The 99766-nt window shown below is 37.6% G+C and carries 88 protein-coding genes (1 of these 88 running past the window's edge); 34 read left to right on the top strand and 54 right to left on the bottom strand.

From position 1 onward, the window contains the following. The 6 genes from BGO84_RS06395 to pdxB form a co-directional block, all read left to right on the top strand. Positions 1-811: phosphatase PAP2 family protein (locus tag BGO84_RS06395; RefSeq protein ID WP_291028514.1), on the top strand; the 811-nt coding region annotated here is incomplete at its 5' end. Between the two features lie 126 nt (positions 812-937). Next, positions 938-1786: an RteC domain-containing protein gene (locus tag BGO84_RS06390; protein WP_006801096.1), complete on the top strand. Its 849-nt coding sequence runs from the start codon at positions 938-940 to the stop codon at positions 1784-1786. A gap of 507 nt (positions 1787-2293) precedes the next feature. After that, positions 2294-3262, top strand: a complete 969-nt coding sequence (locus tag BGO84_RS06385) for a hypothetical protein (protein ID WP_291028513.1) — start codon at positions 2294-2296, stop codon at positions 3260-3262. Positions 3263-3527: 265 nt separating this feature from the next. After that, positions 3528-4034 (top strand): ferritin, encoded by a 507-nt coding sequence (locus BGO84_RS06380; protein WP_283687442.1) that lies wholly within the window; start codon positions 3528-3530, stop codon positions 4032-4034. Between the two features lie 86 nt (positions 4035-4120). Next, a complete protein-coding gene (locus BGO84_RS06375; RefSeq protein WP_291028511.1) occupies positions 4121-4813 on the top strand; it encodes an ATP-binding cassette domain-containing protein in 693 nt (230 codons plus the stop codon). Continuing rightward, the gene (gene pdxB, locus BGO84_RS06370) at positions 4797-5912 is read left to right on the top strand and encodes a 4-phosphoerythronate dehydrogenase PdxB (protein WP_291028510.1); all 1116 of its coding nucleotides are present in this window, start codon (positions 4797-4799) and stop codon (positions 5910-5912) included. Before BGO84_RS06375 ends, pdxB begins: the two co-directional genes overlap by 17 nt. 39 nt (positions 5913-5951) lie before the next feature. Here pdxB and BGO84_RS06365 read toward each other — a convergent pair whose 3' ends face one another. The 4 genes from BGO84_RS06365 to glyA form a co-directional block, all read right to left on the bottom strand. Beyond that, positions 5952-6692, bottom strand: coding sequence for an NUDIX domain-containing protein (locus tag BGO84_RS06365; protein WP_291028509.1), 741 nt, complete (start codon positions 6690-6692; stop codon positions 5952-5954). A gap of 11 nt (positions 6693-6703) precedes the next feature. Next, positions 6704-7546, bottom strand: coding sequence for a hypothetical protein (locus BGO84_RS06360; protein WP_291028508.1), 843 nt, complete (start codon positions 7544-7546; stop codon positions 6704-6706). Positions 7547-7775: 229 nt separating this feature from the next. Next, positions 7776-9731, bottom strand: coding sequence for an alkaline phosphatase family protein (locus tag BGO84_RS06355; RefSeq protein ID WP_291028507.1), 1956 nt, complete (start codon positions 9729-9731; stop codon positions 7776-7778). Positions 9732-9843: 112 nt separating this feature from the next. Beyond that, a complete protein-coding gene (gene glyA / locus BGO84_RS06350; protein ID WP_283687436.1) occupies positions 9844-11124 on the bottom strand; it encodes a serine hydroxymethyltransferase in 1281 nt (426 codons plus the stop codon). Between the two features lie 380 nt (positions 11125-11504). Between glyA and BGO84_RS06345 the strand changes: the two genes are divergently transcribed. The 5 genes from BGO84_RS06345 to rlmD all read left to right on the top strand — a co-directional run bounded on the left by BGO84_RS06345 (position 11505) and on the right by rlmD (position 19764). Continuing rightward, positions 11505-12656, top strand: coding sequence for a HAMP domain-containing sensor histidine kinase (locus BGO84_RS06345; protein ID WP_283687435.1), 1152 nt, complete (start codon positions 11505-11507; stop codon positions 12654-12656). Between the two features lie 91 nt (positions 12657-12747). Then, on the top strand, positions 12748-14244 hold the full coding sequence (locus BGO84_RS06340; RefSeq protein WP_291028506.1) for an MFS transporter: 1497 nt from the start codon (positions 12748-12750) through the stop codon (positions 14242-14244). 163 nt (positions 14245-14407) lie between these two features. Beyond that, on the top strand, positions 14408-16912 hold the full coding sequence (locus tag BGO84_RS06335; RefSeq protein WP_291028505.1) for a DUF2339 domain-containing protein: 2505 nt from the start codon (positions 14408-14410) through the stop codon (positions 16910-16912). Between the two features lie 12 nt (positions 16913-16924). Beyond that, positions 16925-18130 carry a hypothetical protein gene (locus tag BGO84_RS06330; RefSeq protein WP_291028504.1) on the top strand — a complete coding sequence of 402 codons (1206 nt, stop codon included), beginning with the start codon at positions 16925-16927 and terminating at the stop codon, positions 18128-18130. A 224-nt stretch (positions 18131-18354) separates the two neighbouring features. After that, positions 18355-19764, top strand: coding sequence for a 23S rRNA (uracil(1939)-C(5))-methyltransferase RlmD (gene rlmD, locus BGO84_RS06325; protein ID WP_291028503.1), 1410 nt, complete (start codon positions 18355-18357; stop codon positions 19762-19764). An 84-nt stretch (positions 19765-19848) separates the two neighbouring features. Here the strand turns inward: rlmD and BGO84_RS06320 are convergent, their stop codons facing one another. The 6 genes from BGO84_RS06320 to BGO84_RS06295 all read right to left on the bottom strand — a co-directional run bounded on the left by BGO84_RS06320 (position 19849) and on the right by BGO84_RS06295 (position 23933). Beyond that, complete coding sequence (locus BGO84_RS06320) at positions 19849-20094, bottom strand: GlsB/YeaQ/YmgE family stress response membrane protein (protein WP_252638448.1); 246 nt, start codon at positions 20092-20094, stop codon at positions 19849-19851. A 79-nt stretch (positions 20095-20173) separates the two neighbouring features. Then, complete coding sequence (locus tag BGO84_RS06315; protein ID WP_291028502.1) at positions 20174-20458, bottom strand: transcriptional regulator; 285 nt, start codon at positions 20456-20458, stop codon at positions 20174-20176. Continuing rightward, on the bottom strand, positions 20451-21071 hold the full coding sequence (locus BGO84_RS06310) for a hypothetical protein (protein WP_291028501.1): 621 nt from the start codon (positions 21069-21071) through the stop codon (positions 20451-20453). Before BGO84_RS06310 ends, BGO84_RS06315 begins: the two co-directional genes overlap by 8 nt. 15 nt (positions 21072-21086) lie before the next feature. Beyond that, positions 21087-21359, bottom strand: coding sequence for a hypothetical protein (locus BGO84_RS06305; RefSeq protein ID WP_291028500.1), 273 nt, complete (start codon positions 21357-21359; stop codon positions 21087-21089). Continuing rightward, entirely contained in the window at positions 21360-21740 is a 381-nt protein-coding gene (locus BGO84_RS06300; RefSeq protein ID WP_291028499.1) for a hypothetical protein, read from the bottom strand. It lies immediately after the preceding gene. Between the two features lie 30 nt (positions 21741-21770). Continuing rightward, complete coding sequence (locus BGO84_RS06295; protein WP_291028498.1) at positions 21771-23933, bottom strand: TonB-dependent receptor; 2163 nt, start codon at positions 23931-23933, stop codon at positions 21771-21773. A gap of 162 nt (positions 23934-24095) precedes the next feature. Here BGO84_RS06295 and BGO84_RS06290 point away from each other — a divergent pair, with 162 nt between their 5' ends. Beyond that, positions 24096-24338 (top strand): DUF2007 domain-containing protein, encoded by a 243-nt coding sequence (locus BGO84_RS06290; protein WP_006841975.1) that lies wholly within the window; start codon positions 24096-24098, stop codon positions 24336-24338. A 22-nt stretch (positions 24339-24360) separates the two neighbouring features. On the opposite strand, the gene BGO84_RS06285 is transcribed toward BGO84_RS06290, so the two are convergent. The 10 genes from BGO84_RS06285 to BGO84_RS06240 all read right to left on the bottom strand — a co-directional run bounded on the left by BGO84_RS06285 (position 24361) and on the right by BGO84_RS06240 (position 34988). Continuing rightward, entirely contained in the window at positions 24361-25566 is a 1206-nt protein-coding gene (locus BGO84_RS06285; RefSeq protein ID WP_291028496.1) for an ABC transporter permease, read from the bottom strand. Further along, positions 25563-26732 carry an ABC transporter permease gene (locus BGO84_RS06280; RefSeq protein ID WP_291028495.1) on the bottom strand — a complete coding sequence of 390 codons (1170 nt, stop codon included), beginning with the start codon at positions 26730-26732 and terminating at the stop codon, positions 25563-25565. Before BGO84_RS06280 ends, BGO84_RS06285 begins: the two co-directional genes overlap by 4 nt. A 3-nt stretch (positions 26733-26735) precedes the next feature. Further along, on the bottom strand, positions 26736-27728 hold the full coding sequence (locus tag BGO84_RS06275; protein ID WP_291028494.1) for an HlyD family efflux transporter periplasmic adaptor subunit: 993 nt from the start codon (positions 27726-27728) through the stop codon (positions 26736-26738). A 155-nt stretch (positions 27729-27883) separates the two neighbouring features. Beyond that, a complete protein-coding gene (locus tag BGO84_RS06270) occupies positions 27884-29278 on the bottom strand; it encodes a TolC family protein (protein ID WP_291028492.1) in 1395 nt (464 codons plus the stop codon). Between the two features lie 164 nt (positions 29279-29442). Continuing rightward, entirely contained in the window at positions 29443-31236 is a 1794-nt protein-coding gene (rpsA, locus tag BGO84_RS06265; protein WP_135107148.1) for a 30S ribosomal protein S1, read from the bottom strand. Positions 31237-31421: 185 nt separating this feature from the next. Continuing rightward, positions 31422-32471 (bottom strand): inorganic phosphate transporter, encoded by a 1050-nt coding sequence (locus tag BGO84_RS06260; protein ID WP_135107093.1) that lies wholly within the window; start codon positions 32469-32471, stop codon positions 31422-31424. Positions 32472-32481: 10 nt separating this feature from the next. Then, positions 32482-33129, bottom strand: a complete 648-nt coding sequence (locus tag BGO84_RS06255; RefSeq protein WP_135107091.1) for a DUF47 family protein — start codon at positions 33127-33129, stop codon at positions 32482-32484. A 158-nt stretch (positions 33130-33287) separates the two neighbouring features. After that, positions 33288-33929, bottom strand: a complete 642-nt coding sequence (locus BGO84_RS06250; RefSeq protein ID WP_291028490.1) for a carbohydrate-binding family 9-like protein — start codon at positions 33927-33929, stop codon at positions 33288-33290. Positions 33930-34004: 75 nt separating this feature from the next. Continuing rightward, positions 34005-34610 carry a ribosome biogenesis GTP-binding protein YihA/YsxC gene (gene yihA, locus BGO84_RS06245; RefSeq protein ID WP_283687423.1) on the bottom strand — a complete coding sequence of 202 codons (606 nt, stop codon included), beginning with the start codon at positions 34608-34610 and terminating at the stop codon, positions 34005-34007. A gap of 15 nt (positions 34611-34625) precedes the next feature. After that, the gene (locus BGO84_RS06240) at positions 34626-34988 is read right to left on the bottom strand and encodes an MmcQ/YjbR family DNA-binding protein (RefSeq protein WP_291028489.1); all 363 of its coding nucleotides are present in this window, start codon (positions 34986-34988) and stop codon (positions 34626-34628) included. Positions 34989-35113: 125 nt separating this feature from the next. Between BGO84_RS06240 and BGO84_RS06235 the strand changes: the two genes are divergently transcribed. After that, the gene (locus BGO84_RS06235; RefSeq protein ID WP_252638458.1) at positions 35114-35530 is read left to right on the top strand and encodes a hypothetical protein; all 417 of its coding nucleotides are present in this window, start codon (positions 35114-35116) and stop codon (positions 35528-35530) included. Positions 35531-35551: 21 nt separating this feature from the next. After that, entirely contained in the window at positions 35552-36037 is a 486-nt protein-coding gene (locus tag BGO84_RS06230; RefSeq protein ID WP_291028488.1) for a GNAT family N-acetyltransferase, read from the top strand. Here the strand turns inward: BGO84_RS06230 and BGO84_RS06225 are convergent. The 4 genes from BGO84_RS06225 to BGO84_RS06210 form a co-directional block, all read right to left on the bottom strand. Then, entirely contained in the window at positions 36032-37252 is a 1221-nt protein-coding gene (locus tag BGO84_RS06225; RefSeq protein ID WP_291028486.1) for an FtsX-like permease family protein, read from the bottom strand. The genes BGO84_RS06230 and BGO84_RS06225 overlap by 6 nt on opposite strands. A 2-nt stretch (positions 37253-37254) precedes the next feature. Further along, entirely contained in the window at positions 37255-37611 is a 357-nt protein-coding gene (gene rbfA / locus BGO84_RS06220; protein ID WP_291028485.1) for a 30S ribosome-binding factor RbfA, read from the bottom strand. A gap of 117 nt (positions 37612-37728) precedes the next feature. Then, positions 37729-38373: an O-methyltransferase gene (locus tag BGO84_RS06215; RefSeq protein ID WP_291028484.1), complete on the bottom strand. Its 645-nt coding sequence runs from the start codon at positions 38371-38373 to the stop codon at positions 37729-37731. A gap of 3 nt (positions 38374-38376) precedes the next feature. Then, positions 38377-38577 (bottom strand): bacteriocin immunity protein, encoded by a 201-nt coding sequence (locus tag BGO84_RS06210; protein ID WP_291028481.1) that lies wholly within the window; start codon positions 38575-38577, stop codon positions 38377-38379. Positions 38578-38702: 125 nt separating this feature from the next. On the opposite strand from BGO84_RS06210, the gene BGO84_RS06205 reads away from it, so the two are divergent. Next, entirely contained in the window at positions 38703-39056 is a 354-nt protein-coding gene (locus BGO84_RS06205) for a cupin domain-containing protein (protein WP_006841992.1), read from the top strand. 46 nt (positions 39057-39102) lie between these two features. Here the strand turns inward: BGO84_RS06205 and BGO84_RS06200 are convergent, their stop codons facing one another. The 7 genes from BGO84_RS06200 to BGO84_RS06170 form a co-directional block, all read right to left on the bottom strand. Next, complete coding sequence (locus BGO84_RS06200) at positions 39103-40710, bottom strand: hypothetical protein (protein ID WP_291028478.1); 1608 nt, start codon at positions 40708-40710, stop codon at positions 39103-39105. A 7-nt stretch (positions 40711-40717) separates the two neighbouring features. Continuing rightward, positions 40718-41464 (bottom strand): hypothetical protein, encoded by a 747-nt coding sequence (locus tag BGO84_RS06195; protein WP_291028476.1) that lies wholly within the window; start codon positions 41462-41464, stop codon positions 40718-40720. A 395-nt stretch (positions 41465-41859) separates the two neighbouring features. After that, on the bottom strand, positions 41860-43446 hold the full coding sequence (locus BGO84_RS06190) for a DUF6377 domain-containing protein (RefSeq protein ID WP_291028474.1): 1587 nt from the start codon (positions 43444-43446) through the stop codon (positions 41860-41862). 182 nt (positions 43447-43628) lie between these two features. Further along, positions 43629-45095 carry a pyruvate kinase gene (gene pyk, locus BGO84_RS06185; protein ID WP_135107069.1) on the bottom strand — a complete coding sequence of 489 codons (1467 nt, stop codon included), beginning with the start codon at positions 45093-45095 and terminating at the stop codon, positions 43629-43631. A gap of 52 nt (positions 45096-45147) precedes the next feature. After that, the gene (gene aroQ / locus BGO84_RS06180) at positions 45148-45576 is read right to left on the bottom strand and encodes a type II 3-dehydroquinate dehydratase (RefSeq protein WP_135107067.1); all 429 of its coding nucleotides are present in this window, start codon (positions 45574-45576) and stop codon (positions 45148-45150) included. Between the two features lie 105 nt (positions 45577-45681). Further along, on the bottom strand, positions 45682-46944 hold the full coding sequence (locus tag BGO84_RS06175) for a PLP-dependent transferase (protein ID WP_291028472.1): 1263 nt from the start codon (positions 46942-46944) through the stop codon (positions 45682-45684). A gap of 74 nt (positions 46945-47018) precedes the next feature. Next, positions 47019-47633 (bottom strand): hypothetical protein, encoded by a 615-nt coding sequence (locus BGO84_RS06170; protein ID WP_291028470.1) that lies wholly within the window; start codon positions 47631-47633, stop codon positions 47019-47021. 278 nt (positions 47634-47911) lie between these two features. Here BGO84_RS06170 and BGO84_RS06165 point away from each other — a divergent pair, with 278 nt between their 5' ends. Then, on the top strand, positions 47912-50122 hold the full coding sequence (locus BGO84_RS06165; RefSeq protein WP_291028468.1) for a RelA/SpoT family protein: 2211 nt from the start codon (positions 47912-47914) through the stop codon (positions 50120-50122). 304 nt (positions 50123-50426) lie between these two features. Further along, positions 50427-50930 (top strand): DUF6146 family protein, encoded by a 504-nt coding sequence (locus tag BGO84_RS06160; protein WP_291028466.1) that lies wholly within the window; start codon positions 50427-50429, stop codon positions 50928-50930. Between the two features lie 23 nt (positions 50931-50953). Here BGO84_RS06160 and BGO84_RS06155 read toward each other — a convergent pair whose 3' ends face one another. The 7 genes from BGO84_RS06155 to ybeY all read right to left on the bottom strand — a co-directional run bounded on the left by BGO84_RS06155 (position 50954) and on the right by ybeY (position 58416). Then, the gene (locus BGO84_RS06155; protein ID WP_291028464.1) at positions 50954-51580 is read right to left on the bottom strand and encodes a 4'-phosphopantetheinyl transferase superfamily protein; all 627 of its coding nucleotides are present in this window, start codon (positions 51578-51580) and stop codon (positions 50954-50956) included. A gap of 4 nt (positions 51581-51584) precedes the next feature. Continuing rightward, entirely contained in the window at positions 51585-52349 is a 765-nt protein-coding gene (locus BGO84_RS06150) for a DUF5040 domain-containing protein (protein WP_291028462.1), read from the bottom strand. Between the two features lie 197 nt (positions 52350-52546). Next, positions 52547-54328 carry a biotin/lipoyl-containing protein gene (locus tag BGO84_RS06145; protein WP_006842002.1) on the bottom strand — a complete coding sequence of 594 codons (1782 nt, stop codon included), beginning with the start codon at positions 54326-54328 and terminating at the stop codon, positions 52547-52549. A gap of 406 nt (positions 54329-54734) precedes the next feature. Further along, positions 54735-56207: an NADPH-dependent glutamate synthase gene (gene gltA, locus BGO84_RS06140; RefSeq protein ID WP_291028460.1), complete on the bottom strand. Its 1473-nt coding sequence runs from the start codon at positions 56205-56207 to the stop codon at positions 54735-54737. A 77-nt stretch (positions 56208-56284) separates the two neighbouring features. Continuing rightward, on the bottom strand, positions 56285-57067 hold the full coding sequence (locus BGO84_RS06135; RefSeq protein WP_135107047.1) for a sulfide/dihydroorotate dehydrogenase-like FAD/NAD-binding protein: 783 nt from the start codon (positions 57065-57067) through the stop codon (positions 56285-56287). Beyond that, entirely contained in the window at positions 57067-57990 is a 924-nt protein-coding gene (locus BGO84_RS06130) for a putative sulfate exporter family transporter (RefSeq protein WP_291028458.1), read from the bottom strand. Before BGO84_RS06130 ends, BGO84_RS06135 begins: the two co-directional genes overlap by 1 nt. A 6-nt stretch (positions 57991-57996) precedes the next feature. After that, positions 57997-58416 carry an rRNA maturation RNase YbeY gene (ybeY, locus tag BGO84_RS06125; RefSeq protein ID WP_135107043.1) on the bottom strand — a complete coding sequence of 140 codons (420 nt, stop codon included), beginning with the start codon at positions 58414-58416 and terminating at the stop codon, positions 57997-57999. A gap of 249 nt (positions 58417-58665) precedes the next feature. On the opposite strand from ybeY, the gene BGO84_RS06120 reads away from it, so the two are divergent. Both BGO84_RS06120 and BGO84_RS06115 read left to right on the top strand, forming a co-directional pair. After that, complete coding sequence (locus tag BGO84_RS06120; RefSeq protein WP_291028456.1) at positions 58666-59892, top strand: carboxypeptidase-like regulatory domain-containing protein; 1227 nt, start codon at positions 58666-58668, stop codon at positions 59890-59892. Between the two features lie 114 nt (positions 59893-60006). Then, the gene (locus tag BGO84_RS06115; RefSeq protein WP_006842008.1) at positions 60007-60165 is read left to right on the top strand and encodes a hypothetical protein; all 159 of its coding nucleotides are present in this window, start codon (positions 60007-60009) and stop codon (positions 60163-60165) included. Positions 60166-60224: 59 nt separating this feature from the next. Here BGO84_RS06115 and BGO84_RS06110 read toward each other — a convergent pair whose 3' ends face one another. The 11 genes from BGO84_RS06110 to rnr all read right to left on the bottom strand — a co-directional run bounded on the left by BGO84_RS06110 (position 60225) and on the right by rnr (position 71168). Next, positions 60225-60689 carry a DUF3788 family protein gene (locus BGO84_RS06110; RefSeq protein ID WP_291028454.1) on the bottom strand — a complete coding sequence of 155 codons (465 nt, stop codon included), beginning with the start codon at positions 60687-60689 and terminating at the stop codon, positions 60225-60227. A 32-nt stretch (positions 60690-60721) separates the two neighbouring features. After that, complete coding sequence (locus BGO84_RS06105; RefSeq protein ID WP_291028452.1) at positions 60722-61915, bottom strand: MFS transporter; 1194 nt, start codon at positions 61913-61915, stop codon at positions 60722-60724. Positions 61916-62416: 501 nt separating this feature from the next. Further along, on the bottom strand, positions 62417-63292 hold the full coding sequence (locus tag BGO84_RS06100; RefSeq protein WP_291028450.1) for a carbon-nitrogen hydrolase: 876 nt from the start codon (positions 63290-63292) through the stop codon (positions 62417-62419). Between the two features lie 6 nt (positions 63293-63298). Beyond that, a complete protein-coding gene (locus tag BGO84_RS06095; protein WP_006842014.1) occupies positions 63299-63523 on the bottom strand; it encodes a hypothetical protein in 225 nt (74 codons plus the stop codon). Positions 63524-63536: 13 nt separating this feature from the next. Then, positions 63537-64571, bottom strand: a complete 1035-nt coding sequence (locus tag BGO84_RS06090) for an agmatine deiminase family protein (protein ID WP_291028447.1) — start codon at positions 64569-64571, stop codon at positions 63537-63539. Positions 64572-64619: 48 nt separating this feature from the next. After that, positions 64620-65429, bottom strand: a complete 810-nt coding sequence (pgeF, locus tag BGO84_RS06085; protein ID WP_291028444.1) for a peptidoglycan editing factor PgeF — start codon at positions 65427-65429, stop codon at positions 64620-64622. A gap of 56 nt (positions 65430-65485) precedes the next feature. After that, positions 65486-66664, bottom strand: coding sequence for a GTPase ObgE (gene obgE, locus BGO84_RS06080; protein ID WP_283687400.1), 1179 nt, complete (start codon positions 66662-66664; stop codon positions 65486-65488). 85 nt (positions 66665-66749) lie between these two features. After that, positions 66750-67322, bottom strand: a complete 573-nt coding sequence (locus tag BGO84_RS06075) for an adenylate kinase (protein ID WP_006842018.1) — start codon at positions 67320-67322, stop codon at positions 66750-66752. 67 nt (positions 67323-67389) lie between these two features. After that, positions 67390-67929, bottom strand: coding sequence for a hypoxanthine phosphoribosyltransferase (gene hpt / locus BGO84_RS06070; RefSeq protein WP_006842019.1), 540 nt, complete (start codon positions 67927-67929; stop codon positions 67390-67392). A 165-nt stretch (positions 67930-68094) separates the two neighbouring features. Then, positions 68095-68787 carry an AIM24 family protein gene (locus BGO84_RS06065; RefSeq protein WP_291028441.1) on the bottom strand — a complete coding sequence of 231 codons (693 nt, stop codon included), beginning with the start codon at positions 68785-68787 and terminating at the stop codon, positions 68095-68097. Positions 68788-69011: 224 nt separating this feature from the next. Next, positions 69012-71168, bottom strand: a complete 2157-nt coding sequence (rnr, locus tag BGO84_RS06060; RefSeq protein WP_291028439.1) for a ribonuclease R — start codon at positions 71166-71168, stop codon at positions 69012-69014. A 185-nt stretch (positions 71169-71353) separates the two neighbouring features. Between rnr and tsaB the strand changes: the two genes are divergently transcribed. The 5 genes from tsaB (at position 71354) to BGO84_RS06035 (ending at position 76242) form a co-directional block, all read left to right on the top strand. Continuing rightward, positions 71354-72055 (top strand): tRNA (adenosine(37)-N6)-threonylcarbamoyltransferase complex dimerization subunit type 1 TsaB, encoded by a 702-nt coding sequence (tsaB, locus tag BGO84_RS06055; protein ID WP_291028436.1) that lies wholly within the window; start codon positions 71354-71356, stop codon positions 72053-72055. 131 nt (positions 72056-72186) lie between these two features. After that, positions 72187-72612, top strand: a complete 426-nt coding sequence (locus BGO84_RS06050; RefSeq protein WP_291028434.1) for a hypothetical protein — start codon at positions 72187-72189, stop codon at positions 72610-72612. A gap of 148 nt (positions 72613-72760) precedes the next feature. Next, positions 72761-73123: a BlaI/MecI/CopY family transcriptional regulator gene (locus tag BGO84_RS06045; RefSeq protein WP_135107019.1), complete on the top strand. Its 363-nt coding sequence runs from the start codon at positions 72761-72763 to the stop codon at positions 73121-73123. A gap of 179 nt (positions 73124-73302) precedes the next feature. Further along, on the top strand, positions 73303-74862 hold the full coding sequence (locus BGO84_RS06040) for a M56 family metallopeptidase (protein ID WP_291028432.1): 1560 nt from the start codon (positions 73303-73305) through the stop codon (positions 74860-74862). 81 nt (positions 74863-74943) lie between these two features. Further along, positions 74944-76242, top strand: a complete 1299-nt coding sequence (locus BGO84_RS06035) for a tetratricopeptide repeat protein (RefSeq protein WP_291028430.1) — start codon at positions 74944-74946, stop codon at positions 76240-76242. On the opposite strand, the gene recG is transcribed toward BGO84_RS06035, so the two are convergent. Then, positions 76239-78335, bottom strand: a complete 2097-nt coding sequence (gene recG / locus BGO84_RS06030; protein WP_291028427.1) for an ATP-dependent DNA helicase RecG — start codon at positions 78333-78335, stop codon at positions 76239-76241. The two genes, BGO84_RS06035 and recG, sit on opposite strands and share 4 nt — an antisense overlap. 445 nt (positions 78336-78780) lie before the next feature. Between recG and BGO84_RS06025 the strand changes: the two genes are divergently transcribed. From BGO84_RS06025 to BGO84_RS05995, 7 genes are all read left to right on the top strand, one after another. Further along, positions 78781-79605, top strand: coding sequence for an ROK family protein (locus BGO84_RS06025; RefSeq protein ID WP_135107011.1), 825 nt, complete (start codon positions 78781-78783; stop codon positions 79603-79605). A 47-nt stretch (positions 79606-79652) separates the two neighbouring features. Beyond that, on the top strand, positions 79653-81635 hold the full coding sequence (locus tag BGO84_RS06020; protein ID WP_135107009.1) for a glucosamine-6-phosphate deaminase: 1983 nt from the start codon (positions 79653-79655) through the stop codon (positions 81633-81635). A gap of 88 nt (positions 81636-81723) precedes the next feature. After that, entirely contained in the window at positions 81724-82533 is an 810-nt protein-coding gene (gene nagB, locus BGO84_RS06015) for a glucosamine-6-phosphate deaminase (protein WP_135107007.1), read from the top strand. A 163-nt stretch (positions 82534-82696) separates the two neighbouring features. After that, the gene (locus BGO84_RS06010; protein WP_291028425.1) at positions 82697-83476 is read left to right on the top strand and encodes an IclR family transcriptional regulator; all 780 of its coding nucleotides are present in this window, start codon (positions 82697-82699) and stop codon (positions 83474-83476) included. A gap of 4 nt (positions 83477-83480) precedes the next feature. Next, on the top strand, positions 83481-84128 hold the full coding sequence (locus BGO84_RS06005; protein WP_135107003.1) for a DUF1349 domain-containing protein: 648 nt from the start codon (positions 83481-83483) through the stop codon (positions 84126-84128). A gap of 184 nt (positions 84129-84312) precedes the next feature. Then, the gene (clpB, locus tag BGO84_RS06000; RefSeq protein ID WP_291028423.1) at positions 84313-86904 is read left to right on the top strand and encodes an ATP-dependent chaperone ClpB; all 2592 of its coding nucleotides are present in this window, start codon (positions 84313-84315) and stop codon (positions 86902-86904) included. 198 nt (positions 86905-87102) lie between these two features. After that, on the top strand, positions 87103-88962 hold the full coding sequence (locus BGO84_RS05995; protein ID WP_291028515.1) for a S9 family peptidase: 1860 nt from the start codon (positions 87103-87105) through the stop codon (positions 88960-88962). Between the two features lie 261 nt (positions 88963-89223). On the opposite strand, the gene BGO84_RS05990 is transcribed toward BGO84_RS05995, so the two are convergent. The 3 genes from BGO84_RS05990 to BGO84_RS05980 all read right to left on the bottom strand — a co-directional run bounded on the left by BGO84_RS05990 (position 89224) and on the right by BGO84_RS05980 (position 96611). Then, the gene (locus tag BGO84_RS05990; protein ID WP_291028420.1) at positions 89224-90090 is read right to left on the bottom strand and encodes a hypothetical protein; all 867 of its coding nucleotides are present in this window, start codon (positions 90088-90090) and stop codon (positions 89224-89226) included. A gap of 14 nt (positions 90091-90104) precedes the next feature. Next, complete coding sequence (locus tag BGO84_RS05985) at positions 90105-90953, bottom strand: hypothetical protein (protein ID WP_291028418.1); 849 nt, start codon at positions 90951-90953, stop codon at positions 90105-90107. 90 nt (positions 90954-91043) lie between these two features. Further along, positions 91044-96611, bottom strand: a complete 5568-nt coding sequence (locus BGO84_RS05980; protein ID WP_291028416.1) for an MG2 domain-containing protein — start codon at positions 96609-96611, stop codon at positions 91044-91046. Between the two features lie 241 nt (positions 96612-96852). On the opposite strand from BGO84_RS05980, the gene BGO84_RS05975 reads away from it, so the two are divergent. After that, positions 96853-97299: a DUF3836 domain-containing protein gene (locus BGO84_RS05975; protein ID WP_283687446.1), complete on the top strand. Its 447-nt coding sequence runs from the start codon at positions 96853-96855 to the stop codon at positions 97297-97299. A gap of 58 nt (positions 97300-97357) precedes the next feature. Here BGO84_RS05975 and zupT read toward each other — a convergent pair whose 3' ends face one another. Further along, a complete protein-coding gene (gene zupT, locus BGO84_RS05970) occupies positions 97358-98155 on the bottom strand; it encodes a zinc transporter ZupT (protein WP_135106991.1) in 798 nt (265 codons plus the stop codon). Between the two features lie 129 nt (positions 98156-98284). Here zupT and BGO84_RS05965 point away from each other — a divergent pair, with 129 nt between their 5' ends. Beyond that, complete coding sequence (locus BGO84_RS05965; RefSeq protein ID WP_291028414.1) at positions 98285-98983, top strand: type 1 glutamine amidotransferase; 699 nt, start codon at positions 98285-98287, stop codon at positions 98981-98983. After that, positions 98980-99766: the 5' portion of an MFS transporter gene (locus tag BGO84_RS05960; RefSeq protein WP_283687352.1), read on the top strand. The gene runs 602 nt beyond the window's last position; 787 of the gene's 1389 nt are visible here — the first part of the coding sequence; it begins with the start codon at positions 98980-98982; its stop codon lies off the right edge, out of view. The genes BGO84_RS05965 and BGO84_RS05960 overlap by 4 nt, the downstream gene beginning before the upstream one ends.

Genomic DNA, 99766 nt, shown 5'->3' with positions numbered 1-99766 from the left:
ATTTCAATCGGTAAAAGCGGATACAGTAGATAATGATACACTACAAAGCAACTACCCAATCATCGATTTTTCGATTCAGGGCAGTGATATACCTTCTACTAATTTAATTTCTGTAGATACAGTCATTTCTGACAAGATAAAACCTGTAAAACAGCTTAAGTTTTCATATAAGCAATTAATTATTCCTTCGGCTTTAATTGCTTATGGTGTATTTGAAACAGCTATAGAGCATAATTATTTGCTTAACAGGCAGGTAAAGCATGAAGTAACAGAACATATTGATTCGAAGTTTACCATAGATGACATTTCTCAATATGTTCCGGCAGGAAGTGTATACGCACTGAATTTAATGGGGATAAAAGGTAAAAATAATTTTAAAGACAGAACCTTTATTCTAGGAATATCTACTCTTTTTATGGCAGCATCAGTAAATACGATAAAGTATTCAACAAAGATAGAGAGACCAGATAAATCAGCGAAAAACTCTTTTCCCTCAGGTCATACAGCGGTAGCTTTTATGGGTGCAGAATTTCTTTGGCAGGAATATAAAGATGTTTCAATATGGTATGGCATAACAGGCTACACCATTGCAACCGGAACAGGGATATTTCGTTTATATAATGACAAACATTGGTTTGCAGATGTTATTGTGGGAGCCGGACTCGGTATTCTAAGCACCAAGGCTGCTTACTGGCTTTATCCCTATTTGCAGAGGAAGTTTATGAACAAAGGTACATTTAGCAAACAAATCTCTTTTAGCCCTTTTTATAATGGAAAACAAGGAGGTCTGGCTATAGCCTTATCTCTGTAATAGCTATTGTTGGAGACATGTCCTATATGAACTAATTATAGGTTTGAGCGATTATTATGACTTATTCTTTCTTCGACTAGTCTAAAATAGGTATCTAATACATAAAAAACAGAATACAATAATACAATGGAGCAATTTATTCGCAATATAAAAGAAAATATCAATAAAGAAATTCAGCTTATTGATTCTGAGGAATGTAATATCTTTCAGAAATCTATTAGTATTATTTCATTATTGGAGTCTACATTTGATGAATTAAAAGAATTTGTTTCAAATTATACATTTAAAAGTCCGCTTGATGAAATCATCTTTTTTAAAGAGACGAAACCTCAACTTTTTAGCATTCTAATTTACCATAGAAAGATATATAATCTGGAAATGCGAATGCCCACCGGAAGTTGCATCGATCGCAAAAATTATTTAGAAGGAATTTTAGGACGCATAAAGTATTTTTTCGATAATAATGCTGACTTCTATCAATATTATCGTTCAGGAAGTACCCACCTTGATAAATATTACTTTCTAAGAGGTAAGCCAGATATTCAGTTAATACAGGATTGCTTCTACTTTGAAAGGGACTCTAAATTCTCTACGAGCTTTGATTTTAAGGTTTCGAAGATGATTGCCAATGAGAGATTAACGGTATATGTAAACAATAAACTCCTACATATTAGTAATCTCGAATCCAATATTCAAGACTCATTTAATTTGCCAAAGGCAAGACTGACATGGACTGCTAAAAAAGCAGAACTTGTTGAGCAGATTTACGCATGGGATAACGCAGGTTGTTTCAATAATGGCAATACGAATATAAAAGAGCTAGCGGAATATATTGAAACTGTTTTCAATATCAATTTGGGTGACTTCTATCACACGTTTCTGGAAATTCGAGAACGTAAAGGTAGCCGTACTTTATTTTTAGATAAATTGATAAAGCTTCTCGAAGAAAGAATGGATGGATTAGATAATAAATGAGCATGATTTTTATAAAAATACACTATATTTGTCGATAGGAAAATAACACTATTCAATAGCGGACAAAGAACAGCCAATAGCTGTCAATTAGCTTCTCCTAAAGTGTTCACCTCAAAGCGATCTGATCAAGTAAAGTATTGAATAATATATGGTTGATAGGTGTGGTTCACAAGCCCCCGCTTCCGCAGAGAAGTGACCGAATAGGTCACTTCTTTTGTTTTATATATCTACAAGTCTTTCTTAGAGATCTGATATTACCCCTCAGCTTTTGTTGCTGAGTCTAGGTTTTTTGATAATCCAGTTTGAGCCGATAAATCATAAAAAAACTACTGTTTTTCTTTTTGTAATTATTATATATTGTGCTAATTTGTAATTTATGATAAGAGATTATTTTTGGTAATAGGATTAAGTATGTTATTACTTGCTTACATTGTATTTTTAATATATAGTCTTTTTATGAACATTTTATTGTTAACGTGCTTTCTTATAACTTAAATTGATATTTATATGAAAATTGAAGATATTTCTATTTTTGGAGAATATTCCCAATCAGAAAATAGAGTTACGGCAGCTTTGTTACAGATACTAAAAATTGGTGGAGAAAACCTTATTCGTCATGTTATGACAAAAGTAGGGATACAATTGCCTGATAGTGAAATATCAATTGAAACTCAGGTTAAAGAAGCTCAGGGTACCAAAGACCATTCCCAAAAAAGAAGTGTGCCTGATGGTTTATTGTCTAGTAATTTTGCATTCAGAATATTTATAGAAAGTAAGATAATAAAAAATAAGATCGATGTCAATCAGTTGCAAACTCATAAAAATAAATTAGTAAATAAAACAGATTACTTAATATATATTACTCCCGATGAAATTAAGCCATCTTTATTAGGAGATACTGCTTGGATAAATTGGAACACTATAAATCAAGAATTAGAAGACTTTATAACAGAAGAAGGTGAATTAAAAACTAATAATAACATGGAGTTACTATCCTTCTTGATAAAACATTTTACAACATTAATTGATAGGTTAAATTTAATAGAAGAAAAGTGGATCCCTGATGAAGATAGAGTCTTGATTGTTGCTGCATCTTGGGCTGAAAGTATAGCTCTAAAATACAACTTCTATGCTTGTCAAGAAAGAAGAAGCTTTAAACCATCTCGCTATATAGCATTTTATAATAATAATCGAATTTCATATTTATTTAAAGTATTAGAAGCTCCAAAAGAAAGTGTTGAATTAAACAAAGTTGATATAATTAAAACTAGTGATTACTTAACTGTTGATGACTCCAATTATGACAATGGAAAAAGAAAAGTTTTTATATTAGAGAAAGTAAAAGAATTAGAAGATCCTATTCTTAATGATTCTCGTGATAAAAATGATAATTTATGCCCGTATACTTATGGACAACCTCGTTATACAACGATAGATAAATTCAACAGAGCAAAATATACGTCCAATCTTAAATAATTAAGGCTTATTCATTTCTAAGTGGATTAATATTATGATAAAAGATCCAGTTGTATAGTAATTTATATCTACAAGTCTTTCGTCGTTGGTCTAATATTATATAATAGGTTTTTTCGATAACTCATTAATGATTATAAATAGTTTTTGAAATAATAATTATATTTTGTAATATTGCATAACATATTTGTGTAGTAGACGAACTATTGAACAATTGCCATTACACAAGTGTTGAAAGAATAAACTAACATCAAAAATATCATCAATTATGTTAAGTAAAAAATTAGAAGCTGCATTAAATGCACAAATCAATGCTGAATTTTGGTCAGCATATTTATATCTGTCTATGGCTGCTTATTTTGCAGCAGACGGAAAACCGGGTTTTGCAAACTGGTTCGAAATCCAGTTTAAGGAAGAACAAGATCACGCAATGAAATTTTTCAAATACGTTACTGATAGAGGTGCAAAAGTAGAATTGAAGCCAATTGAAAAAGTGGATTTGGCTTGGGAATCTCCTCTTCATGCATTTGAAGAAACTTTGAGACATGAAAAGATCGTAACAGGGCGAATCAATGACTTGGTGGCGTTGGCTAAAGACGAAAAAGACTATGCTACCGAAAGTATGTTGAAATGGTTTGTAGACGAACAAGTAGAGGAAGAGGCTACAGCACAAGGTTATATTGATGCGTTGAAAATGATTAAAGATAACGGTTTTGGAATCTATACAATGGATAAGGAATTGCAATCAAGATCTTATTCTCCAGTAGCAGGTTAAAAGCAATGTTTAAATTATAAATGTAAATCTCTCCGGAATATTCCGGGGAGATTTATTATTTTTACACTATCATAACAATTATCCATGTGATACAAATAGAGCACATATCCAAAACGTATGGAGATCAGGTAGCCTTATCTGATGTAAATTTTTCGATACAGAAAGGCAATATAGTAGGGCTTCTCGGAGTAAATGGTGCGGGGAAGTCTACCTTGATGAAAATTCTTGCAGGTGGTATACTTGCAGATAAGGGGCGGGTGACTTTTTCAGGAGAAGACATTCTTTCTAACCCTTTAGCGATTAAAAAACGTATAGGGTACCTCTCGGAAGACAATCCTTTATACGAAGATATGTACGTAAAAGAATATCTGGAATATGTTGCCGGCATCTACAATGCAGGGGATGATGCCGTTTCCCGTGTTATTGAACAAACCGGACTCGAGAGAGAATATAAGAAAAAAATAAAGGCTCTTTCAAAAGGAAATCGTCAACGAGTTGGCATCGCTCAGGCATTGGTTCATAACCCTGAATTTCTTATCTTGGATGAGGCTACTTCCGGCTTAGACCCCAATCAACGCGAAAGTCTCAATACTCTTTTCAAGGAACTGTCGAAAGATAAGATGATACTTTTTTCTACTCATATTCTATTTGATGTAAAAGCTATTTGCTCTCGTGTGATCTTTTTAGATAAAGGAAAGTTGTTGATAGATAAAAATATAGATGAAATAGATTCTATAGAAAATACATTTCATATTCTTACAAATGAAAATAATAGCTGACAAAAATATACCTTATCTCAAAGGTGTAGCCGAATATTACGGAGATGTTACTTACCTAGATGGAGCTGCTTTTACTCACGATGCGATCAAAGAGGCTGATACTTTAATTGTGCGTACTGTAACTCGCTTTGACGAAGCAATACTAAAAAATACAAACGTAAAGCTTATATGCTCCGCTACTATTGGTTATGATCATATCGATACAGATTACTGTGATGCACATGATATAGTGTGGCATAATGCTCCGGGGTGCAATTCCGGTTCGGTGCAGCAGTATATCGTTTCTTCATTGATAAGAACCTCTCGCCAGAAAGGCTTTGTACTCAAAGATAAAACGATAGGTATTGTTGGTGTTGGCAACGTAGGGAAAAAGGTAGCGAAGGCTTGCGAAATGTTAGGTATGAAGGTTCTGCTAAATGACCCACCACGTCAAAAAGCCGAGCAGAGAGATTTATTTGTCAGTCTGGATGAAATAATAGATAAAGCTGATATTATCACTTTCCATACACCCTTAACAAAAGAAGGCGAATATAAGACTTATCATTTAGCCGATACCGAGTTCTTTTCGTCTCTCAAGAGAAAGCCGATAATAATAAATTCGGCGAGAGGAGGCATTGTAGATACAGTGGCTATAAAAATAGCTATAGCTAACAACCTTATATCGGGAGCAATTATCGATTGCTGGGAAAAAGAACCCGATATAGACCTTGAATATATGGAGATGGTTGATATTGCCACCCCTCATATCGCAGGTTATTCGGCAGACGGAAAAGCCAATGCAACGCGTATGTCTCTAGAATCTGTTGCAGATTTCTATGGGATGAGTAAAGAACCGTTATCTGGCATAATAGCACCTGATCCTGTAAACCCTATAATAGATCTCACAGGACTAAAAAACTCCGATAATCTTCTCTTTGATGCTATATTGCATACATACGACCCTATGTCTGACTTCGAAAGACTAAAAGCATCTCCTTCGACTTTCAAGCAGCAGCGGAATAACTATCCTTTGCGTAGAGAGTATTTTGCTTATAAAATAAATGCTGATATTTCTTCTGATGTGAGGCAATCCCTTCTGGACTTCGGTTTTGCTGAATAATTATAAATTAATGTTCCGGGTTATTTCCTTATTTTACGATTACAAGTTGTTGCTCATTAACTGAATTCCAAGTCTTTCGGCTTCCTCATATTTTTTCTTGTCGAAAGAGTACAAATTGGGCGATTTGTGAGCTCCTACTTTCCGTGTTTCATTCAATGCTTTTATAAAGCCAATAGAGAGCATTTTGCGCTGGAAGTTTCTACGGTCTAGTTCTCTTCCTAATATTGCTTCGTAGATACTTCTTAATTCCGGCATTGTGAATTTTTCGGGTAGAAGTTCGTAACCGATAGGTATGAATCCAATTTGTTTGCGTAAGGTAGAGAGAGCGGTTTCAAAAATAATCTTATGTTCCGGGTGTAAATCTGAGATATTATTTATTTCAAACCATTCGATATGTTCAGTATCGTTATCTTCGAGGAGTTGTGCATCTCCTGATTTGATAAGAGCAAAATAGGCCAGACTAATTTCACTAAGTATTTCGGGGTTTTCGTTTTCTTCTTGTTTTTTATCTTTTCTCCCAAAGAATGAGAACTGCTTCAGATAGGTATCGCTTAATCCTGTTTTTGCTTTTAAGATCCGGCGTGCCGTTTCATCCGGTATTTCATCTCTTGTTATAAGCCCTCCGGGAAGCATCCATTTTTCGCCGGCACTGGGTTTGCATAGTAAAACTTTGAGGCTTCCTGAGTGAAATCCGAATATTGTACAATCGACCGAGATATTAAGATTGAAAATATCCTTTTCTTTTCTCTGAGGCTCAGCAGTAGATTTTTCTTTTTTCATAAAAATTAGAGTTATTGTAGCTTTGTGTTGTAAGTGTTTGTGCTGTCTTTTTTATTATCCAGATAATAGATGTGAAATTCGGCTTTCTCTTTAGCTGTTTTAAGGCTATCGAGCTGCAACATCATTACTGATAACTGATACGATTTGGAAATCGCAGACTTTACCTGTTGCGATAAAGTATATGTATATTTTCCTTGTCCATCTAAAGTGACCGATAAAGGATTATTGGTATTTGAGAAAATGAACTTTGTAATTCCATTTTCCTTATTACCTGAGAATCGGATTACTTCATAAGTTTTGCCCATGTTTGAGAAGCGATAGTTCAAACCATCGTCATTCACTGGTATAGACTCCGCGAATGAGCCATCTTTTGACAAAATCTTTATTTTATTATGTTTTTGTCCGCCAATAAATACACTTTCAATATATAACTGTCCATTTTCTTCTACTCCCGAACGAAGAGTTGTAGATGTAATAGATGAGGTTACACTCTCTTTTGGGATATAGCTTCCTGTTTCTTGATATTGCTTGTTTTGTTGAAAGCTAAACTTCGTTTTCTCTTGTTCTACTTTGGGTTCAAAAGAAGATATAAGCGAATCGCATTGCGCTATTATTTGCTCGTTTTCCCCTCTGCGGATCGAGTCTAACAGCAAGATCCCTGCTTGTAATTGTGGAAAAGCTTTCGGGTGATTTGCTTTTAGGCTATCAAGAGTCTGTTTAGCTAAAGCGTATTCAGCCTGCGAATAAAGCTGTCGGGCTGTATTTAGTTGTCTTTGTGCTTCTTTGTTTTCAGATGTACAAGCGAATAGTAAAAATGACAAAAGTATTAATATACTTCTATAATAAGTTTTCATTGGACTACACTCTGTATAAGTATTCTGGGAAATTGTACTCATGTAATTTTAGGCTAAATTACAAATTAATTTTTAATTTAACATTACTATTGCCTAATAATTGTCTATATTACACTATACGGTATTGGTTTCCACCTATTTGATATAGATAAAGCTATTTATGTTTTAGTCTGAAAATACTATGCCGCTGAGTGGTTGGTGTCTAGTCCGTTTATGAGATATGAGTTTTTTATTTCTTTACTCTTGTCAGTTCATGCTTGAGCATATAGTTAGCAGTTTGAAACATGGCCGCTGAATATAAGTTCATGCTATCTGCTTTCTGTTTGAATAGGGAAAGAAGATTGTCGCTACTATTTTCACTATATTCATATAACCCATCTATCTTCGATTTGAAGTTATAAGTATAAAAGTATTTCTCATCGATACATCCAAGGGCATTATCAGAAGAGAAAAACATATACGGACGTTTTGTCTTAAACATGTCTACCCCAAAAGTATTATTCATGTACGAACGGTCTAGTAAACCCATAATGGTAGGGAATACATCAATTTGTCCACCCGGACTGGAAACCGTTGTGGGCATATCTGTAAACGCCGGAGAGTATATGATCAGTGGGATATGGTTTAGCGAAAGAGGCATTTCATAGGTTTGTGTGCCCACTATTTTTCCATGGTCTCCAAGCAATACAAATATTGTATTTTTAAACCAGCTTTGTTTTTCTGCATCAGCAAAAAATTGTCGTATAGCATCATCTGCAAATGCTACTATTTGGAATTCGGGTTTTGTGCTTACATTTTCAAATTTTTCAGGTACAATATATGGAGGATGATTGCTCACTGTGAGTATTGTTGCAAAAAAAGGAGATGATGTCGGAGCCTTTTCATTTATTTTGTTCAGCGAATAACTGAGTAGAAAATCATCAGCAACACCAAAGCTGTTTTTTCGCATTTTGGGTGGATAGTTTTCTTGAGAATATATCTCTTCAAATCCATTTTCCAATAAGAAAGCATTCATATTGTCATACTGGGACTCGTGCGGCATGAAGAACATCGTTTTGTAATTTTGCTCTTGTAAAGTATTTGGCAACCCTTGGCATAAAGGAATTGTTACATTTTTCATCATGTTCTTATCAAACAAGGCCGGTAGTCCGTACAGTGTGGCTAAGATACCATGATTGGTATGTGTGCCGGCTGAATAAAAATGATTGAAGTAATATGATTTCTTTATAAGCTGGTTGAGAAATGGAGTTATTTCTTTTCCGTTTTCTGTGACTTTTAGCAGATCGGCAGACATCGATTCCATGAGTATGACAACTACATTCATATCTTTTGCCGGACTTTCTGCTTTAATATATCGGGCAATAGGCGACTTTAGCTCATCAGCCGGGTTTAGTCCGAAAAACTTCTGTGTATATGAGATAGCGTCTTTTTCTGAAATAACATTGTCTATGCTATGATGAGTTTTCGATGATTCGATAACATCCCGCAAGAAATAAAAAGAGGGGTTTATTCCCAACTGATTTAAGAATGAATTGTTGCAAAAGTAAGCTTGGCTTGTTTTTATCGGATTGTATCCGAAACGCCCCCTGATACCCAATATGCATAGTATGGCAAGGATAAGACAAGTGGGAATGTAAATGAAATATTCTTTTCCTTTTATATTTTCTTGCTGTAGTTTTAAAAGCCTTTTGCTCAACTTGAAAACCAGATATCCAAAAGCAATGACTACTACAAGAAAAACACCCATATATATGTAATATGATGTTTCTTCGAATATCATTTTGGCAGTTGTACTGCTTTCTTCATTCCAATTGAAGATAGAACTGTTCAGATGTTTGAAGAAATAAGCGAAGTAAGGAATGTCTGCAAAACCAATAGCAAAAACCACGGTATAGATCAGTATATAGTATACGTTGAATGAATTGAAGGTAATTTTATTTACTTTATTAAGAAGACCTAGAATGCAAATAACTATGAGCGGTAATGCTGAGATGTAGGATGCTATAACATTGTCGAACCAGATCCCTCGGAGCAAAGCTGAGAAAATCCAACTGGCTTTTGAGGTTACACTTTCTATATGTTGTAGATTTGTCAGTAATAATAAGGTACGTTGCAGTGACATTATGATTAATGCCATTATATGTATCGACAATACATATAGAATGCTTATTTTTATTTTTTTCATCGGAATACATACAGAAGCTGTTTAAAAGCAAACACTATGAGGTGTAATTGCCTTATTAAACAGCTTCTTATCTTTGTATATTAGTTAAGTTCTATCAAACAGGAATAGTATTCTACCAAGCAAATAATGGATAATCTTTCATTATTCCATTTACTTTCTCACGTACAGCTTTTATTACTTTTCCGTCTTCCGGATTAGAAAGAACTGTATCTATCAATTCCACTATTTCTCCCATCAAAGGCTCTTTTGCTCCACGTGTAGTGATTGCCGGAGTACCGAATCGAAGGCCTGATGTAAGGAATGGACTGCGGCTATCGAACGGAACCATATTCTTATTGGTGGTGATATCGGCTTCTACAAGAACTTTTTCGGCAAGCTTTCCTGTCAGTTCAGGGAATTTTGGACGCAAATCTATAAGCATAGAGTGATTGTCTGTTCCTCCTGATACTACTTTGTAGCCTTTATCCATAAAAGCTTGAGCCATAACAGCCGCATTCTTTTTCACTTGAGCCTGATAAACTTTGTATGAAGGATCGAGAGCTTCGCCAAATGATACCGCTTTAGCTGCAATCACATGCTCTAGCGGCCCGCCTTGAATGCCCGGGAATACTGCCGAATCTAGCAATGCAGACATCATGCGTACTTCTCCTTTCGGGGTTTTCTTGCCCCAAGGATTTTCAAAGTCTTTGCCTAGCATAATTGCACCACCACGTGGTCCACGCAATGTTTTGTGGGTTGTTGTAGTCACAATGTGTGCGTGAGGAAGAGGATTGTTAAGCAATCCTGCTGCAACCAGTCCTGCCGGGTGAGCCATATCTACCATAAATATAGCACCTATTTCGTCGGCTATTTTGCGGATACGTGCATAATCCCAGTCGCGAGAATAGGCCGATGCTCCGGCGATGATAACTTTAGGTTTCTCTGCACGGGCAACTTCTTCCATTTGCTCATAGTCTACTTGCTCTGTTTCTTGTTTTACATTGTATTCCAATGCATGAAACATCAATCCTGAGAAGTTGACAGGCGAACCATGTGATAAGTGTCCTCCGTGTGAAAGGTTCAGTCCAAGAAATTTATCTCCGGCCTGCATACAAGCAAGGAATACTGCTGCATTTGCCTGAGCTCCAGAGTGTGGTTGTACGTTTGCCCACTCCGCTCCGAATATTTCTTTTAGCCTATCTATAGCTAGCTGTTCGCTAAGGTCTACAATTTCGCATCCCCCATAATATCTTTTGCCCGGATACCCTTCTGCATATTTGTTTGTTAAGCATGATCCCATAGCCTCCATTACTTGTTCACTGACAAAGTTTTCAGAGGCGATAAGTTCAATCCCTTTCAGTTGTCGTTGATACTCTTTTTCAATAATATCAAAAATGGCTGTGTCTCTTTTCATAAACTGATAAAATTATGAGGTAAATAAATCATCGAGCAAAGGTAACTATTTTAGTAATTTATATCGTAGTCTTTTCTTTAATTATTTTCTTGATGTAAAAGCTAGTTTGTATCTTAGATGCAGAAAATATATAATTTTCTGGAGGAAGATTTTTTCTTTAAGAGATGGATAAAAATATTGTCTCTGTGTATATCACATATAAGAAATATTAAATTTTATCTATATATACTGGTATCGCAGTAAAGAGAAAAGTGACATCTAAAAACATACAAATAACTGTCACTTTTGTCACCTTTTATTGAAATGTTTGTTTGTAAGTTATTTGAAATCAAGTATAATAGGCGTATAAAGCGTTAGGTGTATAATAAAGCATATATTGAATGAAATTATTCGAAAATAATAAAATACTATTCAGGTATCTGTTTGTAGTCATTGCTCTTCTTATTGTGGTGGCATCTCTTATTGTGTCACATTTTTTGGTCGAGAATCTGTCGAAAGAAGAGAGGAATAAAATTGAGATTTGGGCTGAGGCTACAAAAGAAATGGCAAGCAATGCTGAAAATATGAATATGAATTTGGTTGCTCAGATACTGAAAAGTAATACGACGATACCTGTTATACTATACGATAAAAAAGAGAATTTTTATACTTCGGCAAACATCGATCTCCCCGAGCTTGACGACCAGATCTTTCTGAAGCAAAGAGCAGAATCTTTTAAAAAAAGGCATGAGCCGATCATCATTGAAGCTGAGGGGTTCGATCAGTACATATATTATGATGATTCGTATACGTTAAAACAATTGCAGCTATATCCTTATGTTCAATTGGGTGTGTTGTTTATATTTATGATTACAGCTTTCTTCGCTCTGTTTACTACTATGAGAATGGAGCAGGATCGCCTGTGGGTAGGGTTGTCTAAAGAGACTGCTCATCAGTTAGGGACGCCTATATCGTCTTTGCTGGCATGGCTGGAATATCTGAAACTCAAAGAAACGGATCAGTCTATTGTAAGAGATATGGAGAAAGATGTAGACCGATTGCAAATGATTACGGATCGGTTTTCTAAAATAGGTTCGGTTCCTGCCTTAGAATCTCAAAATATGGTAGATATAATTCATCGGTCGATTGCTTATCTCGAAAAACGGATCTCAAAGAAAGTTGTTTTTGTTGTAGAACTGTCAGATAAGCCTCTCTATGCACAGGTGAACGAGCCATTGCTAAGCTGGGTAATAGAAAATCTTACCAAAAATGCTGTTGATGCTATGAGCGGACAAGGGCAAATAATATATCGGCTTTCTGAAAAAGGGAAGTTTGTATCCCTTGATATACAAGATACAGGGAAGGGCATTCCCAAATCTAAGTTCAGAACTATTTTTAATCCCGGTTATACAACAAAATCGAGAGGCTGGGGGCTCGGACTCTCATTGGCGAAGCGTATCATTGAGTCTTATCACAAGGGGCGGATTTATGTAAAAACGTCAGAAATCGGTGTGGGGACAACATTCTGTATTGAGTTAAAAAAGGCTGAATAGTGTCATCCGGACAACTTTTTAACTGTTAAATCGGATAATTTTCTTATTTTTGTCGCAATTCAATTTATTTTTAATAATTCTATAAAGACTGATGACTAAATTCTCAAAAGCCTTTTGGGTCGCCAACACAGTTGAGCTGTTGGAGCGGCTAGCGTATTATGCAATTTTTATTTCATTAACCTTATATCTATCCAATGTATGGGGCTTCAATGATGTTGAGGCCGGTATTATCGCCGGTTCGTTTTCTGCATTGTTGTATTTCTTACCCACATTTGTTGGTGCATATTCCGATAGAATCGGTTTCCGTAAAGCTATAATGGTTGCCTTTGCTCTTCTTACCGTCGGGTATTTCGGGCTGGGCTTAGTGCCTACTCTTTTGGAGAGTGCGGGGCTTGTTCAATATGGTGCTGCCAATGCAGTAGGACTAGAGTCCGGCGCTAAAGATAGCGGACTGGTAATAGAAACTTTCCGTTCCTTTTTTACCTCTTTAGGAGTCGGTAACTTTGACAGATACACTACGTTTACAGGTCTCAGAGAAAGTATGCAACAATGGACAATTGTTCCTATACTGTTGCTGATTGTTGTGGGTGGAGCTTTTATAAAATCAGTGATTTCGGGTACTGTGGCTAAAGAAACGACTACCGAAACACGAGCAAGAGGTTTTGCTATTTTCTATATGATGGTGAATATCGGAGCTTTTACAGGTAAGACTGTAGTCGATCCGCTTCGCAAAAGTATTGGAGATCAAGGGTTGGTATATTTGAACTATTTCTCGGGAACGATGACTTTAATCGCTCTTGTTATCGTTTTCTTTATGTATAAGTCGACACAAACAGCAGGACAAGGTAAGAGCCTTTCGGAGATATGGCAAGCCTTGATAAAGGTATGTAAGAACGGACGCCTTGTTGCTTTGATACTTATCACCAGCGGTTTCTGGATTGTACAGCAGCAGATGTATGCCTCTATGCCTAAATATGTAATCCGTATGGTAGGAGCTGATGCTTCTCCGGGATGGATTGCTAATGTAAATCCCTTCTTTGTCTTCCTGTTGGTAAACCTGATTACCACGATAATGAAAAAGCGTTCACCGTTATCGTCCATCATGGTAGGTATGTTTATTATACCTTTTTCAGCACTGATTATGTCCTTTGGAAACATAATGGGTGGTGATCCTATTTCTGTATTTGGACTTACGACCATACATCCTGTAACGCTTACCCTTATCGTGGGTATCGCCTTCCAGGCCATAGCTGAATGTTTTATTTCTCCTCGTTTTCTCGAGTATTTTTCATTGCAATCGCCTAAAGGAGAAGAGGGGCTTTATCTTGGGTTCAGCCATTTACATTCATTCGTTTCCTCGTTGGTCAGCTTTATTGTTGCCGGTTTCTTATTGGAAAGATTTTGTCCCGATCCACTGTCGGAGCACTTTGCCAATTCTACCAATTTTGCCGCTGATTATGCTGCAGCTACAGCCAACGCTCATTACCTTTGGTATGTGTTTTTTGCCATAGGGCTTGTTTCTGCCATTGCTTTGGTTATATACGGTATAGTCGTGCGACGAATAGATGCAAAGAAAGTGATAGAATAATTTATAGATAGTGAAAATATAAAAATCCTCAGGAATATTTTTCTGGGGATTTTTTTTGTTAAAATTTCTATTTTATCATATTTTATATAAAAAAGTGTGATTGTTCGATATTACATGTATTTTTACAGGATTATAAAGATATCATCAACTTAACAAGAATCTTATGGAAGGCTTTCTGATATTACTAGTTATCATTATTTTTATCGTTATAGTTGTATTTCCAATTATCATATATGTAAAAGTAAGTTCTATTCGGAACGATATTGAGTATTTGAACAATAGTTTCAATGACCTTAACTTCAGACTAACAAGTTTTTTCAAAGAAGCTGGTTCTCTCGAAGCTGTAAAAGAAAGGTTTGAATCAATTGATGAACTATCGGCTATAGAGAACGTAAAACAAACAAATGCAGAAATCAAGGAGCCGGAGGTGGTAGAAGAAGCTCCTCTTTCGGATGTTCATATAGCTGCGTTTAAGGAAAGGGTGCTTGATGACGAGCCTGTTGAGGAGATTATATCAGTAGTTGATGAACTGAAAGAACAAACTGTTCCTTCGTTTGCAGCCTCTATTAGTCATGAAAAAGAAGATGTTAGAGAGAGAATACTTCAACCATCCGAATCAGCTCCTATAAAGGAGGCTATAGAGCCTGAACGAAACTTTATAGAAAGATTGCTTGGTGAAAACTGGCTGAGCAAAGTAGGGATTGTGACTTTGGTATTGGGTATTGCCTTCTTTGTAAAGTATGCTATAGATCGTGATTGGATCAACGAAATCGGACGTGTAGGTATAGGGTTACTTACCGGAGGTATAATCATTGGTATAGCTCATAAGCTCAAAAAACAATATCATGTTTTTTCTTCGATACTGGTAGGCGGTGGTATTTCAGTCTTTTATATTACAATTACACTGGCATTCAGAGAATATGAATTGTTTAGCCAACCCATTGCTTTTGTATTGCTTATAGCCATAACAGTTTTCTCCGTTATTCTCTCACTCTTATATGACCGTAAAGAATTAGCCATATTTTCCTTGCTTGGTGGATTTGCATCACCACTGATGATAAGTACAGGAGCAGGAAATTATATTGTATTGTTCTCTTATATATTTATTCTGAATACAGGTATGCTTGTCGTTTCTTTTGCTAAGAACTGGCGTGTTATAGGTATTATGTGTTATATGCTTACTTTGGGATTCTTTTGGAGTTGGTTGTTAACCGCTTATCGAAATCATAGTTTAGTACTTGTTACTCTGTTTACTGTATTGTTTTTCGTGCAGTTTTATCTGTTGGCTATAATAGATCACCTGAGGACAGAAAAAAAAGTTACGACTTATCAGAGTTTTCTTATATTATCGAATAACCTGTTTGTATTCCTTGCCTGTTTATATGTGTGGGATCAATGTCAATACGATGTAAGGGGGCTGATAACAATAGTTTTGGCGGTGTTTAATGCAATTGTTATGTTTACCTTATTCCGACGTAGCGAAGTGGATCGGAACCTCATATATCTGATTATAGCTGTAGTGATGACCTTTGTCAGTCTGGCTATTCCGATACAGCTCAATGGACATGTTATTACCATGTTTTGGGCTGCTGAGGCTGTTGTCTTGTTATTGCTGTGGCGTAGATTACGCGTTAATGTGTTTTGGTTCGGCTTTGGTGTTATCTGTTTGCTGACTGTAATATCTTATGTGATGGATGTTCACGAAACTTATTCTTACGATTCCGAATTACCAATATTGGTGAATAGGATATTCATCACAGGAATAGTGGTAATAGTTGCTTCTGTCATTTGTTTGTTTATCTTGAGAAAAGAAGATCCTGATATGGAAATCGAAATACGAGGATTTGATTTATTATCCGTCGGTGCTGTAGTCAAGGTATTTAAATATGTTCTTATTACCTTGGCTTATGTAATGCCATTCCTAGAGTTAAATTATCAATTAGAACGTTTTACGGATGTTGAGTTCTACTCGAGCTTTAGGTATTTGTGCATGGCTACGTATACCGCATTGTATGTCGCATTATTGGCTTTTATATACAGGAAAAAAGCGTCGGCAGCTTTTACTTATGTTTTACTGCTTGCTTCTATGATTTGTTATGGCGCTTTCTATTCATATATGGCTATAGACCTGCGCTTCGATATATTTTCTTCCGGAATGTATAGTACAGTTCACTTTCTGATACACTATCTATCGCTGCCGGCGGTTATATATATAGCTTACCTGCTTGTGAGAAACATAAAATCATTGCCTCAAGAGTGGTTCTCTTCTATATGCTGGGTGTTGGTTGTCTTGTGTGTAGTGATATTAAGTATAGAAACCGATCATACCATCATCGCATTGCTTGGGAATGCAGAAAATTATGACTTCTTGTTGTATGACGTCCATACCTTTGGCTATCCTATCTTATGGGGTGTTTTAGCGATGGTTTTGATGATATGGGGCTTGAATGTCAAAGAGGTATTGTTGCGTAAAATATCACTGATATTCTTTGGTATTATTATACTCAAGTTTTACGCTTACGATGTGTGGCATATGTCACAGGCCGGCCGGATCGTATCGTTTATTATTTTAGGGGTTATCCTGCTGTCGGTATCCTTCTTGCAACAGAAGATAAAGACATTGGTAAAAGCTGATGGAGTAGAAAAAATTGAAGAAAATAAGGAATAAAAACCAAGCCTGATGAAAAAAATAATATTTACATATCTGCTTTCTCTTTTTATCTTTCAAGTCTATGGACAGTCACTTTGGCGTGCTGATACAAAACCAGTAGAAGAAAAAGGGTATTATAATATAGAACTCGATCAGCATATAATAGCGAAGTCTGTTGCGTCGGACTTGTCCGATTTGAGGATATACAATAGTAAAAATAAAGAGATCTCTTATTTTCTGCGAGCGGTGAGTCCGGTGCAGGAAGTAAGTCGATTTGAAAGCTATTCATTAAAGCAGAATATTGAAAAGGATAGTCTTAATATTGTTATTGTAGATAATACAAAGTTAGATAATATAAGTCGTTTTTATATTTTTATACGTAGTGCCGACGTCAATAAATATGCTTCGGTGAGAGGGAGTAATGATTTGTCGCAATGGTATATTGTAAAGCAGAAGACTCATGTCTACAATCTTGAGCATAAGGCGGATAATAACGAAGATGCCTTACTGCTCGATATTCCCCAAGGAAACTATAAGTATTATGAGATAACGATTGAAAATGATCAAAACAGTCCGTTAAAAATATTAAGGATAGGAAATTATGCAAGCTCAAATATTTATGGACAGTTCTCCGAAATCAATCTGGGTCGTTTCGTAGCTAAGGATAGTATAAACAAGAAAACATATATCAGTTTTCCCGATTTGCAGGACACATATAAGATCAATCGACTGGAGATATCGGTACAAAGCGATGCTCATTATTTGCGAAATGTTCTTTTGTCTGATACGATTAACAGAAAGTCTTTAAAGTTCGATTTGTCTTCCAAAACGGATAACTCTTTCATCGTCGATTATTTTCCTCTTGGCAAGCACACTTTTATAGCTATTGAGAATAATAATAATCTTCCGTTAGATATTGTTTCAATCAAAGTGTATGGATTGAATCGTTATTTGTGCGCTTATCTAGAGAAGGGTGAAAAATATTATTTGGAGGTTGGTATGAGATATAAATCATCACCTGATTATGATATAGATCACTTTAAGAATGATATTCCTGTAGATTTGCCTATTGTTAAAACGGAGAATCTTTCTCAGATTAATATGCCGGTTGCAGCTTCTGAAAGGCAGCCGTCATTGATTGAAAAGCCTCTTTTCTTATGGGCGGTTATTATTCTAATTGGTTTATTTCTAACTTTTGTCTGTTATAAGACTATCAAAGAGATGAAGAAAAAATAGGGTGGAAGCCAATCAGGTTATGTCTTCCATTCTAATTTATCTTATATACGTGATCTCTGATGTGGATATGTTCTTTAATATGGAAAGTGACGATAAAAAATAAGTAAAAAAGTGTCACTTTTGTCACCTTTTTCTAAAGCTACCAAGATAGCGGGTGTAGCTATCACCAAAAAGCGAAAAAATAGAATTATCTTTGCACGCATTTTATACTCAAATAAAGATCAATGGCCAGAAAGAAAAAAGAACTTCCGTTAATAGAAAATGTAGAGATCGTAGATGTAGCCGCAGAAGGCAAAGCTATAGCCAAGGTAGATGATTTGGTTGTGTTTATACCATACGTTGTGCCGGGCGACGTGATCGATTTGCAAATAACCCGCAAGAAAAATAAATATGCGGAAGGAAAGCCTGTCCGTTTTATCTCATATTCACCAAACCGTACAGAAGCATTCTGTGAACACTTCGGTATCTGTGGTGGCTGTAAATGGCAAGTCCTGCCCTATGCGGAGCAATTAAAGTATAAGCAAAAGCAGGTTGAGGATAATTTGACGCGTATTGGAAAAATAGAGTTACCCGATATTCATCATATATTAGGTTCGGAAAAAACACAGTTTTACAGAAACAAATTAGAGTTCACTTTTTCGAATAAGAAGTGGCTTACCTTGGAGCAAATCAATTCCGGCGAAAGCTTTGATAATATGAATGCGTTGGGTTTTCACATTCCGGGTATGTTTGATAAGGTGTTGGATATAGATAAATGTTGGCTCCAAGAAGATATTTCTAATCAGATCCGCAATTTTATACGTCAATACTGTTACGATAAAAACTATACCTTCTTTGATTTAAGAAATAGGGGTGGATTGATGCGCAACCTTATTGTACGGACATCCACAACGGGTGAACTGATGGTGATTATTGTATTCTATGATGATGAAAAAGAACAACAAGAAGGCTTATTGACGGCTGTTGCCACAGAGTTCCCTCAAATAACGTCATTACTCTATATTGTCAATCAGAAAGCGAATGATACTATAACAGATCAAGACGTTCTGGTATGGAAAGGAAATGATTGTATATATGAAGAGATGGAAGGCTTAAAGTTTAAGATAGGTCCTAAGTCTTTTTATCAGACAAATAGCGAGCAAGCTTATAATTTGTATAAAATAGCACGTGATTTTGCAAACCTATCGGGCGATGAACTTGTATATGACCTTTATACAGGTACAGGTACTATTGCCAACTTTGTAGCCTCTAAGGCAAAGAAAGTGGTAGGAATAGAATATGTAGAGGATGCTATCTTGGATGCGAGAGTTAATTCCCAAATAAATAAGATAGATAACACGCTGTTTTATGCGGGAGATATGAAGGATATTCTTACACAGGACTTCATCAATGAGCATGGACGCCCTGATGTGATTATCACAGATCCTCCACGTGCAGGTATGCATGATGATGTGATAAAGACAATTCTTTTTGCCGAGCCTGATCGTATTGTATATGTTAGTTGTAATCCGGCTACTCAGGCACGTGACCTGTCTTTGTTGGACGAAAAATATAAAGTGGAAAGAGTACAGCCTGTAGATATGTTCCCTCATACTCATCATGTAGAGAATGTAGTATTGCTGGTGAAGAAATAAGAATTCGTTAAAAGCAGAGAAAGAGGCAATACTCGTTGGAATATACCTCTTTCTCAGCTTTTAAGAATTATCTCTTTTTATACTCTATTCTTTTTTCTTAAATAAGGATATTATCCAAAGCAGTACGATTGCTCCTATAGTAGACATTACCAAGTTGCCTAGAATACCGTTTACATCCAACCCGAGCAGCGTAAATATCCATCCCCCGAGTAATCCTCCGACAATACCGACTATAAGGTTTAGTATAAGTCCGAAGCCACTGCCTTTCATAATCTTGCCGGCTATAAATCCGGCAGCTATACCTATTATTATCGACCAAATGAATCCCATATTCTTTTATTTTTATGTTAATAAAATTGAACTCTACCTTTTATAACACGCTTAATAAAGATATGGTTTGCTTCTTGCATTATTTCTTAATATAACTTTGCAGATTTTTTACGTATTTGTCAAATGCATTTATGCCTGTTTGAGTTATTTTGCAAACGGTGCGGGGTTTCTTCCCATCAATGAATTTGCGGACGTTGATATATCCGGCTTCGCTTAATTTTTCTATTTGTACGCTCAAGTTACCCGCAGTTGAACCTGTCTTCTCTCGGATAAAGACAAAGTCAGCTTCTTCTACAGATAGCAGCAATGATATTACTGCCAGTCGCAGTTGCGAGTGTAAGAGTGGATCAAGTTCTTTAAACATTTTTAACGGCTTTACGGTTTGCTATATGCCCCGGTACACAAAGTCCAAGGATAGCACATATACCCAAAATAATAAATTGAATATCACCACTGGCAAAAATATAACTTAATGTGCACACTAAGGCTCCTCCCCAAAAAATACATGCTCCATAAAGGTATGGTCTGAATCGGCAAGCGATAGAAGTTGTAAATTGTGCTGCACCCATCATTGTTAAAATAATGGGAGTTATAAGGATTCCCAGAAAGCCTGAGTGTAAGGCGTATGCTGTTCCATAAATAGTTATAAGAAAGATCGCAACAGATATGGCAAATGCATTCCAGATGTGTCTTACTATTTTATCTATATGTGTTTTCACTGTCGCACTTCTCGAATATCTCCTCTTTATTATTCTTGATATTATTATCATTGGTATCATTGTTAGCCAAATCCAGAATGATTGATTCGGATCGTCTAATGTATGGATGAGGATGAAATTGGCAAGAGCGGTTGCAGCCACCACATATCCACTGAATATACTCGTTCTAATGCCTCCTTCCTGAAAATTGTTTCTCGCTTGCGAGATCATTTCATTGATAAGCTTCAAGCTATCTTGTTCGGTGAAATTATTTTCCATTATGCCGGTATTATTTTATTTATTGCACTTCGCTGAAATTTGTATCATAAAAGCTTCGCCCCAATGCGGTTTTTCTATTGTTTTTTGTTCTTTCTGATATAATGACTTTGCCTTATTTATCTCTTCACAAAAATCACGTTTCGAGCGAATAAAGTCAGGTAAAAAACTTTCATAAAAAGCTAATAAAAAGATTGGTCTCGGATTCTCCGGATTCAGCTTTATAGCCTTCTCATAGTTACTGATTACATCATTAAAATATTTTTGTCCATTTACTGCCCGATTGGTCATCTATAATGCATTGTAATAATACCCATACAAAGTACTGACTTCTGACTTGTCGGCATTGGTAAATGAATTTAGCTTGTCAAGACTTGCTTTTACCGTTTCGAGAATGGCTTCATTGTTTTCTGCCTTCGGGCTGTAATATACCATTTGTATTCCTGTGTATGCTACATAGTAAAGAGGTAGCCATTCTTTGTCATATTTCAAAGATATCCGTTCGAATTGATTCCGGATTGTTTGTAACTCGTTTACCGATTTGGCAGAATCTAATTTTAATACTGTTTTCTCCATTACTTTCAAATAGGTTGAATCAGTATTTGTTATTGCTGATAAAGCCATTGGTACAATTAGTATTGCTATACAAAGATAAAATTTAAACGTTTTCATAAGAATATAATTAAGGGTTAATGTTTTATTTTAGAATGTTGCCGGATCGTATGCTACTTTTCCACTTATTGTCCAGAAGAATCCGATGAAGAAGAAATTGTTTTGATACGACTTTATAGGTTTTGCTTCATATCTGCCCGATGTATTCGGGTTCGGATTATAATCATACCCATATATATTGGTTCTGCCAAGAATGTTTGAGGCACTCGCATATATGATTAGCCTTTTGTGTGCCAATACAGTCCAGCTAATATCCAAAGAGTTATAAGCGGGAGTTGTTTCGTTCATTACACCGGGTAAATTAGGATTGTGATATGCACGTCCACTGGCAAATCGGTTTGTTACTCCGATTATGCTTTTTAACTTTTCGTTCGAATACCTTAGAATGACCGATGCGTTATGTTTTGTCGTAAATGGCGGCATAATTTTTTCATTGTATTCGGCATACTTTCGCTTCGAATCATTGTATGAATACGATAGCATATATTCTAAGGATTGCTTGTTTCCTGTTCTGAACCCATCTTTATACATTAGGTCTACACCTTGGCTATATCCATGTCCATCAGAGTGATAAAAGTCGTCATATATGGTAGTCAGTTTGTTGTATTTCTTGTGATAAACTTCGACCCTGAATACTCGATAATTTGTAATTGTATTCTGTGCACTCAGTATATATTGCGTTGTATTCTCTTGTGACAGGTGATTGTTGTAAATCAAATTTTCGTTGGGAGAAGTCTGCTGATATTTTCCTGCGACAGCTGATAATACAATGTCTTTCTTTATATTGTAGTTTAAGGCGATGCGGGGAAGTAGTGCAAATGACTTGTCTAACGAAGCATACTCGATACGTGATGATGCGTTTAAGAGCAGCTTGGCTGATAGGTTAAAATCATTGCTGACGAATAATCCTTCGATGTTATGATTTACTTTTCTTTCTACACTCTTCTCGTCCAGATAAGTCATTTCATATTTTCTGATCAGAGCTTCTGTCCCTACTCCTAGCTTATACAAGCCGGAGAATCGTTTCTCTGCCTTTGTCTTTAGATGGAGCTCGCTTTCATCCGACTTAAATAGATCATTCGGTACTCTGGCATTATTTATATTCTTCTTATTCCAAGAATAAGCTACTCCGGCGAAGTAATTGATCCCATTGCTAAATCGCTTTTTGAATGTGCTGTTTAGGTATAGGTTATCTTCATCAAAATCTAGTTTGCGGTCAATATTGCTGAATGCGGGAGTCTCCTTTTTCTTAAAAAGAGTTTTGTCGTAAGTGAAATATGTTTTAAGATATGTTTTGTCTCCTAGCTTAAACCGAAGCTGATTGGCTGCGGATATTCCTTGATAATACTTATCCCAATCCGGCTTCTCGTCAGGGAATATCAGTTTTGTATATGGTTCAAGATTTGTATAGTTTACATCAAAAGAAGCAGATCCTTTATCCCACGATTTAGTCCCTCCCGTTCCCAATCCTACGCTAGTTAGACTGGCTCCTATCTTCGTAATAGTACTTTCGTCTTTAGTCGACAAGGGTAGTACGCTCGACAAACTTTGAGTATATTCCGGCGAGAAGCCTCCCGTTGAAAAATTTATCGCATCAAATATAAATGTAGAGTGCCTTCCCCTCACTGCTGTGTTTGCCGGCATGGATGTATATGGCGACATTACGTGCATCTCGTCTATATAGGTCTGAGTCTCATAGCTACTTCCACCTCTTACTTGCAGTTTGCCGTCTGTACCCGATATTTGAGCGCCGGGTAAGTTTGTTATGGATTTATATAAATCTCCTTCCGAGCCTGCAGCTGTAACTAGATCGATAGCATTCTTTTTTTCCAGATTCGATCCTCCTTTTAGCTGGAAACTACCTGCCGTAACGACTACTTCATTTAAGTTTGTTAGGTCGGGCTTCAGGTTAATAGTTAAGTTGTTCAGTTTCGAAACATCGGAAGTGATAGAGAACGGTTTATATCCTACAAATGAAGCTATCAGCGTAACAGACCCTTTCTCTTCAGTTTCTAAAGTAAAGTGTCCGTTCTCATCAGTACTCGTTCCATCTACTCTGTTTTCTATATAAACATTTGCGAAAGCTATACCTTTGCTGTTTTCATCTCTTACATATCCTTGTATTTGAGACTGACTAAATGCCCTGACTGATATCGTTAATAGAATTATTATTAGAGTTAACCGGAGTATCATATTTTTTTCCTTAAAGTGGTTTATAATATTTTATTCCGTAAATGTAAAGTAGTTTATATTGTAAACCAAATTATTTTATAAATAATTGAAATAAATATTGTTCGTCTTGTCTAGTTTGTTGATTATATCTACATTTATAAGTGGATAATAAATCTAAAGATTATGGATGAACTGGTTACTTTAAAAAGCGCTGACTTTGAAGCTAATTTGGCTATAGCAAAATCATTTCTGATTGACAATGGCATAGACTGTGTTGTAAATGGAGAATATCTTACTGTTTACACTGCTGGGTTAGGTACAGCCAGATTACAGGTCAGATCGGAGGATTACAGGCGCGCTGCAGAGTTACTTATAGAAGGAGGCTTTGCTAAGCGAGAAGATTTTGACTTCGAGAAATATCAATAGAAGATGAAGAAGAGTTGAAGATTTATTCAACTCTTTTTCTTATCATTCCTTTGTATTCCGGGTCGTAATTCTGTATCCACCATTTATACATTATGGTTGCCGTAATACAATATATTCCTGCCTGTATCCAAAGAGCTATATATTCGAACCATACATCATTCAGAGTAGCTCCCATTGTATTTATTTTAATGAACCCGTGAATGCCTGGTGTAGACGGAACAATGTATGCTATTGCCTTTATGGCTGTAGGTATCTCAGTCCAAGGCCAAGATATACCCGATATAAATATGAATATGACACTCGTAAATACAAACAACATCATACCGAATTCACGCTGCGAGCAGAAGTAGGAGAGTGTCATTGTAAAGAATGTAGCCGACAACAGGAACGGCATAAGAAATACTGCAATTGTCAGTGGATCTCCTATCTGCGGAAACTTGAAGATATATGGTATTACTCGCAGTACCCATACCGAGATCAGCATGTATAAAGAGGCATAGCAAAAGGCTTTACCGATCGTTAGCTTTATGGCTCCTACATTTTTGCCTTGGGCTGTGTGTGATGCTATTGTAAATCGTTTCTTATCGTTGTGTGTGCCAACAATAGTAGCTATACCGAGAAACATTGTTTGCTGTATAATCAATATAAGTATCGCAGGAACAAGGAAGCTTGCAAATCCATTCTGTGGATTATACATCGGAACCCATTCATTTTCTACTGTTTGCCGGGTAGTGGCATCTTCTTCCTGACTTCCGCTTCCGGTTTCAACTACGCGTATATCAGCACCCATATCCAGCGATACTTCGGTAGCGCTGAGTATCATTGCTTTGTAAAACAACAAACTGCTCATATCGGCATACACGCTGACTTTCGTTTGTTGCTGAGTATGTATGTCTTTGCTGAAATCTCTGGGGATATACATTATCCCGTAAGCTTCTTTTCTTCGGAGAGCTTCACGGGCTTCTTCCATGTCCGAGGCGTATCCTATTACCTTTACATCGGCTGTGGCATCTACCTTTCTCTTGAATTCCCTTGAGAGCGAAGAGTTTGAATCATCTACAAATATAACTTTTACCTCATGTACAGTTTCGTTATTGTATATAAAGCTATACAGTACAGGATAGGCCAACGGTACTATAAAGAACAGCAATATAACAGCCGGGTCTTTGAATATGACCTTTAGCTCGTTGATCCAAACATAATATATGTCAAGTAGTAATCTTTTCATAGCTCATATACGTTATCCTTCAGTAATTTTCTTACAGTACCGAAGAAGAATATTGATAGCAACACAAATCCAAGCAGTGCCGCATAATGATACATGGAGTAGCCTACCGCTATACCATTTAGCGCCTGATCTACATAGATAAGGAAAAAATGCCTTAGCGGGAATAAGTTGCTCAATGCGCTGAGGCTTCCATCCATCGCCAACGTAGAGAATGAAAATCCTGTAATGGAGAATGACACCATCCCTATAAGGCTGGCTATGCTTAGGGCAAACCGATAATTGCGGAATATTCCCAGAAGTATGACGCCTGCTCCCTGTGCTGCCAGAATGAGGCATGCATAATTAAAGAACATAGGCCAAAAACCATTATGCAATGGAAATCGATTGATGTAATAAAGGACTGCCACAAATAATAACGCTATCCCCATATATATGATCGTATATGGAAGTAGTTTCCCTATCATTACTTTGATGATGGAGTTGTCTCCCATAGACATAAGCTTTGGACCGTTACCTGCTTTTATTTCCGAACCGAAAGCCGATACGGTAAACATCAGGATAATCAATTGCAATATACCCGGCAAGAGAACATTGTTCAGATATACCGAATAGTTGAGCCAAGGGTTTCCTGTGGGATGAGCGTCTATCGTAATCGGTTGTAAGATCGGCATAATCTGGTTTTCTGTATAACCCTTTGCCGTTGCAGTCTTTAACCCTACTGAGGCCGAAGCCAATGTAGATATTGTTTTCAAGTCCTGAAATAGCAGAGAGCCCGATATCAAAAAAGCATTGTTGGTATAATAAACCAATTTGGGGCGATTGCCTGAAATTGCATCTTTCGTAAAATCTTTCGGTATGGTCAGTACAGCATATACTTCCATTCGCTCCATCTGATGCCTTGCTTCTTTAAACGAAAGGCTTTTATACTGTATATTCGTTTTTTCAAAAGCATCCAACTGGCGTATCAAAGAGCGTGTTGTAGTCGTATTGTCTAGGTCTACCACCGCAATAGGTATACGTGAGGGTAGCCCTGCGCTCATCATCCACATCAAAATAATCATGGATAATAGCGGAGCAACGAATATCCCCCATATACATATTTTGGATGAGGATATACGTATCCACTCCCTTTTGAATATGGCTAGTATACCGGTTTTATAGCTCATTTGTTATTCTTTAATGATAAGTGACATTCCCGGCAGTACATCGATGGCTTTATCGTTGAATCGAGCTTTTACCTCAAAAGTCTTTCTATCGTACTGTCCTGTTGTTTTAGTCGCTTTCCATGCTGCATACGATCCCAAATCTTTGACATAGTATACGGTCATCTCTACTTCCTGATCCAGTGCCGGAACGTATGCCTTGAATGTTTTACCTATATCTTTATAGTTCTTTAGATGGTCTTCTCTGATGTTGAATGAACCCCACTTATCGTCTAGTTTAGCAACATTCATTATCGGAGCACCTGTACCTACCAACTCTCCTTCGTTCGGAAATTTTTCGGTAACCTTTCCGTCAATAGGTGAGATCAGATAGCTTTCAGAGATGTAAGATGATACTTCTGCTACAGCACCTTTTGCTCTTTCCAATAAGGAAAAGGCGGCTTCTTTGTCTTCTTTTTCTGCACCGTTTACAGCCATGTCGTATTGAGACTTCGCGGCCTTTTCTGTTGCAACTGATGCGTTGTATTGTGCTTCGGCTTCATCTCTCTTTTGTGCGGTTACAACACCTTTGTCAAACAAGTTTTGAACACGCTTGTACGACTTCTGCGCTATGTCTGTTCCTACTTTAGCCTTTTGCCACATTTCGTATGCCCCTTGGATTTGCTCTACGCGTGCCCCTTTTATTGCTTTCTGGTTTTGTGCCGCAGCTCCTTGCTGTGCCGCATTTGCCTGTGCCAGCTTAGCATCGATGTCAGGAATGCTTAGTATAGCAAGAGTGTCACCTTTTTTTACATAGCTTCCTTCGTCTACCATATATTTTGCGATACGTCCGGGCACTTTGCTGGATATACGTACTTCGGTTACATCTGCTTCACCTTGTATGATGTTGTCTTCTTGGTTGAGGAAGAAGAAACCGTATAAGCCAACTAGAATAATAACGGCGGCAAAAATCAGAATAGGTATGAGTTTAGAACCTGTTTTTTTGTTTTCTGTATCCATATCTTTATTTGTTACTTTTTTTCATATATATATCGATTTGTTAATCAGTGATTTTAGGTCTAAAAGGTGACAAAAGTGACACTTTTTTTATTGTTTTCCCAATTGTATACTTTTATCATCTTAGTTCTTTATATATAGATAAATATAAGATGTTTTTAAAACTTACGACCCAATGCTTTGTTCAGGTATATTCGGCATAAGATAATGTCGATCTGTGCATCTATCAGATCCGAGTGAGCCGATAGCCAAGCTGTGTGTGCTGCTATAACATCCGACGAAGGGATTACTCCTTCCTCGAATCCTACGTTTGCGTATCTTAGATTTTCATCCGCCTTTTCTGTGTTTTTTTGCGCAGTCTTTAGCTTTTTGTTTGCTTCCGACAGTTTGTATGCTGATTGGTTTATTTGTAATTTAATCTTTTCCTTTGCATCCTCCATTTCAAATTGTTTGATGCGTGTTTCGGCTTTTGCTACATTAAGCTTTGCTGAATTAGAAGCAAAATTCAAAGGGACTTTTAGTAGTACTCCTACATTCCACATTCCGGCGAACTTGTTTTCCAGACCGTCAAATAAGTTCGGATTTGTCCATAAATAGTTTGCTGTAAGTGCAACATTCGGCATAAAATCGGCTACTGCAATCTTTTCTTTCTTACCATATATCTTTGTGGCTAGCTCGAGACTTCTTATCTCTGTCCTGCTCAATATGGCTTCGTCTATGTTGGGCATAGCATCTACGCCTTCGTCGGTTGCAATGTTTGTTATATTTTCATCTTTCAATGTAAGCTGATCGTTGATCTCCAGTCCGCATATTTGTGCCAATAGCATTTTTGAAAGACTCAGCCCGTTTTCCGCTTTTGTAAGAGTCATCTCTGCCTCGTTTAGTTTTACGTTTACAGAGAGCCTGTCGGCTTTTGTGGCTACGCCCTCTTGCTCCATGGCTGAAATATCAGAGTCCATCTTTTGCATGAGTTTGACATACGCCTCTGCCAACTTCTTCTTATTGGCTACTGATACAACCTGCCAATATGCATTGTCTACCTCCACGATAACCTCTGTCATTTGAGTCTCTTTCATCGTTTTGGCTAGATCTTGAGCATAAGATCTCAGATCATTGTAAGCAACGATCTTTCCTCCCATAAACAACGGTTGTGTAAGCGTAAATCCTCCCGCCCATACGTTTTTAATGTCTACCTTTCCTAGATCATGAATGCTATTACGGATTTTGTCGTCTATCGGAATATTATTGCCTATTCCGGGAATCTCTATCGGGAGAGGTATAGATGTAGGTATGGCAGAAGATGGAATGAGATACAAATTCTTCTGATTGCGCAAATATGCTCCCGTAAACGATATCTCAGGGAAGAATTTGGTAAGTGCATCCTTTTTCTCATAATATGCTATTCTCTCTTGCTCAGAAGCTATCTTGAGCGATTTGTTGTTCTCTATTGCAAGTTGTCGGCATTGCTCCAGCGATAGAAACTGTTGTGCCGAAACTGTGGAAGCTATACTAAAAAAGAAAAATAAGGCTAATCCTAAACTCTTAGTATTCATATAGTGGTTTTATGTGTTGATTGCTTATGCAACTAAACTGCAAAATTAGATAGTCTTTTCATATATACAAAATGTACAGAGAACTTTCACTTTTATTTTAACATTTTAAACGAAAAAGGGTTCACTAATTAGTGAACCCTTTTATCAGAATATCAAAAAGATATTTATTTGTTATCTCCCGAAAGTTTTTCTTTCAATGCTGCAAGCTCTTCTATATCGCCTAATGTAGTTTTTTCTACGTTAGATTGAGTTGAAGTTTCAGCTTGTTCTTTCTTAGAAGATTTTTTTGCTCTTTTTTCAGCAGCAGCTTCTTTAGCTTCCGGTTTTTCATCTTCAAACACACGGCTGTGAGATACTATGATTCTTTTAGAGTCTTTGTTGAACTCGATTACTTTGAAATCAAGTTTTTCATCGATCTTAGCCTGAGAACCATCTTCTTTTACCAAATGTTTAGGAGTTGCAAAACCTTCAACACCATAAGGAAGAGAGATTACTGCTCCTTTGTCAACCATTTCAACAAGAGTACCTTCGTGTACAGAACCTACAGTAAATATAGTTTCGAATACATCCCAAGGGTTTTCTTCAAGTTGTTTGTGACCAAGGCTTAAACGACGGTTTTCTTTGTCTATTTCAAGTACTTGTACTTCGATGTCAGCACCTATAGCAGTAACTTCGCTAGGGTGTTTGATTTTCTTAGTCCAAGAAAGGTCTGAAATGTGGATTAGTCCGTCTACACCTTCTTCTATTTCGGCAAATACACCGAAGTTAGTGAAGTTGCGAACTTTTGCAGTGTGCTGGCTTCCGATAGGATATTTTTCTTCGATATTTTCCCATGGATCTGGTTTCAATTGTTTGATACCAAGAGACATTTTGCGTTCGTCGCGATCAAGAGTAAGCACTACAGCTTCTACTTCGTCGCCAACTTTCATAAAGTCTTGTGCACTGCGTAAGTGTTGAGCCCAGCTCATTTCTGAAACGTGGATCAAGCCTTCTACACCCGGAGCGATTTCGATGAATGCACCGTAGTCAGCCATAACCACAACTTTACCTTTCACCTTGTCGCCTACTTTAAGCTCAGCGCTAAGAGCATCCCAAGGGTGAGGAGTCAATTGTTTCAATCCTAATGCAATACGTTTCTTGTCATCATCGAAGTCAAGAATAACAACGTTGATTTTTTCATCCAATTTAACCACTTCTTCTGGGTGTTGTACACGTCCCCAAGAAAGGTCTGTAATGTGGATTAGTCCGTCTACGCCGCCAAGGTCGATAAATACACCGTAAGAAGTGATGTTCTTAACTGTACCTTCAAGTACCTGACCTTTTTCAAGCTTAGAGATGATATCTTTTTTCTGTTGTTCAAGTTCAGCTTCGATAAGAGCTTTGTGAGAAACAACAACGTTTTTGAACTCGTGGTTGATTTTCACTACCTTGAACTCCATAGTCTTACCTACAAATACATCATAGTCGCGGATTGGTTTCACGTCGATCTGAGATCCTGGCAAGAACGCCTCGATACCAAATACATCAACGATCATACCGCCCTTAGTGCGACATTTAATATAACCTTTGATGATTTCGTCTTTTTCAAGAGCTTCGTTAACACGATCCCAAGAGCGTGTAGCACGTGCTTTCTTGTGAGAAAGGATAAGTTGTCCCTTTTTGTCTTCTTGGCTTTCTATGTATACCTCTACTTCGTCACCAATTTTTAGATCCGGGTTATAACGGAACTCGTTCATAGAAACGATACCGTCTGATTTGTAACCGATATTAACAACAACTTCGCGTTTGTTCATAGCAGTTACTTTACCCATTACCACTTCTTTGTCGTTTACTTTGTTCAACGATTGGTCATAGGTTTCTACAAGTTCTTCTTTGCTCTTACCTGTGTAAGAGTCTCCTTTTTCGTACGAATCCCAGTCGAAATCTGCAACCGGTTGTACATTTTTTAAATTATCAATCATTCAAAATTAGATCTGGCACCAGTCCTGATCAGTATCATTAAAAAGTTAAACATTCTTGCTTCGAAAAGCGGTGCAAAGATATTGTTTTTCAATGTATAAAGCAATGCTTTTGCAGAAAAATTTAAATGAAGAAAGCGGATGGTTAACTTTAACCATCCGCTTTTATTTTATAGAGAGTGTTCTTATTGAACGATCAGTCCCAGAATGTGATAGAATACAATAGCCATCAGGGCACTAACCGGAATAGTCAGTATCCATGCTATCAATAAATCTTTGGTTACTCCCCAGCGAACAGCTGAAAGACGTTTTACTGATCCTACGCCTATTATACTACCTGTGATTACGTGGGTTGTACTTACCGGCACGTGCAGCATTTCGGATATATATAAGGTGATAGAACCTGCTGTCTGAGCACAGAACCCTTCGATAGGAGTGATTTTTGTAATACGGTTTCCCATCGTTTTCATGATTTTCCATCCTCCACAAACTGTACCTATTGCAATCGCAGTAAAACATGCGAGTGGCACCCAGTCGTGCATATCGTTCATGTCATTCATATATAACCAAGGGTGAACGTCGGGCGTAGTTGCTGTATATGAAATCAATGCAGCTGCAATGATACCCATTACTTTTTGCGAGTCGTTCAATCCATGTCCTATACTAAGTCCTGCGGATGAGATGAGCTGTAGATTCTTGAACCAACGGTCGGCCTTACCCGGTTTTATCTTTTTTACAAAGTGGAGGGTGATCAGCGTGATGATGTTACCCGAAACCATACCAATCAGAGGTGCTACTACAATAAACAGCGCAATAATACCAATAACGCCTGAATGTACAGCTTGAAAACCTGAAGCGGCGATACCGGCTCCTGCAAATCCTCCGATAAGAGTATGTGAAGAAGATGAAGGGATTCCTAACCACCATGTAATAAGGTTCCAAGAAATAGCAGCTATCAGTCCGGCTATGATAACCAGAGATGGGTTGCCAAAGCTTTGAATTATAAATTCCATATCCACGGTTTTGGATACAGTGTCTGCAATACCAAATCCGCCGATAATATATTTTGCGATAAAATAAGCTACGAAGTTGAAAAAGGCAGCCCAAATTACAGCTTGGGTCGGTGTAAGAACTTTCGTAGATACGACGGTTGCTATTGAGTTGGCAGCGTCGTGAAAGCCATTTATGAAATCAAATATGATCGCTAAAATAATGATTATTATTAATAATGTCATTTCTTTATTATTATGAATACTTAACGATCATTGTTTTAATAATTTTTCCTACTGATTCTGCTGCATCGGTAGCACGTTCGAGTTCGTGAAGAATATCTTTTAGTTTAATAACCTCAATGGCATCTTTTTCATTCTCAAACAGGTCGATAAGAAAATGTTCGTACACATCGTCGGCCTTTTTTTCAATCACACCCAGTTGCTCGCAGTATTCTTTTATTCGGGATGTACTTTTTTTCAATACATCAAGTTCTCCGATTGCCTGAATCAGGAAGCCCGAAGATTCTCTTACAAACATAGCGAGTCGTACAGCACTCTCTGGCATTACCTTCGGGCTGTAAAGCATGATACGCTTAGCACAACTATTGATAAGATCAATAACATCATCCATTGTTGACGAAAGATGGTTTATATCTTCCCGGTCAAAAGGGGTAATAAATGTTTGGTTGAGCTCTTCGAAGATTTGATTTTGGATGGTATCGGCTTTTCTTTCCTGGTCTTTAATTTTTTTGTAATACTCTACAGCTTCGTTGTGGTTAGTTACTTGAACACATTCAATGATGAGATCCGATGCGGTGACTATTACTTCTGCCATTCCGCTCAAAAGAGGGAAGAATTTGTTTTCTTTAGGTTTAAACCTATCGAATAAGTTATTTTTCATAAAAGATTAAAAATATATTCATCAAGAAAAACAGTACCAACTGCTTTTGTCCCGCAAAGATAGAAAAAAAAATCGGTCGTAACATTTTTTTAACAAAAAAGTAATAATGAGTATTCTCCTCTATTCTTGCTCTTTAAGTATAGCACTATCCTATAGTTTTATTCGAAATTAAGTTCTCCGAAAATTTGTGGAACATGGAAGTTTGGCTTCTCTGTATGGATAGGATTCCATGATAAAAAATGAGGAATAGTCAGATTATCTCCACATTTATAGAAATTTGCATGGGCTTTTATTCCATTTAGAGATTTTAGGTCAGACATCCAATATGCTGTAACGGGAATAACAAGCAGTAAATTCCATTTGAAATCGCCTTGTTTTTTATCAAATGGCTCTATTCCAAGACTTGGGTATCGCTTAATGGAGTCCAATATCTGTTGGCTTGCATGCCGGGAATCTTTTTTTTCTTTACGATAGCCCATCAGTGCTTTTCCGATGCAAGAAAACTCTGTATTGTAATAATATAAACCATCGAAAGAAATGAAAAATTCTACGCACGAATCGGTCCATACATGCCCATTATCTTCTGCTGTTTTTGCAAGAATCTCATTTTCTTCAACAAAGAATTGCAGGAAGATATGACTACCGTCGTGTGCTATTTTGAATGCAACTTCAGGCTTGGAAGGGTATAGCTCCGGCCAATTGACAGCAGAGATGTTATTCTTTTGTATATTTTGCATCTTCTCCAGAACCAGATCGGCTCTGTTTATATCTGCTATATTTATTAAAGGTACAGATAACATATCTTGACTTTTTATGATTAGTTTATGGAATTGAGTTGATTCGTATTCTGCCCTTTTCAGGGTTTAAGTCAAATTTTATTTCCCTTTCAAGCTTTTATTTATGTTGTCTATATAATCCAATATCTCATCGCCTCCTGCTCTCTGCTCGGAAGAAGTATAAAATATTGTCGGGATTTCCTCCCATGTTTCGTGTAATTTGTTTATATATATTTCGGAGTTATCTTTTAGTCGTCCTTTGCTTATTTTGTCTGTTTTGGTGAATACAATCACAAAGGGTACTCCTTCTTCGCCTAGCCAATTGATGAAGTCAAGGTCTATTTTCTGAGGTTCATGTCTGCAATCTAATAATAGAAAGAGGCAGGTTAGTTCAGATCTCTTAAGTATATAATTGTCTATTATTTTACGAATCTGTTCTCTGCCGTCTTTTCCTCGTTGTGCATATCCATATCCCGGTAAATCGACCAGATACCACTCGTCGTTGATAATGAAGTGGTTGATGAGCTGAGTTTTTCCCGGTTTGGACGATGTCATAGCCAATCCTTTGCGGTTGGTAAGCATGTTTATCAGGGATGATTTGCCGACATTAGAGCGTCCGATAAATGCATATTCGGGCTTACCGTCTTGAGGACATTTTCTATAATCGGTATTGCTTATTACAAATTGAGCGTCTTTTATTATCATTGCTTTATATTTCTTTTACAAACTTCGATATTCTGCTTGTTTATTCTTCGGTAGTTTCTTTATAACTTCTTCGACAGAATGATCTATTAATTCTTTTATCAACTTATCAGGTACATCACTCGCAAGATAGACGGCATTCCATAAGAGTCCTCGTGTGTGATTACCACGTGTTACTCCTTCATATCTTGTGCGTAGTTCAGATGATTTTTCCGGGTCACATTTCAAATTTACCTTGAAAAATCCATCTTTGGGGTCTAAGCCTGTGTATGCGAACATTTTTCCCATGACTTTAAAGACTAAAGTAGATTCGTCGAAAGGAAAGCTTTCCGATGCGCCCTTTACAGATATACAGTATTCTCTGAGTTCTTCTATATTCATAGAATATTCGATTTTTACTGTTATGTTTTTAAACTGTAGAACAAAAATAGTTTAAAAATATGAATATCTTTGTTTTCAGAATAAAACATCTTCAATTTTTGTTCCATCTTACATTTTATAATATTATGGCAAAAAGAGTTGTTCTTATAATTTTAGCAGTCCTTATAGCAGGTCTTTTTACCTTCCTGTATATCCGCTATTATGTACCTTATAGTGATTCGGGGGTAAAAGCCGGTATGCTTAACAATGTGAAGCATAAAGGGATTATATTCAAAACCTACGAAGGAGAGTTGATTCAATCTGGATTTCGTCCCGGACAGCAAGGTTTGCAATCCAATGAATTCCAATTTTCGATAGAAGATAAAGAGTTGGCTATAAAACTGATGTCACTCAGTGGACAGAATGTGAAGCTGCACTACAAAGAATATTACGGGGCTTTACCTTGGCGGGGATATACGAAGTTTATTGTAGACAGTATTGTGGCTGCTAGTCCTGCTGTGCCAAGTCAAGGACAAGAAATTCCCCCTTATACCGGAGAGTAAAGATTATTTATTTTATATCGAATGATAAGAGATGTAACTCCCGCTGATGCTGCGCAGATAGCAGCCATCTATAATTATTATATTGAGGAAACAGTCGTGACCTTTGAGTATGATCTTGTTACTGACGAAGATATCCGGAAGCGGATAGGCAAGGTGCAGGCAAAGGGGTTTCCTTATTTTGTATACGAGAAAGGTGGGCAAATAATTGGTTATGCTTATCTCAACAATTGGCGTGAGCGTGTAGCTTACGATATAACGCTAGAAACAAGCGTATATCTTGATCGCAATGCCATAGGAAGCGGGGTAGGCAGTATTTTATATCAGGAACTGATAAACAGAGCCCGAAATATAAACATACATTCACTGATTGGTGTAATATCATTGCCCAATGATCCAAGCAGGAAACTTCATCGAAAATTTAACTTTGAACTGGTCGGCAATTTCAGGGAGTCGGGAGTTAAATTCGGGAAACTGATTGATGTCGAATTCTGGCAACTGATCTTATAGCCTTTTCCTTAGATTATTTACAGGATAGATTACAGCGAGGAATCCAATGATACTCACAGTAACAAATATCAGTACAATATCCAAAGCTTGTACCGATACAGGGTATGCATCTATAACAAAGGCTCCGGGAGTATTGCCTAATTTCAATAATCCGAAGTATTGTTGTAGCAGGCAAAGCGTGAGTCCGAGAGTTACACCTACAACGGCTCCTACAAATGTGATCAGCCAGCCTTCGAAGAGAAAAATCCGTGTGATCAATGTATTGTTTGCTCCGAGGCTTTTTAATATCCTGACATCCTCGTCTTTCTCTATAATCAGCATCGTAAGCGAGCCTATAACATTGAATACTGCTATTATAAGAATGATACATAAAATGAGAAATGTAACCCATTTTTCAACGTTTACCATCCGATAAAGATCAGCCTGTTGTTCGAATCTGTTCTTTACCAATAGTTCATCTTTGCTAAGTATAGACTTTATTTTATCGTGTACCTTGTCTACATTATAACCGTCTTTTACTTTTATGTCAAGGGATGATATTTCTTTGTCGTAGTGGAAGAGTTCGCGTGCCAAGTCTATTGACACAATGAACATCTGGTCGTCGTACTTCTGCTGATTGAGTGCAAATACACCCGATACAAATACTTCTGACTGGGTAAATGCTGTTGCCGGATTTGCCAGATTGATGCGTTCGTTTCGTTTGGGAGCATATAACTCTACCGGATCGAGGAATCCGGCTCTTACACCAAGAAACATGGCCATGCCTGCCCCTATAACTCCATTTTCGATATCACCTTCGCGTAACGAAAACTTTCCATCTATAATCAGATTGTTTACGTTGGCGAGATTGATGAAATTGGCTGATACACCTTTTAGTATAATCGGTTCTTGTCGGTCTGCGAATTTAATCAAAGCATTGTCTTCCAGTGATTCGGATGTGAATTCTATTTCGGGCAAAGCTTTGATTTCTTCTATCTTCTTACTTGTCGGGTCAAATACTTTCCCTTTGGCCGGAGTAATTTGTAATTCGGGGTCGAAAGCGCTGAATGTGTTTGCTACCACATCCGTAAAACCATTAAAAACCGATAAAGCACATACCAGCGCCATTGTGGCAACAGTTATCCCACATACCGAGATCATCGATATGATGTTGATAGCATTATGCGATTTCTTTGCGAAAAGATAACGGCGGGCTATGTGCAGCGCAAGATTCAAGCTTATTCTTTTACTTCGTTATTATCCTTGTTGAGAAGCCTGTCTATATTTTCCAGATAATCGAGCGAGTCGTCCAGATAAAAAGCCAGCTCGGGAATTACACGTAGTTGTTTACCTACTTTTTGTCCCAAGTCGAAACGAATACTTTTTACATTGGTTTTTATATTATCAAGCAATTCTTTTCCTTTCTCGGAAGGGAAAATACTCAGGTATACTTTTGCTAGTCCAAGATCGGGTGTTACACGTACAGTGCTCACTGTTACAAGTACACCTTTCATCTGTTGGGTTTGTTTTCTGAAAATCTCACTCAGCTCTTTCTGGATGAGCCTGTTTATCTTTTGTTGTCTGGTCGTATCCATCCTTAATTATTTTAGCTTACAAAGGTAATACAAAATAGTTACAAGTAGCAAGCTATTTAAATCGTTAGCAACTTTAATATATCTATCCGTACATTCAAGTCTGTGGAGATTTGATTCTTATTTTTTCCATATCAATGTCAACCCGTCGCGTATTGGCAAGATTACTTTTTCTACTCTGTCATCCTTCGCTATCATGTCATTGAACTGTTGTATCCCGATGGTTTGTTTGTCCGATGGTTTCGGAGTTTCCAGTACATGTCCGTCCCACAGTGTGTTATCGGCAATGATAAGTCCACCGGGGCGTACCTTGTCAAATATGAGATTATAATATTCAATGTAATGGCGTTTGTTTGCATCAATGAATACGAGATCGAACGTGCGGTCTATCTGAGGGATTATTTCCATTGCATCTCCTATATGAAGATGTATCTTATCTTTAAGTTTCGATTTGTGCAGGTGCTTTAAAATGAAGTCCTCGAGCTCGTCGTTTACTTCTATGGTATGTATTTCAGCATCGTTGTCGGCTCCTTCTGCCAAACATAGGGTTGCGTATGCGGTATAAGTTCCTATTTCGAGAATATATTTAGGATTCATCATTCTGCAAAATATTTTGAGCATACGCCCTTGCAGATGTCCCGATAACATTCTTGGCTTTAATAAATTTACGTGAGCGTCCCTGTTTAATTGTTTGAGTAGCTCGCTTTCTTGATCGATACGAGAAAGAATATAGCTTTCTATAGCTTCGTCCTTTTCCAATGACATGGTTTATAACTGAATCGGTTTATAATTTAACGCTTTGTCTACAATTTCTTCCGAAGATAAATTTTCATAGCAGATCAAATCAGATATTGCAGGGTGGGGCACATTTCTGTGTAATAACTCTAACATCTCATTCAATTGATCTTCTGTGTACTTCTCTACATCCAGAATTTGTTCTACTAATTGTATCAATTCTTTTCTGGTCATAGCCTGCAGATATCGGTGTATTCTGCAAAACTAAGATATTTATTTATAAATTGTTGCTTAAAAAAGCATTCTTATGTAATTTATTTTTTATATTTAGCATATTGTTACATCTAAATTTAATTATCATGGGAAGAGCAGTCGATAAAAATTCAGCACCCCATTATTTTTGGGGAGACAAATGTAGCAGTTGGATCCTGATGAGTAGGGATTCTTTATCTGTAAAAATTGAAACCATGCCGGCAAATACAAGAGAAACTTTACATTACCACTCTCTTGCCAGGCAATTCTTCTTTGTGACAAAAGGAACAGCAATATTTTACGTTGAAGGCGAGCGTGAAGTTGTTAATGAGCAGCAAGGTATCTTGATAGAACCTATGGTGAAGCATTATATTGCCAATGAGACTTCAGAGCCTATCGATTTCCTTCTTGTCTCTCAGCCTGACAATGATTCAACGAATGACCGAACAGATTGTGAATAAAAAATAAAGGGTGTAATCGCACCCTTTATTTTTTATTCTCGGATTGTTATTGTATAATTTTTGCTCGTAAGTGTGGATTTATATAAATATAAGTAACGCAATCCTTGACTGTAATATTTAGTGTAACTTCTTTGTCGGGCATTAGTCCATTTGAGTTATAAGGATTTGTTCTTATAGTTTTAACTCCACTAGATGTATATGTGTGTTTTATTTTATGTAAATTGTCTGTTGGCCAAGGTTTGGTTGATGGGTCAGCTAACGGGTGGTCTCCTGTATAATATTTAGTATTATCTCCCATATCCCATTCTATATACTCAGCTCCATATCCACTTGTTCCCTGTTCAGCTTCCAATATAAATTCTCCTTCTGCTCCTGTGCATAGTTCTGCCGGTCCTGTAAGAGCTTTGACTAAGAAAAAGCTTGGTATAAAATTAGGCAATCCATTAAAGGGATAAACGCTGGCCCCTCCACAAGCAAAAAAATTAGGATGTGCCTTGTATGTATTTGCCGGTACTGCTGTGTCAGGATTGTTAGGGTCATCTATTGTATATAGTGTAGAACTGCCTCTAACGATCATGTACATAATACCTTTGGGTCCCATAACTGCATTGAATTCGCCTGTTGTAATCATATTCCTATAGTTGTTCATAGAGCCATTGGCAAGGTCACTAAACTTTATAAAGCCGGCACTTCCCATATTTGTCAGATATAACCATTCGTTAGATGGCGAAAACTCTACACCATAGGCTGCGATATTTTTAGTGGCGTGTTTCGACGAAGTTACCTCTCCTGTAGAATTATTGAAAAAAGCTGTTCCGAATACCCCTACAGGGGTAGTATTACTTGCTTGGTCTATAGCGTATGCTATTCTGGTTCCATCGGCAGATATTCGAATATGTCCCAATCCTCCACGATAAGAATTGGAAGAGGTTGTACTGGCAAACTCATATGAAGATAGAGATAATACAGGGGTATCCGACACTCCGTCTTTCGTGACTTTCCATGCATGAAAATGACTGCCGAAAATGCTTACTAGCCAATAGTTTCCATCACTAGAGGGTGTTAATGTAATATTCTCCATTACGTTTGCTGCGGTGTACCTTTCTGTCAAACTATTTTTTTGATAGCCATATGTAACTGATTTGTTTATCTTACCTATGACAAGCTCCCCAACTCCATTGTTGGCAGCTAAATCGATAATAGAATAATTAATACCTTTTCTGGGGTTGGATTGCTTATCGTCGATAGTGAAAATGTAGTACAAAGACGGTTCACCCGGAACTGGACACATGATGCCTGATTGGGTAGCAGAGGAATTTCCAAATAATATATTGTTTTTATTTATCGAAAAATCACCATCAGCCGAATTCGTTGACAAAGGAAAAGTGGCTTCTTTTATACTTCCGGGAGTGTAGACATACTTTCCATCCGAACTCATTAACCAATTCCCATTTTTATCCGAGATAGAGAATACCCCTTCGTTCTGGCGTAAGGGGGCATTGCATATAGCTTTTGGATAGGTGGCATTGCCATTAAATACCTCAGTGAAATCGAAACCTACATTATAGCCAAAGTGCCACCAGGTTCCCTCTCTTTGTGCATTTGCTGACATGGCGGAGAGGAGAAATATGCATATTACAAAATATTTTTTCATCACATTTCTACTTTACGATAGCTATAACATTAATATATGATTTCGCGCTTGGAGCTGTACCATTGGTTGTATAGTGCATTGTACCATCCGGATCTATTTTTGCTATAGACATTATACTCGTATCATAATAAGTAACTACATAGTATAATTCACTATTCTCATATAATTTACCATTCAGTGGAGATGGTATTGTATTTATGCTAGTGTCGCTAGATATAAATGCTCCATTTCCGGTTTGGGTAAATTGGTTTTTATATATATCATGTAATTTGATTTCTCCGGAATTTACACTGCCTAAGGTTATCGATAGATGAAATGGTGGAAGGTAGAACCAACGAGCACCTTCACTTCCTCTGCCACCTGAGATGTTCCATTGCTTCCCGTCCCATACGTATGTACCTGGTTCGAATGACTCGTCAATAGAGTTGGTAATTTGTTGTTTTATATTATATACAGTTAGCCCTACATGTTTCATTTTGGTCTGATCGTCTATTGATCCTTGAATGAATGGCTCCAATGTTTTTCTATTTACAAGTTTTACCCTAGGCAAACCTAATCCTCCTTTGTCTGAGGTAATATTGCTGTCGTCGGTAATAGAGATTATGTGCGACGCATTGTGCATTGTTTTAATTTCTAGAATAGCTGCACTGGACGGTTCTGCGTTAGATCCAATTGTTACTTGAGCATTTGCTACAGTCGTTACTATTATTGGTAAAACCAAAAGAATTGTTTTTTTTAGATTAATTATTTTCATAATGATAAAAATGAATTTAGGAACTCTTACTGCATTTATTCATTTGTAGTTTGCAATTTTCTGAAAGAATATCTTTTCTGGTAAAGATTATTCGTAAAGAAGAATATCTGTAAAGAATCTTACAAGTAAAATTTCTATAAGCAATGAACATATAAAGTTATACTCCAGATAAATTCTAACTCGGATAGATTACATGTTGGCAATTTCTCTTAGTGTAGTAAAAAAGTGTATTTGTAAGTTTAATTGTTTGACTGCAAAGTTAAGTTCTACAATACTCGCTAAGCGCTCTTTTTTATATTAAGTAGTTCTTTAGTAAATATTTTTTCTCTTTATTTGATGTCAACTATTTGTGTATTACTGTGTAGTGTGTTTTTAGAATTGTGCTTAAAGTAAAGTTATTTTATGATAGCACCTATGTTTTTTATTTTTTCTTCAAAATTTTCATTATCAGCCAGAGCTTTTGCTTTGACTTTACTCCTGTAGTTGTATATCGTTTGCATAGAATAGCGAAGAAAAGATGCGATATGTTTATTATCTGTTATTCCGAGGCGTATAAGAGCAAATATTCGTAACTCTGTATTTAATTCATTTGACTTTAATTTATATCGTTCTTCTTCTTTTAGCAGGGCATTAATTTCATTTACAAAGCTTGGGTAGATATTAAGGAAAGCCATATCAAAATTGCTATATAATTCTTCTATTTCTTTTTTTGTATTTGTTGATACTGACATTGTTGCCAATAAGTCATTTGTTTGGCCCGCTTTTATCTTTCGGTATACAGATTGTTTAAATTCTTCCAGTTTTTCTATATAAATTGAGTATTGTTTCAAAAAGTATCCAATATATTCTTCTTTGATATTGTTCGCTTTATCCAAACTATCATTAAGTAGTTTTAGTTGCTTCCGATTCTTTTTAATAATACGAATTTGTCTGTATACGCAAAGGCATGTAAAAAGAAGTCCGATAGCAAATACTATCATAATAATAAGGTACATTGTTAAATCTTGTCTTTGTTCTATTATTTTGTTTTGATACGTTTCTTCGATTATCGGAAAGGTTTCTAATATGATTTTGTTACGATGTTTTGAATTGTAAAAATTTGCATCATTAAGTGCTTTTATTGCGATTTTATAAGCTCTCTCCGAATCGTTAGTTTCATGAAGCAAGAGGGCTAGGTTCATTAGTATTATTGGATCTTTGATTGCAGACTTGATATTCACCAGAGAAGCTTGGGCTAAATACATTATTGGCAGTTCTAGATTATCACCACGTTCCCAATACTCTATTCCTATAAGAGTAGAGATAATAGCATAATCTTGAGACTCGGGATTTAATGTTGGTAGAAGAGTTAATAGATGCTCAAGATGTCCGGTTTTCTTCTCCCAATAGTCAATATAAACATAATCAATGATATCATTTTTATCTTTTGAATATATTTGACGTGCTGAATCCAAAAAAGCGATCATCTTTTTTTCATACCTAGCGGAGTACTTTTCATTATTTATATGATCTATCAGTGCTTCATATGAACGGGCATAGGCTGAATAATATTTTTCTCGTAAATCATCAGGTAACTTTTTTACTTTTATCGATTTTAATATTTCCTCTGCTTGAGTAAAAAGTCCCCCACGGGCATATGTTCTGGCAAGTAATATCTGGGATTCATCTTCATCTCGTTTTTTGTTTAGCGCTTTAGATATCTCTACATTTCTAGCAGCATAAAAAATTGCAGAATCACTTATGTACGTATTATATTCATTTACTATAATCTTATTTATATCGTATTGTTTTTCTAGAGATTGGGTTAGGTTGACTTTCTTTTTTAATTCGCTCAAACGTTCTTCTTTTAATTGGTCATATTTGTTTTGATTGTCAAAAGCATCATCTAATTCTTTTAGTATTTTATTAATATCATGATTTTGCCCAATGATATAAACGATCGGCGAAAGAAGGAGAATAAATAATAAAATATGGATTTTCATTTTGTGGGCCTTTGTCTATTTTGTTAGTATTGCGTTTGTCCGGTTTCAAATATACATGATTTCTCATTGTTCTCGAGATTAATGGTTTTTATATTAAGCTATTTTAGGAAGAGTCAACAGATGCAAAATAAAAAAGGGTGCTTCCAAAAGCACCCTTTTTTATAAATAAATTTTAAGTTCGATTAGTCTACAGGAACGAAAAATTTCTCACCTTGTTCCATTACAGCACCAACTTTTTCGATTTCAAGGAAAGATGTTCCACCTTTACCATCAGAGAAAGTTCCACTCAAATAAGTAACATAGTCACCTGAGCTTAATACTCCGTCTAATTGAAGTTGGTTTAATGCTCTAACGAAATATTCTTTGTGGTTTTTAGTAAGACCAGCATCTTCTTGGAAGTGAGGATCTACACCGTAACTCAAAGATAACCAGCGAGCAACTTCTTCTTTGTTGCAGAATGCATATACAGGACATTTGCTGCGGAATGCGGCAAGAGTACGTGCTGTACGTCCGGTCATACTGTCTGTAACAATAGCTTTCACTCCAAGTTGGTTGCAAGATTTAACAGCTTGCTTAGCTAGGAATGATGTTCTTCCGTATTCTCTATCTTTGAAAGGAACCGGCATTGCTTTTTCTTCTAATTTAGATTGTTCGGCAGCAGCAGCAATCTGAGCCATAGCGCGAACAGCCTCGATCGGATATTTACCATAAGCAGTTTCTCCACTAAGCATCACTGCATCTGTTCCATAATATACTGCATTTGCAATATCTGTAACCTCTGCACGAGTAGGACGTGGATTTTCGATCATTGTGTGCAACATTTGAGTTGCTACGATAACCGGTTTTTTATATTCTACGGCTTTACGGATAAGCAAACGTTGGATTCCAGGTATTTTTTCTTGTGGAACTTCAATACCAAGGTCGCCACGAGCTACCATCACGCCATAAGCTGTTTCGTAGATTTCGTCGATATTGTCAACACCTTCTTGGTTTTCAATCTTAGCGATGATTTTGATTGGGCTGTTGTATTCGTCCAAAATCTTTTGTACGTCTAATACGTCTTGTTTATGTCTTACAAAAGAGTGAGCGATGAAATCAGCTTTGTTTTTGATAGCGATTTCGATGCTTCTTCTGTCTTTTGCTGTAATTGAAGGAAGGTTTACTTTTACTCCAGGGATATTAACGCTCTTGCGGCTACCGATTGTACCATCGTTTTGTACTTCGCAAAGTAGATATTCTGCAGTTTTGTCGATTACTTTTAGTGCAGTTTCTCCGTCGTCAATCAATAGTGTGCTGCCTACCGGCACGTCTTCTATAATGCTTGGGTATGAAAGTGAAACTTGCTCGGGAGTAGATAGGATGTTGATATCACCGATAACTTTGATTTTGTCTCCGGTTTTAACAACTATTTTTTCTCCTGAAGCTGTAGCTGTTGTACGTATTTCCGGTCCTTTAGTATCCATCATAATACCAATGTGTGAAGATACGGCACGTACATTAGTCATTACTTTGATAAACCCTTCTTCTGTCATGTGAGCAGAGTTCATCCTTACAACATTGATCCCTTCGTTATATAATGCACGAATAAAATCAACATCACAACGCATGTCTGAAATTGTAGCTACAATTTTCGTTTTTTTCTGAGTCATAAATGGAATTTTATTTAATATATAGTTCTTTAAAAGATTTGCACTTGCAATCTTATATTTTCTTTGCTTTCAGAAAATAGTCGATAGCAAATTCGTATGATAACAGACCTAACCCAACGACAGAACCTTTGCAGGCTGCAGCGATCATTGATTTGTGTCGGAAATTCTCACGGGTATGAATGTTTGAGATATGCACCTCAACTACCGGAGTTGTTACAGCCTTTATGGCATCATGTATGGCAATGGAAGTATGCGTATATGCTCCCGCATTGAGCACAATGCCATCGTATGTAAATCCGGTTTCATGTATTTTGTCTATAATAGCTCCTTCGTGATTGGACTGAAAATAAGATAATTCGCAATCTGGATAGTTTTGTTGCAATTGGGTAAAATAATTTTCGAAAGAAATGTTCCCGTAAACTTCCGGTTCACGTTTTCCCAACAGGTTCAAATTTGGTCCATTTAGTATCAATATCTTCATTATATCAGCTATTTAGCCCCAATTATTTGCGTTTCGCATAATCAGAGCACAAAAGTACTACTTTTTCTTTGAATGATATAATCTTATAACAATTAAAAATCAAGATTAGTTTTGTTTACCTAAAGCTTGCAATATGTCAGCTTTAAGGTCATCCGGATCTTCGAGACCTACAGAGAGGCGCATAAGATTACTTTTTATACCCATTATCTCCTTCATCTCGGGTGTAAATGTGCCATAGATGGTTGAGTCGGGGTGTATAATTAATGTTTTATTATCGAACAAGTTTGTTGCTCTACGGATAATGCAAAGTTTATCCATGAAGTCGTAACAAGCTTTTTTGTCTTTCAGGCTAAATGTCAGCATAGCACCCGGATTACCAACAAACAGGGAATCCGATATATTTTTATATGCAGAGCCGGTTAATTTTGGATAACCTACTTTCACAACATCCGGCAGTTCTGAAAGGAATTGCGCCAATTCATATGCCGTTTCAGACATTTTTTCGAAACGTAATTCCAGCGTTTCCATACCTAGCGATTGTTGGTAGGCTGTATCTGGGTCCATTGCAGCCCCTATGTTGCGGGCTATCTCACGTTTCAGCTTAAATGAGAACTGAGATACACCGTCGGTTTTTGCTACATTTGCTAAACGCTTGTTGTGCGCCCAGTCGAACGTACCGTAATCGAGGATTGCACCTCCAATACTCGTAGCTCCACCTGATATATATTTTGTTGTAGAAACGACCTCAATATCTACACCTGCTTTTCTGGCATCGAAGCCACACCAAGGAATAATAGTGCTATCAACGATCATAGGTACATTTCTAGCTCTCAATATCTTTGATATTTCGGGGAGATTGGCGATCTCTAAATGCGGGTTAGTAATTAATTCGCAAAAGAAGGCACATGTATTTTCGTCTATAGCTGACGCTATCTCTTCCAGATTGTCGGTGTTTACAAAGCGCACTTCAACTCCGAATGCTGCAAGGGTAAATTTAAATAGCGAAAATGTATTACCAAACAAGTGAGGCGATGTTACAATGTTACTTCCTGCATAAGCAATGGTAAGGAAGGTATTCGAGATTGAGGCCATTCCTGATGCTACCATCATTACGGTTTCTGCTCCTGATGCTGTTTTAATCTTCCGTTCCAGATTTTCTACAGACGGGTTCGTTATGCGTGTATATGTGTGTGAAGGGATCTCTTCTTTGTACTGAAAAGCAGCCGCTATACTTTCAGAGTCGGCAAACTCGAAAGCAGCATTGCGATAAATAGGCATAGATATTGCACCATGCACATCTTTTTTGAAAAATTTTTCACTGATAATGCGGGTGGAAAATTTCTTGTTTTTGGAGTCTTTTTCAACCATGAATTATGTTCTTTGATATTTTGAGTGTCAAAGGTATAAAAGACTTGTGAAAATCCTGTTAAGATGAAATTGAATTATGATTTCCTCACTAAATCTTTTCTTCTTATTATCGGAACATTTTTGTCGTTTATATATAACACCGGAAAATAACCCTCGCTTAGGCTCCATCCTGCATTCCGCTTGTTTATTTCTTTTTTAGGATAGGCTTTTACATATATATCACTGTCACTTTCTTCGTCATGTATAAGAATAGCTTCTTTTTTGAAAGACACTTCATGCTTGGCCAAGAGGTCGTGAAGAGATATTTCTTTTACCAGATTTGTGATATAGTATTTATCATGTCGGCGTGTATTGTTTGCAAATGCGGCATAAGTGTAGTCACCTTTGTCTCCCAATGGTGTGGCAAGACAAATATGAAAAGCCCCTTCTGTAGTCATTGCAGCTTTCAATATGTGTCTTTTCAGTGCTTTTAGCCAAATAGTGCCAACAGTGAACAAAAAAAGATAAGGGATAATATACCACGATACGAGCATGTCACTATTGAACAAGTATATTATTCCTACAAGTCCGACAAACAAGAAACATATAGGTGGCACCATCAGTAGTGTTTTCCACCAGAATGTGTTATTAAAGTAATGCCTTTTGAAGTCATAATCTTTCTCGAGTTTAGCGTAATCGTTTGCCTTCATCTTAGCTTTATATAAATTGTTTTTTTAATCTATACCGTTTCTATTCTAGAGAAACAAGGTTGTTTATTTAACATAAGCAAAGTTAAAATGCTTTGATCATTAAAACGTCTGCTAAAAGCATAAAGTTTCTAAATATGAAAAAATTAAAACATCTGTTATAAAAAAGACGTGTCACTTTCAAAAAAGCGTTAATTTTACAAACGGATACGAGATTAATATGATTTATCTTTTCCTGTCTTTGTCAATTTAATTATATATACTCATATTTTGTAGAGAAAATGAATGACAATTTCCCCACATATAACGATAAAGGCCTGACTTATTCCAAATTCAAAAGATTGATGAGAGGGTTGGATTCTAATCTCACTCCTGATGAATTTGAGAAAATAAGGAAAGTCATAAAGAAGGCATTGGCTGATGGAGTCTATGCTAAAGATCAGAAGATTGGTAGTATTACAGACCTTACAGTGAGTTCATCTATTATTCTCATGGAAGAGCTTGGGCTGAAAAGTGCTGCAATTCTGGCTTTATTAGTCTATCGTCCTGTGATGCACAAGTCGATATCGCTGGAAGAAGTATCTACGATATTTGGTAAAGATATAGCAAATATTGTGTCGGGGTTGATGAAGATCAATGCATTGGAAATGAACGAGTCGGCTATGGCTTCGGACAATTACATAAAGCTGTTGATAACACTCGCCGAGGATATGCGGGTAATTCTTATAAAAATAGCGAGCCGGCTCCATCGTATCCGAAATGCCGAAAAGTATAGCGAACAACATCGATTGCAATTGGCTGTAGAAGTTTCGTTTCTTTATACTCCATTGGCACACAAGCTGGGACTGTATAATATAAAAACGGAGTTCGAAGACCTTTATCTGAAATATACAGATAGAGAGTCTTATGACTATATTGTAGAAAAAATAAGTGAAAGTAAAGCTTCACGTGATAAATACATTGCCGAATTTATAGCACCGATAGATGCCAGACTGAAAGAGACCGGGCTGAAATATGATATAAAGGGGCGTGTGAAGTCTATATCATCCATTAATAATAAGCTGAAAAAGCAAAAGATAGATTTTGAGTCGATTTATGACTTGTTTGCTATTCGCATAGTCTTAAACTCCCCTTTAGATAAAGAAAAACCTGAGTGTTGGCAGGCGTATTCGATTGTAACCGATCTTTATACACCGAATCCAAAAAGGCTGAAAGATTGGCTTTCTATTCCCAAAAGTAATGGTTACGAGTCGTTGCATACCACGGTTATGGGGCATGAATCCCGTTGGGTAGAGGTGCAGATACGTACCCGTCGTATGGATGAGATTGCTGAGCGTGGATTGGCAGCACACTGGAAGTATAAAGGTGTGAAAAGTCAGTCGAAGATGGATGACTGGTTGACCGGACTGCGTGAGATGCTCGAAAATAAAAGTCTTGATTCGGGTGAGAAATTAGAGAACTTTAAGCTCGACCTCTACGATGATGAGATCTATGTATTTACTCCAAAGGGAGACTTGCATAAACTGCCGAATGGGGCAACAGTGCTTGATTTTGCATTTTCGATACACTCTCGTATTGGTTCTACCTGTGTTTCGGGTAAAGTGAATGGACGTAATGTTTCTATCCGCCATAAATTGTCGAATGGAGACCAAATAGAAATACTCACTTCGCCAAATCAGTCGCCAAAGCAGGACTGGCTCAATTTTGTAACTACGTCGAAAGCGAAGAATAAAATACGTCAAAGCCTCAAGGAAGAAGCGAATAAGCAGGTGGAGATCGCTAAGGAACAACTCAAGCGTCGGGTAAAGAACAGGAAGATAGAGATCAACGAGTCGATAATGATGCGTTTGATCAAAAAGCTTGGTTTCAAGACAATCACAGACTTCTATATTAAGATAGCAGAAGAAAGTCTTGATGTCAATTCTGTTATAGATCAATATCTTGACCTAGAGAAAAAAGAAACAGAACAGCATGATAAGCATGAGGCTATAAGTGCCGAAAATTACGTTGTATATACTCCCGAAACAAAGAAAGATTCTTCGAGCAAAGAGGAGTTGATTATAGATCAAAATCTGACAGGTGTGGATTATAAGCTGGCGAAATGCTGTAATCCGATATATGGTGACGAAATATTTGGCTTTGTATCGTCACAGGGAATAAAGATACATAGAGTAAATTGTCCGAATGCCCATGATATGTTTTCGCGTTTCGCTTATCGTGTGATTCCTGCCAAGTGGTCGGGCAAATCGGGCTCTACCTATACTGTTACGCTGCGGATAATAGGGAATGATGATATCGGTATTATTAACAACTTGACTTCTATTATAGCCAAAGAACAAGGGATAAATATGCGTTCTATCAGCATCGACTCGAATGATGGACTGTTTCAGGGTAATATGTCGGTGACGCTGAATAATACAGATATGCTCAACGGGCTGATAAAAAAATTGAAAACAGTGAAAGGTGTGAAGGAAGTAAGCCGCCTTGCGTGAGTTGACATTCTTCATTTGACAATATAGAGTAGCATGGATTTTATTCATGCTACTTTTGTTTTTTATTTATTGTAATTCGTTATATTTGAAGAAGGTAATCTGAATCGGAGTGGCTATGAAAAAAATAATAGTTGTTTTATCATTTATTATTCCTTGTTTGTGTTTTGGACAAGGGGAGCTTTTGAATGATATAAAAATAGACAATAGAATGAAATCACTTTCAATTTTATCGTCTTTTAATTAACCTGCTATACTAGATATTTTAAGTCCATCATTCGAGCGAGGCTTTCGGATTATAATAGATATGCCTACTATTAAAAACTCTGTTCCACCTCTTTTTATTGTGGATGGAATAGTTATGGAGTCAGATAGTTTAAGTACTCTTAGTTTAGATGACATAAAGTCTATAGAAGTTTTTAAAGAAAATCCTCCACTGATATGTTCTAACCGTTTTAATGGTATTATTCTTATTACGACAAAAGGTAATGAGCCGATTGATTTAGATGATCTTTGCGAAATAACAGTCCTTGATCCCGGTTATGAAACTTTCTTGCTTATGCAAAAGCCCAAAGAATTCTATTCTGCTTCTTCGTTAAAGATACAAAATGCAATGATGGTAAGCGAATGGAATTATCGTTATAGTCAGCCGCTGCACTACAATCCCGATATCTATGAAGTGAAAATTGATTATGAAGCAAATAGATATTATGGGTTAGAATTTGAATATCGCCTGTATATGTTTTTTAAGTTTATTGAAAAAGAACATCGGATTGCTATATTGAATGATTCGCAAACTACCGTTTTATAATAATCTTTGAATGGTTTCGTTCTTTAGCTTTTCTCCTCAATACATACCAACACAAACTCTTTTTCGACCTTGTAATATGCTTTAAATTCGGTGTGTTGTGGCGACCGTGTTTCTTTGGTATTGAATGCTCCTTTCTCTTCAGGAGTAAACTTACTTACAAATAAATTTTTTCGGAAATCAACACCTTCGGCATCAAGGTACTTAAACATAGCTTCTTTTGCCGACCAGTGGAGTAGGAGGTGGATGAGTTCATTGTCCTTGTCAATATATTCCTTGTCGGAAATAAGACGACTTTGTACTCTTTTTATCTTTTCTGATATATACTCCACATCCAGTCCTATGGGTTTCTCTTTATTGATCGCTACAGCTACATAACCTTTGGTGTGAGATACACTCATGTGATAAGATTCGTCTGCGAGAAATGGTCTCCCTGTAGTGTTGTAGCGCACTTCTTTTTCCTCATCTGTAAGTGCTTTTATCAATATCCTCGTCGATAATATTTCTAGTACCCTCGATTCAGCCTTTACTGTATATATATTCTGAATCCATTCGTGATGGGCAAGTAGAGAAAACAGCTCTTCGCAGGTTTCCTCTATCTTCCATATTCCCAATAGGGTTGAATCGGTTATATATTCTTTGTAATATAGCATAATTCTACTTCAAAGGTAGAACTTTTTTCATCAAATCGGTGAATATAGCAGCCATACGTTGTTGTATATACTTGTCTTCTCCGTTATACGGATGCCATCCATACTCTACACCATTTACCTTCTCGTTATTATGAGCATACAAAATGCTATATTGCTTTCCGGTAACGGGGTGTAGGTGATTTTTAGAGAAACCGATATACTTATCGAATTCTACAACCGGAAAGCCCCACTTATCGGCCAACTTACGTATTGCAGAATTGTATATTATACGTGCGTCATGCCAGTGTGTACATAGAACTATGATTGCAGGTTTTCCGCTCGGGGTATTATAATACTTTGAGTTTGTATCAAATTTCAAATTGTAACAATCTGTAATGTAATGCTTGATAACATAGTCGTATGCAGCTGCATAATTTGACCTGTCGAACGGTGTCTTATAATCTTTATAGTTTTCTTTAAGACCGTTTTCACTGGCAACATCTTCATCGTGTACATGCATTATTACGAAAGCGTCTATATCTTCTAGTTGCTGTTTTGTATAAAGCGTATCGGCTGCGATCTTATTTGCCGCATCAGCAATAGCCTCTCCCCCTATAGCCTTGTTTATGGGAGTAGCATCGAGCCTTTTGCAAGCTAATTCGAACCAACCGTTGTTTGATGAGGCAAACGATGCGCCTGTTAATAAGATAGTGTATTTGTTTTTTTCTGGAGATTGGGCGTAGATATTTAATGCCCCTAACAAAATTATAAATAATAATAGCTTTTTCATTTTTCCCTTTATTTTTCCGCGAAACTTTCTTTCAAAATTTCGCCAAAGGTAAATGTTTTAGAGCTATTGTGATAATTTTATTGGGGGTTTAATATTGTTAAATAATACATAATGCCTTTTCTTCAATTTCAATTGGATATATGCAAAAAAAAGCATCATTATTAATGATGCTTTTTTATATATGAAATCAGATACTTTTAGTCTATATAAGCTAAAACCTGATTCTTTTGAACTTTTGCGCCTTGTTTTGTTTCTATTTGGATAATCTTTCCTGAAGTAAGAGCTTTTACTTCTTCGATACCATAATAAGTTTGAACAAAACATACAACATCTCCTTCTTTTACAGATGTGCCAACAACAGGAGCGGTAGAAACATCGTCTACATCAACTTGCCAGATAACCTGTCCGCTAACAGTAGCTTGAAGAGGTTTTGCTTCCGGATATTTAGCTTTAATCGCTTCCGCATCAAATGCAGGTACTTCTACTACCTGACGTGTTACGATGATTGGAGCTCCGGCTTTTTCCTTTTCTTTTTCAAGGTCTATATTGAAACGTTCTTTTGCCAATCCTGATTTGTAGTCACGGTATTGACGGTCGTGCATTGCTAATTCAAACAATTCTTCGTCATCTTGTCCGTAATCCCAGCCGTTTTCATCCATTTCTTTGCGATATGAATCAAGAGCGTCAGGGTATTCATCCTGTGGATTACCTGTATAGAATTCAAGTCCTTTTGCCTTAGCCAATTCAACGATTTCTTCATCCAGTTTGCCAGGAAGCGTACCTGTTTTACCAAGTATCATATTCCAGCTGTCTTTGTCGATGTTAGAGAAACGAGGTTGTCCTTGAGCCATCGAGAATATATTCATCAATGCGATATTTTTCACATATTGGCTGAATGGTGTTACGAGTGGCGGATAACCAAGTTTAGGCCATATATATTCTACTTCTTCGAATAATTGTACTACAAGGTCATTCAATGTAACTTCAGCTTTACCATTGTTGCGAAGGGCCATATTGATAGCCGAATGCATACCTCTAAGGTCGGCCATCATAGAGCCCATCATACCTCCCGGAAGACCGCAGCCTACAAGCAGAGATGTCATTATTTTGTTTGAAGGGTCGATCCAATATCCTAAGAAATCGTCTATGAATGATTGCGTCAATGCGCGAGCTTCCATATAAGCGCTCATATTGATATCAGGTACAGAGAATCCTGCATTTTTGAGCATTGCCTGTATTGTGATAATATCAGGGTGCACCATTCCCCATGCTAAAGGTTCGATTGCTGTATCTACATAGTCAGCACCTGCACGTGCAACTTCGAGCATAGAAGCTACAGAGAAGCCCGGACCTGTGTGTCCATGATACTGAATCGGAATATTTGGATGGCGGTCTTTCAGTGCTTTCACTAGTTTGCCGAGGAAAGCAGGACGTCCTACACCGGCCATATCTTTTAAGCATAATTCGTCAGCTCCAAACTCTACTAATTTGTCAGCAAAGTTTACATAGTATTCTACTGTATGGATAGGGGACGAAGTAATACAAAGAGCAGCTTGAGAAATCATGCCGGCTTCTTTTGCATATTTTACAGAAAGTTCAAGGTTGCGAGGGTCATTCAATCCATCAAACGAACGAGAGATATTAGTCCCTTGTGCATGTTTTACTTTAAACATCAATTGACGAACATCTTTTGGAACAGGGTACATGCGTAGAGCATTTAATCCACGTTCAAGCATGTGTGTTTGGATGCCAACTTTGTTGAAAGGAGCTGTCCATTCACGAACTGCTTTGTTTGGATTTTCTCCGTAAAGCAAATTTACTTGTTCAAAAGCGCCACCATTCGTTTCAACACGAGCAAAACATCCCATGTCAATAATAACCGGTGCAACTTGTGTCAATTGGTCAACACGCGGCTGGTACTTTCCCGATGACTGCCACATGTCACGATAAACGAGGCTGAATTTAATTTCTCTTCCCATAACTTTTTTTAGGTATTATACTGATAAGAGTAACATAAAATGCAGGCTATGTACACTCTAAATATATTAATTCATTAATTGTATATCAATCCTTTAATAGCCTCACAAATTTAGCTTTTTATATCCGAATAAATAAGCAAAAACAATATTAAAATTGTCAATTTGTCATAAAAAAAACGTAATCTTTCTATTTTTTGTTCACTACTCATATGGGTTGCACAAAGAAGATAAAAGTGCGCAATCTTTTTGATTCTGAATGTGAAATTAACCTTTCTAGAGAAAGAATGTGATTTTATAGTACTTATGCTGCGAATGGATTGAAAATCTTATCTGTATTTTTTGATAAAAAACGAAACCCTCATTGATAAGAACCAATGAGGGCTTACTTATATAAATAGATCTTTTTTTATCCTTTTAATGCTTTGTCCATTGCTGCAGCAGCTTTACGTCCATCACCCATGGCCAGAATAACTGTTGCCCCTCCACGAACGATGTCACCCCCCGCATATACATCCGGCAGGTCAGATTGCATTGTTTCCTGATTCACAATGATTGTTCCCCACTTAGAAACTTGAAGACCTTTAAACGTTGAAGGAATTAATGGATTTGGAGATACTCCAACACTGACTATTACTTCATCTATGTCGAACCATTCAGTAGCTCCTTCGATTGCGATAGGCTTACGACGACCAGATGCGTCCGGTTCACCAAGCTCCATCTTCTGTAGGAGCATTCGTTTTACATGACCTTTTTCATCACCTTCGTACTTAATTGGATTATGCAGCGTATAGAACTCAATACCTTCTTCTTTGGCATGTTTTACTTCCTCTATACGGGCCGGCATTTCTTCTTCCGAGCGGCGATAAATGATATATGCTTTTTCTGCACCTAAACGTTTTGCTGTACGTATCGCATCCATAGCAGTGTTACCTGCACCTATAACAGCAACTTTCTTACCCATTTGCACAGGGGTGTCACTTTCCGGGTTTGATGCATCCATCAGGTTGACACGGGTAAGATATTCATTAGACGACATCACTCCAATCAGATTTTCTCCCGGAATATTCATGAAGTTAGGAAGCCCTGCTCCGCTTGCAGCAAAAATCCCTTTGAAGCCTTTTTCTCTCAGGTCTTCGTGGGTAATCGTTTTTCCAACAATACAATTCTTGACGAACTTAACCCCCATATCACGAAGCACATTTATTTCAACGTCTACTATTTCGTTTGGAAGACGGAACTCTGGTATACCATATTTAAGAACGCCCCCAATCTCATGTAGTGCCTCAAATACAGTTACGTCATATCCTCGTTTTGCCATATCTCCGGCAAAAGAAAGTCCGGCCGGGCCTGAGCCTACAGCCGCTGTTTTTATGCCATTGGCAGGAGCTAGTTCGGGTATAGCTACTTGTCCGCTTTCACGCTCATAGTCTGCCGCAAAGCGTTCTAAGTATCCGATAGCTACGGGCTCTTTTTTCATTTTTTGTATATAGATACATTTCGCTTCACACTGCTTTTCTTGTGGGCATACACGTCCGCATACAGCAGGCAAGGCGCTTGTTTCTTTCAGCACTTTAGCTGCTTCAAGAAATTCACCACGTTCTATGTTTTTAATGAAGGTTGGTATTTGGATTCCCACCGGACAACCTTCCATACAAGTAGGGTTTGCGCAGTCGAGGCATCGTGCCGCTTCTGCCATAGCTTGTTCGGCGGTAAGTCCTAAATTAACTTCTTCTTTCAGGGAGTGGCTTCTGTATTCAGCATCCAACTCGGGCATGTGTACACGAGATTTTTCTCCTCGTTCTTTAGCCTTCATCGTTTTACGCAGTTCCTCTCTCCATGGTTCGCTTCGGCGTGCTTGTATATATTCTTGTTCTGTCATTTTAGTCGTAAGTTGTAAGTAATTAGTTATAGGTAATAAGACTGAGCTGATATTTTTAGTTTTACTCAATAATTGATTTAACTATAAGCTCTTAGCCTCATTAGCATTTCGTCGAAATCTACTTCGTGAGCATTAAACTCGGGACCATCAACACATACAAATTTAGTTTTTCCTCCTACCGATACACGACAAGCACCGCACATGCCTGTGCCGTCTACCATAATGGTATTTAATGAAGCCATTGTAGGAATATTGTATTTCTGAGTCAGTAAAGAAACGAATTTCATCATAATAGCAGGGCCTATGGTTACACATAAGTCTACTTTCTCACGATTAATTACCATCTCAACACCATTTGTAATCAATCCTTTGTGTCCGTACGAACCATCATCGGTCATAACTATTACTTCGTCCGAGTATTCGGCTACTTGTTTTTCGAGTATTACAAGGTCTTTGGTGCGTGCTGCCAAGACAGAAATAACTTTATTTCCGGCTCTTTTCATCGCTTCTATAATTGGAAGCATTGGCGCAATACCTACTCCACCCCCAGCACAGATAACCGTTCCGTAGTTTTCGATATGGGTTGCTTGTCCTAGCGGGCCAACAATATCGGTTATGTAATCGCCCACATTTAGTTCGCAAATCTTTTTTGAAGAGGCTCCTACAGCCTGAATAACAATAGTGATAGTTCCTTTGTTAAGGTCAGATGCTGCAATGGTTAAAGGTATACGCTCGCCTTTCTCGCCAACACGTACAATGACAAAGTGGCCGGCCTTACGGCTTTTAGCGATAAGAGGTGCTTCAACCTCAAACTTAACTACGTTTTCAGAGAAATACTCTTTGTCTACAATTTTGTTCATTAAAACATTAGTTTAATCCAGTATAAAGATAATACAGCTATTACAAACCAAAGAAGAATGCCTAGAAGAAAGGTGTTTACACCTGTTTTTTTTACTTCTTCCAGATTAATAGAGGCTCCGATAAAGAATAAAGAAATCATCATTCCTTTTTTTCCAAGCCAGCTGAGATGTTCGTTTGTTTCTGTCATTCCAGGAATATAGTTTCCTATAATGATAGCAACAACAAACAGAAATATAAACCAAGGGATTGTTATTTTCGAGGTTTTATTTTTATTAAAGAACGCAATGCATAGTGCAAGCGGTATAATCCAGAGTGTACGTGTTAATTTTACCGTTGTACCCACTTGCAGGGCCTGCTCTCCGTATGCCGAACAAGCTCCTACTACCGAGCTGGTGTCGTGTATAGCTATGGCAGCCCAATATCCGAAATGGGTCTGATCCATTTGAAGTAGATGTCCGATAGCAGGGAAAATAAATAACCCTACAGCATTTAATACAAAAACAACAGCAAGTGAAAAACTTATCTCGTTGTTTTTTGCCCCCAAAACCGGGGCAACGGCAGCAATGGCACTGCCTCCACAAATGGCTGTTCCGCTAGATATAAGTAATGTTGTGTTTTTTCCTACTTTCAATAATAATCCGAGTCCAATACCCGCCAAAACTGTTATCAGAACAGAGCCGACAGTGATCATAAATCCTGTTTTCCCTGTTTGGATAACCTCATGCATCGACATCGAAAAACCCATGCATACAATAGATGCTTGCAGGAGATATTTTGTTAGCTTTCCTGTTTTAACTACTTCCTCCCCTTTATAGAAAAAAGCGAGTATTATACCGAGAAATAAAGCCAACGGTGCTGAGAAGAACGGGAAGAAACAGCAGATTGGTACGATATAATATAATTTGCTCAGAAACTTTTGCACGATTGTCTATGCCTCCAATATTTTTAATGCTTTGTTTTCGCATTCAGTCATATATTCTCTTTCTCCGGGCCCTTTGTCATTGATCCCACACAGATGCAGTATTCCGTGTATTATAATACGGTTAAGCTCTTCATCGTAATTCGTTCCGAACGTTTCAGAGTTGCTTTTGACTGTATCTACACTGATAAAGATGTCCCCCGATATTATATCATCTTCACTATAGTCGAATGTAATAATATCAGTATAATAGTCGTGTTGCAAATACTGGTTATTTACTTCAAGTATTTTTTTGTCGGAGCAAAAAATAAATGAAATATCTCCAATCTGTTTACCATAAGATGTGGCAACCAGTTTTATCCAGTCTGTAGTTTTACGTTTCTTTATAGACGGAAGTTTTACTTCCTCTGCTTGATAGAGTATAGACATGGTAACTGTATGATAGTTTTATGTATAGCGATTTATTAAAAAATGCTATTAAAAATAGAATTTTAATAACTGCGCGATAAAGGTACAAAAATACAATGTACATTTACTGTATTCCATACTAAAATATATGAATTTGTTTTCGTTAAATGTTTTTTACTGTCTGTTTGCTGTGTAAATATATGATTCGATTGAAAATCGCGTTTTTATAAATAGGGTTCCATTTATGCATAACTTACTCAAAACTTTTATATGAGAAAATGTCTTTTTCTAGTCTTATTGACCTTTATCGGTAGTCATCTTTTTGCACAAACTTTAATTCAAGGAACAGTCATCGATAAGGATAGCAACAAACCTATAGCGGATGTGATAGTACAGTATGGAGCCACTTCGAGAGACTATGTTAATACAGATACTAAAGGAAGATATGCTATTCCGACTGTAAGCGAAGATGTTATTCATTTCCAATGTATTGGTTACAAAGTGAAATCTGTTGCTAAAAGTTCACTTTTGATAAACCCTGTTGTTCGGATGGAATTGAATCCTGTATATCTTAACCCCATTGTTATTAGCCCGGGAGATGCAGATGCTCTGTTGGATGAAGCAATGCAAAACACGAAGAAGAAGCTCTTGCTCGATCTTCATTTGGGATACTTGTTGCACTTTCAGCAGACGAAAAAGTCGGATACATTGCAGAACGAAATATATATGAAGTATGCAACAACACTGAAAGAGAAGGATCTGAAGAAAAATATGAAAAGGGAGAGAGTACCTTATATGCTCAATATTATTGATATAAGGCGTGTGCAACGAACAGTGACTCCTACTTCGGAATTGTACGGGGCAGAATATCATGCTTCACATCTATTTACCTTTGGCAAAAGTGAGAATAACGAAACTACACGTTCTTTCACATCTGATAGTTCATATATCGTTTTGCAGATTGAGCCTCTTCAAGGCAAGGATGGTTGGGCACGAGGTGAGATATTCATTAATAAAGATGATATGACTATTGCTTCTATGGAGATAGAGTCTATCGACTCTGTTTTGGCTAGTCAGCCGTATAAGCGGTATATGGGAAACCGAGTTAAAATAAAGAGAAAGGTCGGTCGTTTCTCTTTCAAAAAGATAGGAGATAAGTATTATATGTCTGATTGCTATACTTACTATCGTTTTCAGACCCTAGACGAATTTGGCAAGGAGGATGAGATCACTTACTTTTGTGATGTTGAGTTTAAAGGTGTCATAGAAAAAAAGCAAATGCGAAATCGGCGTTTGTCGGGTTTCTGTCAAGAGCTGTTTTATTTCCCCGACTCTACCACCCGTGAATTCTGGGATGAAAATTTTGCTCAGGATCTGGAGACTTATTATCAAGGATCGGGGATAGCTCCAACAAGGCAGGTGCCAATGAGTAAAAAAATATTTAATGTAGTTAAGTTTGTTGTTCCTGCCGTGGCAATAGCTCTTTTGGTAAAATGATATGAATAGCCTGAAGATAAAGAATGGTTGGAATTTTATAAATTATCAAAAATAGGTGATCAAATCACGCCTTACTTTGTTACATAAATAGTTAATACACAAAAAATAGATAATATGGAAAATCATGAATGTGACTTATTGAATGAAAAGCAAATACAGGAGTTAAAAGCTCTGAAACGTAAAAATAGGAGGAGAAATGCATTCTGGCTCTTAATGGGATTGCAGGTTGGTTCGCTTGTAGTATCTTACTATTTAGGACGTTCGCATAAATAATAGATTGATTATCGAACTAAACTAGAAATGCACCTTTTACGAAAAAAAGGTTTCTCGAATTAGTTTGTTGCTTCTCTTTTCTCCCTCTTTATCGCTTTCTTTATCATTATCATGCGTTCCAGCTCTTGTAATAAAGAACTGTCTTCAACTCTGATTAGCATCCACTTACCATCATGTAGCTGAGGTGTTTGATCGAATATCGTTGTGAACAGATTGCTGAAGGACTCCCTGTACGCATTAAACGTTATAACTTCTTTCTTACCATATATAAGGATTACTGAGAATGCATCTTTTTCGGGAAGTATGGATACTAGTGTTTTACCATTCTTGCGGTAGCGAATAATTACCCCATAATTTTTCCCTCCAAAAGAAATCTCTTGTTCGAAGTTATAGTTTTCATTCAGAAAATCAAGTAACGAATCAAAGGCTTGCACTGCTTCTTTCTGTGCAATAAACTCTCTTATCTCATCCATATTGGGCAATGGATCTTCCCTATAAATTCGTTCAGGTAATGGTGTATTCATAAACATCTTATTTCTGATAGTTGTAAAGATAACTATTTTTCGTTGAATTTTGGTTTTCTGCTTATAATTAAATGTACGACAAGACATAAGCTTACAAAAAAGGCTCCTGTAAATACAACGCCATTCCATCCATAAGCTCCCCAGGCCTTACCTCCTACGAATGTCCCGATAGAACCTCCTATGAAATAAGAGACCATATAAACTGTATTCAAACGATTGGCAGCTTCTGGCTGGGATGATAGTACAATTGTTTGATTGGTGACATGCATTGCTTGCAGCCCCATATCTAAAAGAATAATACCCACAATGATTCCTATGTAAGTGCTATCGGCCATCCCAAACACGCCCCACGAAACGATCATAATGAAGGTCGCTATGGCTATAAGCTTGTTTTTGTTTACTTTGCCCGATGCTTGTCCTACAAGGGTAGCCGCCAGCGCACCTGCTATTCCGAACAAGCCCAAAGATCCGGCCACATCGCTTCCCTGAAAGTAAGGAGCTTCCTGAAGCCTGAAAGTGAGGGTAGTCCAAAATGCAGAGAAAGAGGCAAATCCCAAAGCTCCCCTTAATGAAGCTAATTGTAAGCTCGGAATGCTTCGTGCATATCGTATAACAGATCCCATCAGTTGTCCGTAAGTGCCCTTAAAGGTTGGTTGCATATTTGGTAGCATCCATGCAATGAGTACAGCTAGTATAATCATGAGTCCTGCAGCAATGAGGAATACATTCCGCCAGCCGAGATATTCTCCTACAACACCGCTAAAAACACGTGACCCTAAAATGCCGATAAGCAATCCACTCATAACGATACCTACATTTCGTCCCTTCTCTTCGGGACGCGATAATTGGGCTGCTATGGGCACAAATATCTGAGGAACAACAGATGTAAGCCCGATACAAAAGCTCGCTGCGAGCATGACTATTAAGGACTTACTCAAAGCGAAAACGACTAATGAAAGGATTATGAAAAAGAAATCGATAAGGATAATCTTTTTTCGTCTAAACATGTCACCAAGTGGAATTATAAGTAATAATCCGGCAGCATATCCCATCTGGGTAAACATTGCGACCTTACTTGTTGCTGACTCAGATTCACCCAGTTCTTTGGCTATAACGCCCAGTAAGGGCTGATTGTAGTAATTGTTGGCTACTACAAGGCCTGCACCTATTGCCATCAGCCAAAGGATGCTTTTTGATAAAAACAATTCGTTTTCTTTTTCTGGCATTGTTGTCAAATTTACTTTTATTCAGCTTAAAGCCTTTTATCGTTTTTACACCTTAGTCGTAGACTTTACTGTGATTTATTTAAAATATTGTGAAATGCTTAAGTTGCATATAAAGAGATATTTATTGTCAAAAAGGTGACAAAAGTGACACTTTATTTGCTGTTTTTAATTGTTACCTTTTTTCTGTTTCTAATTTTATCAAAGGCTAAAAACAATATATAATATTCGCTATTGCTTTCTACTTAATAGATAATTTTATACTTATAAGATACTCTTTTTATGGGCTCGGTTTCGCCGGTTTTGGAGAACCGGCAGAACTAAAAAACATTTCTCAACGAAGTGAAATCTTTTATAGGAAAAGATATTCTTATCTTGAGATTACAAACAGAAGTCTGTCTACAAGGCTGTTCTTATTATCTCTACTAAGGATCCTTGTATTATATAACTATCCAAGTTATATGTACGAATGAATAATATGAAGCCTACAAATGTATACCTACATTAATCGATAAAACGCTTTGTAATATCACCGAATGCATCTATACGTCTGTCTCGGAAGAATGGCCACCAACGTCGTACCTGCTCAGAGCGCTTCATATCTACCTCTACTATTTGTACTTCTTCTTTGTCGTTGGATGCCTGCCATAGAATTTCGCCTTGAGGGCCTGCAACGAAGCTGTTTCCCCAGAAAGTGATTCCATTGGTTTGTCCCGATGGGTCGGGTTCATATCCTGTGCGATTTACAGATACAACGTGCAGTCCGTTAGCAACTGCGTGCCCTCGTTGAGAGATCACCCAAGCGCCAAGCTGGCGGTTTTTCTCGTCTTCTGTATCGGTCGATTCCCAGCCTATAGCTGTAGGGTAAATAAGAATATCAGCCCCAGCCATTGCCATCAGGCGTGCAGCTTCGGGGTACCACTGATCCCAACATACCAAAATGCCAAGTTTACCCAATGATGTTTCTATGGGCTTAAAGCCAAGATCTCCGGGAGTGAAATAAAATTTTTCGTAATAAGCAGGATCGTCAGGAATATGCATCTTGCGATATTTACCTGCAATAGTTCCGTCTTTTTCTATTACTACAGCTGTATTGTGATACAGTCCGGGAGCACGACGTTCGAATAGGGAAAGTACAATGACAACTCCTAACTCTTTAGCCAGAGTCCCAAAGTCGTCGGTAGACGGTCCGGGTATTGTTTCGGCCAGATCAAAAATATTTGTATCCTCTACTTGACAGAAATAAAGCGAATTGTGCAGCTCTTGTAAAACAATGAGTTGTGCACCTTCGTTTGCTGCCTTACGGATTTTATCTTTTAGTCCTGCTATATTTTTCTGTATATCAGGAGTATTTGCCTGTTGTATGATTCCTATTTTCATAATCCTCTAATCTGGTAATTTAATTGTATTGGGAGACATTTGTATATGTTTCTCAAACTCATCAATCCTTAACTGAATGTCATCCAGAAACTCTTGCGTGCATCCACCTTTTTTAGCATCCAGATAATATTGTTTAAGTAAAGGTAGAAATAATATGTCGTTTCCCGAAAATACCATCGCCGGAACATCATTTTTTATACACCTTAATAATAATGCTTTTTGATCTTTCATAAACGCTTGGGTATTATACAAAATTATCGGGATATTGCATCGTTATACAGTGTAACGAACCATGTTGACGTATCAAGGAAGAACAATCTATTCCTATGATTTCTCTTGTAGGAAAAGCTATTTCTAATTTCTCTTTGGCCTCTGTATCTCTTTCCTGATCGTTGTAGAATGGAAGTAGTACAACATCGTTCATTATAAGGAAATTGGCGTAAGTCGCCGGAAGCCTTTCATTGTCTTCGTCGTATACGGCTTTTGCCATAGGCAGCGAGATTAACTTATATGGATTGCCTTGATAATCGGTGAAGGTTTTTAATTGTTCCTCCATCTTGCCCAAAGCTTCATAGTGTTCGTCGTTTTTATCTTCACATTTTACATATACAATTGTGTGTTCGTCGCAATAGCGAGCTAATGTGTCTATATGGCTATCAGTATCATCTCCACTTAGGTAACCATGATCTAACCATAATATCTTATTTAGTCCGAAGGCTTCTTTTAGATACTTTTCTATTTCATCTTTTGACATGAAAGAATTTCTGTTTGCAGAAAGCAAGCATTCGGATGTAGTCAAAAGTGTGCCTTTTCCGTCCGATTCCAATGCGCCTCCTTCGAGGGCAAAATCCTTCTTGTTGATTAACTCTACATCACTTTTAAATATACCGTTTTTGAACAAGCCTCTGCTTATTTGATTGTCGTAGTTCGATGCAAACTTTAATCCCCATCCATTGAATGTGAAATCATACACCTGTTTTTTTCCATTATTGATAACAGATATCCCGCTGTGATCACGTGCCCATGTATCATTGGTTGGCAATTCTACCAATGTGAGGTTTGGGAATAAGTCTTTATGCTCTTTCAACTCATATTTCACGGTTTCTGCATTGTGACACACAACAATTAATTTTTGCCTTTTCAGTATTTCTACTGCTATATTCACATAGCATGCAGTAACTTCTTCGAGCATATAATCCCAATCGGTATCAGGATGAGGCCATGTTAACTGTATTGCACTTTGCGGATACCATTCGGGTGGAAAAAATATATGATTCATTATCAACGGTCTTTTTATTGTTTGTTTGCTACACAAAAGTACAAAATTTTACTTCAATACACCTCCTGTTAATATCCGCCCCGAATTGATTGTCTGTCTTCGGGCAGAGAAGAAAAGTTCGGGATGAGAATAAGTGCATAAGTTCGCAGTCTCTATATTCTTGTTGTCGATGCCGGCTTCAATTAACAGCAATTTATTAGCCAATTCAAGATTTATGTGCATTTTTCCGCTCTCAGTATTGCGATATGCTATATCAGTGATGGAAAATCCTGTCTGAATAAAAGCATCCACAACTTCATCTCCTACTTCAAAGTGTTTCTGTGAGATGCAAGGGCCTATTCCTGCCACTAGATCTTGAGGTTTGCTGTCGAAGTGCTCTGTCATCTTTTCTATTGTTTTCTCTGCAATTCGGGCTACAGTACCTTTCCATCCGGCATGTATTGCAGCAAGCACATGTTGTACGGGATCAAATATAAGAATGGGCACACAATCGGCAGTGGTAACTCCTATGCAAATATCTTTTTGATTGGTGATTAAAGCATCAATGTCATTCAGATATTTTGCTTTTTCCAAATCACTTTTGTTCAGAAAGTCATTATCAATGATTCGTATCAGATCGTTATGAGTCTGATAGGGAATGTATAGGTTTTCTATGGATACATTTATTTCATCAGCAAGAAGTTCCTGATTTTCACTGACACAATCTGCATCATCTCCCGAATAAGGACTAAGATTTAGAGAAGCGTATGCTCCTGTGCTAATTCCTTCTTGGATGGTAGTTGTGAAAACAGATACGCTCTTTGTTGGAAAAGAGGAAAATGTTAGTAGATCCAGTCTGTTGCTTCGAATTGTATCCATATTCCTAATTTTAAGAAATGCCCTCGATCTCTGTTGATAAAGGGCATTTGCTTTTCTTATTTATTTTCTTCTTCAGTATCTTCTCCGTAATAAAAATCTGGATCGAAATCTTCATCTTCTTCCTCATCCCAGTCTTCTTCTTCATAGTCATCTTCTGGGATAGATTCGTCATCATCATCGAATTCCACAACTTTTATGTCGAGGTTTCGATGGGTGATGCTTTCAAACGATTTTTTGTATTCGCCGTCTGCATTTAGTTCACGCCATAGCATATCTTTTAGGGCTGTAATATTATACCCTGTAATGGATGAAATAAATATATGCGGTATTTCGGGTAGATCAGCTTCCAAAGCTTCCATTAGTTCATCGTCGAGCATATCAGCTTTCGAGATCGCTAATATTCTTCGCTTATCTAACAATTCGGGATTGTACTGAGCCAATTCATTCAATAAAACTCTGTATTCTTGATGGATATCGTCAGCATCGGCAGGTACCATAAACAGTAAAAGCGAGTTACGCTCAATATGTCGTAGGAAACGCAATCCGAGTCCTTTCCCTTCGCTTGCACCTTCTATAATACCCGGTATGTCTGCCATTACAAATGATTTGTAATCACGATAACTTACAATGCCGATTTTAGGTTCAAGGGTAGTAAACGGATAATTTGCTATTTTGGGTTTTGCTGCACTAACTACCGATAGAAGTGTTGATTTTCCTGCATTCGGAAAACCTACAAGCCCTACATCGGCAAGAACTTTTAGTTCCAGTATGACTCTGCGCTCTTGAAATGGTTCGCCCGGTTGTGCATAGCGGGGAGCCTGATTTGTTGAGGTTTTGAAATGGTTATTTCCTTTTCCCCCTCTTCCTCCTTTCAATAGAACAACTTCTTTTCCGTCTTCAGTAACGTCGCAAAGATATTCTCCTGTTTCGGCATCATAGGCTACTGTTCCGCAAGGAACATCTATGATTTTAGAATCACCACTTTTACCTGTACTCAATCTGCCCGATCCGCTTTCTCCATGTCCTGCAAGGACATGCCGTTGGTATTTCAGGTGGAGCAATGTCCACATGTTTCGGTTGGCTCGGAGAATAATATCACCTCCGTCACCTCCGTCACCTCCGTCAGGACCACCTTTCGGTATATACTTTTCCCTGCGGAAATGGGTTGAACCTCTACCACCTTTACCCGATCGGCAGTATATCTTGACGTAATCTATGAAATTTGATTCTGCCATATTTTTATTTATTCTATTTAGATAACAAAGGAAGTTATAATACCGTTCACGGTTTATAACTTCCTTGTATATATAAATAATTCAATTATTTAACTTTGTCCACGGCTTCGGCTATAAGATCAAATATTTGATCTATGGTGCCAACTCCTTTTATTGTGGCCAATTTCCCCGAATTCATATAATGATCTTTCAGTGGGGAAGTTTGATTTTTATATACATCAAGGCGAGATTTTATAGTCTCCAGATTATCATCTGAGCGTCCCGATTGTTGTCCGCGCTTAATAAGTCTGTCTATCAGTTCCGGCTCTTCTACATCGAGATTGATAACGATAGAAATTTCTTCTCCGCGTTCTTTTAATATTTTTTCAAGAGCCTCGCCCTGAGCGATTGTTCTTGGAAAACCATCGAATATAACGCCTGCTTTATCTTTCTTGCTATCCAAAACATTTGCCAGCATCCCGATAACTACATCGTCCGGTACAAGCTGACCTTTAGAGATATATTCTTCGGCTAATTTGCCTAGTTCGGTTCCGTTTTTTATCTCAGCGCGTAGCACATCTCCTGTCGAAATGTGAGCGAGATTATATCTTGTGATGAGATTTTCACTTTGAGTTCCTTTTCCTGAGCCCGGAGCTCCAAAAATTATAATATTCAGCATACTGTTAGAATTACGAGTTACAAGTTACGGGTTGCAAACAGCAAGGCGTAAATCGTAAATATTATTGTTAAGAGTTTTTTATTTTGTATATGTCAGCAAGATTGCGGCCATAACCATCATAATCGAGTCCGTATCCAACGATAAAATCGCTAGGGATTTCTAATGCCACATAGTCTAGCTGTACTTTATGCTTTAAGGCATCAGGTTTAAGAAGGAGTGTAGTTACAAGTATTTCTTTCGGGCTATCGCATGCCAACTGTTCGAGCATCAAAGACATCGTATAGCCTGTGTCTACTATATCTTCAACAATAACTATTGTACGATCTGTGATATCTTCTTCAAGTCCGTATATTTCTTTCAATTTACCTGACGATGATGTACCTTGATAAGATGACATTTTCACGAAAGATACTTCGCTTGGAACAGTAACACGCTTCATCAGTTCCGAAGCGTACATAAAAGAACCGTTGAGAACACAGATAAATAAAGGATCCTTACCTGCTAAATCTTTGTTCAGCTTTTCTGCGATATCATCTATTGCTTTTTCAATTACCTCCTGTGTCAGAAATAGTTCGAATTCTTTATCTTTGATTTTTACTGTCTTCATAGAAGCTCTTTTCCTTAAATATTTATTAAAGTGCAAAAGTAGTACATTTAGCTTAAAAATACATAACGAATTATGTTTTTTAATAAATAGAAATGAATAATTCGGGTGAAAAAGAAAAAAGGTATTCTGAATGAATACCTTTTTATATATAAAGAACTTTACTTATTATTGAGGTGCGCCGTACACTTCTTCACACGGCTGTACAATAACCCAACCTTCTCCTTCAAACATCATCTGGAAGCTTTCGCCGCTACCACGTCCGATGAATGTTTTGAGGGATATATCTGTTTTTATAGTTGGAGTCAGATTCCCCGACCATGCAACAGTGGCGTTAGGGTCCGTAAATATCGGTTGTCCCGGCTTCACCAATAACGTCATGGGTTTACCGTGAGTCGTGATAGCCACATGTCCTGTGCCTGCCAGACGTACTTGAAACAGTCCGCCGCCCATAATGCCGGCAATGCTTTTCATCATTTTTACATCTGATTGTATCGAATTTTCATGAGCAAGGATGTCATTTCCATTTACATTGATAGCTTCGTTTTCAAGATATAAGATTCTCACTCTTTTTTCGAAATCAGCCGCATATACACGTCCGGTTCCTGAAGTTCTCATCATAGTAGTTCCTTCTCCCGACATTGTTTTCTTTAGTAGGTTTCCGATGCCTTTGCTCAGCATACCCTCTCTTTCAAACTTTATGTTTCCTGTATAAGCGACCATTGCTCCCTTTTTTAACATCACCGTTTGGTTGTTGATGTTAAGTTTAAGCATATGGACGCTCTCCAATTGGAAGAAGTCGTTTTTTGACTCGTCTTGTGCAGTTTCTTCGATGAAAGATCTAATAGAATATTTGTTCATACACGTAAAGTTGTTGATAATGATTAATAAAAGTTGACTATAATTCAACAAAAGTAATAAAAATAGGGTATAAATAAAAAAGAACAGCTTTTAGAGCCTGATTCCAATATTTAAACAGAGTGAAACATTTCATCTCATTGAGATTATTTGTTTCACTCTGTATATCATAAAAACCGGATTGTCTCTTGATAGTTTTTCTTTATGTTTGGTGGCAGAACCTTATTTTATTCTTCAACCAGCGCAAAATCGAGTTGTTTCCGTTCCAGATTGGCTCGGGCAACTTTAATTTTCAGCGGGTCGCCAAGGCTGTAAGTGCGTTTTTTGCGACGACCTCGTAAGCAGTAATTCTTTTCATCAAATTCGTAGAAGTCATCATCCAAATCTCGTATCGGAATCATGCCCTCACACTTGTTTTCATTTATTTCTGCATAAACACCCCATTCTGTTATACCGGAGATCACAGCATCGAAGACCTGTCCGAGTTTATCAGACATATATTCTACTTGTTTGTACTTGATAGATGCTCTTTCTGCATTAGCGGCTAGCTGTTCCATTTCAGAGCTGTGTTCACATTTACCTTCGTATAGATGCTTGTTTACACTGCGTCCTCCATCCAGATACCTGGTGAGTAATCTGTGCACCATCATGTCGGGATAGCGACGTATAGGGGAGGTGAAATGTGTATAGTATTCGAATGCCAGTCCGTAGTGACCGATGTTGACTGTGGAATATATTGCTTTTGCCATCGCACGTATAGCGATCGTAGAAATAAGATTCTCTTCGGGTTTTCCACTCACTTCGTCCAGTAGGTGATTGATAGCTTTCGATACATTTGTCTTTGTTCCATCAACTTTGATTTTGTAGCCAAAACGACGGATAAACTCAGAGAGGTTTTCCATCTTTTCGGTATTTGGTATATCGTGGATACGGTAAACAAATGTTTTCGCACTTTTATTCTTCGGTACATTTCCTACAAACTCTGCTACAGTTTTGTTTGCCAGAAGCATAAACTCTTCTATCAGTTTATTCGAATCTTTGGCGTATTTAAAATATACACTCAATGGTTTTCCCTTCTCATCGATTTCGAATCTCACTTCGTGACGATCGAATGCAATAGCTCCGTTGTCGAAACGTTTAGCCCGCAATTTTTTTGCCAGATCGTTTAGTTGTAAGATTTCTTCCTTAAAGTCCCCCTCGGCCCCTTCTATTATATCTTGAGCTTCTTCATACGTAAACCGTCTGTCGGAATGGATAACAGTGCGGGTAATTCTATGCTTTTTTATATTTGCTTCATCATCTAGCTCGAAGATAACAGAGTAGCATAATTTATCTTCATGAGGGCGTAGTGAACATAGGTTATTGCTTAGTCTTTCGGGTAGCATCGGGATGGTGCGGTCTACAAGATAGATTGATGTAGCTCTACTTTCACCTTCTTTATCTATCGTGTCTCCCTCTTGTACATAATGGGTCACATCAGCTATGTGCACACCTACTTCCCAACGTCCGTTTTTTAATTGTTTGATAGATAATGCGTCGTCGAAGTCTTTTGCATCTCGTGGGTCGATGGTAAATGTTGTTGTACTACGCATGTCTTCGCGCTTGGCTATCTCTTCGGCGGTGATGTCATCCGGTATTTTATTTGCTGCCGCTTCTACCTTTTCAGGATATTTGTATGGTAATCCAAATTCGGCAAGGATCGCATTCATCTCGGTGTTGTTTTCTCCTGCCTTTCCCAGTATGTCTATAACTTTTCCTATCGGGTTCTTGGCTTTCTGGGGCCATTCTACGACCTCTACCAATGCTTTGTCTCCGTCATTTCCTCCTTTGAGGTTGTCTTTCGGGATGAATATGTCATTTGCAAGTATCTTGCTATCCATTACCAAGAAAGCAAATTGCTTTTGTACATCGAGTGTGCCAACAAATGTTGTTTGTTTCCGTTCCAGTATTTCTAATACTTCTCCTTCCGGATCACGCCCTTTTCGCTTTGCCAACATTTGTATTTTCACACGGTCGCCATTCATTGCGTGAGCCGAATTGCGTTCGGCAATAAATATATGAGCCGAATCACTTTCTCCATCCGGTACGAAAAAGTTTTTGCCATTGCTTCTTCGTTCGAATACTCCTTCAACAAAGATCCCTCTATTGTTCGACTTATATTTTCCCTTTCCGGTTTCTATTATAAAATCATCTTCTTGGAGGTCGTATAGTATATTGCTTATTAGTTGTTTCTCTGCAGGTTTTTTGAATCCTAATTTTTCGGCTACCTGTTTAATACCAAATGATTCGGAAGAATTCTTGTTGAAAAAGTTTACAACGGAATTTGTAATGTCGCTTTTAGTCTTCCTTTTGTCTTTTTTATGAGGAGCTTTATTCTTACTCATATTTCTCTTATTAAATTATTTCTTAATATCTATAACAACCGTTTGTTGTTAATTTTTATCTGTATATCTGTTAAAACTACTCAAATGTACAAAAAAGTATGGATATTAGATATTAGATAAAGTATGAATAAAATTTAATTATCAAGATTTTGTGTAATTTTACATCCTGTAAAAATGAAAATATAATGTCTTGTATTTTAAGTATAGAAACTTCTACAGAAGTGTGCTCAGTCGCTGTCTCTAACCGAGGTGAAATAATATTTGAAAAAGAAAATATAGAAGGTCCTTCCCACGCTGTTCTCCTCGGAGAATATGTAAATGAAGCAATCCAATTTTTGAGATTGGAGAATATGTCGTTAGACGCCGTTGCTGTTAGTTGCGGACCGGGATCTTATACGGGGCTCCGTATCGGAGTGTCTGAGGCAAAAGGTCTTTGCTATGGATTGAATATTCCTCTGATTGCAATTAATACATTAGAATTGATGGCTTATGGGGTTGTAAAATCAAACGTGATTGATCGGTCAATTCTTCTTTGTCCGATGATAGATGCCCGTAGAATGGAGGTTTATGATGCCTTATTTGACTTTGACTTAAACTTGAAAAAAGAAATATCTGCTGATATTATAGACGAAAATTCTTTTGCTGACATTCTGAATGAAAATAAGATAGCCTTTTTCGGCAATGGCGCAGACAAATGCAAAAACGTCTTGTCGCATGCGAATGTTCAATTTATAGATAACGTATATCCGAAGGCCGCAAATATGGTGACATTAGCAGAAAAAGCCTATGAGGAAAAATCATTTGTAGACGTTGCTTATTTTGAGCCATTCTATCTCAAAGAATTTGTAGCAACTACACCTAAAAACAAGGTTTTGTCGGGGAAATAATCCTTTATATAAGTTGTTTTCTTATTTGTATGGTATCACTTTTGTGATAGCTATTCTTTTTTTGTGCATACAAGCAACATTCTGAAGCTTTTTTGCATCATATATAATATAATTAACCTACTTCTTAAAATATGAAAAAGCTTATATTATTTCTTTTTAGCGCATTGTCGCTTATTCTAGTAACTGCTTGTAGTGATGATTCGGATCTTGATTTTAATTATGAAATAGCAGATTGTGAGCAGGTTCAATTGTCTGCTGATATTTCTGGTGAGAATTGTATATCTTCAGGGCAGGCTCTTCAAGGAGAGTTAACGCAAGTGAAAGGTCAGATTATCCTGAAAAAAATTAAAAGTGGAACTGCTGTTTTGGATATTATTGTTGTAAAAGGTATTGATGGTAAAGAATATTCAAGTTGTAGTACAGAATTTAATAAGAATAATGTAGGTAAGATGATAATCTTCTCAGGATTAACTTATGGGCCTAGTGCGTCTGCTTTTTATTATTACATACCCAGCGGAGGATTTTTAAAGGTAACTGAACTTTGGTTGAAAAAGTAATAAGCAGATTTAGCTTTTATCGATAGAGAAATCCAACATTCTCACGTTTCTCTCTTTATTTCATAAAAAAACTTTCTAAATATTTGCATTATAAAAAATAACATCTATATTTACGAAAAAATAGTAGATTTACGTAAAGTTTATAATAATGGAAAAGTTAACCCATCAGGAGGAAGCGGTAATGCTTCATATTTGGCAATTAAAAGAGTGTGTAGTAAAAGACATTCTAAATGAAATGGACGACCCAAAGCCGCCTTACACTACTGTTGCTTCTATTGTTCGTAATCTGGAGCAAAAGGATTATTTGAACTCTAAGAAATATGGAAATGTGTGGGTTTATACTCCGAAAGTAGCCGAAGATGATTATAAGAAGGCTTTTATGTCGAATGTGGTGAAGAGTTATTTCGAAAACTCGTATAAAGAGTTGGTCTCGTTCTTTGTGAAAGAAGAAAAGATATCCCCTGAAGAGTTGCAAGAAATAGTGAAAATGATAGAAAAAGGAAAAGAGTAAATCATTTAATTGTTAACGCCATGGAACACACAATTATACCTTATTTGATTAAAGCTTCTATATCATTGGCTTTATTTTATGGCTTATATATGTTGTTGCTCAGAAAGGATACTTTTTTCCGCCTGAGGAGGTTTTATTTTCTTTTTTCAATCGCTTTTTCATTACTATTTCCTTTTTTGATGATTGAAATGACGGCTAAAGAAGAGGTTCCTGTTCAGATACCGGCATATTGGCTTTCACAAATAGAGGTATCGGCAATGCCCGCACAACAGGTTTTGGTGATTGATTGGAAACTAATTGCTTTATTTGCAATAGGAGCAGTATCTCTGATTTATGCACTAAGATTTATAATGCAATTATTTTGTATACTAAAGTTGAAGGTTAGTCATAATTCTGAAAAATTGGATACATGTTGTATTGTAAAAATAAAAGACAGGAAAATCTCGCCATTCTCATTTTTTAGATGGATTTTTATCGGCTCTCAAATTGATGATGAGGAAAAATTGAAAGAGATTATAGCTCATGAGATGGTTCATGTCAGGCAATTACACTCTGTAGATGTATTACTAGCCGAAATCGTGTGTATATTATTCTGGTGGAATCCTTTTGTCTGGCTTTTGAAAAAGGAAATAAAAATAAATCTTGAATATCTAGCGGATGAGGGGGTCTTGAAAGAAGGATTCAGTCCCAAAGAATATCAATATATATTATTACAAGTATCAAACGTAAATACCGGTATACCAATTATAAATAATTTTAATGTATCACAATTAAAAAAACGAATTACCATGATGAATAAAAATAGGACATCGCTAGGTAAAGCAACTAAATATTTATTGCTTGTTCCGGTTGTTTTTGTTTTGCTATTAGGAAATGCTGTGCAGGCTTCGCCCGATATAGCTGATATGATAACGATACCTTTTGTTAATGACGGACAGCAAGTGCCTCAGAAAAAAGGGGATGTATATGTGACTGTCGACAAAATGCCTGAATTTCCGGGAGGACTGAATGCTCAGCAAAGGTTTATTGGGCAAAATTTGAAATATCCTGTTGAAGCTCAGGAGAAAGGTGTGGAAGGACGTGTCATTGTGCGTTATGTTATAAGAAGTACAGGCGATATTACAAATATAGAGGTTATAAGAGGTGTTTATCCGTCTTTGGATGAAGAAGTAGTCCGTATAGTGAAGGCTATGCCTAAATGGATTCCCGGAAAGCAAAATGGAAAAGCTGTTGATGTGTACTATACATTACCTTTGATATTCAAAATATCAGGCAGTAAGAAAATTTTTTCGGAGGGAAAAAAAGATAAAGATGTTATGGTTGCTGTCGGATATGGAACTCCTAAAAAAGAAGGCGTTACATTGAAAGAAGGTGGTGCTGAACCATCAGTAGATCACCCTTTCATTACCGTGGAGGATATGCCGGTGTTTCCCGGAGGGGAGTCGGCAATGCAGAGGTTTGTAGCAGATAATCTGAAATATCCTGAATCTGCACAAAAAGCAGGTGTACAGGGGCGTGTAACTGTTCGCTTCATAGTGGGCAAAACAGGAGAGATATCAGATGTAAGAGTTATTAGAGGTATCGACTCCGAATGTGACGCAGAGGCAGTGAGAATGATACAATCTATGCCAAAATGGACTCCCGGCAAGCAGAATGGAATAGCTGTACCTGTGTATTTCACATTGCCGATTGTATATAGACTTAAAAAAGATACTGTAGTAAATACAACAAAGAAATAGCAGATTTTTTTCTCAAGATTATATAGAGGCTAGGTGATATATAGCCTACCTCTATTAGTCTTGAATTGCAAAAGATAATCTATGAAAAAGACCTTGATACTCCTTTCTTTTTTAATTGTGCATTCTGTTTTATTTTCTCAAACTGTAGAGAATGAACTGGAAGCTTACATTCAAAATTTTCAATACCAAAAAGCGTTGGAGTATATTTCCGATAAAGAACCTTCGGCGTATCTACAGTTTCAGGAAGCGATGTGTCATAAAGCTTTGGGTAATTATTTGAAATCGATCGATATTTTACAAAGACTATCTACTGATAATCCCGAAAATGTTCGGGTTAAATCTGAATTAGCCAATTGCTTTGCGATAACAGGACGGAGGCAGGCTGGGATAGATTGTTATGATGATCTGATTCGTTTGGATTCAACGAATTTATATTATAAGATACAAAAGGCTGAACTGCTATTCCAGCAGACGAAGTATGAAAAAGCGTTGTGTTTGTTTAAAGAGATATACGGTCGGAATAATTCTCCCAACACTTTAACTCAGATCGCTCAGTGTTTTGAGAAGATGAATCAAGCTGATAGTGCTATGGTGTACTTCAAAGCGGCATGGGATATTAATCCCTCTGATAGTTACTCTGCGGCAAGTCTTGTTAACCTATGCTTAAAGGCTGGTCGTAGCCTAGAGGCTTTGGCTCACTCTACAGCATATCTTGAAAAAGACAGCACCGATCAGCAGATGAATTTGCTGAATGCGTTGACGTATTATGTGATGGATGATTATGAGGAAGCGATCTCCCGATTTAAGAAGTGTTATGAAGCCGGTGATTCCTCGCTTATTGTTAATCGTAGTCTTGGAATTTCTTACTATTCATTGAGGGAAAATTACGAAGCTGAGATTTTTTTAGACAAAGCATTTCGCCAGGATACTACAAATAATAATGTGCTCTATTGCCTTGCTGTAAGTTCGAACGAATTGGCAGATCATAAAAAGGCAATTCCCTTGTTTCGGAAATTGTTGGATAGGACAATTCCGTCTGATCTGACTTTATATCTTTATTATAAAGGATTGGCATCGGCTTATGATAAGGGCTCTCTTTTCGAAGATGCTGTAGAGGCATATAAAAAGGCATTGATATATACCGGTACGAATCAGAAAATGACAATAAATTTTGCGATAGGTCAATTGTACGAAAATCAGGTAAAAGATAATTCGAACGCTCTTATATACTATCGGAATTATAGAAAAGATTTGAATGAATATCTTGACGGTCTGATAAGAAAAAATGAAACGGATGAAAATATTGATGATACGAAGAAGCGGCTGAAATATTTAGATGAACATATCAAAGAGTTAACAAAAGCGATGTCTGTTAATTAGCTGATCAAACCCCAGTTGTACTTGTTACCACCTAGTTTGCGTAATTGTCTCTTTAGTAATAAGCTCTCAGGCTTTTCCATTTGCGGATCTTCATCCAGTACTTTCTGCGCGACTTCACGTGCATATTGCAGTATCTCCCCGTCTCGTATAAGATTTGCTATCCGCAGATTGAAAGGGATGCCGCTCTGCTGAGTTCCTTCCAGATCGCCCGGGCCCCTTAGCTTTAGGTCGGCTTCGGCTATTTCAAAGCCGTCATTGCTTTCTACCATTATGTCGATACGCTTCCGTGTGTCAGCTGATAGCTCGTAAGGCGTCACCAGAATACAATATGATTGGTCTGCTCCACGACCAACACGTCCTCGTAATTGGTGCAGCTGTGATAGCCCGAAGCGTTGAGCCGATTCTATTACCATAACGGATGCGTTTGGTACATTTACACCCACTTCAATAACGGTAGTTGCTACCATTATCTGAGCCTCATTGGTTACAAAGCGTTGCATTTCTGCATCTTTTTCTTTGGGTTTCATTTTGCCATGAACCTTGCAGACCGTATACTCGGGGAAGATTTCTTTTATATGCTCAAATCCCTCTTCAAGATTTTTGAGGTCGAGCTTTTCACTTTCTTCTATCAGTGGATACACTATGTATACCTGTCTTCCCTCTTGCAGTTGCCTGCGAATGGACTCGTATAAAGCTCCTCGTTTTTTGTCATACTGATGAATTGTTTGTATGGGCTTGCGTCCCGGTGGAAGCTCGTCTATTACCGATACGTCCAAATCGCCATATATAGTCATTGCCAGCGTGCGGGGGATGGGGGTGGCAGTCATTACTAAGATATGTGGCGGGTTTACATTTTTCGACCACAGCTTGGCTCGTTGCGCTACGCCGAAGCGATGTTGCTCGTCAATAACCACTAACCCTAAGTTTGAAAACTGTACGGTGTCTTCTATAAGGGCATGTGTGCCAATTAATATTTGAAGGTCTCCCGTCAATAGAGCATTGTGTATGCGTTCTCTATCCGATTTTTTTGTTGAGCCTGTTAGTAATTCTACATTTACATCAAGCCCTGCTAAGGCTTCTGTGATTGTTTGGTAATGCTGGGTTGCCAATATTTCCGTTGGAGCCATCAGAGCTGCTTGGAAGTTGTTGTCCAACGCAATTAACATTAGCATAAGTGCTACAAGCGTCTTTCCGCTACCAACATCTCCTTGCAGTAAGCGATTCATTTGTTCGCCAGTAGCCATATCTTGCCTGATTTCTTTTATGATTCGTTTTTGTGCATTGGTCAAAGGAAAGGGGAGGTTTTCATCATAAAACCTGTTGAGGTAATCGCCTACCTTAGAAAAAACGAATCCTTTTAACTTTGACTTTCTATCGGCGGTATATCTTAGAATGTTTAGCTGAATATAGAATAATTCCTCAAACTTTAATCTGTATTGTGCTTCTCGTAACAATGTTGTACTTACCGGAAAATGGATGTTGCGCATAGCACTTTTTAACCCCATCAAGCGTGCTTCGTTGATGATGCTGTCCGGTAGCGTTTCGGGTAAGCTTCTTACAACTGAAGAAAATGCGGCTGCCATTATTTTCTGAATTGCTTTTGAGTTCAGATAATGGTTTTTCATTTTCTCTGTTGTGTTATAATAAGGCATCAAGCCTGTAGGGCGTTCTTCTTCACTGATATATGGGTCAATGTCGGGATGTGGAATATTAAATTTGTCTCCAAAAAGAGTAGGTTTCCCAAAAACAATATAGGGTAAGTTCACTTTATATTTATCCGTAATGAACTTTGCTCCTTGAAACCATACCAGATCAATAAATCCTGTGCCATCCGTAAAATGTGCTACGAGTCTTTTTTTTCTACCTTCACCGAATGTCTCAAAAGCTGTAATTCTTCCTCTTATTTGTATATATGGCATATTACCGTCTATCTCGTGTATAAAATAGATACGGCTGCGGTCTATATATTTGTAGGGAAAATAATATAGTAAGTCTTCAACCGAAAATACATTTATTTCCTTGTTGAGTATTTCGGCCTTCTTGGGGCCTACTCCTGCCAGATATTTTATGTCCGTCTGAAAAGAATCTGTCATCTTTCGGTTTAATGCCTAAATTCAAATAAAGTTAGCTTTCTGTTATTTTTGTTCTACGAAGATAATAAATAAAAATGTTTTGCCATCAAGAGGAGGTTGTTATTGCCTGTTGCGAGGATAATGTTTAATATGTCTTGTTTTAATAAAGGATGAAATTTTTATTAAAAAAAATTAAATTAAAAGGAGTGAAGGTTAAAATCGTAAAGCTTATTCGTTTGTTTTTAGTCTCATATGATGTCATATTTAAATAATAACGAAAGTAAATGTTAATTAACATTTGTGCTAATGGATATTCTTAGAATGCTCTGTATATTTGTATTACCTGACGATTTATTATGAAAAATGAGTAGAATAAGGATGTCCGGCAGCTTTGGCGATGATCACATGAATGAACATTAATTGTGTAATTGCATTATAATAACATAACAGGCGCATGTAGTTTATTATGAGAATCGGAATAGATATAGGTGGATCAAAAATCCGTATGGCAGTGGTTGATGGCGGGCAGATATATAAAAAAATAGAAGCTCCTACGAATGCTGCTGAGTCAGAAGAAGCGATCCTTGCTAACTTGTGTGATATGATCCGCAAGATAATGAACTCAAATATTAGAGGGATTGGCATTGGAGTACCATCCGTTGTTGATGCAGAACAGGGAATTGTGTATAATGCTGTGAATATCCCATCATGGAAAAGAGTCTACCTGAAAGATATTCTGGAAAAAGAATTCAGAATTCCTGTTTTTGTAAATAATGAGTCTAACTGTTTTGCTTTCGGCGAGCGTTATTATGGAGAAGGCACAGCTTACCGGAATATTGTTTGTGTAACTCTCGGTACCGGGGTAGGAGCAGGAATTATCATCAATGACGTATTGTATAACGGAAATAATACCGGCGCCGGAGAAATAGGGAGTCTTCCTTATCTCGATGCCGATTATGAATATTATTGTAGTCGCAAATTTTTTGATCGTAACAATATTTCCGGTCGTGATGCTTTAAACATGGCTTTGGTTGGAGATACACAGATGATTTTACTGTGGGAAGAATTTGGTAAGCATATCGGCAAACTGATAAATGCTATCTTGTTTACTTACGATCCGCAAGCTATAATACTAGGGGGTGGGCTCTCGGCAGGATATCAGCTGTTTTCGGAGAAAATGTTTGATGTGATTACGACCTTTCCTTATCCTGAGACAATAAAGAGAATGAAGATACTACTATCTCGTAAAGAAGATATATACCTACTTGGAGCAGCTGCTTTAGTTGTTTGATTTTTTATAATAAATATTTACAATAGAACCATTAATAAATTTTTAACATGAGATTGGATTTAAGTTCGCAAATCGTATTAGATCGGGTGTCACCACGATATTATCGTCCCGAAAATGAATTTGAGCTTTCTGCTTTAACTCGTTTCGAGAAAGTACCCACCCAAATATATGAATCTTCAGTAGAGGCTTCGCTAAGCATCGCTAGAGATATTGCGCATAAGATTAAAAACAAAACTATTGCCGGACAAAAATTTGTCTTAGCACTTCCCGGAGGACATTCACCTCAAACTATTTATCAAGAGCTGATACGTTTGCATAAAGAAGACGGACTAAGCTTCAAAGATGTTGTGATATTCAATATCTACGAGTTTTATCCCCTTGCACCTCAGTCTAGTGGTAATCTGAAACTACTGAAAGAGTCTTTCTTGGATTATATAGATATTGATCTGAACAATGTATATTCTCCTGATGGACAAGTACGCAAAGAAGAAATATTGAACTATTGTAAAGCCTACGAACAGACTATACAAAATGTTGGAGGAATTGATTATTTGTTATTGGGATTAGGCCGTGCCGGTAATATCGGAATAAACATTGCCGGATCGAGTATGAATTCAAATACTCGCTTAGTCCTGTTGGATCAGCAGTCGAGAAAAGAAGCTATTAACACATTCGGATCTTTAGAGCAGGTTCCACCTAGTGCAGTAACGATGGGGATATCTACTATTATGAGAGCTCGTGAGATAGCTCTTATCGCTTGGGGTGAGGATAAAGCAAAAAGTATAAAAGATGTGGTAGAGGGCCCGGTTTCTGAGTCTGTTCCTGCTTCATGCTTGCAAGCTCATCCAAATACAACTGTGCATATCGACCTGAATGCGGCATTTAGTCTGACTCGTATAAACCAACCATGGTTGGTAACAAGCTGTGAATGGACTAGCAAAATGATTCGCAGAGCTATTGTTTGGCTTTGTTTCAAAGTGAATAAACCGATCTTGAAATTAACGAATAAAGATTATCAAGATAATAGCCTCGAAGAGTTGTTGGCACTATACGGTTCTGCCTACAATGTAAATATCAAGATATTTAACGATCTTCAACATACAATTACCGGTTGGCCCGGAGGTAAGCCAAATGCTGACGATACTAATCGTCCTGAACGAGCAACTCCGTATCCCAAAAAAGTAATCGTTTTCAGCCCGCATCCCGACGATGATGTAATCTCTATGGGAGGAACATTCAAACGTCTTGTTGACCAGAAGCACGATGTGCATGTGGCATACCAGACATCAGGTAATATTGCGGTAGGTGATGAAGAAGTTGTTCGTTATGTTTCTTTCTTAGAAGATGTGAGAAATAAATACGATGCCAATAATGAGGTATTAAAGAAAAAATATGCTGATGTTTTGCAGTTTTTGTTGCAAGATAAAAAAGAAGGTGATGTTGATACCGCAGACATCCTTTTCATGAAAGGGCATATTCGCCGTCAGGAAGCTACAACAGCTTGCCGTTATGTAGGAGTGCAACCTGAAAACGTTACATTCTTAGATCTTCCATTTTATGAAACCGGCCGTGTGAAGAAAAATCCGATTTCAGAAGCAGATGTAGAAATTGTGAAAAACTATTTGGTAAGCGTACAACCTCATCAGATATTTGTTGCAGGTGACTTGGCCGACCCACATGGAACTCACAAAGTGTGTCTTGATGCTATACTTGCTGCTATTGACGAGCTAAAGGGTGCTGAGTGGCTCAAAGAATGTCGTATCTGGATGTATCGTGGTGCTTGGGCTGAGTGGGAAATTGACCATATTGAAATGGCCGTGCCTATCTCTCCTGAAGAACTTCGTAAGAAAAGAAATGCAATATTGAAACATCAGTCGCAAATGGAGAGTGCTCCGTTCTTGGGCAACGATGAGCGTCTCTTCTGGCAACGTTCCGAAGACAGAAACCGTGCTACAGCCGAATTGTACCGACAATTAGGATTGGCATCTTACGAAGCTATTGAAGCATTTGTAGAATATCATCCTTTATAATATCATTACGAAGACAAACCTTTTAGTATATTGTACTAAAGGGTTTGCTTTGTTTTTTATAAACTAACATATTTAAGATTTAATAATCATGAGATTAATTATTCAACCAGATTACGATTTACTTTCGCAATGGGCGGCAAACTATGTAGTTTCTAAGATTAAGGCTGCAAATCCAACTGCTGAAAAACCTTTTGTGTTAGGATTGCCTACCGGGTCTTCGCCTATGGGTATGTATAAAGCGTTGATAAAGCATTATCAGGAAAAGAGAGTTTCCTTTCAGCATATTGTCACTTTCAACATGGATGAGTATGTGGGTTTACCGAAAGATCATCCGCAGAGTTACCATACTTTTATGTGGAGTAATTTTTTTAGCCATATAGATATCAATCCGGCAAATGTAAACATGCTGAATGGTAACGCATCAGACCTAGAGGCTGAGTGTGCGGCTTACGAAGCTAAAATGAAGGCAGTAGGCGGTGTTGATTTGTTTTTGGGTGGGATTGGTGCAGATGGTCATATTGCTTTTAACGAGCCGGGATCTTCGTTGTCTTCTCGTACTCGTATAAAAACGCTGACACAGGATACTATAATTGCGAACTCACGCTTTTTTGATAACGATGTAAACAAGGTGCCAAAAACATCAGTCACTGTTGGCGTTGGAACAATTCTTGATGCTAAAGAAGTGTTAATCATGGTGAATGGTCATAACAAAGCCCGTGCTTTGGCTCAGGTGGTAGAAGGTTCTATCAACCAAATGTGGACTATCACGGCTTTACAATTGCATCCAAAAGGAATTATTGTTTGCGACGAGATGGCAACTTATGAACTAAAAGTAGGAACATACAATTACTTTAAAGATATTGAAGCTGTAAACTTAAATCCGGATAGCCTCCTTTAATTTTACAGTATTAACGATATGTAAGCTGTGTACATTTTGTATGCAGCTTTTTTTATTGAATAAGCTTTTGATATTTATTCAAAATTTATATATTTATCCTTATATATGGATTGAATCTATATATGTGTATTATTTGTTGTTTTTATATATAAATATAGATTGAATGGAAAATAGGAATGTATCGATGATAACCAAGTCGATGGAGTTGCTTGAGCTTTTGTCGGAGCATCCTCAAGGACTGACTTTGCAAGAAATTGTTGGGCTTCTCGATTATCCAAAATCCTCCATTTATAAAATAGCGACAAATCTTCTCGAGATCGGTTACATAGGGCGAGAACCCGGTAACTTTCGTTATTTCCTTTCCCGAAAATTACTTTTGCTCGGACTTAAAGCTGTAAGTAGCTACGATATCATTGAGATGTCGGAAGAATATATGAAGCGTTTGCGTGATAATGTCGGAGAATCGGTCATGATAGGAACACTTGTTGATGCAGAAGTGGTTTTATTGAAGCAAGTGCAGGGGAATCTTGACTTTGTTTTCATTTTACAGCAAGGGATGCGCTTCAATCTTCATTCTACTGCTCCGGGGAAAGTATTACTGGCTTTTATGTCGGGGAAGAAACAAAAGGAAAAACTTTCGGAGATACGCTTTGAGGCTTTGAATGAATATACGATAACAGATAAAGAGCAATTGGAGAAAGAATTGAATAAGATAATTCAGGAGGGATATGCAATAGATCTGAACGAAACAGTAGAAGGTGTGCATTGCATTGCAGCCCCCATCTTTGACGAAAAAGGAAATGCAATAGCCTGTATATGGACTTCCGGTCCGGCAGGACGCTTACCCAAAGAAAAAGTGAAAAATATAGGACTCCAGATCAGGGATACGGGATTGGAAATATCTCGTAATATAGGATATAATCGTAAATTAAAAACAAGATAGAAAAATGAAAAAAGTCGCAGTTAGTTTATTTGCTGTAGTATTAGCCCAATTTGCTTCAGCACAGAGTTTAGAAAAAATGCAATGGTTCAATGAACCTGAAAAATGGGAAGTGAAAAATAAAACATTAAGTATGTTTGTAACACCTCAGAGTGATTATTGGCGTATATCTCACTATGGGTTTACTGTCGATGATGCTCCTTTTTATTATACGACATATGGAGGAGAGTTTGAGGTGAAAGTAAAAATTACGGGAGATTACAAAGCTCGTTTCGATCAAATGGGCTTGATGCTTCGTATAGATCACGAAAACTACATCAAGACAGGGATCGAATTTGTAGATGGAAAGTATAATTTAAGTACTGTGGTAACTCATAAGACCAGCGACTGGAGCGTTATTGAATTGGATAAAAAAATATCTTATGTATGGATTAAAGCTGTAAGACGTATTGATGCCGTTGAAGTCTTTTATTCTTTCGATGATAAAACATATACTATGATGCGTAATGCTTATCTGCAAGATAATACTCCTGTAATGGTAGGTTTGATGGCTGCCAGTCCCGATGGTAATGGTTTTGAGGCTAAATTCGAAAACTTTAAGGTGACTCATTTGCCTGATCAAAGGAGACTGAAATGGCTAGAAAATAATAAATAATCGTCAGTAAAAGTAGAATACATGATATGAGAGGCTATCCTTCAGGGATAGTCTCTTTTTTTATATTCTGTTCGTTATCAGGTATAAAGTTGATTGCTGCCATTTTGTCACTATTGTTGTTTGGCAAGTAATTTGAACGATAGAATATAAATACGATAAATAACGAAATAAAGAAACTAAAAATATGAATTTCAACAATTTTACAATCAAATCTCAAGAGGCTGTTCAAAAAGCAATTGAGATAACGAAAGAGAAAGGACAGCAAGCTATCGAGCCTGCTCATATTCTACTTGGAGTGATTATGAGTGGTGAGAATGTTGTGAATTTTCTTTTTCAAAAGCTTGGAGCTAATCCGGCGTATATTACTTCTGTGCTTAATAAAGAAATAGACTCTTTTCCGAAAGTATCGGGTGGGGGCGAAGCGTACTTAAGCCGCGAAAGTAATTCAGCTTTAGACAAAGCAATGGATTATGCTAAGAAAATGGGAGATCAATATGTATCTATCGAGCATTTGCTGTTAGGCATTTTAGCTACTAAAAGTTCGGCTTCGCAGATATTGAAAGATGCGGGAGTTTCAGAAAATGAGTTTCAGCAAGCTATAAGTGAATTGCGTAAAGGTAGTAACGTTAATAGCCAAAGTGCAGAAGATACATATCAGTCTTTGGAAAAATATGCTATCAATCTGACTCAAAGAGCAAAAGACGGGAAACTTGATCCCGTGATTGGTCGTGATGAAGAAATCCGTCGGGTACTTCAAATTTTGAGTCGTAGGACAAAGAATAACCCGATACTTATCGGTGAACCCGGTACAGGAAAAACAGCTATTGCAGAAGGTCTTGCTCATCGTATTGTTCGTGGTGATGTGCCCGAAAATTTAAAAAGCAAACAAATCTATTCTTTGGATATGGGTGCTCTGATTGCAGGGGCTAAGTACAAAGGAGAATTCGAAGAGCGTCTCAAATCGGTAGTAAACGAAGTGACAAAATCGGAAGGGGAGATTATTCTTTTCATCGATGAAATACATACTCTGGTAGGAGCCGGTAAGAGCGAAGGTGCTATGGACGCAGCCAATATTTTGAAGCCTGCCTTAGCTCGTGGAGAACTGCGCTCGATAGGAGCTACCACTTTGGACGAATATCAGAAATATTTTGAGAAAGATAAAGCACTCGAACGCCGTTTCCAGATAGTGATGGTAGATGAGCCAAGCGAAGTGGATGCAATATCTATCCTGCGTGGCTTGAAAGAGAAATATGAAAACCACCATAAGGTACGTATCAAAGATGAGGCTATTGTTGCTGCTGTTCAGCTTTCGAGTCGTTACATTACAGATCGTTTCTTACCCGATAAGGCAATTGATCTGATGGATGAAGCGGCTGCCAAATTGCGAATGGAAGTGGATTCTGTTCCCGAAGAACTTGACGAAAAGAGCCGTCGTATCAAGCAACTGGAGATTGAGCGAGAAGCTATCCGTCGAGAAAATGACAATCAGAAAGAAGCTGAACTGACTAAAGAGATCAGTAAACTTAAAGAGGAGGAAACAGAACTTAAAGCAAAATGGCAATCAGAAAAAGACGTCATTAATAAGATACAGCAGAATAAGATAGATATTGAGAATGCTAAGTTTGAGGCTGAAAAAGCAGAGCGTGAAGGTGACTATGGTAAAGTCGCAGAATTGCGCTACGGCAAAATAAAAGAACTGGAAACAGGCATTGCTCAATTACAATCTCAATTGCATGACATGCAAGGCAATCAGGCAATGGTAAAGGAAGAAGTCGATTCTTTTGATATTGCAGATGTTGTTTCTCGCTGGACAGGTATACCTGTGAACAAGATGCTCCAAAGTGAAAAGGATAAGTTGTTAAACTTGGAAGAGGAGCTACACCGAAGGGTTGTTGGTCAAGATGAGGCTATCTCTGCCGTATCCAATGCTATTCGCCGTAGTCGTGCAGGGTTGCAAGACCCGAAACGTCCGATAGGTTCGTTTATATTCTTGGGTACAACAGGTGTCGGTAAAACTGAACTGGCAAAAGCCTTAGCGGAGTTCTTGTTCGATGATGAGAATATGATGACACGTATAGACATGAGCGAATATCAGGAGAAATTCAGTGCTACTCGTCTTATAGGAGCACCTCCGGGATATGTAGGTTATGACGAAGGAGGACAACTTACCGAGGCTATCCGCCGTAAACCCTATTCAGTCGTTCTTTTCGATGAGATAGAAAAAGCGCATCCCGACGTGTTTAATATTCTGTTGCAAGTGCTTGATGATGGACGATTGACAGATAATAAAGGACGAGTGGTAAACTTTAAGAATACGATTATCATTATGACATCCAATATGGGATCTCCACTGATTCGTGAAAACTTTGCAGGTATTACGCCAAAGAATCATGATGAGGTAGTAGAAAGAACCAAGAAGGAAGTTCTCAATATGTTGAAAGTTAATATTCGTCCTGAATTTCTGAATCGTATTGATGAGATAATCATGTTCGAGCCATTAACTTTGAAAGAGATAGAGCAGGTTGTTCGTATTCAGCTCGATGGCGTTGTCCGCATGCTGAAAGGAAACGGTGTCGATCTTAAATTCGAAGATGAAGCAGTCAATTGGATTTCTCAAATGGGATTCGACCCAGAGTTTGGCGCACGTCCTGTAAAAAGGGTTATTCAGCGAATGGTGTTAGATCCGCTATCGAGACAGTTGCTTGCCGGTACTATAGATAAATCGAAGTCTATTATAATTGATATGAGAGATGGAGAGTTAGATTTTAAGAATTAAGTATAGTGAATATATATTTTTTGAGGGGTAGTTGGATTTATTCAGCTACCCTTTTTTATTTAAATATTTTTGAGTTCATTCGTATGCTTGGACACTTTATGTGATTATTTTCACCTTATTACGACTAATATATAACAAGAGTTTAAAATTTAATAGATTATGAAAAGGAAATCATTTATCTCAAACATCCTTATGTTGATGTTTTTATTTGCTTCGATGAGCGTTTTTAGTCAAGCTCCCAACATCCCTTTAGAAGATTTTTTCAGAAACCCTGAAAAGTCATCTTATCAGATATCGCCGGATGGAAAATATTTTTCTTTTACAGCGCCTTATGAGGGACGTATGAATATTTTTGTACAAAAAGTAGGTGACAATACTCCTGTAAGATTAACTTCTGAAACAGAAAGAGATATTGCCGGTTACTTTTGGGGAAATAATAATCGCATTTTGTTCCTCAAAGATACAGGAGGCGATGAAAACTTTCAGTTATATGGTGTAAACGCTGATGGAAGTAACCTGCTTCCTCTTACCGCTTTTGAGAAGGTACGTACTACTATTATTGACGATCTGCCTGAGATAGAGAGCGAAGTTATTATTGGTCTCAATAAAAGAAATCCACAGGTGTTTGACCCATACAGGCTAAATATAGAGACCGGAGAGCTGACAATGTTAGCTGAGAATCCCGGAAATATTCAGGGCTGGATGACAGACCACGATGGGAAATTGCGTATTGCTATCGCACTTGATGGTGTAAATCAAAGTTTGTTGTATCGCGATAAAGAAAGTGATCCATTCAGAACTCTTATAACTACAAGTTTTAAAGAAAGCATAAGCCCTTATTACTTTACTCCAGATAATCAGAAGTTGTATGCTACTTCTAACATTGGCAGAGATAAAGAAGCTGTCGTAATATTTGATCCGCAAACGGCAAAAGAAGTCGAAGTTTTGTACGAAAATGATACCTATGATCTCTCAGGGATTTCATATTCTCGAAAATACAAGAAATTACAGGCTGCATCTTATCAGGCTCATGAAGGAGCAAAGCGTCATTTCTTCGATAATGATTTGAAAGCTATTTTCGATAAAGTGACAGCAAAAGTATCAGGAAGACCTATTAGCGTTAGCAGCCAAAATAAAGATGAAGATATGCTGATTGTTCGTACATATAACGATAAAACCCCCGGAGGATATTATCTCTATGATGTAAAGAAAGATGAACTGACTCATATAGCAGATATTTATCCTTGGATCGATGAAAACAATATGGCCGAAATGAATTGTGTGAAATATACTACACGTGATGGTTTAACGATAGAAGGTTACCTGACTCTACCGAAAGGATATACTTTGGAGACAGCAAAAAATCTGCCTGTAGTGGTTAATCCGCATGGAGGTCCGTGGGCACGTGATAGTTGGGGCTTTAATCCGGAGGTACAATTCTTAGCCAATAAAGGATATGCTGTATTCCAAGTGAATTTCCGTGGATCTACCGGATTTGGTAAAAAGTTCTGGGAAATATCATTCAAACAGTGGGGAAAAACAATGCAAGATGATATAACCGATGGTGTGGAATGGCTGAAAAAGAAAGGCATAGCAGATCCTGCTAAAATTGCCATCTACGGAGGTAGTTATGGTGGATATGCAACACTTGCCGGACTAACATTTACTCCTGATCTTTACGCTTGTGGAATTGACTATGTGGGCGTATCTAATCTATTTACTTTCCTGAAAACGATTCCTCCATACTGGAAACCAATGTTGGATATGATGCATGAAATGGTTGGAGATCCTATTGCCGATAAAGAATTATTGGAAAGTGCTTCACCTGTATTCCACGTAGATAAGATTAAAGCACCGTTGTTTGTAGCGCAAGGTGCAAATGACCCACGTGTAAATAAAGACGAATCGGATCAGATGGTTGAAGCATTGAAGAAAAGAGGTGTTGAAACCCAATATATGGTAAAAGACAATGAAGGTCACGGTTTCCATAATGAAGAGAATCGTTTCGATTTCTACCGTGCAATGGAAAGCTTCTTGTCAGCGCATATTGGTAAGTAATATTTAATTATATATAGAACTGTTTGGACTGTATAGCTATGTCATTCTGAGTGTAACGAAGAATCTCTTTTTATAATCGAGATGTTTCACTTCGTTCAACATGATAAAGAGACAAGGGTAATACACTCCAAACAGTTCTTTTTATATTTTCTCAACAAAGCTCTTTTTGTGACTAATCAGAATATTCTTATAAAAACTTAATAATAATGTAAAATGTAGATTGTTTTTCTTTAAGTAGGTAAAGTCTTTTGTTCATAAAGGTTAGATCCTAAATAAATCCTTGAAAAAGTATTTAAACTTCCACCGCATTCCGTATAGTTTTCGCAATTGAAAACGGCGATTGTAATGACGCATACTTTTGTAGTAAACATCTCGGCGAGCTTGTATCGGATACTTATCTATGATAGACCAATCCATTACCCCTCCCAAAGGAATCAGTTCGTTTGTTGAGACTGCTTCTATTTTATATTTTTTTGCTAGCATTGAATATATGCTTTGATCGTGACGGTTCTCTTGAAATCCTTCTAAGTTAGGACTTCTCGAAGGAGCATCTGTAATAAGACTGAAATCATCATCAATAACTTTTACCCATTCGTTGACAAAGGCAGTTGACTCAGGTCCCTTTTTAATAAATATGATCCCTGCCTCATATTGGGTTGTTTGCGTTACTTCTGTATTGTCCCTGACGCCAAAGTAATCAAAAATGTCCCCTTTAGTCCATTCATATTCAAATCGTAGACCTTCCGGCATTCCATTATAGTTTTTCTCAAAACTTCTGAAACCTAACATTCCTGAAGGGCTTTTTTCTACTATGTCATAATATTCCGTCAAACGTTCTTTTCCATTGGGGTTCAGGTAACATCCTACATCTGTGTAAAGTAAGATATCCCCATCATTCATCATATCAAGAGTTTTCTTTATTAAAGGTGGTTTCCAACACCAATAGCCATATCCTTTTGAGTAAGGATACATATATCGACCCCATTTCTTCCGAAATTCTTTACTTAGGTCATTTTCGGTATATGTATATATTTCGTCGAATACACCCATTGCCTTTGCATTTTGTACAAACTGCGGAACTCCGGGAGTTAATAGTGTATTACAAAATGTGCATAATACTTTTTTCATGCAAGGATGTCTAATTATAGTCTATCTTTGAACCAATATTTTACTCTCCACCATCTGCCATAAAGCTTTCTTAATCTAAAGCGATGTTTGTAGTGATATTTGCTTGGGTAATATTTATCTCTGCGAGCTTGTATGGGATATTTTTCGAGAAGATTCCAGTCTCGTTGAAATATTTCGTTTGTGGAAATTTCTGCTATCCCATACTTTTTGGCAAGGATAGAGTAAATGCTTTGATCGTGCCTGTTTTCTTTAAATCCGGGTAAGTTAGGGATTCGTGACGGTGAATCTGTCGCAAGACTGTAATCATCCAGATATGCCTGATACCAGTCTCTGACAAACTGCATCACAACAGGGCTTTTTTTGAAAAAAATAATAGTAGATTCGAATTGAGGTGTATGTGTATAAGTCTTATCGTTATATACACCATAATATTCAAACACATCGCCCTTTGTCCATTCATATTCATAATAAAGAGTTTCGGGCATACCGTTGTAGCTGACCTCTTGGCTCTTTACACCAAGTATTCCTGTCGGAGTTTTTTCTACAATATGATAATACTCTAAGAGTCGTTCTTTGCCTTTGGGATTAAAATAACAGCCAATGTCTGAATAGAGAAGTATATCCCCGTCCTCCATTTTCTCTAATATTTTTAGGATGAAATAGGGTTTCCAACACCAATATCCAAAACCTCTGGAGTATGGGATCAGGTATCGTCCCCATCTTTTGTAAAAGTTTGCATCTAAATCTTTTTCACAGACAGTATATATATCATCAAAGATATCCATACTTTCAGCCATGCTTCTGAAGCGGGGAAAGCCTTCTGTTAAGTAATAGCTACCAAATGTACAGATTGCTTTTTTCATTAAGTTTTGCGTTAATAATTCATACAAAAATAGGGCATTTTTCGAATAAAACACCCTATCTTATTTTGATTGTTAGTTAATTACATTACTTTATTGCTTTACTTCTACCCATTGTCCGGTAGTACGTGCATTTATATCAGGGCTATACATAGCCGAACTAGCTACAGCCGGAAGATAGAACTTACCACAATACGCAGCTTGCAATCTGACCTTGAATGATATCGAATATCCTGTACCCAGATTGAAGTAAGTATACACTCTGTCATCTCTGATATCTTGATAGTTATATGCACCGGCTGTTCTTGTATAGGCTTCGTTGAACAAGCGATTGTTGAATATCTCCCATCCTGAGGCAAATATCTGATCAAGTGTAATATCGGTAAGATACTGTCCCGAAATGTTTTGGACAATCACATTTGCATAGAATTCTGTTCCTTGTCGTAGAGAAGAAACATCCAGCTCTTTGCCGTTTTCGTCTATATATTTTACATATAGTTTTACTCCATTCGCTTCGGCAGGATTCTTGTCTGTCAGAGGTTGTGTTTTACCTAACAGACGGACAAATATATCACCCTGTCCCTTATTCTTAATCGATATGTTTACCTTATCGTGAGGTTTTATATTTACTTCTTGGAATACATCGCCCGAGTTACTTACTTTTTGAGGAACTCCATTCAATGACCATTCGTATGAAATAACACCTTTGCCCATTTTTTCAGCCAGTCGAGACATAGCGATCAAACCATAAGCTGCAGTTTGGGTAGTTATATAACTTCCGCTCAGGTATTCAGATACCTTGAATGAGAGTTTTAGCGCTTTTTGTGTCTGACCTAACAATAGGTATGTCTCCATTATCATAGCCATGTCGCGCTGAGAACTACCAAACGTGTTGTTGCTAAATGCATAATGTTCTACCTGATCGCTGGCATTGTTTGTCAGTTGCAGAGCCGCATCTTTCTTCCCTGCTAAGGCATAGGCAGCAGCCAATCTCCAACGAGCCTGTACTGATAGGCCTTGCATTTCTTTCAATCGGTTCATCGCTCCCAATTCAGGATCTCCGGCAAGCGCCAAAGTATACAAGCGGTATGCTTGCTGCAAGTCACTCATCGAGTAAGTATAATAAGAACTGTAAAGGTTACCCTTATTCCATGTTTGAGCAGCTTTTTTCTGGAACTGTTTCCACTTGTTGATTACTGATGTTGGAACTTCCCATCCTGCTTTCTGTGCTTCCAGCAAGAAGTGTCCGGCATAGCTGCTTACCCATTCATCCGGATAACGATTGCCCGGCCAGTAAACAATACCACCGTCGCCAAGTTGGCGTGAAACGATTGTCTGGATAGCTCCTTTTACATTATCTGTTACTATAACTTGTTTTTCTTTCTCGGTAAGAGGTCTGAATTTTTCTAAGAATAGCAGCGGGAACCCTTTAGATGTTACTTGCTCGGTACATCCGTGAGGATAGTAGCGCAAATAAGTTAATGTGTTATTCAGGTTCACTCCCGGCATACGTGATACTTCGAGTTTTGCCCAGTCTTCAGCTTTGATATCTTCGAATGATATGGCTAGATGTGCCGTATCGTTTGGCGAAACAAGAGCGTGAGAACTTAACAGGACATTCGGGTTCGGATTGCGAATCTCAATATCAATTGTTTCTGTTGCAGACTCTCCTCCTCCTGTCGCTCTGATCACAACTTTTTCATAGCCTGTTTTCTTGCCGACTTTTACTTTAAAGTAAACCATCTTATCGCCTACATTCGTAAATGATACAGATTTAGAAGTTCCTTCTGTAAACTGGAATATACCTTTAGATTCTACTCTCAGATTTACAGTTTTTACTTTCTTGTCCATTGCAAATACATTTACAGGAAGCAAGAACTCTTCGTCAGGACCCGCCACACGTGGTAATGTCGATAATATCATCAGCGGATTTCTTACAGGAACAGTTTTCTCTCCACTTCCGTAAGCACCTTTTTTATTTCCGGCAACAACCATTACACGTACTGATCCGAAATAAGATGGAAGTTTGATTTTGTGCGTATCCGTTTTACCTCCGCTTATTGTAAATGGCCCCATATATTTTACTACAGGTTTAAATCGGCTCATAACATTGTTGGCTGGTTTCAAAGCTTCGTCACCACCGATGCTCAACAGAGGTCCAAGTTTACCCGTTTGTGCGCCTACTACCATGTCGAACATATCCCATGTGCGTACACCGAGAGCCTGACGTGCATAGAAATCAGCCCAGGCATTTGGTGTTTTGAACGATGTGAGGTCTAACAAGCCTTCATCTACAATAGCGAGGGTATAAGTCATATCCTTCTTGTTCTTTTCGGATATGGAAACACTGAATTCTTTTTCAGGACGGAGTTCATCCGGCATCGTGATGACAGGATTCAGTTCCGTTTCCTTATTTTCCACATTGATATTCAATATACCATACATACGGATAGGCAGGTCATTGTCTGTTTGCGCATGCGGCTGTAACTGGCTGGCGGCAATGTAGAAGTTAGGTGTCATTTCTTCTGTTACCTTGAAGGTGTGTTTGGTATCTTCTGTCGCACTTGTTTTTACCCATTCGCGCGAAATGATACGTGAGCCATCCTCTATGGTAATCAAGGTGCGACCCTTTGAACTTTTTGGCAAAATTACGGTAACAGTTTCTCCAACTTTGTAAGACTGCTTATCTGTAGAGAACGAAAGCATTGTTAATCCGCTTGGGTCATCTTTTTCCGAGCGTCCTCTCCACGATGGCCAATCCACATAGAATACTCTACCTGTGATATGTCCGCTCTGTTCATCTTTTACCATGATGAGGTAACGTCCCCAATCCGGATAGTTCACACGGAACTTGGCTTTCGCTTTTCCTGCCGAAGTTGAAATGTTTTCATTTAAGAGTACTTCGGTAGATGTATTATTCACATAAGAAGCCAAATTATCATTGGTATTCCACCACCAAGACCATTTCAACTTATAAATTTTCACATTTACATTCGAGCGGTTAATCGGTTTTCCTTCGGGGCTGAGTGTAATAATATCAAACATATTGTCCTTGTCTGTCTCCAACCAGCCGTAATCGCTACTTGTTGGGACTTTAACTCCTACATATGCCGAGTATGGAGAGTAAGCTGCAGTTTGAGTATATATACTGGCATCTCCCCCCGACTCAAATACTCGGGAAACGATATTCGCTCGCAACATTCCCGGTGCGCTAGAAGCCTGAGGCAGGCTTGTTCTCACCGTTGCATTCCCTTGTGCATCAAGTTTCCCTTCAAAAACTGTATAGGTATCGGACGCAAAGTTCGACGTTGGATTGTTGAAAGTATAAGTTTCGTATCCTTTGAAAGGATTGGATGCTTTACTTAATGTCATTTCTACTTTTGCTGCCAGATTTGCTGCCGGAGCACCATGTAGCCACTGCGAAGACAACGGAGCGGAAAATGTGCCGCTGCCTGCGTTTATCATTTCACCTGCATCAAGTCGTACTTTTAAACGGTTCGGCTTAACGGTTTCTATTTTCAAAGTCTTTGAGAATGCTACTCCTCCCACCTTTACACGTGCCCTCCAGTTGCCTGTGATAGCATTCGGGTCGGTAGCCATACGGAAAGCATAGAATCCATCTTTACCTGTGGTTGATACATAACGTTGAGCCATTTGCCCGCGTGGAGTATATAGTTCGAGCGAAACAGGATGATCTTTTGGTAATGTCTGATGTCTATCTTCGAGAATAAAGGTGACAAATATAGAATCGCCCGGACGCCACACGCCTCGTTCTCCATAGATATACCCTTTCAATCCTTTTTGTATCTCTTGTCCGCTAACATCAAAGTTGCTAAGCGATAAAGAAAGGTTTGAAGTAACCTTCAGATATCCTTTTTCTTTACCATGCGATGCAATAACTGCAAACGGAACACCTCCCTTGTATTCTATTTCTGTAAATCCGTCTCCATCTGTTTTGCCTGTGCCAATGCGCTGCATCTGATAGTTGTAAATATCAACGGTTGCACCCGAAATAGGGTTTGTAGTTAATATATCTGTAAGGGCTACTGTCATTTTCTTTTCGGAGCCCATCTTTGCAGTGATACCAATGTTGGATGCTAATACAACGACCTCTGATGTTTTGTTCATGTAATATGTTGGGTCGCAAGGATTATTTCTTTCTTGCCAGTTATATTCATCCCAATCCCATTCGTCGGAGTAGTAATAATATCCGGGATTATCCCATTGCTTTTCGTCTTCTTCGTCCATTTCATTGTCGAAACGCTGTAATGCAGCGTCTTTCGGTATCTGAGGGATTATACCGTCGCAAGGATAAAGAGAGTATTCTTTTTTCATGGTGAATTCTACCTTGTATACTGCTCCCGGATCTTGCTTTATCAATTTTGCCATATCCAGAGAGAATGTATTCCATTCATCCAGTTTCATCGTAGGGTCTTCATCCAGTCGGATACGTTTTTTTAGAATCAGACGACCGAAACGTTTTAGCTCGTTGCTTCCTCCAAAATCATTCGACTGTAGATAACCCAATATATTGTTTTCGTATATCTTAATAACTTTCACATCCACCGCCCAAAGATTGACAGCTTTGAATGGAATGATAAGATTGTCCGAATTGGGTAGTATATTACCCGCATTAGGTACTTCTATTTCGGGTTTATTCTTTTCAAAATTTACACTGAACGTATAATCTTTATCAAGAGTCTTGTTTTGTGAGTTTCTCAGCTCTTTGAATATTTTCAAATCGGTACTTGTCCCTCTTGTCGTTTTATCAAGATAGAGTTTCATTATATTTTTCTGAATATCGAAAGAGAAACTTTCTATAATACCCGGTTTTATCAGTCCCTGTATATTCTGATTGAGAGATAGAGGATCACTGAATGTAATGCGAACGCATTCTTGCGGAGAATATTCCATTGATACGTCCAATACCTTAAAATCGGAGATTGCAGGGATAATGATTTTTTGCTCATCATCTCTTTTTGCATTTATGGCACTCCCCTTTATACTCAATGTATATTCTATTTCTTTTGTACCTCTGTAAAGACTGTCTATTGTTAGATTGTATCTACCTTTTATTTCGCTTGGAGTAATCTTTATTTTAGCATCTTTAGATTTATCTCCGCCCGATAAAGAGAACATACTTTTTACATCGTCTGTGTTGGCCTCATCCGCTAAAAGAACTTCGCCTTGTACAGTATTCCATACAAGGTCATTATCTTTCATTTGAGTATAAGGGCGTAGGTTTACATTGAAGTTTTGTTCAGGCACACGGAAAAAAAAGTAGAACTCTTTGAAGTTGCTATCTACTTTCAAAACCTTGTCGAGTTTGAACCAAGCATCATATTCTGTCCCTTGTTTCAACTCTCCGGGCTCAGGTACAAATTTGATAGTACGTGTGCTGGTCCAGTAGGCTTTACCTTTTATCGATGGAGAAAATTCAAATAGCTCCTGCTCAATTTCTTTATTAAGCTCGGCTGTCGGAATATCTTGTGTAAGTTCGATCTGTATTTCCGAAGAGGAAGATATTTTACCATAGGTAAAGGCGGCAATATATTTTGCAAACTCGGAGTTGATCTCTTTACTACCACTTTTTCTACATGAATTTAGACTAAAAAGACATGCTATGACGATCAGGCTAAGGGTGAATAGGTATTTTTTCATAAATTGTGCTATTGATGCAAGTTAGTATAAGTACAAATATATGAGAATATTTTCGATAAAGAGTTTGATTGTATTTACTTTTTATAAAACATATATAAATTGTTTACTCTGTAAAGATTCTGTTTTCTAGCGCTTTATGTATTTGTTTCAAAAAAAACAGGAAAAAGTTGTAACTATATTCTCCGGATTATCGTCTTATGTATAGAAGCGCTTTTCAAATAATTTGTAAAAAGATTAAGAAATATTTAAAGTAAATACAGTCATGAGAACAACAATATTAACATCACTTTTAGTCGTATTATTATCTGTAGCAAATGTATATGCAGGGAGTCCTAAAACCAGAGTTTATAGCAATAATGACGACAAAACGAAAGAGTACGTAACGGTAGATAAAGAAACCTCGAAGGCGTTGGACAAAACAGTATATAAATATAGTACTGACGGTTCTTTACAAGAAAGAGTACTTTACAAATGGGTAGATAAAGAAGGTTGGGTAGGAGTTCAGAAGTACAGTTATGAATATAACAATAAAGGACAAGTTGTAGATATTGCTTACACAACATGGGATCAGGGTATATCTACATGGTCGTTACAGTCTCAACACTTGCAACACATATATGATGCACAGGGTGAACTGTTGGCAGTAGTGCAGGTGAATGCAAAAGATAATCTGACAGCAATAAAATAGAACTTATATTTATCAACACGGTATTGTGATCCTGCTTCCCGAAAAGAGGCAGGATTTTTTATATAAACAGATATAAGCTGAATGCCATGACCAGCATTCCGGCTACGAGTCCCATGATGGAAATATGATGTTTTCCGTATTTCTCGGCACTAGGTAAAAGTTCGTCTAACGAGATGAACACCATGATGCCCGATACCGCAGCTAGTATAAGCCCATTTATAGCAGGAGTCCAAAACTGTAAAAGGAAAAAATAGGCAATCAGAGCACCGAACGGCTCAGCCAGACCGGATGCAAACGAAAGCCAGAAAGCCTTTTGTCGGCTGCCTGTTGCATGATATATGGGTACAGCTACAGCAATTCCTTCGGGGATATTATGTATTGCTATCGCTATCGTAATCGGTATTGCAACGTCTAAAGACCCGAGAGCCGATGTAAACGTGGCTATCCCTTCGGGGAAATTATGAATTGCTATAGACATGGCCACTACGATACCGGTGCGTTTCAATGCACGTTTTTTTATACCCATGTCTTCTACTCCTTGTATTTCATGAGGGTTTAGAGACTCGGGGATAAGAAAGTCTATGAGGTTGATGAATGCAATTCCTATAAAAAATGCCAGAATAAGATATAGTGTACCCAGTTTTTCTCCATAAGCAGCTATCAGTTCTATTTTTCCTTCGGGTATCATTTCCATAAAAGAAACGTATAACATGATTCCTGCCGAAAATCCGAGAGAAGCACAAAGGAAATTCGTATTTGTATGTCTTGCCAATAACGCAATCAGGCTGCCTATTCCGGTAGATAGACCGGCTATAGCAGTAAGTATAAAAGCTAGTAATATATTATAATCAGACATCCTTCGTAGCGTGTTATGAATGTAAAGGTATGATATAGTTTTCATTTTGAAAACTATATTTTTTATAGATTGTTTTTGATATGAACATTTTTGGTACATTTAAAGTTTAAATCACACAAAAATATAATTATGTCTACATATAGGGTTCATTATATTCAACATGTCCCATACGAAGGGTTAGGATATATCGGAAAATGGGTAGAGGATAACGGTTATAATCTAACCGTAACCAAAATTTATGAGGACTATAAGTTTCCTGATCAGGATGACTTTGATATGCTCGTAATTATGGGAGGCCCTATGGGGACTTATGAAGAAGACAGCTATCCTTGGTTGAAATATGAAAAGCTCTTTGTACGAAAAGCAATTGATTCAGACAAAGCAGTGCTGGGTATCTGCTTGGGTTCGCAGATAATAGCCAATGCATTGGGAGCCGCAGTATATCCAAGTAAGGAAAAAGAAATAGGCTGGTTGTCCATATCGTTTGTTGACAAAGAATCTCAGGACTTATTCGGAAGTGAAACCGTGTCTCCTATTGTTTTCCAATGGCACGGCGATACATTTGATTTGCCGGCAGGAACCAAATTGCTTGCTTCGAGTGAGGCATGTGTTAATCAGGCTTTTTCGTATAAAGAAAAGGTTATCGGTTTACAGTTCCATTTTGAAGCCACTGAAAAAAGTTGCGCCGATATACTCAACAATAGTGATGAAGAACTTGTTGGAGGAAAATATATTCAATCGGAAGATTATATAAGAAAAAACACTCAATATATTCCATCATGCAATAAGATGATAGAAACAATCTTGAATAAACTGATCAGACTATGACGCATCCTGAGAAAAAAGCAAACACAGGAGCTTTGTTATTTATCCTGTGTCTGGCTTCTTCGCTTGTGCCTTTTATAAGTTCGGCTCTAAACCTTGCGCTGCCGTATATCAACAAAGACTTATCGCTCAACGCTGTTATGTCGGGATGGGTGCCGACTTCTTATATGCTGTCTACAGCCATTTTGCAAATACCCTGTGCCCGTATGGCAGACATGATAGGACGCAAAAAGGTGTTTATATGGGGGGTAGTTATTCTGACTATATTTTCTGTATTGAGTGGATTGGCAACAACTGGGGTTATGCTTATCATTTATCGCTTCCTTGCGGGGATCGGTAGTGCCATGATGTTTGGTACCAGTACCGCTATTCTTACTTCTTCTGTCCCAGCCGAAAAACGGGGGAAAGCTATGGGGGTAGTTGCTGCAACTGTTTATTCATCATTGGCTGCCGGACCTTTTGTGGGAGGTTTGCTTACTCAATACTTCAATTGGCATAGTATCTTTTTTGTTTCTGCTGCTATTTGTTTTATTGTCGCCGTTGGTGGATATTATATTATTAAAGAAGATTGGAAAGAAGAGGCTAAAAGTAAATTTGATACGATAGGCTCTATTTTGTTTGCTATAGGTTTATTCGCTCTAATTTATGGTTTTGCGGAACTACCTCACATTCAGGGTTTCATTTTTATTGTAATTGGTGTAATCGTATTATTCCTATTTGCTTTATATGAAAAGAAGCAAGAGTTTCCGGTGTTTAATATCCGTGTTTTTATCGGCAACAAAATGT

The sequence above is a fragment of the Dysgonomonas sp. 37-18 genome (genome assembly GCF_001899125.1).
Taxonomy (GTDB): domain Bacteria; phylum Bacteroidota; class Bacteroidia; order Bacteroidales; family Dysgonomonadaceae; genus Dysgonomonas.
Note: the sequence above shows the minus strand (reverse complement) of the source record. Positions and strands in the feature narration are given on the sequence as shown.

Coding starts and splice junctions, on each gene's coding strand:
- BGO84_RS06390 (WP_006801096.1), top strand. CDS start 938: ATGGAGCAATTTATTCGCAATATAAAAGAAAATATCAATAAAGAAATT.
- BGO84_RS06385 (WP_291028513.1), top strand. CDS start 2,294: ATGAAAATTGAAGATATTTCTATTTTTGGAGAATATTCCCAATCAGAA.
- BGO84_RS06380 (WP_283687442.1), top strand. CDS start 3,528: ATGTTAAGTAAAAAATTAGAAGCTGCATTAAATGCACAAATCAATGCT.
- pdxB (WP_291028510.1), top strand. CDS start 4,797: ATGAAAATAATAGCTGACAAAAATATACCTTATCTCAAAGGTGTAGCC.
- BGO84_RS06365 (WP_291028509.1), bottom strand. CDS start 6,692: ATGAAAAAAGAAAAATCTACTGCTGAGCCTCAGAGAAAAGAAAAGGAT.
- BGO84_RS06360 (WP_291028508.1), bottom strand. CDS start 7,546: ATGAAAACTTATTATAGAAGTATATTAATACTTTTGTCATTTTTACTA.
- BGO84_RS06355 (WP_291028507.1), bottom strand. CDS start 9,731: ATGAAAAAAATAAAAATAAGCATTCTATATGTATTGTCGATACATATA.
- glyA (WP_283687436.1), bottom strand. CDS start 11,124: ATGAAAAGAGACACAGCCATTTTTGATATTATTGAAAAAGAGTATCAA.
- BGO84_RS06345 (WP_283687435.1), top strand. CDS start 11,505: ATGAAATTATTCGAAAATAATAAAATACTATTCAGGTATCTGTTTGTA.
- BGO84_RS06340 (WP_291028506.1), top strand. CDS start 12,748: ATGACTAAATTCTCAAAAGCCTTTTGGGTCGCCAACACAGTTGAGCTG.
- BGO84_RS06335 (WP_291028505.1), top strand. CDS start 14,408: ATGGAAGGCTTTCTGATATTACTAGTTATCATTATTTTTATCGTTATA.
- BGO84_RS06330 (WP_291028504.1), top strand. CDS start 16,925: ATGAAAAAAATAATATTTACATATCTGCTTTCTCTTTTTATCTTTCAA.
- rlmD (WP_291028503.1), top strand. CDS start 18,355: ATGGCCAGAAAGAAAAAAGAACTTCCGTTAATAGAAAATGTAGAGATC.
- BGO84_RS06320 (WP_252638448.1), bottom strand. CDS start 20,094: ATGGGATTCATTTGGTCGATAATAATAGGTATAGCTGCCGGATTTATA.
- BGO84_RS06315 (WP_291028502.1), bottom strand. CDS start 20,458: ATGTTTAAAGAACTTGATCCACTCTTACACTCGCAACTGCGACTGGCA.
- BGO84_RS06310 (WP_291028501.1), bottom strand. CDS start 21,071: ATGGAAAATAATTTCACCGAACAAGATAGCTTGAAGCTTATCAATGAA.
- BGO84_RS06305 (WP_291028500.1), bottom strand. CDS start 21,359: ATGACCAATCGGGCAGTAAATGGACAAAAATATTTTAATGATGTAATC.
- BGO84_RS06300 (WP_291028499.1), bottom strand. CDS start 21,740: ATGAAAACGTTTAAATTTTATCTTTGTATAGCAATACTAATTGTACCA.
- BGO84_RS06295 (WP_291028498.1), bottom strand. CDS start 23,933: ATGATACTCCGGTTAACTCTAATAATAATTCTATTAACGATATCAGTC.
- BGO84_RS06290 (WP_006841975.1), top strand. CDS start 24,096: ATGGATGAACTGGTTACTTTAAAAAGCGCTGACTTTGAAGCTAATTTG.
- BGO84_RS06285 (WP_291028496.1), bottom strand. CDS start 25,566: ATGAAAAGATTACTACTTGACATATATTATGTTTGGATCAACGAGCTA.
- BGO84_RS06280 (WP_291028495.1), bottom strand. CDS start 26,732: ATGAGCTATAAAACCGGTATACTAGCCATATTCAAAAGGGAGTGGATA.
- BGO84_RS06275 (WP_291028494.1), bottom strand. CDS start 27,728: ATGGATACAGAAAACAAAAAAACAGGTTCTAAACTCATACCTATTCTG.
- BGO84_RS06270 (WP_291028492.1), bottom strand. CDS start 29,278: ATGAATACTAAGAGTTTAGGATTAGCCTTATTTTTCTTTTTTAGTATA.
- BGO84_RS06260 (WP_135107093.1), bottom strand. CDS start 32,471: ATGACATTATTAATAATAATCATTATTTTAGCGATCATATTTGATTTC.
- BGO84_RS06255 (WP_135107091.1), bottom strand. CDS start 33,129: ATGAAAAATAACTTATTCGATAGGTTTAAACCTAAAGAAAACAAATTC.
- BGO84_RS06250 (WP_291028490.1), bottom strand. CDS start 33,929: ATGTTATCTGTACCTTTAATAAATATAGCAGATATAAACAGAGCCGAT.
- yihA (WP_283687423.1), bottom strand. CDS start 34,610: ATGATAATAAAAGACGCTCAATTTGTAATAAGCAATACCGATTATAGA.
- BGO84_RS06240 (WP_291028489.1), bottom strand. CDS start 34,988: ATGAATATAGAAGAACTCAGAGAATACTGTATATCTGTAAAGGGCGCA.
- BGO84_RS06235 (WP_252638458.1), top strand. CDS start 35,114: ATGGCAAAAAGAGTTGTTCTTATAATTTTAGCAGTCCTTATAGCAGGT.
- BGO84_RS06230 (WP_291028488.1), top strand. CDS start 35,552: ATGATAAGAGATGTAACTCCCGCTGATGCTGCGCAGATAGCAGCCATC.
- rbfA (WP_291028485.1), bottom strand. CDS start 37,611: ATGGATACGACCAGACAACAAAAGATAAACAGGCTCATCCAGAAAGAG.
- BGO84_RS06215 (WP_291028484.1), bottom strand. CDS start 38,373: ATGTCATTGGAAAAGGACGAAGCTATAGAAAGCTATATTCTTTCTCGT.
- BGO84_RS06210 (WP_291028481.1), bottom strand. CDS start 38,577: ATGACCAGAAAAGAATTGATACAATTAGTAGAACAAATTCTGGATGTA.
- BGO84_RS06205 (WP_006841992.1), top strand. CDS start 38,703: ATGGGAAGAGCAGTCGATAAAAATTCAGCACCCCATTATTTTTGGGGA.
- BGO84_RS06200 (WP_291028478.1), bottom strand. CDS start 40,710: ATGAAAAAATATTTTGTAATATGCATATTTCTCCTCTCCGCCATGTCA.
- BGO84_RS06195 (WP_291028476.1), bottom strand. CDS start 41,464: ATGAAAATAATTAATCTAAAAAAAACAATTCTTTTGGTTTTACCAATA.
- BGO84_RS06190 (WP_291028474.1), bottom strand. CDS start 43,446: ATGAAAATCCATATTTTATTATTTATTCTCCTTCTTTCGCCGATCGTT.
- pyk (WP_135107069.1), bottom strand. CDS start 45,095: ATGACTCAGAAAAAAACGAAAATTGTAGCTACAATTTCAGACATGCGT.
- aroQ (WP_135107067.1), bottom strand. CDS start 45,576: ATGAAGATATTGATACTAAATGGACCAAATTTGAACCTGTTGGGAAAA.
- BGO84_RS06175 (WP_291028472.1), bottom strand. CDS start 46,944: ATGGTTGAAAAAGACTCCAAAAACAAGAAATTTTCCACCCGCATTATC.
- BGO84_RS06170 (WP_291028470.1), bottom strand. CDS start 47,633: ATGAAGGCAAACGATTACGCTAAACTCGAGAAAGATTATGACTTCAAA.
- BGO84_RS06165 (WP_291028468.1), top strand. CDS start 47,912: ATGAATGACAATTTCCCCACATATAACGATAAAGGCCTGACTTATTCC.
- BGO84_RS06160 (WP_291028466.1), top strand. CDS start 50,427: ATGCCTACTATTAAAAACTCTGTTCCACCTCTTTTTATTGTGGATGGA.
- BGO84_RS06155 (WP_291028464.1), bottom strand. CDS start 51,580: ATGCTATATTACAAAGAATATATAACCGATTCAACCCTATTGGGAATA.
- BGO84_RS06150 (WP_291028462.1), bottom strand. CDS start 52,349: ATGAAAAAGCTATTATTATTTATAATTTTGTTAGGGGCATTAAATATC.
- BGO84_RS06145 (WP_006842002.1), bottom strand. CDS start 54,328: ATGGGAAGAGAAATTAAATTCAGCCTCGTTTATCGTGACATGTGGCAG.
- gltA (WP_291028460.1), bottom strand. CDS start 56,207: ATGACAGAACAAGAATATATACAAGCACGCCGAAGCGAACCATGGAGA.
- BGO84_RS06135 (WP_135107047.1), bottom strand. CDS start 57,067: ATGAACAAAATTGTAGACAAAGAGTATTTCTCTGAAAACGTAGTTAAG.
- ybeY (WP_135107043.1), bottom strand. CDS start 58,416: ATGTCTATACTCTATCAAGCAGAGGAAGTAAAACTTCCGTCTATAAAG.
- BGO84_RS06120 (WP_291028456.1), top strand. CDS start 58,666: ATGAGAAAATGTCTTTTTCTAGTCTTATTGACCTTTATCGGTAGTCAT.
- BGO84_RS06115 (WP_006842008.1), top strand. CDS start 60,007: ATGGAAAATCATGAATGTGACTTATTGAATGAAAAGCAAATACAGGAG.
- BGO84_RS06110 (WP_291028454.1), bottom strand. CDS start 60,689: ATGAATACACCATTACCTGAACGAATTTATAGGGAAGATCCATTGCCC.
- BGO84_RS06105 (WP_291028452.1), bottom strand. CDS start 61,915: ATGCCAGAAAAAGAAAACGAATTGTTTTTATCAAAAAGCATCCTTTGG.
- BGO84_RS06100 (WP_291028450.1), bottom strand. CDS start 63,292: ATGAAAATAGGAATCATACAACAGGCAAATACTCCTGATATACAGAAA.
- BGO84_RS06095 (WP_006842014.1), bottom strand. CDS start 63,523: ATGAAAGATCAAAAAGCATTATTATTAAGGTGTATAAAAAATGATGTT.
- BGO84_RS06090 (WP_291028447.1), bottom strand. CDS start 64,571: ATGAATCATATATTTTTTCCACCCGAATGGTATCCGCAAAGTGCAATA.
- pgeF (WP_291028444.1), bottom strand. CDS start 65,429: ATGGATACAATTCGAAGCAACAGACTGGATCTACTAACATTTTCCTCT.
- obgE (WP_283687400.1), bottom strand. CDS start 66,664: ATGGCAGAATCAAATTTCATAGATTACGTCAAGATATACTGCCGATCG.
- BGO84_RS06075 (WP_006842018.1), bottom strand. CDS start 67,322: ATGCTGAATATTATAATTTTTGGAGCTCCGGGCTCAGGAAAAGGAACT.
- hpt (WP_006842019.1), bottom strand. CDS start 67,929: ATGAAGACAGTAAAAATCAAAGATAAAGAATTCGAACTATTTCTGACA.
- BGO84_RS06065 (WP_291028441.1), bottom strand. CDS start 68,787: ATGAACAAATATTCTATTAGATCTTTCATCGAAGAAACTGCACAAGAC.
- rnr (WP_291028439.1), bottom strand. CDS start 71,168: ATGAGTAAGAATAAAGCTCCTCATAAAAAAGACAAAAGGAAGACTAAA.
- tsaB (WP_291028436.1), top strand. CDS start 71,354: ATGTCTTGTATTTTAAGTATAGAAACTTCTACAGAAGTGTGCTCAGTC.
- BGO84_RS06050 (WP_291028434.1), top strand. CDS start 72,187: ATGAAAAAGCTTATATTATTTCTTTTTAGCGCATTGTCGCTTATTCTA.
- BGO84_RS06045 (WP_135107019.1), top strand. CDS start 72,761: ATGGAAAAGTTAACCCATCAGGAGGAAGCGGTAATGCTTCATATTTGG.
- BGO84_RS06040 (WP_291028432.1), top strand. CDS start 73,303: ATGATTGAAATGACGGCTAAAGAAGAGGTTCCTGTTCAGATACCGGCA.
- BGO84_RS06035 (WP_291028430.1), top strand. CDS start 74,944: ATGAAAAAGACCTTGATACTCCTTTCTTTTTTAATTGTGCATTCTGTT.
- recG (WP_291028427.1), bottom strand. CDS start 78,335: ATGACAGATTCTTTTCAGACGGACATAAAATATCTGGCAGGAGTAGGC.
- BGO84_RS06025 (WP_135107011.1), top strand. CDS start 78,781: ATGAGAATCGGAATAGATATAGGTGGATCAAAAATCCGTATGGCAGTG.
- BGO84_RS06020 (WP_135107009.1), top strand. CDS start 79,653: ATGAGATTGGATTTAAGTTCGCAAATCGTATTAGATCGGGTGTCACCA.
- nagB (WP_135107007.1), top strand. CDS start 81,724: ATGAGATTAATTATTCAACCAGATTACGATTTACTTTCGCAATGGGCG.
- BGO84_RS06010 (WP_291028425.1), top strand. CDS start 82,697: ATGGAAAATAGGAATGTATCGATGATAACCAAGTCGATGGAGTTGCTT.
- BGO84_RS06005 (WP_135107003.1), top strand. CDS start 83,481: ATGAAAAAAGTCGCAGTTAGTTTATTTGCTGTAGTATTAGCCCAATTT.
- clpB (WP_291028423.1), top strand. CDS start 84,313: ATGAATTTCAACAATTTTACAATCAAATCTCAAGAGGCTGTTCAAAAA.
- BGO84_RS05995 (WP_291028515.1), top strand. CDS start 87,103: ATGTTTTTATTTGCTTCGATGAGCGTTTTTAGTCAAGCTCCCAACATC.
- BGO84_RS05990 (WP_291028420.1), bottom strand. CDS start 90,090: ATGAAAAAAGTATTATGCACATTTTGTAATACACTATTAACTCCCGGA.
- BGO84_RS05985 (WP_291028418.1), bottom strand. CDS start 90,953: ATGAAAAAAGCAATCTGTACATTTGGTAGCTATTACTTAACAGAAGGC.
- BGO84_RS05980 (WP_291028416.1), bottom strand. CDS start 96,611: ATGAAAAAATACCTATTCACCCTTAGCCTGATCGTCATAGCATGTCTT.
- zupT (WP_135106991.1), bottom strand. CDS start 98,155: ATGTCTGATTATAATATATTACTAGCTTTTATACTTACTGCTATAGCC.
- BGO84_RS05965 (WP_291028414.1), top strand. CDS start 98,285: ATGTCTACATATAGGGTTCATTATATTCAACATGTCCCATACGAAGGG.